This is a genomic window from Paenibacillus sp. J22FR5 (genome assembly GCF_059691975.1).
The window spans coordinates 115,343-230,685 of record NZ_JCAUAN010000006.1 but is presented as its reverse complement, the minus strand read 5'-3'; the positions used below and the strand labels follow the sequence as shown (position 1 = coordinate 230,685).

Here is a 115,343-nt window from a genome sequence, read left to right as displayed (position 1 = left end):
ATGGAAAGATTTCAGGCATGGAAGCGTTGGTTCGGTGGCAGCGTCCTGAAGTGGGGCTTGTAGCACCGGGTGAATTTATTCCTCTTGCTGAAGAAATTGGCCTGATCGTCCCTCTTGGTGAATGGATACTCAGGATGGCTTGCAACCAGAATAAACACTGGCAGAATAGCGGTATCGATCCGTTGCGAATTTCAGTTAACATCTCAGCTGTCCAGTTCCATCGGGATGGATTTGTGGAGGTCGTGAAGCGGGCTTTACAGGAGTCTTCGCTGGAACCCAAATGGTTAGAGCTAGAGCTGACGGAGAGCATAGTCATGGATAATGTGACAAAGAGCATTAAGAAATTGATTGAATTGAAAGAAGTGGGGGTTCATATCTCCATCGATGATTTTGGCACTGGCTTTTCATCATTGAACTATTTGAAGCACTTCCCCATTGATACATTGAAAATCGATCGTTCCTTTATCCAGGATGTCCCGGAATCCCCCAAAGATATTGCTATCATCAAGACGATTATTGCTCTCGGTCGAAGGCTTCATCTAAAAGTGGTTGCAGAAGGAGTCGAAACGAAAGATCAATACACTTTCCTGAGTTCCCGGAAATGTAATGAAGGACAGGGTTATTTCTTTAGCAGACCTTTACCTGCTGATGAAGCAGTGAAATTATTGAGAAATCCGACTACCCTAGAGGGGGAGATGTAGTAAGGTGATGAGATTTGAGAAATTGGTTCATTAGTAATATGAAATCGACAGTAATCTTCTGCATCATTCTCTTATTCATTGCCATAATTGGCGGTGCAATAGCCTACTTTGGACTTCATCGAGACAGTAATGGGGAATTCACGCTGCATACACATGCGACCTATCGGCCAGATGTGGTTGTCGCGAAGTGTGAAGCCTTCGTATGTGGTCGATAATTCGGATGATGCAGCGTTAATCCGCAAGCTCGGTGTGCAGCCGCTCCCAGGATTGGAAGCGCTTTATGGAGCTAAGGGACGCGAATATATGAGTGGTACGTATATGATGAAATTCAAAGGGGTCGATTGGGACAAGTTTCAAACGCATTTTTGGGCAATGGATAATATTGAGCGCGCTCATAAATACGGACCAGAAACCTATGTGAATGCACACATCGCCTACGGATTCCCGCCGATTGTGTCAGCTTATGAACTTCATGATAAGAATAATCTCAATCTGCGAGGTTTAAACATTCTTAATCAGGGCGACGGGGAAATCATCATCAACGCGCTGCAAGTATACGATATCGATCCGAGTAGGGAGGAATCGGGATGAGGAGAAGAGCATCCACTATACGTCACTGGAAAGAACGGGCTCGATTCCCTCGGTAGACATGTATGTTTTAAATAGTTTTGTGCTCGTGAGCTGGGCGAAACTCGCGGAAGCGTTAGGCTACAACTGGAAGTGGAATGAGGCTGGGGATGAGGTCATTGTGAGATGAAGAATGGTTATCCGCTCATTGTTATCGAGAAAGAAGGAAGGGCGGACTACTATGCTGCGCTTGATGAAGCTCACACCGCTGGGAATCATGACCCATTTATTCAGCTTGTTTCTGCAATTTTGAATCAAACTTTTGATTTTTACCAGCACTGCGGAAACGGACACGCCATAAATTTCTAGGAACGCCACTAATCAATTGGGAGCATTTCGTAGTATAATGTTCCTATTGATTATTGGAGGCACATACATGACATTAATTAAACAACTACAAGCACCAGATGAATTTACAGGTTTTTACTTAATAAAAGAGTTGGAAGTTAAACAGACCAATACAACACCTGCCAAGGATTTCATGGATATTGTACTCTGTGATGCGAGCGGCCAAGTATCCGCGAAAATGTGGGATGTGAGCATTGCGGATAAGGAAACCTTTTTCCCGATGACCTTGGTGAAGGTGCAGGGACTTGTGCAAATGTACCGCGAACGCTTACAGGTGAAAATCGGTAAGATTCGTAAAGCGCTGCCGGAAGATGGCGTGCAAATTACTGATTTTATTCGTTCCGCACCGATCAGTCCAGCCGATCTTATTCATACGATTAACAGCGTTTTGGCGAGTATTACAAACCCGACGATTCAATCCATCGTTTCGTTTTGTGTGGCGAAGGTTGGGGATAAGCTAGATCATTATCCAGCTGCCAAAACGCATCACCATGCCTATTTCGCGGGCCTTGCCTATCATATCGTACGGATGCTGGAGCTTGGCGAATTTATTTGCAAACAGCGGCCTTTCCTCAATGCTGATCTGATCAAAGCCGGGATTATCCTTCATGACATCGCCAAGCCAGAGGAAATGATTGCCCAGCTTGGCATCGTATCTGACTATAGCGTGCAAGGGAAGCTGCTGGGTCACATCTCCATGGCGTCCAATTGGATTACGGAGGCTGCTCTGCATCTTGGGCTAGATCTCCAATCGGATCTCGTGATTGGATTGCAGCATATTGTGCTGTCCCACCACAATTTACCGGAGTGGGGAAGTCCCGTACTGCCGCAGCTACCCGAGGCCGTGGCTCTGCATTACATCGATTCGATGGATGCCAAGCTGCAAATGGTCGAGGATACGCTGCTCATCACACCGGAGTCCGAGCCATGGACGCCGATGATTCGTGGGTTAGAGAACAAAGCGATGTATCGATTGAAGCTGTAGGATAGAGGAACGGAAGAAGAGTCATCGGCAAGTAGAGAAATCTACCTGGCGATGGCTTTTTTTGTGCTTGAGGTAGAAGGTTTGATTCAAAGTTGCTAGGGAGGTGGATTTTAAAGTAGATAAGTCCTATGTGGCGATTACCGCGTGGTACCCTTCAGCACAAGTACCGATACCAGCATCGGCACCGGCTCCTAGTTGGAGGGTACCCTTGAAAAAAATGTATTTTTTCCAGTTAGTTGGGTATGAGGAGGGAACACAGAACCTATCAAAGCTCCAGCCCGGTCCCCTGCTTGAAACGTTTAATAACCATCTGCGTATTCACACGCACCACGCCATTTAATTTATAAATATTCTGATAGAGAAAGGCCTCGAGCGCAGCGTCATCTTTCAGCAGTGCATGCATATGCAGGGAACTCGTGCCGGTCATTTGATATATGGATACCACATTGGGGTCAGCCGAAAGTGTGTTTCCAACTTCCTCCGCGTAGCGCGGCTCCACTTCCACCTCGAAAAAAGCGCTAACCACCTTTCCGAGCTTCGTCGCATTCAAACGTATCGTGAAATTCTCGATGATCTCGTTTTCGATGAGATTTTCTACGCGCTTTTGAATCGCGACACGCGATAAATTCAAAATTTCACCAATTCGCGCATAGGACATTCTCCCATTCTCGTGCAGCAGCTTAATAATTTCTTGATCAACAGGATCAAGCACGTGTAAATCTAACATAAACATCACTCCATTTCATCGCACTGAAATATATACACTTGATCATATTTTCTCGATTTCATCAAAAAACATCACTAAAATCCACTGAATATTGAATAATGTTAATATAACATAACTAAAAATAGAAATAAACGTAACAATTCATCAATTACATATTTACAAGTGATGTTGACGCCATCTATGCTCCTGCATATAATTGTGTTAAATAACATAACACGAAATAATATTTTACATTATATATGTAATATTATATGACATTGAAGGGGGGCTGTCACATGACTAAAAAACTCATCTACAACGGAACTGTCCTGACGATGAATGCGACAAACAAAATCTTCAAACCTGGCTATGTCTACATGGAACACGATGTCATTTGTGAAGTAGGTGAATGGAAGTTAGATGGCAGTCTAGATCATCTACTTGCGGAAGCATCCTATCGCTATAATGCAGAGGGCATGGTCGTCATCCCAGGCATCGTTAATGGTCACACGCATCTATTCCAAACGTTCATGCGAGGTGTATCGGATCATTCACCGTTAGCTCAGTGGCTGAAGGAAATCATTTGGCCGATGAGTTTGGCGATGGAGCCGGAAGATTTCTATTTAGCTGCATTGATCGGATGTATTGAGAATTTAAAATCCGGCGCAACGTACATGATGGATCATCACTATATCCACACCTACCCAGAGAACGATGAAAGTGTATTAAGAGCGATGGTCGATTCAGGTATTCGCGGACATTTGGCTAGAGGCGGCTCCGACCAAGCAGGGGAAGTTCGCTTGCGGGAGTCGGGGGAGGAAATTTTCAACGCCACGGATCAATTGCTTGATAAATGGGAAGGTGCAGCGAATGGCCGCATCCGAATTGCGTTAGGACCACTCAATTTATACGGTTGTTCCCGGGAATACCTCGAACGAGCCGCCGTGTTTAGTCGAGACCGCAAGCTGATCTCTCATGTGCATGTCGCCGAAACGAGCGAACAGATTGAGACAACCATGGCGCGCTATGGGCTGAGGAATTTAGAACTATTAAATGAGGTTGGGTTACTTGGCGAACAGACGCAGGTCGTTCATGGTGTGTGGCTTGATGATGGCGAACTGGAGCTAATCAAAGAAAAGCAAGCTTCGGTCATTCATTGTCCCGTATCCAATATGTACCTAGCTTCCGGCGTTGCTCGCGTACCTGAAATGCTGCGAATGGGCATCAATGTAGCCTTAGGAACGGACGGACCTGGCAGTAATAACTGTCAAGATAACTTGGAAGTGTTGAAGTTCACGGCGTGCTTGCACAAGGTGAATGAGCTCGATGCGACGTTACTGCCGCCAATGGATGTACTTCGGATGGCAACCGTTAATGGGGCGAAGGCAGTTGGACGAAGCGATGATCTGGGTAGTCTGGAGCCTGGGAAAAAAGCGGATCTCGTTACTGTCGATATGATGAAATCTCATATAAGTCCTGTGCATCGCGCTTCTTCGGCCCTAGTTTATAATGCGAATGGCAACGACGTTGATCTCGTTATCGTTGGCGGGCAAGTTGTTGTGGAACATGGGAAAAGTACATGGATCGATGAACAGGAAATTTTAGTAAGAGCACAAGCCAGAGTTGACGTACTTAGAAGCAAGCTGGCGAGGCAGTACCCTATTTTCGCGAATCAGATGTAGATCTATTAATAAAGGAGGATGATTTCTATGGCACTACAACGTCTACATGATCCTGTACTTGAAAATGATTGGCATGCGGTGTACCTTGCGTCCGAGCTGAAAGATCAGCCTGTTGGTGTCATCATTTTAGGAGAAAGAGTAGCTCTATATCGCTCCAGCAAAGGCGTTCACGCCATGCAAGATCTCTGTGTCCATCGCGGAGCCATGTTATCCAAAGGTTGGGTGAAAGATGATGTGCTCGTCTGTCCGTATCATGGCTGGCAGTACGATTCCTCTGGACAATGTGTTTGTATTCCTGCACAGCCCAAAGGGGAGAAGATTCCGCTTCGAGCGAAAGCAGTCACTTACGCGTGTGAAGAGAAGTATGGCTTTATCTGGGTATGTATCGGTGAACCTGCCGCAGGGATCCCGCACTTTGAAGAGTTTGCGAATCCCGAGTACCATCCACTTCCATGTGGACCGTATAAGGTTGCGGCAGCTGGGACGCGTGTCATTGAGAATTTTACAGACTTCGCTCACTTAATGTTCGTGCATCAGGATTTACTGGGTCACCCGGACTACGCCGAGCTCCCAGATTTTCAGGTCGTGAAAGAAGAAGATCGCATCTATATCGAAAATATTCCGATTTTCCAGCCAGTGGCACATTCCGGTTCGGATAAAAGCGAAGGCACGACCTATGTCTATATGAAGGAAGTATATCGTCCATTGTCGGCTAGGCTGTCGAAGGCAGATCCAAGTAATGGTCAAACCTTATGGATTATGCTGACCGTGCTCCCTGTAGCTGCAGAAGAATGCGTCGTCTTCATGATGGTTTCCCGTAACTATGCGTACGACGTCGATGATGCCAATTTCATTAACTTCCAGGACATCGTGTTTGAACAAGATGCTAGAGTTATCGAGACACAAAAGCCTGAGCTATTGCCACTGGATCTCCAAGTTGAGCTCAATCATAAAGTGGATCGCTTCTCCATTGCGTACCGTCGTTGGTTGAAGGAGCTAGGCGTGGTCGTAGGGACAATTTAGCTTAATGTTCGGATTTTGGATGCGATATTTACTTTACAATAAACATACTGTTGGAAAAGTAATGAAAAGACGTACTTTTATTGTGTGAAAATACAAAACGTCAGCCTATTCGTTGACGGAAACAAGCCGTGAAACGTATATTTGACTCAAGGTTACAACAGATTTATAGACATAGAAAACCAAATATGGAGGGGAAGTTAACCATGAAACTCTTACACCGTACACGCACACTTGCAACGAAACGCCCTGCTGTCGTATCCCTAAGTTTAGTGATGATCTCAAGTTTGCTAGCCGCATGTGGAAGTTCGAGTACTCCTGTTTCTTCGTCAGCGCCAACAACAGCACCTACTACGGCGGCGGCGGCTTCTCCTGCAGCATCAGCAGCGCCGGCTGCTAAACCGATTATCCCATCAACTGTTGTATTGAACTGGTTCGCAGAGCCTGAGCATGGTGGGAATTTCGCAGCACTCGCCAAAGGCTATTACAAGGATGCAGGTTTTGATATGACCTTGATGCCAGGTGGTCCATCCGTTTCCGCTACACAGATTGTAGCTTCCGGTAAAGCCCAATTCGGGATGGCGAATGGTGATGATATTTTGGTAGCAAGACAAGAAGGAATTCCTGTTGTTGCCATTGCGACATCGATGCAGAAGAGTCCACAAGCTTTGTTTTATCATAAAGATTCCGGTATTAAAGATTTCGCTGATTTGAATGGTCATAAAGTGTATGTTGCCTCCACAGCGAGCTTCTGGCAGTTTATGAAGAATAAATTTAAATTGACTGGTGCGCAAGAAATGAAATATACAGGACAATTAGTGAACTTTGTAAGTGACAAAACGGCACTAACTCAAGGCTATGTAACTTCTGAGCCTTTCACACTGGATCAACAAAAGGTGGACTACGGTACTCTATTGGTAGCTGATTCTGGCTATAAAATTTATGCAGGCGTCTACTTTACAACGGAGAAAATGATTGCCGAGCATCCTGACCAAGTCAAAGCATTCGTGGAAGCGACTGTGAAGGGTTGGGATTACTACAAAGATCATTCCGATGAAATCAACCCAAGTATTCAAACAAAGAACCCCGATATGGGCCTAGATATGATGAAATTTAGCGCAGCGAAGGAAATGGACTTCGTGTTCGGCGGAGATGCAGCGACTAAAGGTACTGGTATCATGACCAAAGAGCGTTGGGAAGAAGTTCAGAAACAAATGGTGGAAGCTGGCGTTCTGAAATCGGCTGAGAGCATTGATAAAGTATTCACAACACAATTTTTACCTAAGAAATAAGCAATAAACAGTGGAAAACATCGGGAGGTGGCGGCATTGGCTTCTAACAACAATATCGATTTGTGTAATGTGCGATTACCATTATTAGATGAAAGGGATTTATTCCGTCTCTCGATTCGTGATGGCAGTTGGACACATATTCGGAAACAAGAAGTCGATGTCGCGGGTCCCGATGTAACCTCTTTAGAGACGTGGAAAGCGGATCAGCAAGTGCTGACCGAAGGGATTACAACCCTGGATCTTCAGGGCAAAATCGTACTGCCAGGCTTTGTCGATTCGCATATGCATCTCGACAAAGCGTTTTCTTTAACCACAGTGGAGAATATCAGCGGTACGTTGGAAGAGGCTGTTCGTAACTACTCGGCGGCATCGCCAACGTTCTCCAAAGATGAGATCAAAGCAAGAATGATTCGATCTGCTCTGCAGGCGTTATCCTTTGGCACCACACATATTCGAACACACTTGGATTTCAACTTAAAATACTCACGTGATATCGCCTTACGCACGATAGAAGCAGCCTTGGAAGCGAGGGAGGCGTTAGCTCCCTATATCACCCTGCAGCTCTTCCCGATGTGTCCCTTCAATTTCATGTCTCTGGATAATGAGGCTATTGAGGAAGCCTTACGCATGGGTGTCGATGGCATCGGCGGTGCACCGCATCTATCGCTTACACCGAAGGAAGATATTGATTACATTTTCAAAATGGCAGAGAAATACGATGTACCGATTGATCTACACTGTGACGAAACGGATAACCCGCAGATGCGAACTGTTGAATATGTGGCGGGGCGTACCAAAGAAGTAGGCTACGAGGGCAGAGTTACCGTAGATCACTTGTGTGCACTGGCCTCGATGACCGATGAGGATGCAGGCGGCATTATCGACAAGATGGCAGACGCCAAGCTAAAAGCGGTGTCCTTACCTGCGGTCAACCTGTATTTGCAAGGCAGACATGATGCGTTCCCTGTGAGACGAGGCGTTACACGGTTGAAGCAAATTCACGAGCGTGGCATTTCCATTGCAGTCGCTTCGGATAATATTCATGATCCTTTTCACCCTTTTGGGCGAGGGGATTTACTCCAAATAGCACTTATCAGCTCCTATGCTGCACATATGGGAAGACCCGCTGATCTTCGGACGCTGCTCCGGATGATTACAGAGGCTCCTGCACAAGTACTTGGGCTCTCAGCTTATGGCATTACAGAAGGTAGTGCAGCTAATTTTGTCATCGTAGATGGCAGCTCCATAGAAGAAATCTTTACCATGCTGCCAGAGCGCAGATGGGTGTACAGTCAAGGACGCTTTGTAAGATCACCTGGCGCCAAAGCCGAATGGAACAATCCTACCATAGCTCACTACTGGCAAGAGGCAAGTGAGGCTGTATCGTTTCAAAAGCATGAATTCGCGAGAGGGTGAAAAGTGGAATGGCTAACCTGTTGGTCATTTATTACAGTGCCTTCGGTCACGTCTATCAGATGGCGCAAGCTGTTGCAGACGGTGCCAGTCAATCAGGTGCGCATCCCGTGAGAATCGTGCGGATACCCGAAATGATTGCGGATACGAATCGTGTCATCAAGCAGGATAAAGATAGGCGCCCTGCAGAGAATGAGAAGATGTCAAGCACGTCTAGCCTTTCGAAGCAATTTCGTTTAACGGATCGTTATCAAAAGTATGAAGCAACACTCGCGCTGCAGAAGGATATTCCCATTGCGACAAATGATGATCTGCGTTGGGCAGATGGGATTCTATGGGGCTTCCCCACGTATTACGGCTCTATGCCGGCGCAAGTCAAATTGTTCCTTGAGATGGCCGGAGATCTTTGCATTGAGGGCGCCTTAGAAGGCAAACCCACTGGCATATTTAATAGTACAGCTTCGATCCATACTGGACATGAAGCAGCGATTTTAACAGCGATGGTGCCTTTGTTCCATTTTGGCATGATCTTCGTGGGACTTCCTTATTCTGAAAATCCTGAGTATTTAACCGCTGATGCGATCGGCTGCTCGCCTTATGGAGCATCGACATTAGCTGGGCCAGATAGTTCACTTTCTCCAGACCCTAGAGAACTGCTGATGGCAGCTCGATTGGGTGAGAGAGTGGCGGATGTTGCTGCAGCCTTAAAACAGTTCCAAGCTAAGAGGGCATAGATCTTTAAATTGGAAAGCTGAAGATCCGCTCTTCCATGAGCTTGGGTCTTTTTTCATAAAAGAAGCTTCAACATGACGAGGAGGTGCTCAGCATGACATTCAATCGATATCAAGGAAAAGCGTGGGATCGCTGCTTCTTCCCTCGCCTTAGTAAACTTCAAGTGGCTGAGATTCCCAAAGAAGATGCTCTTATCGTTCTGCCTGTCGGGGCAGTGGAGCAGCACGGTCCTCATATGCCGGTGTTTACCGACACGTTAATCTCCGAAGTATTGCTAACCGAAGCCTTCGACCAGCTCCCTGACGATGCGAATATTTGGTTGCTGCCAGCCATACCCTATGGAAAAAGTACAGAGCATCTAGGTCATGCAGGGACAATCACCTTATCGGCGACAACCTTAATGGCCGTTGTGATGGATATTGCTAAAAGCCTGCGGCGAAGCGGCTTTCAGAAGCTCGTTCTCGTTAACTCGCATGGCGGGAATACCGATCTGTTGAACATGATGGGCAGAGAAATTCGTATTGAAACAGGCTTGGCTGTGTTCCGGTTAGATCCTGGTGGGCTCGGCGGCGCAGACGAATGGATTACACCGCTGGAGAAGCAAGCGGGTATCCACGCCGGTGATATGGAAACTTCCATTGTGATGGCGGCGATGCCGCATTGGGTGCATATGGACGTAGCGCCAACGGAATATCCGAATTATCCGGACTCCCGCTATCTAGCCCTACGGAATCGATCCTTCGCATGGGTGATGGACGATCTCTCTTATACCGGCGTCTCCGGAGATGCAACAGCGGCAACAATCGCCAAAGGAACAGCAATGACTGAGAAGTACGGATCGTATATTGCAGAGGCATTGCTTGCCTTCCAAGCCTTCGACATGCAATCGCTCAAAATCAGCAAGTAGATCTGGCAAGCCAAAACACGTTTAGGAGATGAAGAACATGTCGAAAAATTCTTCTCTAATTGATACAGCAAGCCCAACACAAACCTCTGGTTCTACTTTCGTCAGCATGACGAATCTTTCCAAAACCTACCCGAATGGAACGATTGCGTTGCAGGATGTGAACCTCTCGATTCAAGAAGGCGAATTCTTGTGCTTCGTGGGCCCATCGGGGTGCGGGAAATCAACGATTTTCAAAATCATTACTGGCTTATCCAAACCGAGTAAAGGCTCATTGGATGTTTTCGGAACAACACCGAAGGAAGCTCGTAAGCAAAGCGACATCGCTTTCGTTTTCCAAGACCATACCCTATTGCCATGGTCAACGGTTGAGGCGAACGTCAAGCTCCCGCTTGAATTACGCGGTGTAGATAAGAAAACGCAGCAGCAAGAGGCTGAGCGAGTGCTTGAGCTTGTTGGCTTGAAGGACTACATGAAAGTACTGCCTCGCCAGCTTTCCGGTGGGATGAAAATGCGAGTATCCATCGCGCGTGCGCTAATCTCAAGACCAAAGCTGCTGCTGATGGATGAACCTTTCGGAGCCTTGGACGAAATTACGCGCCAAACGTTGCAAATGGAGCTGCTCAATATTTGGCAGCAGGATAAATCGATGACGGTGTTATTCGTCACTCATAACGTATTTGAATCGGTGTTCTTATCGACAAGTGTTGTTGTAATGACACCACGACCTGGTAAAATTTCTGCGCGAATTGATATTCCGATACCATTCCCTAGGGATGAAACGTTTCGAACAACAGCGCAATTTAGTGATTTAGTACGTGTTGTTAATGAAGCTTTGGAGCACTAAGACGAAAGGATGATGACAGCGATGTCCACGGAAGCGGAAGTAACCTGGGTTCACGAGATCGAGAATCAACTCGGTAAAGAAATTGTGTCGATCGATCAAGAAACAAGAGATAAGCTTTCCAAGGATTATTACTGGTATTCGCCTGTACTTAATCGTCAGCTGCAGGGGATAGCATCCGCTGATGTCGTCGTGCTGCCTCGTAATGAAGGTGAAGTGGCGGCGACTCTAGCATTTGGTTATCGCCATGGTATTCCGGTGACTGTTCGCGGTGCTGGGACTGGTAATTATGGTCAGGCCGTTCCCCTAGAGAAAGGTATTGTGCTAGATCTAAGCCGCATGGATGAAATCCTTGAGATTGGGCTTGGTTTTGCTCGTCTCCAATGTGGTGTTCGCTTGGGAGTTATCGATAAAAAGGCACGCGAAGTCGGACAAGAAATTCGCATATACCCTAGTACGTATGTGAAAGCGACGGTAGGAGGCTTCGTTAGCGGCGGTTCTGGCGGAATCGGTTCGATCACGCACGGCAACCTATGGGATGGCAACGTCTATGAAGCCGTTATTTATACGATGGAAGAAGCACCGCAGCGCCTAGTTGTTACTGGGCAGGAATTGTTTAATTATATTCACAATTATGGGACTACAGGCATTATGACCGAGGTTACCATTCCGCTTTCACCACGTACAGAATGGGCGCAGGCGATTGGGCAATTCCCTACCTTTGAGCAGGCGATGCAGTTTGGTGAAGCTCTGGCTCGTGAAGAAGCGATTCCCAAACGTCTCATTGCGCCGATGGAATGGCCGATTCCTTCCTATTTTGTACCATTTAACAAGGTGATCCTGCCAGATATGGCTGCGGTTATGTTGGAATTTGCGGAAGCAACACTGCGGTTAGTTGATGCACTTGCTAAACAATTTGGAGGACATATTGGTCATGTGATCGAGGCCAAAAATTACCGAAAAACGATTGGCGTGTCCGACTTCACGTGGAATCATACGACCTTATGGGCGATGAAAACGGACGCAGCTATGACGTATTTGCAAGCAGCTTTTAAAACGGATTGCTATTTGGAACAAATAGGGCAAATCAAATCGAAGTTCGGCGATGAAGTCTATCTGCATGTCGAATGGGTGCGCAGCGGCGGTGAAGTGACACCTTCAGCACTCCCTATTGTGCGGTTTACAACGGAAGAACGCTTATACGAAATCATCGATTTCTTTGAATCTATTGGTGTCAAAATATTCGATCCACATACCTGGGTGCTCGACCAAGGTGGTCGTGGCGAAGTAGGCAGTATGGAACGGAAGAAACGGGAGAATGATCCGAGAGGGCTTCTCAATCCTGGGAAAATTAATTGGAAGTCATAAAGAAGGGGGATATGTGCAATGGCTGTCGATTCTAAGTACCTACAAATACTACCTGATGAAATATTTCCTGCACGTGAGCGCGCAGCTTGGATGAGCCGCATGGAGGAAGGCGTGTCGTTTAGTCGCCGACTGATGCTGCTGCTCAAACAGCTTTTGCCACCTTTAGTTGCGTTTGTTGTGTTTATTGGGGGTTGGGAGCTTATCGCTGCATTGACGCATGCACCTGTGTATCTCGTTCCTAAACCGTCGGATATCGTGAAAGCAGCTATTGAGAACAGAAGCGGGCTCTGGGTGTCCGTACGAACAACAACCTTCGAAGCGGTTCTTGGTTTTATCCTTAGTATTATCCTGGGAATTGCAGGAGCGATCCTGCTTGCAAGCTCCAAATGGATCGAGAAGAGTGTGTATCCCTATGCGATCATTTTACAGACCATTCCCATTGTGGCGATTGCACCATTGATCGTCATTTGGTTCGACGCGGGTATGAATGCCATCGTGATCATCACGTTCTTAATTGGGTTCTTCCCGATGCTATCCAATACACTCATTGGACTTAACTCGACAGATCAAAATATGAGCAATTTGTTCTACCTGTACAATGCGAATGGCTTTCAAACGATGTGGAAATTACGTATTCCAGCGGCATTGCCTTATATCGTAGCAGGCTTGAAAATCTCTTGTACCTTGTCTGTTGTTGGTGCCATTGTTGGGGAATATATTGCAGGAATCGGCGGCGGTCAAGGTGGATTAGGCTACGCGATTACCTATGCAGCAGCTCGTTTGAAAACACCATATCTATTTGCTTGCGGATTATCAGCCTCTGTATTAGGGATCATTTTCTTCTTACTTGTCAATGCCTTCGCCAAATGGCTGCTTAGCTCCTGGCACGAATCTGAAATGAAGCGTGATAACTAATCGTGTAACTATGGCAAGGAGGTGATTGGGTTGCTGGATATGGTCTATCGGCATGTGCGCTTATTAGGTGATGCCACCTACAAAGGGCCCGTTGATATCGGCGTTAAAGATGGTAAAATCGCCCAAATTGGCGAGATTACTCTTCATGGCGAGCGAGAAGTGGATGGCACGGGACACCTGCTGCTGCCACCCTTCGTTGAGTCTCACATCCATTTGGATACGGTGTTAACAGCAGGAGATCCTGCATGGAATGAGAGCGGAACGTTATTCGAAGGCATAGGTTTATGGCAGCAACGTAAGCTGACACTCACTTATGAGGATGTCATGGCGCGTGCAGAGAAGGTGCTTCGTATGCAAATCGCAGCGGGAATCCTTCATGTTCGCTCGATGGTGGATATTTCGGATCCTACCCTGACTGCGCTGCGGGCAATATTAGCATTACGTGAGCGTGTGAAGCCTTATATGAATGTGCAGGTTATCGCATTTCCGCAGGATGGCATTCGTGCCTGTCCAGACAACGAGCGACGGCTCGAACTTGCTTTGGAGCTTGGCGCAGATGGCCTAAGTGCGGTCCCGCATTTGGAGCCGACACGATCAGAGGGAGAGGCGTCCCTGGAAATCTGCTTCCGATTGGCCGAGAAGCATGGGTGCTTTGTCCATGTCTTCTGCGATGAGATGGATGACCCCCACTCCACCTTCTTGGAAAATGTCGCTCATTTAGCCATACGTACAGGCTTAAGGGAAAGAGTAACAGCCGCTCATGCGAATGCGACAGCGTATTACAGTGAAGCTTACTTCCAGAAGGTAATTGGCATCGTCGCAAGATCGGGCATTCATATCGTATGCTGCCCGCTGATCAATAGCGCCATGCAGGGGCGATTCGACAATAATCCAAAAGGCCGTGGTATTGCTCGAATAAAGGAAATGTGGTTGGCTGGCATTAATGTGAGTATTGCCCACGATGATATTCGGACGCCTTTCTATCCGCTCGGCACGGGGAATATGCTGCAGGCTGCCCATATGGCTGCCCATCTTGCCCATATGACGGGGCGCGAAGAACTATCAGAACTTGTTCGTATGATTACCATTCGAGCCGCCAAAACGTTACAACTCAAGGATTATGGCATTGGATTAGGATTACCTGCAAGCTTTATTATGCTGCCAGGGGAGAATGAAATGGATCTTGTTCGCGGACAACCCCCATCTCGCAATGTCGTAAGCCACGGTCAGCTCATCACCGAAACCTTGCCAGCCAAAACCTTCTGGTTTACTGACAATTAAGGAACGCTTGCCTATATCCACGAGGTAGGCGTTTTATTTTGTTTATAGAATGTTTACCCTTTGAAGAAGGAATGCCCAGAACCCCGTCGAATTAAATTAATGTAAATTACTTACAGGCTTCTGGGGGAAGGTGAATACATGCATCGATTGCTTCAAATACATCAATTACGATGGAAAACATGGTTGGTTATCCTTATTGGCGTCATATTTATGGCTAATCATGCGATGGTGGAGCAACCAGAAAGCATGAAAGCGATTCCAAAATGGGGGATGAAATGGGCGAGCCCCGATGACAAGGTTCAAGATATCATGGCTGCTTCACGTGCAGATCAGTGGATGACAATTGCAAGTGGAGCGGAGATGCCGGATAAGCCAAATGAAGTTTCTACAGCTTGGGTTCGCATCCAGCTACCGCAACAGCTTCCTAAGGACTATGGCATGTATATTGATCGTATATATGCGCAGCAGCTGTCGGTGTATATAGGTGATCGACTCCTGCAGGAAGTTAATTTTGACTTTCCCTATGATCAGCAACACAGTTTATTTCCAATTAGCGCTGAGGATCGGGGGGGGAGCGTTTATTTAAAGCTTCAGACATCCATGGATCGACTAGGTATACAATCTGATATCCGTGTAGATCATTATTCAACCCTGACACGAACATATATTTTCCGAGATTTACAGAATATTATTCTCGGATTTGGTTTTCTTTTTATAGCAGTGATCATGCTCATTTGTTCCTTCTATTTGAAACAAATTGGGCGGGCTACATGGATTTCTCTGAGCTTAATCATACTAACGCTGGGCACAATCTTTCTTACGTATTCCCCATTTCTTTATGCTAATTTCACCCAGTTTGGGGATTTATTCCTCGATATATTCGATATTTCTTTGGCGGTATTGTTACCCTCACTCACTTACTTTTTTGAGAAAATATTCGACAATGGCAGATTTAAATGGATTCGTATTTTTCGTAAATTTCAAATTGGTTATTCGTCTTTCTGCATTATCATAATCCTATTTAATCAACTCAATCATTATCAATTTACCCAAGCGTATCACTTGTTTACAGTTACCGTACTAGGTGCAGTTATGATTTTCCAATTTATCATTATTATTGGTCTATCCATTGTTTTTGTAATACGAGGTAACAGAGAGGCAGTTATTTTCTCTTCAGGATTCGCTATTTTCGCTTTGATGGGGACGTTTGATCTCATTCTTTACTATGCAAATAATCAAAAGTATCAGTTTTTCCTATGGAAATTTGGTGTGGTTGGATTTATTATTGCACTTATCGTCATTCTGGGCAGGCGCTTTGCGATCAATCAGGAGCAGATGTCCAACTATTCGAAGGAACTCGAGTTTTATAATCATCAGCTGCAGCTTTCTGAAAAAATGGAAATGATTAGCTCATTAGCGGCATCGGTCGCTCACGAAGTGAGAAATCCGCTTCAAGTCACACGGGGGTTCTTACAGCTTGTTGCTGCTAGAACGGATGACAAGAACAAGGAGTATATGACCATAGCGATTGAAGAACTAGATCGGGCTTCCGTCATTATTACAGATTTCCTGACGTTTGCGAAGCCGCAGTTGGATGAAATCGTGGAATTGAATGTGAGCAAGGAAATTAGTCAAATAGAAGGTATTATTATGCCCTTAGCGACGCTGAATGGTGGACGGATTACAGTTAGCGTGCCTTCTGATTTACACATCTATGGGAATTCTTCAAAGCTTAAGCAAATTTTGATCAACATTATCAAGAATAGTATCGAAGCGTTTCAAGTCGATGGGCAAATTAATATTTGGGCTTATGAAAAGAATGATGAGGTATTTATCCATATCAAGGATAACGGTGAGGGGATCGAGCCCATACAGCTAGCGAAGCTAGGTGAGCCCTATTATTCGACGAAAACGAAGGGTACAGGGTTAGGCTTGATGGTCACATTCAGGCTGATCGAAATTATGAAAGGGCATATTGAGTTTAAAAGTCAAAAATATTTAGGCACAGAGGTTATTATGCGCTTTCCTATTGTGAAGATGATGTGAGAAAAGAAAAGGTGTTCCGCTAGTTGCGGGACACCTTTATTATTTTACCATACGCCTTCTGCACCATTGGATGTGACCAAAATCTTAGCTGGATTTGTAGGGATTACTAGAACAAATTCTGTCGAAGTTTCTTCAACAGCTTTAACCTTAATGTCATCTGGAAGTGTAATGTTAAATGCTTGTTTCAGCGCTGCTTTCGGATTGGACAAAAGTTGTTGTTTAAAGGCTTCATCTTCCCAAGCTTTTTGAATAATTTTGGCTTTTACGCTTTCATTTGTGGACATTCGTAATCACTCCTAGTCATTTGGGTAATTTTACCTACAAATAAAAGTATACCATGGAAATACCTATTTATCTATCAAAATCTATCAGAATTAGACAAAAAATAGTAGAACCCGCCAGAGACTAACGCTGCCCTGCGTTCTTTAATTTCGCGGGCTACGCGATGGATATTTTGAACAAGAGAATCATGGAAAGCTACGAGCTGTTCCATGCCAACAGATAGGCTTAGCAGATGTTCATGATGTGAATCAGCAATTCCCCCATAAGCTGCAAAAAAATCGTGGACGTATAGCTGCTGTTTGACCATATCCAGGGTAAGCGCATTTGACGTCAAATACTGCAATTGCTTGCGGATGGAGGCTAATAGGCAATTATACGATCCCTCCTCTAGATCCTCTTCCCAGTCAGCCCAGTCATCTAACATTTGGAGTGTCACAAGTGTTTGTTCAACGGCTTCTGTGACAACAGGGATGAGATGAGCTTGATTGGCGAGGAGAAGAGCGCCTGTGCTGGCATTTTTGACAGGGCTGGCTTTCTTGGCAATCTGCCTTTTATCCTCATGAAAGTAATCGGATTGAAGCTCATTCGTTACACTCTTCGACCATTCTAAGATATATGTTTCGTAATAGCCCCAGAAAGGGGAACTGGAAGGAAAGAGCTCTCGATAAATGGAAAGAAATTGGACATGAAATAAGTTAGCGAGCGGCAGCTTGCTCGTGTGTTCCCCTTTGGCAGCGTCCATAATATCGTCTTGAATGAAGTAATACAGCATGACAAATACATTTGCTAACGAAAGCTTGTTGAACTCTTCGGCAGTCAGTTCACATATATCTTCCATCCAATACGGAAGAAGATAACAAATATAATTTTTGCTGCTGCCTTCATGACTCGCGTCAAACTTAGCTAAATAGGCAAGTCCTAACTGGTCCAAGGGAGACGGGAATTGGCGTACAATTTCCCTTGCCTCTGCAAAAATAACATGGAGTTGTTTTTCGTGAGACTGTAACCAATTCATCGTTCTTCAATCCCTTTCTGGATGAGGGTATTTTCATACTTGAGCTGCTTGCGGAAATCGTTAGGTGTAATGCCATTATACTTCTTAAATAAGCGATAAAAATAGGAATCACTCGTGAAGCCGGTCTTCTCTGCAATTTCAGCAACGGATAACGATGAGTTTAAAAGCAGATCTTTGGATTTATTCATACGGACATCTTGAATCACATCGGTAATGGCGACCATCGTGTGTTGTTTGTACAAGCGGCTAATGTAGATCGAAGACATCGCGAGTTCATCTGCAATAGAGTTAAGAGACAGGTTCTGATTCGCATAATCCCGATCAATGATGTCATTCATTTTTTTGATGAGCTCTACATGCTTGGAGCTTCGTTTTTCATCAAGCTTTTTCTGAAGCTGCTTAAATAAATCAATGAATTGCGCATTTATTTCTTCAATCGTTTCTACATGGGTCAGTGAAGCTACAGCTGCATCCAAATAGAGGGGAAAGGCAAGCGCGTTATTCTTATTGATGGTCGTTAACACGTTATTAACGGTTAACGTCAGATGGGAGATGGCCAAATGAACGACCGTGTAAGGATACAGGGATGTTTCTTTCACGATGTCGGTATAAATGATTTCGGCTTCTTCTGAATCGCCGGTCATGAGGCAATCGACCAGTTGTTTTTCTTTCTGAGATGGGAACTTGTACTCTTTGGTACGATAAGCAATGATTTCATCTGACCAAATGATACATCCATGGCCTCTAAACAAACGATGATAGGAGGCTTCTAAAAGCTGTTTGTAGAGTTGAAAGCATTGTGTGGCTTCATCCTGCAGCGGGCTTACCGTCATAGAGACGGATAACTTGATGAAGGAAGCAATCGATGTTTGCATGCTGTGGAGCAGCTCTGTGAAAGCATCAGGATCCCACTTGAAATCAGCTTCCGTAGCGGAAAGAAGCAAAATAACATGATCATCTCCCATATCAATGCCTTCCGCGTGAAAGGTGGAGGAGCTGATTTCTGTACAAATATTCATGACCGCATAGCGTAGCAAGGTGAATTGATCCTTATAGGTGCGGATGTTTTCTTCATAGGCATCCATTTTTACCATGAGAAGTAAGGAAGGATGTCCGATCGTGATTTTGGAACCGAAATACGTTAATTTCGATTGTAAGGCATCGGGGTGATACGCATCTCTTCCCAGAATAATATTTCTCAGGAAATTTTGACGTAAAATTTGAAGATTGTCCCGCTTTTCAATTTCTAACGTTTTTAAGCTTCGAATCACTTTATCAATGGGATCGAATAATTTTTTGGACATAAAGAGTGAAATTAGAAGCCCAACAAGCAGAATGCTAAGTGAGATATAAATCGTTTTGGCACGCATGTCCTTGATCTCTTTGGTGATAATCGTGTATGGGGTCGTACGAACGTAACGCCATCCCAGAGAATCAGGAGCTGTATACGAAATTAACGACTTCGTCTTATTTACGTTGTCTACCAAATAGCCTGGTGAGGATGCATTGGCCAGAATTTTCTGGATGTAACTTTTATCCGCATAATTGGTTAGAACGGGATTTGTCCCATCTGTAGAGATCAGTACGCCTTCTTTATTAATAATAAATTCATTGCTTGCGCGATTGTTTGCGAAATTTTTCAAGGATTTATTGAAGAAGGACTCCGAAATATTAACAACAACGGCAGAATTCAAGGATTTAATCGGATTAATGGCATCGTAGCACAAATAGGAATAGATCCCGGCAGTTGTGGACTGGAGTGTGCTTACATCTGTTGTTTTGAAAGATCTTGGAATCGGCAAGAAAGGGATATAATCTTGAAAATGATCCAGAATATCGACCATACTGGGATCGCCTAGGTTCTCTTTTGTTTGGATACCGCTCTGAAAGTTGTTCGAGCTGACGTAGAAAAGCTCTGATGTTCCGTTATACACATAAATTGAATCGATGAAAGGCATCGCTAACCGATATAAATTCAGTTGCGCCATACTGCCTTGGACATCATAAATATCTGGTTTATCGTAAAACAGCAGTTTGCTGATCACAAAGTCACGATAAATTTGAAAAGATAACGATGTTGCTGTCTCTGTAATAGTACGAATTTCTTGACTCGTTTGCAGCAAGGAGTTGGAATCCGATTCATACACTTGCTTAAGCGCAATGTTGTCGAAATTGACGTAAAGAATGGTAGAGGAGACAAGCAGTGTAATGACAATGGACAAAACAATACTGAGTAATATGTTGCGATACATAAATTTGCTCTCTTGATTACGAAGCATGCGATCCGTCTCCCCCTTTTGTAGAAAAAGTATATCCCAACTATATACTGCATGCAATCCAATCGGATAGCCCTGGGGGCTGAAAATGCACTAGAAAAGCCAGATTATCCATGAAAGTTTACATTGTGCATACGCAAATAAGGCGATTTCTGGTTGGTTCGTTCATAAATGTTAGCAGATCTTCAGTATCGCAGACGGAACAAATCTGTCTATAATTCGAGTATGGCAACTGACACACAACACAGGACATATTAACGCAGGGAGGTTTTACAGCATGATCCGGAAGAAAGGATTCTTCTATGAGTTAAACAAAAATAAATTGTTGTTTCTCATGATAGCCCCAACATTGATCTTCTTCTTTATTAATTCGTACGTACCGATGGTAGGGATCTACTTCGCATTCACCAGATTTGACTTTAATGGGGGGCTTTTCGGAAGTCCATTTGTAGGATTGGAGAACTTTGCCTTCCTATGGAAGTCAGGTGTTCTGTGGACATTGACGCGAAATACGGTGGCTTATAACCTGGCATTTATCGTCTTCTTAAATGTGGCGGCAATCTTTTGCGCCATTCTATTAAGTGAAATGACGGGAAAGTTCTTCAAGAAACTTACACAGTCCGTGATGTTCTTACCTTATTTTATTTCATTTGTTCTCCTGAATGCAATCGCATACAACATGTTTAATTATGATACTGGTTTTGTGAATACCACGCTTAAATCTTGGGGCTCGAATCCAATCGACATTTATAACACACCATCTGCATGGGTATTTCTACTAATCATGTTCTACGTGTGGAAAAATGTGGGCTATACCATGGTCATCTATCTAGCCACGATAACTGGCATTAGTGATGAGTATTATGAGGCTGCTACGATCGACGGAGCGAATATTTTTCAGCGGATCTGGTATATAACGGTTCCGATGTTGAAGCCTACTTTCATTATACTGCTTTTATTTTCACTCGGTAGTATTATGAAAGGTCAATTCGATCTCTTCTATCAATTAATTGGGAATAACGGCATTCTGTACAACACGACGGACATCTTAGATACGTATGTATTCCGCTCTTTGAAGGTTACTTTTGATATCGGGATGGCGACATCTGCCGGATTGTATCAGTCTATTTTCGGCTTTGCCCTAATCATGACAGTGAATTATCTAATCAAAAAATCAAATGACGAATATGCACTTTTCTAGGAGGTGATTGTACTTGCGAACTAGAGGAATTGATTCCGTAACATTTAACATCATTGCTTATCTTGTTATTATCGCGATTTCTGTCATCTGTATTTTTCCATTCCTACTCATCGTATCCGGGTCATTAACGGACAATGAATCGATTATACGCGATGGATATCACCTCATACCGAATAGCTTTTCTTTGACGGCTTACAAGGCTGTTCTAACCTTCCCAGAAAAAGTATTAAGAGCCTACGGGGTTACGATCTTTGTTACGGTGGTAGGGACGGTACTGGGGTTGTTCATGATGACGATGGCCGGCTATGTCCTGCAAAGAAAAGATTTTAAATATCGGAATAAGCTTTCCTTCTATATCTACTTCACGACGCTTTTCGGTGGCGGCCTTGTCCCATGGTACATCATGATGACGAAATATCTGCAATTAACAGATACGTATGCAGCGTTGATTTTCCCAGGGCTTATGTCTCCCTTTCTCATTATATTAATGCGCAGTTTTATTAAGTCTTCTATCCCCGAAGAACTTACAGAGTCTTCTAAGATTGACGGGGCGAATGATTTTACGATTTATTATCGTGTAGTACTGCCTCTGGCTATGCCTGGGATTGCCACAGTTGGATTATTCCTGGCTTTACATTATTGGAATAGCTGGTTCTCCACATCACTCTTTATTAATGATCAGAGTAAATACGAGCTGCAGTATTTCTTGTATAACATCATTAACACGGCAGCGGCAATTTCAAGTCTAGGTGTAAGCACAGGTGCAACCATGAGTCAGGAAATTCCGACGGAATCAACGAAATTAGCTATGGCTATTATCGTAACAGGACCGATTCTATTCCTGTACCCATTCGTTCAACGTTTCTTCGTAAAAGGCCTAACGATAGGCGCTGTCAAAGGTTAGAACTGAAACGGAATCATTCCGTCAGCTAACATAGATTGTTGTACCCATTTTAAATTTGCTTAAATAAAAGGGAGGATTTACATGAAAAGAAATACGAAGAAGATGTATAGTGTGTCAGTGGCCATTGCGCTTGCCGGATCCGTAGTTGCAGGATGTAGCAGCTCCACATCCACAAGTTCTCCGAGTCCTTCCGCAGCAGCTGCAACGAAAGCGCCAGCAGCTACGGCAGCGGCAACTTCACAGGCGACAGGACTAGATATTTCCAAGAAAGTGGAATTGCAGTTCTATATGTTAGGGCCTGCTCCGAAGGATCTACCTGTCATTGAAGAAGAAATTAACAAGCTAGCATTGAAAGATTTGAATGCGACTGTCAAATTTAATTTCACAACATGGACAGATTGGGATCAGAAGTATAAGCTGCTCTTATCCTCCGGTCAAGCGGTGGATCTGATCTTCACAGCGGACTGGACACAATACCAAGCCTACGCGAAAAAAGGTGCTTTCCTGGCTCTCGATGATTTGCTTCCTAAAGCAGCACCTAAATTGAATAGTTTTGTACCGAAAGATATGTGGGACGCTGTTAAAATTGATAACAAAATTTACACGGTTCCTGCTACCTACAAAGAGTATGTAACTACGGGCTTCATCTGGCGTGAAGATCTGAGAGAGAAATATAATTTGCCTAAGCCGGATTCCCTAGCTAATTTCGAAGCGTACCTGGCAGGCATCAAGAAAAATGTCCCTGATATGGTGCCATTGGCAGCGAATAGTGACGTTAAAGGCAGTCTTTCCGATCAATATAAAAACTTGACGATTGATCCTGTCGGAGCTCTTCCTTACGGCATGAACATTTCGTACAAAAATCCAAATGACGTTACCTCTTATTGGGGATCTCCAGAGCAGCTGAATGAGCTGAAAACGTTGAAAAAATGGCAGGATAGCGGTTATATCACGAAGAACGTCCTGAATACGAAGGATGCCATGACTGACTTGATTACAAGCGGTAAAGCGGCAGCAAACCTTGGAGATAACCCTAGCCGCTTTAACGATCAAAAGCTTAAAATCGCATCTACGCACCCAGATTGGAAGCTTGAATACTACCCAGCTCCAATGATTAAAGGTCATGCTGAGCCTGTTCACCCTATTCATAATGGCTTCGCTATTCCAAAAAGCAGTAAAAACCCAGAGCGTGCACTTGCGTTCTACGAAAAAATGGTAACGGACAAAACATACAATCAATTAACAGAGTACGGTATCTTAGGCAAAAACTACACAGTTGATAATGGCTACTACACAATGATCGGTGACAGCAACAGCAACGGTTTCCCTAGAGAAGCTATGCAGGGCTGGGCTTGGAGAAATCCTGAGTTTATGGTGTTCGACAAAGGCTATGATGGCGTGAAAAAGATCTTCTCTGATCTAGATAAAATTGCGACTCCTGATAAATTTACAGGCTTTGCAGAAGACTATACTAGCTATCAAGCTGAAAGAGCGGCGTTAGAGCAAGTGGAGAAACAATACTTGTATCCACTTGAAGCAGGTCTGGTTGCAGATGTTGAAGGCGGACTGAAAACATTTATGGAAAAAGCGAAAGTAGCTGGACTTGATAAAATTCAAGCTGAATACAAGAAGCAATGGTTGGAGTATGTGAAAACTGCTGGTATTAAATAAGCTTAAATAAAGTAAAAGGGCGCCCTTCTGCAGGGCGCTCTTTGCCTTATATGTTGACAGTTGGAGGCTTTTTGTTTAAATTGGAAGCAAATCGATTGTTCACAATAAGACGGAGGGAAAGGAAACGGCCAATGAGCAGTAGTGAGTTTTTGAAGCTGGAGAATCAGCTATGCTTTAGCTTGTATGCAAGCTCGAGAGCGATTACCCGTATGTATCGTCCATTTCTCGAGGATCTAGGCATCACCTATCCGCAATACCTCGTCCTGTTAGTACTCTGGGATCAGAAGGAAAGTACGGTGAAAGAGCTGAGTGAGAAGCTCGACTTGGATTCGGGGACGCTGACACCAATGCTCAAACGCATGGAGGCGCAGCATCTGCTTGTGCGGAAGCGTTCGCAGGAAGATGAACGCGTAGTGCTCATTCACATCACAGAGGCGGGACTAGCCCTCTATGAGAAGGCGCTGTGCATTCCACAGACGCTATTTGCTGCTAGCGGTATGTCACCGGAAGAAATAACGAATTTCAATCTGCAATTGAAGCGAATTATAACTAGCGTGAATGCCCATCCGTAAAATGCAGTTAGGGATTCTCGATGAATCGAGGCTTTGAAATGAATTATTTCGTGTATATTTTAGTCAATAACATCGTGCCTATTTGTATTATGATTGCGATTGGCGTGACTATGTATCGCGCCTTTCGCATTGATATTCGAACACTCTCCAAGCTGAATTTCTATGTTTTTTCACCTGCGTTAGTTTTTGTAAAGCTCTATGAATCCGAAATAAGTATGTCCATCCTCATGCAGGTACTCTTATTTTTTGTCATTTTCTTTAGTCTGCTGTTCGCGATCATTGAAGTGATCATTCGTATTCAGAAGCTTCAGCGCGGCATGCGGATTGCAATGCGAAATAGTGTGATTTTCTATAACAGTGCCAACTATGCGCTGCCGCTGAATCAAACGGTATTTGCCGGCAATGCCTATACATTAGCGATTCAAATTGTCATCATGATTATGCAGACGCTCATCCCCAATACCTATGGCATTTACTCGTTAAATGCACATAAAGCTTCGTGGAAAGCCACGATGAAAACGATTCTATCGCTACCGGTTATTTATGCGATTCCTATTGCCTTGCTGCTGCGTTATTACCATGTACCCGTACCAGCCTCTATTCATCTACCGTTGACCTACATATCGAATGCCTTCATGGCGACAGCACTGTTAACCTTAGGTGTACAGCTTGGCGCGATGAAATGGGAGTTTCACTTTTCGAATGTGCTTTTGTCGAATGTGCTTCGATTAGCGATCGGGCCGCTGCTTGGATTCCTAGTTGTTTGGATGCTGGGGATTGAGGGCTTGACAGCAAAGGCATTAATTCTATCCTGCGCCGTTCCTACATCACTAAGCAGTGTACTGCTGGCCATAGAGTATGAAAATGAGGCGGAGTTTTCTTCGCAGGCTGTTTTTACATCGACACTATTTAGCATGTTTTCGATTCCGATTGTGATTTATTTGTTGGATTTTATTTGAACATTGAGGGGAATCATAAAATTAGCAGGAATTTCGACAATTTTTGGCGAATGGGTACTTATACCTAAACTTATCCAATTCAAGGGGGATTTTTTCCATGCGGTATCAATTTTGCCAGTATGTCACGATTGTCGATATGAATGATGAGATTTTGTCTGAGGTTTTATATGAACATGGGGAATTTGAATCTAACGCAGTCTCGATTGGCTCCTCTGTTCTTATTCATCAGCTTGCACTGAAGCAATTCGATGTTGTCTATGACAAGCGTGAAGGCAAGACTACGCGATATAAAATTGAGGATATTGAAGTTAATTTAATTGAACAACCTACGGTAACGCGTGTTTTCTTGGAGCCTGTTCGATTGATTGTAGGTCAACATGATATTGGTGAAGTTGAGTAATTTATTATCGTTGTGAAAGGGAATAGGTCTTATGATGAAACTGTTTATGCTGATTGGAAGCTTAAATGCCTTCCTTTCTGTCGCATTAGGTGCGTTCGGCGCCCACTATTTAAAAACGAAAATTCCCGATAAGATCGATGTCTTTCAAACCGGGGTCCATTATCACATGATTCACGCGGTTGCGTTACTCGTAATCGCACTCCTGTCGGACAAGCTGGGAAATAACGCGATGGTGAACGCTTCGGGATGGGCCATCTTTATCGGGATCATCTTGTTCTCCGGTAGTCTCTATGCATTAAGCTTAACGGGCCTTAAGGTCTTCGGACCTATTACACCGCTGGGCGGACTTAGTTTTTTGGTAGGCTGGATCCTTCTAGCCATAGCTGCACTTAAAGCGTAACAGGGAAGAGAGTCGGAGAAATCTGGCTCTTTTTCGTATTTTATGGCAGGTAAGCAGGAAAAGGCACGACCTTTGTAGAAAGAAAGCAATGATTGGAAACGAGATCGTGATTTGTAATCGAAATATGGGAGCAAGATCGGATAGAGATAGAATGCTTCCCTTACGAAGATAGAACCATATAAGGAGGCGCATTAGTGAAAAGTCGGCTCTATATTGGCGTATATGTTGTCGCGGCCATATTCGTTAGCATTGTTGTAAAGCCGTACGCCCCTTGGATTTGTCTCTTGGGCGCACTTATATTGCTTTACCTTCTGCGTACGAATTGGACACTGCGGCAACAACCTATATCCAAGGAATTGCCAAGGGATCATGCGTATCTCAGTGTGTTGGATTCCCTGTTTGAACATAACCCAAATGCAATAGGTATCTTTAATGAAGAGGGCAGATTCATTCGGATGAATCAAGCGGCAGAATCGATACTGGGTTACTCGGTCAAAGAGCTACTATATCAACCATTTACGAGCATTGTGACGGAAGAACAACTGAAACGAACAGAGCTGCATTTGCAACAAACGGGTAACGGTGTCCCCTATACCTTTGAGACCTCTGTGCATCATCAGCGCGGTTATCGCGTCGATTTGCATGTAACAGCGGTCCCCGTGGATATTCAACATCATTCCAAAGGGAATATCCTGATCTGTCAGGACGTTACGGAACGTAAACGTGGGGATGAGCAGGTCCGTTATATGGCTTACTACGATGATATGACGGGGCTTCCGAATCGGCGGTTATTTAAAGATCATTTGAACGAACGACTTCGTATATTCAAAGCGGATGGGCATAAAGTTGCGGTGTTTTATTTAGATATTGATCGCTTTAAGCTTGTGAATGACAGCTTTGGCCATGATTATGGGAACATGCTGCTGCTTCAGCTTGCTGAGCGATTCACCCGGTGCGTGACTGCAGATGATTTCCTGGCACGGACCGAAGGTGACGAGTTTGCCTTCTTCTACTCAAATGTTGCAGATGTGAATGATGTTATGAGTGTAATCGCGGAAATCAATCGTGTATTAGAGAAGCCATTCCTCCTAGAGCAATACGAGCTGCATGTGACAGCAAGCATTGGTGTTGCGATTTCCTCCGAGGATACGGATGAGGCGGATCTGTTAATGAAATATGCGGATATTGCATTAGCTAGGGCCAAAGAGAAGGGCAGAAACGATTTCCAGATTTTCAATACGGACATGAAGTCAGTATCAATTAATCGACTGAGGCTTGAAAATGAGCTGCGCAGAGCGCTAGTTAATGAGGAATTCGTTCTTTTCTACCAACCCCAGGTTGATATTGAATCAGGGCGAATTGTTGGAGTAGAAGCTCTAATTCGTTGGCTGCATCCGGAAAGGGGTATGGTCATGCCGAATCATTTTATTCCATTAGCAGAAGAAAGCGGTTTGATTGTACCCATCGGCGAATGGGTACTTCGCGCGGCATGTAAGCAAAATAAGATATGGCAGGATGAAGGGTATCCGCCTATCCCAATCTCGGTAAATTTATCCATGCGGCAGTTTTTCCAGCATAATCTGAAAGGGAAAATTAGTCACGTTTTAGAGCAGGCAGGACTTGATCCGCAATATTTGGAGCTCGAAATTACCGAAAGCATGACCATGGATGTAGACCATGCGATTCAATCACTATTGGAATTGAAAGAGCTTGGTGTGAACGTCAGCATTGACGATTTCGGTACAGGCTATAGCTCGCTTTATTATTTGAAGAAGTTCCCGATTGATAAGCTGAAGATTGATCGTTCCTTTGTGCGTGATATTATGGTGGATCCGAATGACGCGGCCATTGTTGCTACAATTATTGCAATGACGCACCATTTGAATCTGAAGGTCATAGCGGAAGGTGTCGAGACGGAAGATCAATTGAACTTCTTATATCAGAACCGTTGTAACGAGGTCCAGGGATATTGGTTCAGTCCTCCCGTTGCGCGGGTGAAGCTTGAGCATATGCTTAAGCACGGTATTTCAGTAGCAACAGCTGCAGCATCAGGCGAATAGAAAAAGGTACCTTTGCGAATTGCCAGCAAAGGTACCTTTTTTTCTCAATTCGTAGCCACATAATCCTCAATTTCATTCAGCTTGAACAAATATACCTTCTTCTCATCGACATGATAGACGGTGACATTCTGGCTGCTTGTATCAAAATTAAGGATTCGACAAGGCAGATTCAGCCTGATGCCTTGCGCTTTGATCACCGTCAAACGGATCAAGGTATTATTGGCCTTGAATTTCTCTAGCTGTTCGACAATGTGCATGGCAGCTTCAGAAGTCGTTGATCGTTTCGCCGCTGGCGCTGATGTTGGAACAGGAACTGAAGCAGCTGCTGAGGGCTTCTTACTTGTATGTATGGAAGGAAGGCTTTCAGGTTTCTTGTTAAGTTCAATTAATTGACCTAACCCAATGCCCTTAAGAATTTGATAATCTTTAACGCTGTCTACATTTAACAAGTGAAGGAGTTTTTCCATTGCCAGGCCATTTGTTGTTTCTTCAACTAAAATCTCTACGGTGAATAAATGTCCACTCTTCGGACTTGTGTTTGAATCCCGTTGGCTCATCATTGCCTCCTTACCGCACTGAAATTGCACTTATCTTAATTATATCATGATATTGTAACCAAATGTAGCTTCCATTTCACAAAAGCGCTAACATCTACCAAGGTAATATTTGTATTGCCTACTATTCACTGGAGAAGTACTATTGTCTTAATGAACTATATATACATTTGGAGGAACCGGATTGGATGATGAGTTAGCAGCGGGCATATAGATTGAATAAGGAAGGTTGAGCTATGAAATGGATAATACTAGTTCTAATCCTACTTTTTGTCCTTCTTTTGGTTTATAAAATTACTTTGAAAGTTAGAGATAAGGTTCAGACGAATAATATTATTAAAATGTCTTTACAGAGTAAAAAATCAGCAAGAATGAACAAGCAAACGTGTTCGTTTTGTCGTAAAAAGGAAAAGAAACTGACCTTCTATTCAGACGAACAGGGGAGAGTCGTAGGCGTTTGCAAAGTATGTAAACCTCAAGCTGAACGAAGAGCGTTAATGAGGTTGTAAATGAGTAAATAGGTAAATAAGTGATGCCCTTTCTCACCAAAATGAAAAATCACACAGAATCTTTACAGTGATCTCACACCGTACTAGCCGCAGGCGCATATACTACCGTAAGACTGCGAAGAGGAGCTGTGCAGAGCATGATGCGCGTAGAACCCATTCTTCTTGAAGGACATACAGCAATCGCGATAGAGGTCAAATTGCCGAAGACGACCTTGCTAGTGGTGACAACGGATAAAGGTTACATTATGTGTGGTGCCCTCGATGTGGGACTACTTAACGAGCGATTAAGTGACAGGAATATTGTAGCGGCGCGAGCAACCGGGGTTCGAACGATCGAGGAGCTTTTGGAAGCACCGCTTGAATCGGTAACCTATACAGCGGAAAACCTGGGCATTGTGGCCGGCATGACAGGTAGAGAAGCTATTTTGAAAATGATGTAATAATTCACGTTGCTAGCTTGGAACGCTTGGGTCCTTAGGACCTAAGCGTCTTTTTGATTTAGGCAATACGACAAAGCAATCAATGAGTTCTGTGCATGAAACTGAAAATGCATAAAAGTTCACACTTCCTGCAATTTCCTCGGTTTTTTTATGTATAAAGGTGTTGTTATTTTATTAACCAAGTGTTAATATATGATTCGTCCATTACATAGAACGGGGGAAAAATAATGAAAAAATTAATGATTTCTGTAGTAGCAGCAGCTTTGGTTTTGACAATGGCTGGTTGCGGATCCAAAAATAACGGTGGGACAAAAGTTAAATTTGCAACTGATGCAGCCTATGCACCGATGGAATATATGGATAAAGACAAGGTGACTGGCTTTGATATCGACTTCCTTGCTGAAGTCATGAAAGAAGCAGGACTTTCGTATGATGTAACAAATACAGGTTGGGATACGATGTTGACGAGTGTTCAACAAGGGAAAGAGTACCAAGCAGGTATCTCCAGCGTATCCATTACTGATGAGCGTAAACAAACGTATGATTATTCTGCTCCGTATTTCGAATCAACGAACATGATTCTTGTGAAAGAAGGCAGCCCGATCAAAAGTGCAGCTGACTTGAAAACAAAGAAAGTAGCGGTTCAAATTTCAACGACAGCGGACACTTTGATGACGAAAATTATGGGTTCCGATAACAAGTCCTTGAAACGTATGGACAACAACACACTTGCCCTTCTTGAACTTGAGAACAATGGTGTTGATGCGGTTGTTGCCGATATTGCTATCGTTCGTGAATATGTGAAAAACAATCCAAATAAAAAATTCGTTTCAATTGCTGACCCAGCAAACTTTGAGTCGGAGTACTACGGAATTCTTCTTCCGAAAGGCAGTGACCTCAAAGCGAAGCTTGATCCAGCGATCAAGAAAGTGATTGAGAACGGCACATACGCTACCGTTTACAAAAAGTGGTTCGGCCAAGAGCCAGACACGAAGAAATTGCTCGAACAAAAATAAACGTTCAAAAGCATGCGTGACTTAACCTTACGCATGCTTTTGTTCTGTAAGTAGCAAAATAATTAAAGGAAGGACGTGTGGAATGGATTTTCGTTGGGATATTATTATTGATTATTTACCATTGCTGCTGAAAGGTACGCTTTGGACAATTGGTATTTCCATTCTCTCCATCTGTTTTGGTTCTGTATTGGGGCTAGCAGTGGGTTTAGGCAAAATGTCACACCGCGGCTATCTGAGATGGCCAACTAGCATGTATGTTAACTTTTTCCGCGGCACACCGCTGCTCGTTCAAATATTGCTAGTCCACTTCGGTGTCGTGCCCTTATTCTTAGGGTCAACCAATCCGATTATTGCATCGATTGTTGCATTGTCTCTGAACTCAGCGGGGTATATGGCTGAAATTTTCCGCGCCGGTATTCAATCCATTGATAAAGGGCAAACGGAAGCCGCGCATTCCCTCGGAATGACACATTTCCAGACAATGAAATCGGTTATTTTACCACAAGCGATTAAACGTATGATTCCACCGTTCGGGAATGAATTTATTGTATTGATTAAAGACTCCTCCTTATTTGCCATCATTGCTGCTCCAGAACTCATGTATTGGTCCAATGCAATGCGCAGCCAATATTTCAAGGTATGGGAGCCATATTTAACCGCAGCACTTATTTATTTCATTCTTACCTACTCTCTAAGCAAGGTTCTTAGCTATATCGAAAGGAGAGTATAACGATGACAGCTTTGATTGAAGTAAGGAACCTGAAAAAGGCGTTCGGAGATAATGTTGTTTTGCGTGATATCAGTGCGGATATTAAGCACCAAGAAGTGCTCGTTGTGATAGGACCATCGGGTTCAGGGAAGTCAACATTCCTTCGTTGCTTGAACCTCTTAGAAGAGCCTAATGGCGGAACCATCACCATCGATGGACGCAATCTGATGGATCCTACGAATAAAATTAATGAGATTCGCATGGATTTGGGCATGGTATTTCAGCGGTTTCACCTATTCCCGCACATGAAGGTCATCGATAATATTATGCTGGCACCGATGCAGGTTCGGAAATGGCCGGAAGATAAAGCTCGGAAGAAAGCGCTGGAACTTCTAGCTAAGGTTGGACTCGCAGATAAAGCTAATGCGCTTCCAGACTCGTTGTCAGGCGGTCAGGCGCAGCGTGTTGCGATTGCGCGCGCACTTGCGATGGAACCGAAGATCATGCTGTTCGATGAGCCAACTTCCGCGCTAGATCCTGAGATGGTCGGCGAAGTGCTTGCCGTGATGAAGCAATTGGCCAAAGAAGGCATGACGATGGTTGTCGTTACGCATGAAATGGGCTTTGCGCGTGAAGTGGGTGACCGCGTCATGTTTATGGAGCAGGGCGTTATTGTGGAGGAAGGCAAGCCTCATCAAATTTTTGAGGCGCCAACTCAGGAACGGACGAAATCGTTTTTGTCTAAAGTGCTATAGTATTCCTGAAAAAGATAGAATGGAATATAGTGAAGAAGAGAGGTTCGCTAAGTGCGAACCTCTTTTTGATATCAAAAAATAAGATGGGAAAAATTCCAATATGCTATGATGGATAGGGAAGTAACTATCCTATTTGAAACGTAAGGTGACTTATGCCATCACTGTTTACACATCTATTTAACCGCTCTCAACTTCGCGTATTTCTGTATATACTCTTGGCCATTTCCATACCGCTGGTTCTTGTGCTCTATGTTGGCAATCAGCAAGTCTCAAGGTATATGGAGAAAGAGTTCATGCGCGCCGTGGATCAAGAACATGATCAGATCATCAGGGGATTGCAACAGGAATTGCAATATATAACGGAATCAACACATCGACATGCTGAAGACTTTGGCATCATCTCTTTTGCTAAACTCAGAGATTCATCTTCCATTGAAGGAAAAGAACGAAGTGACTATGCGAATAGCTTGTTGTCTGAGCAAATCTATCAAAGCCGATACGTCGAGCAGGTTTGCCTGTCGATCCAGGCATCGAATAGAACGCTTTGTGCACACAATGGGGAAGAGGACAGGGCACTGGTTACACGAGTGAAAAGTACGAACAAGCGCTTTGAGCCTTTAGGTGAAGAGTCTATCCGTTACAACGCTTATCTGCTGACGTATTCCGAGTCGATTATGGACAGACCAAGTATGCAGGAGCTGGGTAAGGTAACGATTTGGTTGAATATGAACAAGTTATGGAAGGAGCTGTCTGTAAAAAGCAGTTCTCATGCCAATGTACTGCTGGATCAGGACAAAAGGGTTGTTTTCCGGGATGGCGTATACACGGGGAATTTGCAAGAAGTAGAACGGGATTCTGGCATCGCGCGTGGGGATGGGGCGAATATTCATTCTGTGAAACAGGTAGAGGTCATCGGGGAGGTGCCGTGGCTATCTTATTATGAAGCTCCTCTGCCCTTACATAGCGAAGTGTTTCCTCATTATCGTACTTGGATAACTGCCTTATTTGTTGTGGTTATCACACTTACCATGGGTGGATTACTCCTATTCATCACTTCTGTGACGAAGCCGCTCTATGTGCTGAAAGTGTTAATGAATCGAGCAGAACGTGGCGATTTGAGAGCCTATTGGACATCCAAAAGCTCGGATGAGTGGACACAAATAGGTCAAAGCTATAATCAAATGCTCAATCGTTTGGAAGACCTAATTAAGCAAGTGAAGCGGGAAGAGTCGCTGAAGAAAGAAGCCGAAATGGAGGCGCTTCACTATCAGTTGAATCCACATTTCCTCTACAACACGTTGAATACGATTAAATGGGTAGCCAAAATTCATAAGACACCTCAGATCTCAGAAGTGGTAAGTGCACTAGTACGCCTTCTACAAGCAAGCTTAGGTAAAAAGGGTGATTTTATCACATTGCGTGATGAGATTGGTCTGACCCATGATTACATGGAAATTCAGAGGTTTCGTTATGGCGATCGCATTCAAATTGAGACGCATGTGGATAACGTAACTTTAGGCTGTTTAGTTCCGAGAATGCTCTTGCAGCCGCTTGTAGAGAACGCGATTATTCACGGTATTGGGCCAACTAAGCGAGAAGGTATCATTACGATTCGGACATGGTTAGATCGAGACCTTTTATTTTGCCAAGTAGAAGATAATGGCGTTGGGATGCAGGTCGAAGAGGGCAGCTCCGGTTGGAAAGCCATGGATGCTGCTGGAGGAGCGCAGGAAGAACGTATGCTGAAGGAGCGAATGAGCGGCGTGGGGATATCTCATATTCGGGAGAAAATTAAGTTGATCTACGGGCCCCAGTATAAAATGCATATTAGCAGTAAACCTGGTGAAGGAACCACGTTCCGAATGTTTCTTCCCATCCATCAGGGCGAGGAGTGAAAGACAGATGAACGTGCTTGTTGTGGATGATGAACCTATCATTCGTCTAGGGTTACGCGAGTTAGTAGATTGGGAAATGCATGGCTTTATCTATGCAGGTGATGCTGAGGATGGTTTAGAAGCCTATGAGCTTCTGGATGCCTTGCACATTGACATCGTGATCACCGACCTCATTATGCCGCGTATGGATGGTTTAGCGCTAATACGTAAGCTTAAAGATCGTTCAAGACCGATTAGTGTCGTCGTATTGAGTTGTATGGATGACTTCACCTATGTGAAAGAAGCTATGAAGCTAGGTGCCAAGGATTATATTCTCAAGCCAACGATGGAGCCCGAGTCGCTGATCGAGATCTTGCTTGGTGTGAAGCAAGATCTCGAAATCCAGCGGAATGAGCGAAGGGAACAGGGAATGAAGGAGCTTGAGCTTGCCTCTACCTTGCAAATGCAGCTCTCCAATCGACTGCAAGCTTATCTGCAAACAGGACTTGGCGAAGCTGAGCTGCAAGCTGAGCTATTTGGTGCAGAGGCGCGTAGTGCAAGCGGTTGGCATCATGCAGACCATGCGAATCATGCAAACAGCATCCTAGTCAGTCTGCTGCTTCACACCGGACCCAGCGCCATGGCCCCAGGCTGGCACTGGACCGGCTGCCTGGCGGCGCTGCCGCTGGCCGCCGACAGCGTGCTGCTGCTCATGCCCGCAGCAGCAACAGATGGCGGCGTTGACGCCGCTGCCGCAGCGCTCGAGCGCGCCGCGCAAGTCCGGCTCGCGCACGCGCCGGACTGGTTCCTTGGAGCCGGCGTCGTCATTCGCCGGCTCCAAGATGTGCAGCCTGCTGCGCTATTACACGCGCAGCAGCTGCATGAGCGATTCTACGGCGCCTGCCGGAATCGCCGGATCATGCTTGTGCCTACGGCCGCAAGCATGCCAACCAAGACGCTGCCGTATGACATTCGCAGCGACCTGCTGCGCTGTATCGTGCACGATAACAGCGAGGGAGTTCTGCATCATGCGGAGGTTCTTTGCGCCAGACTGAAGGAGCAACGGCCAGAGAAGGAGCGGGTGTTGTCCTTTATCCAGGAACTGCTTGCACTTGCCGCTGGTTACGCACGTGAACGCGGCTACGCAGAGATTGAACGCTATGAAGAGCTATTCGTTCATAATAAAGCGCTGAGCCATTGCGTAAGCTTTGAACAGGTATCGGGGCTTTTTCATCAAGCGATGAACATGCTTACGGAGAACCCGATAAACCAAGGGAATGATCAGAAGCATCGCTCCAATAATCCATTTATCCGTAAGGTTCTCAGCTATATGAGGGAGAATTATGCATCACCGATCTCCACGTCGGATATGGCAGATCATGTTAGGTTAAGTCGAAGTTATTTAAGTGATTTATATAGCAAAGAAATGGGAGAATCCCTTAGTGAAACGCTGACACGCATCCGTATGGAGGAAGCGAAACGCAGATTGCGAACTGGAGAAATGAAAGTATACGAAGTGGCAGATGCAGTAGGCTTTCCGGATGCCAAAACATTTGCAAAGACGTTCAAGCGCGTTGTAGGCTGTTCGCCGAAAGAGTTCGAGAAGCCTTTTAATATTGTCATCCGAGATTGAGGCATATTCCTATCCAAAATTTGAGAAAACGAACAAACAGACACCTTTTCCAACAAAGGCGATCTGTTTATTTGTTTTGTAAAGGTTTACATTTAGAGTAGTTCATGATTAGGAATGAAGAAGAGGTGCTAATTTTGACTATGTATGAGGTTCAAATACCCTTGGTGCAAGCTATAGGTGTAACGCGTGTGTTTGGGAAAGGACCGGGAGCGGTTCAGGCGTTGCGCGGGGCTAATCTCTCAATTCCAGGAGGTAGACTTGTAGCATTGCGAGGAAGATCGGGGTCCGGTAAAACAACGCTGCTTAACATCATAGGCGCTTTGGATCATCCTTCGGAAGGTGCTGTTTATTTAGAAGGAGTGGAGATCAGCAGTTTATCCGAATCCAAACGGAATGAACTCAGACGGAAGAAGATTGGGCTTATTTTTCAATCGTTTGCCTTAGTGCCTTATATGTCCGCTTACGAAAATGTTGAATTTGGTTTGCGCATTTCGGGTATACACCCCAGTCAGTATAAGACATTAGCCGAAGAAGCGCTAAATTTCGTGGGCTTGAAGGCAAGAATGAAGCATCGCCCATATGAGCTCTCGGGTGGGGAACAGCAGCGGGTTGCGATCGCAAGGGCTATTGCTCACAAACCCAAGTTGATTTTGGCAGATGAGCCTACGGCGGAGTTAGATAGCAGAATGGGACTACAGATTCTTAAATTGTTCAAAGATTTGGTTCAAGAAGGCATGACCATTATTTTGACGACGCACGATCTCGGGATCATGGAAATTGTAGATGAAGTGTATGCATTGGAGGATGGTACCATTGTCGATGAAGGTTAATTCATTTGCGTCTAAGCTTGTCCTGATCTCAGGGGTTGTGCTTATCCTAGCTGGATGTTCACTTCTGCCTAAGGAGGAGGCGGCATTGAAGCCGCCACTGGTTAAGCCCGTGAAGGAAAATTTTGAGCTTTACGAAGTGAAGAAGGGCACCATTACGAGGAAGGTCAGTATGGTAGGGACGTTCAAATCTAGCAAAACGACGAATTATTATTTTAAAGAATCGGGTCACCGATTAGCGGGTCTACGTGTCAAATTAGGGGATAGCGTGAAGCCAGGTGATCTCCTTGTTGACTTGGAAAAGGGTGACTTAGAAAACCGTTTAGCCCTTCAAAGATTAAATCTTGAGAAAGCGCAAATTGCTAGAAAACAAGCTGAGCAGTCGGATCCAAGTCAAGCGTTGGCGCTTCGCCTGAAGGAGATCGATGTAGAGGCTGCGCAGCTGCAGTTATCCGCCATTCAAGCGCAATTGGAGACGACGAGACTGACCGCTGAATCTGGAGGCGTTGTCACTTATCTCACCGATGCGGTGCAGGGGAATTATGTGGATGCTTATAGTTCACTGGTAACGATTTCGGATCCTACAGCGATCCAACTCGCCTATGAGACCTCAGATAGTGGCATGCTATCTGGTATCGAGGTTGGCATGAATGTCGAGGTGACGATCGGAACTGGAGGCAAACCGATACAAGGTAAAGTGCTGCAAACACCGTCCAGCGCTCCTCGCACAGATAATAAGGCGCAAGCTGAGCGGAATGCGAAGACCATCATTGTCGGGGTTCCAGACGGAACAGAGGGAGCTCAAATCGGGACTTCCGGAGATATGACGATTATTGTTGAGAAACGTGAGAATGTCATGATTATTCCAAGAACAGGTCTTCGCTCCTATTTAGGCAGAGATTATGTGCAAGTATTGAATGGGGAAAGCAGGAAGGAAATCGATGTGGAAAAAGGGCTTGTTTCGTCTACGGAAGTAGAAATCCGTTCTGGACTTGCTGAAGGTCAGAATGTCATTTTAAATAATTAGTACTCTTTAAAGCTTATGCTTACGATGCTAGTTTTGCTAAAGCAAAACTCTTAGGAGGATTATAATGGCTTTATTTCTAATGATTCTCCGTAAAATGGTGAAGAACCGCTGGCTAGAGCTTAGTTTACTCGTGGGGTTAATTATATCGGTAGCCCTAGCAAGCTCGATGCCGATTTATACCCATGCCATTTTACAGCGTATGCTGATCAAAGATTTGGAAGTTCAGCAGACGGACACGCAGCAATACCCGGGGCTCGTTAATAATCATGCCTTCTTTAGTATTGCCAAAGACGGAGCTAACCGATTACGTGATACAGATGCTTTTATGGCTGAGCAGAGCAAGCAGTTCGGCTTGCCCATACTCCAGTCTACAATAACGCGCAGTACGAAGACGTTTGAACTTACGCCTAGTGATCCAAGTAAAGTAGATCCTAAAGTGAAACGGTATGGCGAAGTAGCTGCTATGAAGGATTTGGAAAAACATATTCGGCTTGTTGATGGCGTCATGCCTTCCGCAAATCTCGAAGATGGTGCCTATGAGGTGTGGGTATTTCCAGAGCTGTTGACGAAATTGAAAATCGTTCTTGGCAATGAAGTAACAATCGTGGACAAAGAATTGAATATCAATATTCGAATTAAACCGGTAGCTGTCATCGATCGTGCTGATTATGCAGATATGTACTGGACCAATCCGATGAATGATTTGAGTTCAAGATTATTCCTTCCCTTTGATTTATTTGAACAAGATTTTACGAAGAATAGTCATTTTATTGATATGTTCTCTTACTGGAATTACATGTTTGATTATCAACAATTGAAATTAGACGGACTAGACACCTACATTACGGCAAATTCAGAAATGGAGCGATATTTTAGTGAAAATTTAGCAACGTATCAATCTTTTAATCCAACCATTGCCACTTTGACAACGTATGGCGACAAAGAGAAAAAACTCCGAATATTGCTTTGGTCCCTGAATGTGCCCGTTAGCATTCTGCTTGCTTTCTATTTATTCATGGTTGCTAATTTGATTACGGAGAGACAGAAAACAGAGATTGCGGTACTGCGAAGTCGTGGAGCAAGTCGATCTCAGATTTTGTTTGGATATGTCATAGAAGGTATTTTGCTAGGTGGGATTGCGCTTCTAATTGGCCCTTTCCTTGGACTCCAATTAACGAAAGTCTTGGGGGCTTCGAATGGCTTTCTGTCGTTTGTCCAACGTGCATCTATGGAAGTTAAGCTCAATGGCGAGGCGTATCAATACGGCTTAATTGCTGTCGTTGCTTCCGTTTGTATGACGCTCATTCCTGCCATTCTAGCGACTCGCGTGAGCATTGTTGGTCATAAGCAAACACTTGCTAGGAAGAATAAGCTTTCTTTTGTTCATAAAATATATCTCGATGTCGTCCTAGTGGCTGTTTCCATGTATTTATTACAAAGCTTTAAGCGACGGATGGGTGATCTGGTAGCGCTGGGATTGGATTCCATGGACATGAAGGTGGATCCGCTTCTTTTCGTGGTGCCCGCCTTATTTATCTTCGCGATGGGCCTGGTTCTGTTGCGGATCTATCCATGGGTCATTCAACTGATTTATACAATGGGCCGAAAGTGGTGGCCTCCCTATTTATACTCAACATTGCTGCAAGTTGGGAGATCAACGACACAATATCAATTCATCATGCTCTTTATCATAATGACGCTTGCCACGGGCTTATTTAGTGCCAGCGCAGCAAGAACGATGAATAAAAATGTGCAGGAGAAAATTCATTATAAAAATGGCGCCGATCTTGTTTTACAAATGCCATGGGATAATGATGCCCCTCCTCCACAATCAGGGCCGCCTGTAGAAGCCGCTGGAACGAAGTATTTTGGCAAGAATGAACAGGTTAGCAAGAAACGCGTCCAATACGTGGAGCCTCCGTTTATGCCATTCTCGCAATTGACAGGTGTTGAATCAGCGGCTCGTGTATTTAAAAAACAGGATGCGTATATCGCACTAGGCAAAGAGATGAAAAAAACAACACTCATGGGGATTGATACCGACGATTTCGGTCGAACAGCTTGGTTCAGAGACCACTTGCTAGATCATCACTTCTATGACTATTTGAACGTATTGGCTGCGGATTCCAAAGCGGTGTTGATCTCCAGGTCAATTGCCGAAGAAACTGGAGCCAAAGTAGGTGATGTGGTTCGGATTGGATGGAATGATGTCGAGGGAGCCACTTCGGTTATCTATGGCATTATTGATTATTGGCCCAGCTGGAATCCGAATCCGATTTTGACTGCATCAACGAGTTCGACGGGCAGTAGTAGCTCAACCAAAAGTAAAGTGGATGCTCCTAAGCTGGTTATTGGACATCTGTCCTACATCCAAAATAATTTGGCTGTAGAGCCCTACGAGGTGTGGCTAAAGCTGAAACCAGATATGACGAGCCAAGCTTTATATGAAGCGCTGGAGCAGAAACATATGTCGGTCTCGCGTTTAGTCGATACGAATTTAATGGTGATTCGTTCCAAGAATGACCCTTTCCAATTGGCAGTGAACGGTGTCATGACGCTTGGGTTCTTGATTGCGATTGGTATCAGCTTCATTGGATTCCTCCTTTACTGGCTGCTCTCGTTGTACGGGCAGATTTTACAATTTGGTGTGCTGCGTGCGATGGGGATTTCTTATGGACAGCTGATTCGGATGCTCATCGCAGAGCAACTTTTAACGTCAGGAGCAGCTGTATTAATTGGGATGATCACGGGGAATACGGCTAGTCAATTATTCGTTCCGTTGTTCCAATTAACGTTTGATTCATCGAGCCAAGTACCTCCTTTTCAAGTTAGCTTTGACCCAAGTGATCAACTGCATTTGTACGTCATTGTTACGGTGATGATTGGGCTAGGTCTGTTGCTGCTAGGCACGATGCTCTCCAGAATCAAGATTCATCAAGCCGTTAAGCTTGGGGAGGATTAAGCATGATTCACTGCGAGAATTTAGTTAAAATTTATAAAACCGCCGACATTGAGGTTGTTGCCTTACAAGGTCTGGATCTCCACATTCAAGAGGGAGAGCTGATGGCGATTATCGGCAATAGCGGGAGCGGGAAGTCGACGCTGCTCAATATGCTGGGAGGTCTGGATCGCCCTTCGGCGGGGAATTTGAGTGTCGATGGGAAGGATTTGTTGAAATTTAAGGAGTCGGATTTGGTCAAATATAAAAGGGAAACCGTGGGCTTCGTCTGGCAAAATAATGCCCGAAACCTGATTCCCTATTTGACGGCTTTGGAAAATGTGGAATTGCCCATTCTGCTGCAGGGAAGGCGTAGACGCCATCGTGCTTTAGATTTACTGGAAGCTGTAGGCTTGAGTCATCGGAGAAATAATAAGCTCAATGAGCTCTCAGGTGGGGAGCAGCAGCGTGTAGCGATTGCGATTGCACTCGCTAATCAGCCTAGACTCTTGCTGGCGGATGAACCGACAGGCTCTGTCGATACGAAGATGGCGAATCAAATTCTTGATCTGTTTCGTGAGCTGAATCGCAGCTTCGGGTTAACGGTAGTCATCGTCACGCATGATCCGCTCTTGGCTAAGAAGGTAGACCGCGTGGTGGCTATTCGTGACGGCAAAACCTCCTCGGAAATACTGCGGCGCAAATCCTATCAAGAAGAATTGTTAGAGCTTGAGCAGGGGATTATTGCTTCGGAAGAGGATTCTCACGTGGAGTACGCTGTCGTTGACAAGGCAGGCAGGCTGCAAATTCCGGCGAACTACCTGGAATCCATCGGCGCTTCCGGTAGCAATAAGGTTCGTGTGGAGATGGAAGATGGACGCATCGTACTTCTCCCGCCGGATAAATGATTAGGAAAAAGCCCGTCATCGAAGTTGGATTCGATGGCGGGCTTTCCTTGCATATCACCCTTTTTAATAAGAGGGCATCTGTCGTGTTATGTGAAAATGAAGTTTAAGAATAGAGTTGTGGATGTTGCAGGTGATCTAGTTGATGGACATATCTAAGCAAAGAACGTTATCATGATGAAAGGTGGATTTCATTGCGTGGAATAGCCCCTTGGTTGGAAGGCTTCAGAAGCAAGCTTTATGGGTTACTGTACCGATGCTACGCGCTTTAAACAATAACATCAGGGGGATGTGAGTTGGTGTTTAAAAGTAAGCGGTTTCGAAATAATTGGATTATTATTCTACTCATTTCCAGTATTCCAGGACTTATCTTCGGAGGTTTAATGAATTGGCTGGCAGGAGGACGCCTGGAAAACGAGCTCCTTCAGATGCACAATAAACAGATTCAACTGAGAGCAGCCAATATCGACGAGCAGTTCTCTTACTTGGAAACGTCAGTAATGCATTGGGCATTCGATCCAAATTTCAGTTACTCATTAGCGAGTTTAAGTCTATCGCGCGATTTTGAGATTGCTCGCAACATTACACAGACTTTAGCCAATATGAAAGGTGCCAATCCACTGGCTATTGAGGCAGAGTTGTTCTTGGAAGGGTCAGCCCCCGTGCGGTTTCATCCGCAATACGAGGCATTAACGGATGCTGCGCAGATCGACGGATACAGGCAATTGCTCGCGCATGATAAGAACGTGTTCTGGTCACAGATTACGTCCGAATCGGATTCTCCAAATGATAACTCATTATCTTTAATGATCAAAATACCTGAAACCGATGAGAAGCCTTTCGGCATCATTGCGGTCACGATCGAAACGAAGAGGGTTGTCAAACTACTGCAAACGTTGGCCCCTTATGACGACGGGGGGACGTTCCTGTTGGACGAGAATGGCGGGCAGCTGCTATCTAGCTCAGGGCAAGAGTCAGCGTCACAGCTGGAAGAAGCCATTAAGAGAGAGGTTCTTGCCAGCAAGACTAAATCAGGCTCATTCCTGTTTGATTGGAATCAAACGACCTACACTGTATCCTTTGGGACGATGTCACGCATTGGTACCGATTGGAAGTACGTTACTGCATCTCCCATCAGCGCGATTACAAAGCCGGTCGTTTTTATTTCTCAACTGGTTTTGACGTTAAGCATCGCGATGCTGCTGCTCGCATCCGTTTTATCTTGGCTGGCTTCACGACGGATCTATTCGCCTATCGCCCAATTAGTTAGGATGCTGACGGGAAATAGAACTTTAGCGGCGTTAGGGAACGAACATCATGATGATTTTAAAATAATTGAGAAAGAATGGCTGCACCTGACTAGAGAGAGCATGACGCTTCAGAATAAGCTGGAACAGCAACTTCCTCATCTCAAGGAGGGCTTCCTGCTTCAACTTGTCCAAGGGTATCTCTATTCATACTCCGAGCAGGCTCTTCTTGAGAGGATGCGCAATTTCGGCTGGACGGTGGATAATCGGCATTACGCCGTGCTGTACATCCATTTGAGCGGATTTGAAAACTTGGAAGGACGCTTCTCGTCTGGCGATGAAGGTCTCGTCACTTTCGTTGCTGCGAATATTACGAAGGAGCTCGCATCAAGTCGTTTCGAGCAAGCGGAAGTGATGAATTTCCACGATTTGTCTGTGGGTCTCCTCCTCATCGTTCCGGACGAAACTGAAAACGAACAGAAGGAAGCATTCAGAACCTTTAGTCAAGAACTGACCCAGGCTATTCATCATGTGCTTAACGTGTACGTCTCGGTTACGATCGGCAGTCTCGCTGTATCTATCGTTCATGTGCCCTCCCGATTTGAAGAAGCGATGCAGGTGTCTAGCAGACGCCGCTTCGAGAGCCGGAACCAGATTATCGATCTGGAGTCTCTGGAGGAGTATGATAAAGAGAACCAGGAGATTCATTATCCTTTCGCACTCGAAAGAGAGATCATTCAAGCGCTTCGTACAGCCCAGAAAGATGAGGCGAAACAGCTCATTCAGACTTTCTTGGAAGAGCTGATTGAACGCGGTGCTAAAGTGATTGACATTCACCAGGGAGCACTCCAACTGCTTGGCAGTATCTTGCATGCGATTCGACTTGCGGGTCTGGATCTAAACCGTATGTTCAAATCGGCCAATTTGTACGAACAACTCATGCAAATCGGAGATCAACAAAAAATGATCACCTGGTTTCACGACAAAGTAGTAAGTCCCTGCATGATAGAATTGGAATCGCGATCCGACTCGCAAGTGAAAAAGACCGTAGAAACTGCAATGATTTATTTGCAGAACAATTATATGAAGGAAATATCTCTGGACAGCTGCGCCGATCAGGCAGGTACGAATACAGTTGCGTTAAGCAAAGCGTTCAAACAGGTCAGTGGTAAAAATTTCATCGACTATTTAACCGAACTGCGTATTGAAAAAGCGAAGGATCTCTTGCGTGACACGGATTTGAAAATCAACGACATTGCCGAGAAGGTTGGCTATCAGCCGAGTTATTTTAATCGGATCTTTAAGAAACAAGAAAGTATTACACCAAGCCAATATCGGGATTTAAATCGAAATTAATAGCATGATGGTCAAGAACCGCCTACAATGGCGGTTCTTGTTTTTTCACCGTTGAAAAAAAGTCTTATTCTCGAAAAAAAGTGAAAGCTCCCGTCATATATGGAATTAAAAAGTGTTGTTGTTGGAAATTCCCGCAGATATTAATCTTGAACCGAGATACGAAATGAAATTGGAGAGGGGTTAAGATGACATGGGACTGAAAAAGCATCACCGTGTGCGTTGGTTGGAAGAAGCACCGCCATGCTCTTGCGGTGTTACATGGGGAGTACCTTGGCACAAAGGTGAATTGAATCGGTCGCAAGCCGGCGCTTTCAACCTGATTGGTCCATCCGGAGACGCTCAGGAGCTTCAGAGCTGGCCAACCGCCTATTGGCCTGACGGCAGTGTGAAATGGACAGCGCATGCCGCGTCGTTTGATAAGCCTGAAAGTGAAGGCTATTCTCTTATATCCACCGATGAACAGTCACCAGCGATCCAAGCGAGATCTCTCTTGAAGGTTACACAATCGGCTGATGAAGTGATCGTCAACACGGGTGTCATCCGGTGTATCGTTGGTAAGCAAGGAAAGTCTCTAATCCGGGCTCTCTATCACGGGGAGAAACGGCTTGGCTCGGAAGGAATACTCGTCTGTATTCGTGAAGAGCGACGGACAACATCGCGTGGTCGTCTTTACCAGGAAGAATCGTATTATGGCGATGTCAAATCTGTAATGATTGAACAGGAAGGACCCTCACGGGTCGTACTGCTCGTGGAAGGCGAGCATATTGCCAAGGAAGGCGATCATTCTTGGCTCCCGTTCCGGTTGCGTCTATATTTCTATGCCAACCAAGCATCGATTCGGATTGTCCACACGTCATTGTTTAACGGAGATCCGCAGGAGGACTTCGTGAAAGGGCTTGGCATTTCTTTGGGTATACCGCTAACAGCTCCTCTTTATAACAGGTACGTGCGATTTGCGGGCGATACCGGCTTTTTCAGTGAATCCCCCCGGCATCTGTCGACATGGCGAACAAAGGGTGTCTACACGGAAATGTTCAGGCGACAGCAAGCTGGAGAAGCCATTGTATTCGATCCGGAGAAGGATGAGAAATTCATGGCACTGCTGGATGATTCCGCTGCATGGGACAGCTATAAGTTAACGCAGCTTTCGGCAGACTCCTATTCTGTCGTCAAACAAACGAATGAAGAATGCAGCTGGGTGAAGGCCGTCAGCGGCAACCGTGCGAGAGGGCTCGTATATGCCGGAGACACTCACGGCGGACTTGCAGTAGGTTTACGCAATTTTTGGCAGAAGCATCCTTCGTCTTTGGAAGTAACCGGTATGACGACGGATGAGGCCAAGCTAACACTCTGGTTCTGGTCGCCCGATGCGGCAGCTATGGATATGCGTCATTACGATACGAAAACGTATGTGGAAAGCGCCTATGAAGGAGCGGAGGAGCTGCGCAGTACACCTTATGGGATCGGAAATACGAGCGAGCTTATGCTGTGGTGCTGCGATGAGACACCCGCTGCTGCCGATCTTGCTAACATGACCGGGAATGTTCAAGCCCCGCCGCAGCTCGTATGTGAACCTACACGTTATCATGATACGAACGTTTTCGGCATCTGGAGCCTGCCTGACCGCAGCACGCCTGCCAAAGTTTGGATCGAGGATCAACTCGATGCCTGTTTGAACTTCTACAAGCAAGAGGTTGAGGGGCGGCGTTGGTACGGTTTCTGGAATTATGGTGATTTCATGCATACGTACGATGAAGTAAGGCACGAATGGAGATACGACATAGGCGGTTTTGCCTGGCAGAACACCGAGCTTGTACCGAACATCTGGCTGTGGCTCTCTTTCTTGCGGTCAGGACGAGCAGATTTGTTCCGCATGGCGGAAGCCATGACGCGTCATACGAGTGAAGTGGATGTCTATCATTTGGGAGAATATGCAGGGCTCGGGTCTCGTCATAACGTGGTTCACTGGGGTTGCGGATGCAAGGAAGCCCGCATCGCAATGGCGGGTTTGCACCGTTACTATTATTTCTTGACTGCAGATGAACGAATTGGAGATATTATGGCGGAAGTGGCCGATGCTGATTTCGCTACCGTCGGAATCGATCCGATGCGAGCCTATTTCCCGAAGGATGAGCATCCAACCCACGTAAGGAGCGGACCGGACTGGGCGGCTTTCAGCTCGAATTGGATGTCGCAATGGGAACGGTTTGAGAATTCGAACTACCGAGATAAGATCCTGCAAGGGATTAAGAACTTGAAGGCTGCACCATTCCGGCTCTTATCAGGTACTACGTTCGGATACGATCCGAACACCGGGATTCTTACCCATATCAGCGATGGAAACTACGGTTATCATATGGTCATATCCTTCGGCGCACCACAGGTGTGGATAGAGCTTTCTCAGCTGATCTCTGATCCTGAATGGGATGACATGCTTGTAGAATTTGGTAACTTCTATTACTTAGAACCCGAGGAAAAGTTAGCACGTACGAATGGGGTCATTCATCAGAAACAATTCAGCTGGCCGATGTTTGCGTCAACGATGGCGGCCTACGCAGCCAACCGACGGAATAATGCGGGGTTAGCTGTGAAGACATGGCGCATTTTGCTGGAGAATCGACTGCCGGGAGACAGTGATGACGCATCGCGAACCTATCAAGTGCCAGAGCTCGCGTATGTAAGGCCGATGCAAGAGCTGCCGAGCATCACGACAAATGTAACATCGCAATGGTCATTGAATGCCATCATGTGCCTTGAGTTGATCGGGAACGAGCTTCCGATGGAGCTAATTGCTGATTTTTTGAATATGCTCAACCAGTAAGCGCTTTACAGTCTTAGCATTCAACTTTCAATGTTCGGGGAGGAAGTTTTTTGAAATACGTAATGATCAATGAAACGGATATTAAACAAGCTATTGACCGGCTCGTAACCAGAACGTTTCAGATGGATATGACATGGGATTGGCCTGCTGGAGTCGCTTTCTACGGAGTAGGCCAAGCTTATCTGGCAACAGGTGAATCTAAGTATTTGGATCAATTGCAAGTGTGGATCGATGAGCAGTTGGAGGATGGTATTCCTATATTAACCGTCAATGCGGTCTCTATCGGTCATACATTGCTTATGCTGTACGAACAAACCAAAGCGGATCGGTATCTGGATGTAGCCGTCCAAATGGCGGAATTCTTGCGAACCGATGCAGTGCGATTCGAGGATGGCGTGTTTCAGCATACCGTATCGCAAAACTACGATTTCCCGCAGCAGGCTTGGGTCGATACGATGTTTATGGCCGGATATTTTCTGATCCGCATCGGCATTTTGCTTCGTAGAAACGATTGGCTGGAGGATGGCTTACTGCAGTATCATGCACACGAGCGCTTCTTGCAGGATCGTGATACGAATCTGTATGTTCACGGTTGGGATCATATCGCCCAGAACAACATGTCCGCGGTCTATTGGGCGCGCGGCAATGCATGGGCGGCTTACACGATGTCGGAAGCTCTTCATCTTGTAGAAGTCACACATCCGTCTTATATGAAAATTTACGATTCGCTGCGTGATCAACTTAGCAGCATCGTTCGTCTTCAATCCGATCATGGGCTCTGGCATACCGTATTGAACGATCCGACCGCCTATGAGGAAACATCAGGTTCTGCAGGTCTTGCCGCCGGATTGATTCGATATAACGAAGCCATCGGAGCCCCTATGTACAATAAATATATTCAGAAGGCCGTGCCTGCCATATTATCGAAAATTTCTAATAACGGTACAGTACTGGACGTATCAGCAGGAACGGCTGTGATGAAAGATGCCGACGGCTATATAGGGGTTGCCCATCAACGAATACAAGGCTGGGGACAGGGCCTGGCACTGGTATTCCTATCTTCGCTTCTTACGTACAAATGGGTAAAGGACATTTCACATACCGAGTAAAAGTATTGTTCAGGCCTTATTTTGTTGCTAATACTTTTTTTCTTGATTCATACTATTTTGAAGAAAGTGATTTTAAAAAAGTGTTATTGTCAGAAATTTATGAATCTTATAGTGTGGGTGTTACAAAGCCACAAGTTAACATTTTAATTGCGAAGGAGTGAGAACATGATCAAAGCATCAGATGCTGATAAGCACATAGTACCTGTCCCAGCAGCAAGAACTTCCAAGCGTAACACGCTAATAGCCAAAGGAATAAGAGATAAATATTTGCTGCTTCTACTGCTTCCGGGATTAGCCTACTTTATTATTTTTAAATATGTTCCGATGTGGGGGGTTCTGCTTGCCTTCAAAAATTATCAGCCTTACGTCGGTTTTTTTAATAGCGAGTGGGTCGGACTAGATAATTTCAAGCAATTTTTTCAAGATCCTGTATTCTTCAAATTGATACGAAATACGCTTTTGCTTGGTTTATACGATATGGTGTTTTTCTTCCCGGCGCCAATCATACTGGCTATCTTATTAAACGAAGTCCGCAAATCTTTCTACAAACGTTTTATTCAATCGCTAATTTATATCCCGCATTTTATTTCGATGGTTATCGTTGCAAGTATTTCCTATCTTCTTTTGACGACAGAAGGTGGAGTCATCAATGAATGGATGCTTAGGCTATTCGGGCATAAAATCGACTTTCTAACAAGTGAAAACTGGTTTCGTCCCATGATCATCACACAGAGTATTTGGAAAGAGATGGGTTGGGGAACGATCATTTTCCTCGCAGCGCTTGCTGGGGTAGATCAAGAGCAATATGAAGCGGCCATCGTCGATGGAGCAAACCGATTTCGCCAGCTTTGGCACATTACGCTGCCAGCTATTCAGGGAACGATCATTGTCGTGTTGATTTTGCGAATGGGTCACTTTATGGACCGTGGATTTGAACAAGTATTATTAATGATTAATCCGTTAAACAGGCCGGTTGCGGAAGTATTTGACACGTATGTTTACACAGCGGGGATCATTCAGGGTGCTTTCAGCTACAGCGCGGCAGTAGGGCTGTTTAAAGCCATCATCGGCGTTATACTCGTTTTTGCAACGAATTATTTAGCCAAAAGAGCTGGGCATTCCGGCATATTCTGATCCTTGCACATGCTTACGAAGTCAGTTTTGCTATCGCAAAACTCTTAGGAGGAGAGCACGATGAACACACGTCATTCGTCTTTAGGCGAAAAATTGTTTGATACCGCTAATTATTTGTTTCTTGCTATCGTTGCCCTTGCCATGATCCTTCCGGTTATGTATATCGTGGCGGGATCGTTCGCAAGCGATCTCGAGATAGGAAGCAGATCCTTTTTCCTCATTCCCAAAGACATCACATTTGATGCCTATAAATTTGTTTTTAAAGATAATACGTTACCGCGAAGTTTGTTAGTATCCGTATTAATAACCATAGGGGGCACTTTTGTAAATCTATTCTTTACCTTTACGATGGCCTATGCATTATCGCGACGTCATATGATTGGCCGAAATGTCGTGTTGAATATGATCATCTTCACGATGGTGTTTAGCGGTGGGATTATTCCTACTTACCTGGTTGTTAAAGGCTTAGGACTACTGAACTCCTACTGGGCGGTCATGCTGCCTGTCGCGATCAACGCCTTTAATTTGATTGTCGTGAAATCATTTTTCCAAGAAATTCCTAACGAACTGATTGAATCAGCCCGAATTGATGGGTGTAACGATATTGGTGTGCTTTGGCGAATTGTTCTACCACTTTCTAAACCAGTTATCGCAACATTCGCTCTTTTCTACGCTGTTGCACACTGGAACGATTTCTTTAATGCGCTGATCTATCTATCAGACGCCAAGAAGTGGCCGATGCAGGTGCTATTGCGGCAAATTGTACTTATGGCAACGGGCTCGCTTGAAATGGGAACTTACGATCCTACTTACGTTAAACCACCTGATCAATCGATTAAAATGGCAATCATCGTCGTAGGTACATTACCGATTTTGATGGTTTACCCGTTTATTCAAAAGTATTTTGCAAAAGGGGTTTTAATTGGTGCTGTAAAAGGTTAAGCGCTTTCTTCATGACGGGATTATTTTCGGATTGTCGCAGCATCGGCTCAAGAGCGGTAAGGTATTGATGACAGGTGCTTGCTTCATCATAAACAAAACCATTTTTGATTTGACAAAGGGAGGAAAAAAATATGAATTGGGACAAAAAGAAAAAACCATTGTTTGCCACAACTAGCGTGATACTAGCAGTTACAGTTATTGCGGGGTGTAGTTCGGGTACTGACGGGTCTAAAGCGACAGAAACAGCTAAGGCGACCGCAGGAGCGACGACTGCAGCAATAGAAAAGCCATTGCCAATCAGTATTATGTTGAAGAGCTACTACAATGATACGGCTACACCGGAAAGTAAAGTATGGAAAAAAGTAGAAGAATATACAAACACGAAGCTGGATTTTCAATTTGTTCCTGATGCAAGCTATAACGATAAACTGAACATAACACTTGCTTCCGGTTCCATACCTTCTCTTCTATTTGTAAATAATGCGAAATTGCCTGCTGTTGCCAATGCGATCAAAGGAGGCGCATTCTGGGAAATAGGTCCTTATCTCAAAGATTATCCGAATCTTAAACAAGCGAACCCAACTGTTCTTAACAATACGTCGGTAAACGGTAAATACTATGGTCTCTATGTATCCCGCCCGATCGGACGGATGGGGATCAGCTACCGTAAGGACTGGCTTGATAATTTAGGCATGCAGGAACCGAAAACCATTGATGAGTTTTACAATATGTTAAAGGCATTCACCAAAAATGATCCCGATAAAAACGGCAAAGACGATACGTATGGCATGGTCATAACCAAATATGCGGGACCCTTTGATATTATGCAAACTTGGTTCGGGGCTCCGAATAAGTGGGCTGAGAAAGACGGTAAGCTGATACCCGCCCATTTGACGCCAGAATATATGGAGGCACTCAAATTTTTCAAAAAACTGTATGACGAGAAGTTAATCAATCAAGATTTTGCCGTATATGATTCGGCGAAATGGAATGATCCGATTATTAACGGACAAGCGGGAGTGGCGGTTGACGTTACAGAACGTTCCTATCAAATTGAAGAGAAAATGAAACAAGTCAATCCGAAGGGCAGTATAGATGTAATTGGTGCTGTAAGCGGCCCTACCGGCCTTCATAACCAACCGACAGCTGGACACAACGGCATGTTCCTCATTTCGAAATCTAGCGTTAAAACAGAAGCCGATCTGAAGAAAGTGCTTACTTTCTTGGATAAGACCAACGATAAAGAAATGCAAGCGTTACTCAACTTTGGTATTGAAGGTGTTCATTATAAAGTGGAAGACGGTAAACAGGTTATTCTAATCGTTCCGACTGACCCAATGGCTCCTGATATTAATAACAAGAATATGAACCAGATCTTATCTTCGATTCCGTACATTATACCTGACATGTTCAAACCGTCTTCACCTCTTCGCACGAAGTCGGTCGAAGTGCAAAAGGCAAATGAGAAAATCATTGTGACAAATCCTGGAGAACCATTTACAACAGCAACCTATACGCAAAAAGGCGCGCAGTTGGATCAAATGGTGGAAGACGCACGAATTAAATTTATTGTAGGTAAAACCGATGAAGCTGGCTTTAAAGCCGACATGGATTTGTGGAAAAAGAGCGGTGGCGATGACTATACCAAAGAAATAAGCGAAGCCTACGCTGCAAGCAAGGCTAAATAGTTAAGTAAGTAGAACTACTTTTTAGGAAAAGGTTCAGTCGCTTAATAGGACTGGACTTTTTCTCTCAAGGGTTCCAAGGTGGAATTTATAACGTTACAACTAAGGGAGCGATTGCGATGACAATGGCAAGAACCAGAGGCGGTAAAGGAACGATTTGGCCTTCGGAACGGCGCAGTTTTACAGATTTGATAACGGGTGTAACCGTAACTCAGCTAACAAATCACTGCTCGCATAGTCACCATATCTATTTCACGAATAACGGCTTCTATGGGAATGGGAAGTTGATTTTTGGATCAGATCGTGAGAATGTTACCAATCTGTACAGCATGGATCTGCACGATGGCGTAATTACCCAATTAACGGATTTGGAACGTGGCCGTGAATCTCGGATTCAAGGGACCTTTCTTCATCCTGATGGGCATGAGGCTTATTTCTACTATGACAATGCCATCATGGCAATCAACCTAGACACAATGGCAGAACGGATTCTCTATACGATTCCTCAGGACTATAAATTCGGCAGCTTGAGCTGCACTGCGGACGGGGAGTGGTTATGCTTTGGCCTGAACAAGGATTTAACGCAAAGTATCGCGATGGATACCAAGAATGGTTACTTGGGTTTTGAGGCGTATTTTCGTGCGAAGCCACACAGTATGATTATGGCGGTTTCCCCTATTGATGGGAAAGTGAAAAAGCTTCATGAAGACCAGCTGTGGATCGGCCACGTCAATACGTCTCCAACGCAAGCTCATCTATTAACATTTTGCCATGAAGGACCTTGGGAACAGATTGATCATCGAATCTGGGTGCTGGATATCGTAACCGGGCAAAATTGGAAGGTAAAGGACAAGAAGCTCAATGAATATGTCGGCCACGAATATTGGCTGTCAGATGGTATTCATATCGGTTACCACGGTTTTACCAACTCTCTTGAGGATCATACCGGGAAAATTATCGGGGCTGTCCTGTTTGATAATAGTCATGTCGAACAGTACGAGTTTCCTTTTCAAAATATGCATGTTCATTCCAATGATCTCTCTCTTGTTATCGGTGACGGTCAGCAAACGAGCGCTTATCATGGGCAGCAATATCAAGATACGATTCAGGTATGGCGCAATGTTGGGGCCGGATTTAAAGGTCCGCGTATCTTATGTAAGCACCGGGGAAGTTTCCATTCGCAAAATCTTCACGTTCATCCGAGACTAAGCCCGGACGGCAAGCAGGTGCTGTTTACGAGTGATATGTCGGGATACGGTAACTTGTACATGGTCGACATGCCGGAATTCGAATCTTTACCCGAGATGCCAGTTACATGAAGACCAAACCAAATCTACTTCTCATCTTTACGGATCAGCAGCGTTGGGATACGTTAGGGGCATACGGAAATGAAACGATTCAAACACCGCATTTGGATCGGTTGGCGCAGGAAGGGGCCGTATTCGAAAACGCGATTACCCCGTATCCTCTCTGTGCTCCTGCCAGAGCCTGTACGATGACGGGGTTTGCAGCCGGAAAGACGAATGTGTTCAATAACGAATCAGCCTCTGCTATTGCCGCCGATGAATCGATTGCAGCTTATTTGTCCAAAGCCGGGTATCACAATCAAGCGATCGGGAAGATGCATTTTACACCGGATGAGCAAACATATGGGATGGATCATCTTATTTTATCGGAAGAAATGAGAGGCGTACGTACGGCTGTAAGCGTAGAGGATATTCGGTTTGATGATTATGACCGCTACCTGATGGAGCATGATGCCTGGGGGTGGGAGAAACCTCCCGAGATCGGTTATAACGAACTTAAGCCGCTCGTGAACGGCCTGCCCAAAGAGCTTCATATTACACAATGGTGCGGGGATCGAACCGTAGAATGGCTTAAAATGGAAAGGCCTTCTACCAAGCCCTTTTTCTTATGGACATCGTTCGTCAAACCTCATGCTCCTTTCGATTGTCCTTCGCACTTGACGGATTTGTATGCGCCGGAAGAAATGCCTAGGCCTTGGGTGTCCGAAAAGGATGGAACATCGAAAAATCCGTATTTGGGGTCACATCGTCAAGCGATGGAAGCTGATCTATATTCGGAACAAGCTAATCTCACAAACAGGGCTTATTATTATGCCAATATTACGTTTATTGATGAACAAATAGGTCGGATTATGCAAACGTTGGAGGAAGAGGGGCTGGCTGGCAATACGCTCGTTATTTTCACATCCGATCACGGAGAACTGCTCGGCGACCACCGATTATGGTTTAAAAACTTAGGGCACGAGGGCAGTCTGCACATCCCGATGCTAGCATGGTGGCCTGGTGTTATTCATCCGGGGACCCGCTGTGAAGAATTGACTACCCTGCTTGATATTTTTCCTACTCTCGTCAATCGGGCAAGTGAAAAGCGCAAGTACGACGGAAGGTCTGGTTTAGATCTATTGGAACTGCTCACGGAACCTTCTTCGGTTCCCCGAAACGTAGTCTGTTCCGAATTCTATGTGGCACCCAACTATATGCTCCATGTCCGCAGCAAAGAATGGAAATATCTCTTTTATCAGAACGGCGGTTACGAGGAATTGTATCATCTCCTGAGCGATCCGCATGAGCTTGTTGATTTGGCGGATGATCCCGACTTTCAGCAAGTAAAAAAGGAGCATCAAGAGGAAGCTGTTCGTTGGGTTATCAACTATGGAAATCCTGAAATCGCACTCGATGAAACAGGGTGTAAGCTGAAGGTGATTCCATTTCAGCCTCAAGAAGCCAAATTGAATCCAAGGCCGTTCTCGAGAATGCCTTGGGACTCCAGAGTTCCGCCGTCGTTGCTTCCCGAACATCAGCGTTCGTGGTTTTGGAAACAACTGGATGGGGATTGGAGTAAGATGATCCGCTTATTGGGAGGGGGCAAGTAGAACATGAATTGGAACGAAATCTTCTCACTAGAGAAGCTTATTTATCATAATCCTTTGGCGGAAGAACAGGATGTACGGGATTTCAAAATGGAAGGAGAAGCCGTTGTCAGTTTTCCGCTGAATCGAATGCGAATGGAAAACAAGCTGGACCCCAGGCTTGGGCAAAAATCGAATTTCGTGTATTGGTGTTCGCATGAATTTCCGGATAACATCGCGATCACGTGGGATTTTTGGCCGATTCGTGAGCCAGGTCTTTGCATATTGTTTTTTGCCGCACAAGGAATAGGCGGTGAAGATTTGTTTGACAGCCGGCTTTCTGTAAGAACGGGTACGTATGATCAATATCACCATGGAGATATCGATGCTTTCCATGTTTCGTACTTCAGACGCAAGGAAGAAGAGGAGCGGAGTTTTCATACGTGCAATCTGCGCAAAAGCTATGGCTTTCATTTGGTTTCGCAGGGTGGGGATCCGATCCCGTCTATTGCTGATGTCAAAGGTCCATACCAAATGAAATTGTTTAAATGGGGGTGTGAAATCTTATTCGTTATTAATGATCTGACCATTTTTCATTGGATCGATGACGGAAAAGCTTTCGGGAAGCCCCTGTGCGGCGGAAAGATCGGCTTTCGCCAGATGGCTCCTCTCATAGCGGAATACGCTAATCTTAACGTATATACGATTTCTAAGCCTGGTTAATTCACAAACCAGGCTATTTTTCTATGTTTTAACCTCGAAATTACCAGGTTTTACACCCAAATGCATAGCTCGTGTGATATATTGACAAAAGGTATAATTTCCCATTATAATTATAACATACTATTCCAGTTGGAATTATCAAATTTAACTATTTGCCGTTTTATAAATACATCTATTATTCTAGGAGGCAAGCTCATGTCAAATTCTGAACGTAAGCACTTACCGGAAACATTAGCGATTCATGCAGGTCAAAAGGTTGATCCTACGACCAATTCACGAGCTGTCCCGATCTACCAAACGACGTCTTATGTGTTCAACGACACGGACCATGCAGCCAATTTATTTGCACTCAAGGAATTTGGTAACATTTATACGCGCATTATGAATCCAACGACAGATGTATTTGAACAACGTATTGCAGCCTTGGAAGGTGCACCCGCAGCGCTTGCGGTCGCATCCGGTCAAGCGGCGATCACGTTCTCAATTCTGAATATCGCTGAGGTTGGTGATGAAATCGTTTCAGCTTCAGCTTTGTACGGCGGGACTTATAACCTTTTTGCTAATACATTGCCTAAATTAGGGATTACGGTGAAATTCGTAGATTCTAGTAATCCAGAAAATTTCCGTAGTGCCATTACCGATAAGACGAAAGCGATTTATGCCGAATCCATTGGAAATCCCAAAGGCGATATCCTGGACATTGAAGCTGTCGCGGCGATTGCTCATGAGCATGGTATCCCGCTAATCGTAGATAATACATTCCCGAGTCCTTATTTGCTTAGACCTATCGAGCATGGAGCTGATATTGTTGTTCACTCTGCAACCAAGTTTATTGGCGGTCATGGTACGACCATCGGTGGTGTTATCGTTGATGGCGGGAAGTTCGATTGGGCAGCTAGCGGCAAATTCCCAGGGTTGACAAAGCCGGATCCTAGCTATAATGGTGTTGTCTATACAGAAGCGGTCGGTCCTATTGCCTATATTATCAAAGCACGCGTGCAATTATTACGAGATTTGGGAGCGTCTCTTTCACCTAACAGCTCATTCCTTTTACTACAAGGCTTAGAAACGTTGCATCTGCGTCTAGAGCGTCACAGCTCCAACGCCTTACAGGTTGCCAAATATCTTGAATCCCATGAGTCTGTGGAGTGGGTAAGTTATGCTGGTCTAGAAAGCCACCCATCCTATTCACTAGCTCAGAAATACTTACCGAAAGGGCAAGGCGCGATATTAAGTTTTGGCATTAAAGGTGGCATTGAAGCTGGTAAGAAGCTGATTCACGCAGTCGAGCTATTCTCTCATTTGGCGAATGTGGGAGATTCCAAATCATTAATTATTCACCCTGCAAGCACAACACATTCGCAATTAAATGAGGCGGAACAAGCTTCAGCGGGAGTGTCTCCAGGACTTATACGTTTATCCGTTGGAACAGAAGCGATTGAAGATATTATTTATGATTTGGAGCAAGCAATCGTTGCTAGTCAAAAGTAAACTTGAAACGATAACCCGTTCCGCATAAAATATGAGAAGGCTGCGATTTAGGAGCTCAACCTAAATGCAGCCTTTTTCTTTGATTGTGAAACTTTTTCATTTGTATCGCAGTCTATTTCATTGAACAGCTTTAACATCTTCTAGGAGGTATGATGACAAGAAATGAAAGTCAAAATGAAAGTATCCATCGCCATATTAATGGCGTTATCCATCGTGGCTGGTTGCGGTAATAAAAGTGACGTGACGCCTAGCAGCTCGCCTACATCTGCGCCAACGGCGACAGCAGCTGCATCTGATGCTCCAAGTGTTAGCGGAGGAGGTACTCTCACACCTGCCACGCCAACCTCTGCGGTTACATCGAAACCTTCAGCTAGTCCAACGGCTTCTCCTGCGGCAAGCAGCACTCCAAATAAGAATGGTGCGATTCAGGTGATCGCTAAACCAGAAAGTATTACCGTTCTTGTAAATAAGCAAAACGCACTGCCATCCAGCTATGAGCCGACGGATCTTGTCTATCCGAACATTCCATTTACGTTTGCTGAAAAGAATGATAAGCGTAAAATGCGCCAAGTTGCGGCTACCGCCATTGAAAAGATGTTCGCTGGAGCGACAAAGGATGGCATCCCCTTAGCGGGTGTATCTGCGTATCGCTCCTATGCGACACAGAAATCCGTTTTTGAAAGCTATGTGAAAAATGATGGCGAAGAAAAAGCCAAAACCTACAGCGCGGTTCCTGGAACAAGTGAGCATGAAACAGGGCTGGCGATTGATGTGTCGGGCAGCAATGGCAAATGCGCGGCAGAGGATTGCTTTGGCGGAACGAAAGAGGCTGTTTGGTTAGCAAAGCATGCTGCGGAATACGGCTTTATCATTCGCTATCCGCAAGGAAAGGCTGCTATTACGGGCTATCAATATGAGCCGTGGCATTTGAGATATGTAGGAATTGATATTGCCAAAGAAATTCAATCGAAGAATTTGACAATGGAAGAATACTACCATACCGTTCCAGTCAGCAAATGAAAATAACCCCACTAGGACTTCACGTCCGAGTGGGGTTGCTTTGTTTACCAGCCTCGTTGATAAGGCTGCGGTGGAGTGAGCTCAACACGTAAGTCTCGAGCTGCTGTTCTAGCCCAGTAAGGATCACGCAGCAGGACTCTGCCTAGTAAAATGAGATCGGCACGGTTGTTCTGAAGAATCTCTTCCGCTTGCTGAGGTTCAGTAATAAGCCCTACGGCTCCGACAGAAATTTCAGCTTTAGTGCGGATTTCTTCAGCGAATGGAACCTGATAGCCTGGGAAAGTTGTTGGCATGATCGGCGCATTGCCGCCCGAGCTGACATCGATAAGGTGGACGCCGAGTTCTTTGAGCTTCGTTGCGAAATAAACGTGATCCTGAGGTGTAAGACCGCCTTCCACATACTCATCAGCAGAAATACGGACAAATAGCGGGCCATCCCATCGTGTTTGAATGGCTTGAACCGTTTCGCGCAAGAAGCGGAAACGTCCTTCTTGGTCACCGCCATACGCATCTTGGCGATGATTAGAAAGTGGAGATAAGAATTCATTGATGAGATAGCCGTGCGCAGCATGGATTTCAATCACATCGAAGCCAGCTTGCTTGGCACGATCAGCTGCATCAGCGAAAGCCTTAATCGTATCTTGAATGTTCGTAAGCGTAGCTTCCTCAGGTGTTTTGAACGTATCTGAGAAAGGAATGGCAGATGGCGCTATGATCGGCGTATCAAGAACTGCTTTTCTGCCTGCGTGGGCTAGCTGAATGCCCACATGAGCACCATGATTATGAATGGAAGTGACAACACGCTTCAAGCCATCGATGTGAGCATCCTCCCAGATGCCTAAATCTCGCGTTGAAATGCGCCCTTGCGCAGTGACTGCGGTTGCTTCAAGTATAATAAGCCCAACTTGGCCAACGGCCCGCGTAGCATAATGAACGTGATGCCAGTCTTTGATTTCACCGGAATCGTCGGAAGCATACATACACATGGGGGACATGACGATGCGATTCTTCAGGGTTATATTGGAGATTGTGTATGGCGTAAATAACATAAAGAAACAACTCCTTGCAGAGGATATGAGTACAGTCTAATTGTATTCTTTTCCTATAGGGATTATCAAGCTTGAAGACTTGTTTGCCGTTGAATTTCACTAACCAATCAAAAAGCTTGACTATGACTGAATTTTATCTTAGGGTTTTACTATAGCAATAACGAGTATGTCGTAATTTTGCACTTCGATTTGTCGCTAATTCGAAATTTAACCGCTTACTACCCCATGTTACAATGAACCCAAGTCACTTATTTGGAGGTCATATAGGATGAAAGTAGCAATGTTGAGTTTCTGGCACGTACACGCAAGGGATTATGCTAAACAGGTAAACGAACACCCAGATACCGAAATTGTCGCGATTTGGGACGAGATTGCAGAAAGAGGCCAGCAAGAAGCCGAAAAACGGGGAGTAGCATTCTACGCTAGTCTTGAGGAGCTGTTGGCAAATTCAGAAATCGAAGCGGTTGTTGTGGATACCCCAACAAATTTGCACCGAGATGTGATCATCGCTGCCGCAAAGGCAGGTAAACATATTTTCACTGAGAAGGTTGTTGCCCCAACGCTCTGTGAAGTGAATGAAATTCTAGCAGCTGTTGAGGAAGCAGGCGTGACTTTAACCGTTTCCTTACCACGTTTGAATTCACCGTCTACGTTGGCAATCCAAGAAATTGTAGCAAAAGAGTTATTGGGTCAGATCACCCTTGTACGCACACGTCTTTCTCACAATGGCGGAATTTCTACCACTGCGAATCCAAATGGTTGGTTGCCGCAGCATTTCTACAATGCCGAGCAATGTGGTGGTGGAGCTCTCATTGATCTTGGCTGTCATCCGATGTATCTCAATCGTCTACTCTTAGGATTACCTGTTTCGGTAAGCGCTACGTATGGGTATGTGACAGGAAGAGAAGTTGAGGATAATGCAGTTTCAGTGCTTCAGTATGAGAACGGAGCAGTGGGTATTGTTGAAGCGGGCTTCGTGAATGCGCATTCACCTTTCGTGATTGAAGTACATGGGACAGCTGGTAGCGTACTATATTCAGAGCAAGATGGACGCGTCCTGCTGCGTACGAACAAATCAGAAGAGGCAGCGAATCAATGGGTGGCTTATGAGCCAATACCAGAGGCTAATCCAACAGCGTTTGATCAATGGGTAGCACATATCCAAAATGGTACGAAAGCGACTGAAAATATTGCACTAGCTGTGGACTTAACGAAACTGATGGAAGCTTCCAATTTGTCCGTTGCAAGCAAGGGGCAGGTTCGATTAGATTCCCTAGTCAACTAATGTTCAAAGCTGGAAAGGAAGAGGTGTACAGCAGCATGAGTCAACCTTTTTATTTCGAACCAATGCTAGAAAATCCGATGGCTTTAGACCGTTTGGAATTAAGCTTCCGTTGGGGAGCTTACGGGCTTCGGGTACTGCGTTGTCACCTGACTTCTTTCCCAGCAGGAACAATCGTCGATTATCATCAGCATTCCGAATACGAGATTCATTATATCCCTTCTGGCAAAGGGAGAGTCATTCTGGATGGGATTACACACCCTCTCCATGAAGGATTGCTCTATGTTACAGCCCCTGGCGTTATTCATAGGCAAGAAGCCGATGAGCATGAAGCGATGGGTGAGCTTTGCTTGCATGTGGATATTGTAAAGCTAACTCAGAGGGATAATGAGGATTCCTTCTTAACCACGCATGGTTGGGGAGAGGAATGGGAGATCGCAGAAGCGGAAGCGTGTATCGGACAACTGAGCGAGTTGCCACATCTTCCAGCCGTGGATCGTCATGAAGCGATGAAATGTTTCTTAGTCGCTTATGAAGCTTGGCGGAACAATCAGCTTGGTCAGTATACGATTATTAAACAATCCATCGTCCAGATGCTGCTCAGGACGGTGAGTGCCTATAGACCGGATCAACAAGGTGTTAATTTGCCGGCCCGTGATATGAAAAGCTATCGCTATCAGATGGCTATTCAATTCATAGCAGACAATTTCCGCCGTCCCCTCACGTTGGAGGGAGTAGCTGAACGCGTACAAATTAGTTCGAGACAGCTCCAACGTATTTTCAAAGAGAAGGCGAATGTGTCATTTAGCGAGTATTTGGAACAAGTACGTCTCAAATTCGTGTGCAGCGAGCTGCAGCAGACCACGCTTACTCTAGAGAAGATAGCGGAGCGCAGCGGATTCACATCCAGCAATTATTTGCACTATGTCTTCAAGAAAGCTCATGGAACGACCCCCAATACATTCCGTGAAAATAGGCTGCTTGAGCACGCGAGCACAACTTAATCAAAAAAGAGCTGTTCAAAAGTAGATTTCTCTACTTTCGGACAGCTCTTTTTAGTGATTTGAGCCTATTTCTTATTTGAAAGGAAATAACCGGAAAACTTCAAATTTCAGTTGAAAATCAAAAAGTTAACTGTAGGTTTTCCATCTATTCGAATAGCTTGCGCAGATTCTCACCGTATGGAGCTTGAACGATACCTTTTTCCGTGATAATCGCGGTCACATACTCATTCGGCGTCACATCGAACGCCGGATTGAACACTTTCACACCAGCTGGCGCTGTGCGTTTGCCAAAGCCTTGCGTGATCTCGTCCTCATGACGCTCCTCGATCGGAATATCGCCGCCAGTCGGCGTATTCAAGTCGATCGTAGACAGCGGACTTGCCACATAGAACGGGATGCCGTGCGCCTTAGCCAGCACAGCTACGCTGTACGTGCCGATTTTGTTGGCTACATCGCCGTTTGCAGCAACGCGGTCCGTTCCGACGATGACCGCTTGAATCCAGCCTTTCGCCATGACCGCGCCGGCCATGTTATCACAGATCAGCGTGACGTCTACGCCGGCCTGCTGCAGTTCAAAAGCCGTTAGCCGCGCGCCTTGCAGCACGGGCCGTGTTTCATCGGCGAACACTTTGATGTTCAGCCCTTGTTCCTTTGCCAAGTAGAACGGCGCTAACGCCGTGCCGTACTTGGCAGTTGCCAAACCGCCGGCGTTGCAGTGCGTCAGCACGCCAAATCCGTCCTCGAACAGCGTGAGCGCATGTTCGCCGATACGGCGGTTGGTGTCTTCGTCCTCCGCCTGAATGACTTGCGCTTCTGCCAGAAGCGCAGCCTTGAAGGCATCTGGGCTCACGCCCTCAGCTGCCAAAGCACCTGCTCTCGCACGCATGCGATCGAGCGCCCAGAACAAATTCACCGCTGTCGGACGTGACGTTGCCAGGTAATCCGCTTGCTTCTGGACGTCCGCCAGAAGCCCAGGGGCCGCAGCATCTACGCCGCGGATGCCGAGGTATACCCCGTACGCGGCGGCGATCCCAATCGCAGGTGCGCCGCGAACTTTTAAGTGCCGAATCGCTTCCCACACCTCAATCGGTGTCTCCAGCGGCAAATACACGATCTCTTCTGGAAGAAGCCGTTGATCGAGTAAATCTAGCTGCTGGCCATTCCAACGCAAGGATTGCAGGGCACCTTGCTCTTGGTTGTCTGTTTTTACGTTGTTTGTCTCTACGCTGCCATTATCTACGTTGTTCGTTGTTGTCATAGTACAAAACCTCTTTCCGCTGCTCGTGTTGCGATTTCAATGAGGTCATCAATTGTTTCTACCTGACGGTTCGCACGAATGCTGGCTGTACCAATCGTTAAAGCCATGCGCTGAGCACGTTCTCTCGCTGCAGCATCTTCAATTTTATCAATATCAGCGACGTGGGCCAGACCGACTACGCGACGCACCATTTTGGCGCCTGTGAAGCCTACTGTGTCACGAAGCAAGTTGGACATGAAATAATCTTGGTATCCCGGAGCCGTAAATACACGATCTACCCCATGTTCGTTCCATAGTGCACGGAAATTTTGTTCAAAATGTGTCCATACATCCTTAATAGTTTGCGTTAAATAAGCGCGATAAGCGGAACGGCTTACTTCATCTTTGCTCCAACCTTCTTGCGCAGCAAAGTTGAGAAGCAGGTTGGCTAACACAGCCCCAATATCGAAGCCCATTGGTCCATAATAAGCAAATTCAGGGTCAATCACTTTAGTGGAAGCTGGTTTGATAAAAATACTGCCCGTATGCAAGTCCCCATGAAGAAGGGCTTGCGCTTGTGTAAGGAACTTGTTGCGCAAAATCGCAACTTCTAAGTGAAGCTCTTTGTCTGTCCAAAGCAGCTCCGCTGCATCACGGATAGGTGCTTCAATATTGTTCGTTTCCGCATCACGATACGGATCGTCGAAGATCAAATCCTCGGTAATTTTGCAAAGCTCAGGATTGATGAATCGTCCCAGCTGAATTTTCTTTTCTTGTTGATTTTTGCCTAGGTCCGAAGTGAAGAATAGGGTGTTAGCAAGGAAACGCCCAATATGCTCAGCGAAAAGCGGGTATTGGTTGCCCTCGATTAACCCTCTGCGCATAATGACATGATCGCTCAAATCTTCCATTACCGTTAGGGCAAGCTCAGCATCATAAGCATATACATGCGGAACAAGATCTGGATTTAAGGCTTCTTCAATCAACAAAGCTTCACTCTCAATACGAGCGCGGTCAAGCGTAAGCGGCCAAGATTCCCCAACAACTTTGGCATAAGGAAGAGCTTGCTTCAAAATAATACTTTTTCCTGTTGCAGCTTCGGTTATACGAAATACAAGGTTTAAATTCCCATCCCCGATTTCTTGGCTAGTGAGATCAGCACCTGCTTGAAATAATTGTGGAATATGGCGTGCATATTCAATAGCTTGCTCTTCCGATAACGGATGATATGTGGACATGTATGAACCTCCTAAAAGTTTTCGTCAGAAAACTGACTTCGTAAGCGGTGCTCTTAAGTGACTGGAATTAATTCCAACTAATTTACTGAGTATTAATAGTCTTTACCTAGTATAAGACAAATTGATTCCGCATGAAATACACTTTTCAGAAATGTCGTTTATTTTACATAAAATCTTCGAAATTAACGTAAATTAGCGTGTACAAGGACGATTATTAAGGAAAAACGAAGGAGGATTTCGATGACGAGCGCGACATTAGTTTCAACGCAATCTATTCAAGTTGTTCTCAATAAGCAAATCGCAAACTGGAATTTACTATTCGTTAAACTGCATAATTTCCATTGGTATGTAAAAGGGAATCAATTTTTCACTCTCCATGTGAAATTCGAGGAGCTTTATAATGAGGCTGCACTTCATGTAGATGAGCTGGCTGAACGATTACTGGCCATTGGCGGTCAACCTGCCGCTACGATGAAAGCCTATTTAGAGATTTCTTCATTAAAAGAAGCCTCTGGCACAGAGACAGCTACGAAAATGGTCGAAGCCATTATTGAAGACTTTACCATTCTTACCCAAGAACTGAAGGCAGGTATGCGGGTTTGTGAGGAAGCAAGTGACGATACCACATCGGATATGCTTTTAGCGATTCAAACTTCTTTGGAAAAGCATCGCTGGATGCTGCAATCGTTTCTGGGGTAATTGAGAAATTTACACAATCTTCATTTCACTCAAACATACGTAAAATGAAACCAAGGTATCCTAGAGACAAGATGGTTTCGAAGGATGTGTGTGGGATGATGAAAATCCTGAAAGTTGTATTTGCCGTAACTATATGTACAGTTTTCCTATGGATTGCTTTTCATGCAGATATACCTGATATGACCCAAGATCCGAACCCAATGAAAGTGAATCAAGAACAGTTTACGCGAATGCAGCAGGCGTATTACGCGGAATCACTGAATTAAGTAGAAGGAATGGCCGAATGCTAGCGCCGTTCCTTTTTATTTTGCATCCTATACGTCAATTTGCATTTGTTTTGCATAGAAAGTTTATTTATAATAGATAGATTAATGAGGAGAACGAGGAGTTGGCGTCATGGGGAATGGGATGGCTTTAAAGGAATGGGCATCTGCGGTCAAAGCATTAGAAGCAGGCTCGCAAATTTTTATTATGCGCAAGGGAGGTATTATCGAAGAAACAAGAGATTTCCAAGTGGAATCGAATGATTTCTTTCTCTATCCAACATATGAACACCAGAGAAAAGAACTACTGAAAGAGCAATATCGCGGGGTAATCGATGAAACGTTGGTTAATTGGAGCGCTGAAGATACACAAGTGACGATCAGTTCCTTTGCCCGAATGGTTGAAGATATCGAGGTCAGCGATCAAGAAAAATTAAATCAGTTGTTTCCATTTCACATTTGGACAGAAAATTTCACAGAAGAGCGATTAAAGTGGAAACGTAAAAATCCGCTGCATATTATGATACTACGGGTGTATACACTCGATCAACCGATTCAAATTGAGATCGAACAGGCCTATATTGGCTGCAAATCATGGATACAGCTAGGGGCATTGGTACCGGATGATTCAGCGATGACTCCCGTGTTGAATGAGGAAGAATTTACCGCGCAAGTTGCTGAAATTAAACGTACTTTGGCGTAAAATTCACGTGTTTTTTGAAAAAATGCTCTTTTTTTTCACGCAAATGCCCTTTCTTGATTTGTTACAGTAAGTTATAATAGAATTATTCTAATGAGAATCAGTGATAATCATTTACATATGGTTGTCATTTATCTAGTACACTCAAACATTATGGAGGCTTAAAGAAAATGGCAAATTCATCAACATTTACAATAGACGGTCTAAAAGCGAACGTCGAAGGAAAGGAAATTTTGAAAGGTCTTAGCCTAGAAATCAAAGGCGGCGAAATTCACGCGATCATGGGGCCGAATGGTACTGGTAAAAGTACATTGGCATCCGCTTTGATGGGTCACCCGAAATATGAAGTAACAGAGGGCTCTGTCACTTTAGATGGCGAAGATGTTCTAGAAATGGCTGTTGACGAAAGAGCTCGCGCTGGCTTGTTCTTGGCTATGCAGTACCCAAGCGAAATCACAGGGGTTACGAATGCTGACTTCTTGCGTAGTGCGATGAACGTACGCCGCGGTGAAGGCAATGAGATTTCTTTGATCAAGTTCATTCGTCAAATGGAAGCAAAAATGAAGCAACTGGAAATGAACCCTGAGTTCATGCACCGTTACTTGAATGAAGGCTTCTCCGGCGGTGAGAAAAAGCGTAATGAAATTCTTCAAATGCTTTTGCTTGAGCCTAAGTTCGTTATTCTTGATGAAATTGACTCTGGTCTAGATATCGATGCTTTGCGTATCGTAGCTGAAGGTGTTAATGCAATGCGCAGTGAAGATCGTGGATTCTTGATCATCACGCATTACCAACGTTTGTTGAACTATGTTAAACCTGATTTTGTACATGTTATGATGCAAGGTCGTATCGTGAAGTCCGGTGGTCCTGAGCTCGCTGAGCGTTTGGAAGCGGAAGGTTACGACTGGATCAAAGAAGAACTAGGCATCGTGGATGAAACCGTTGGTCAAGATACGGAAGAATTCAAAGTTCCAATGAACACACCCGGGCCGAAGTACTAGGAGATGAGAGACTTTGATCTTAGGGTCAAAGATCCCTATAAATGGAGGAAATCATGAGCACTAAAACAACACTTTCCATCGATTCTAACGCTGTTATTGAGCTCTCCCGCAGCAAGCAAGAGCCGGAGTGGATGACAGCCCTTCGTACAGAAGGGCTAGCGTTAGCGAATTCGTTGGAATTACCTATACTAGAAAAAACAAGAATTGACCGTTGGAGCATTTCCGCCTACGGTTCCTATAAAGAGCAAGCAACTTTAAGTTCACTTGATGCATTGCCTGAAGTGACGCAAGGTTTAACGAATTCCGAGAACCTGATTGTGCAACGCAACTCCGGTATTGTGTACAATCAAGTTTCTGAAGAATTGAAAAAGCAAGGCGTTATTTTCACAGATCTTGAAACAGCGGTTCGTGAGCATGGAGAGTTGGTGAAGCCTTACTTCATGAAAGCTGTTCAAGCGAATGAAAATCAGCTGACTGCTCTGCATGCAGCATTGTGGAATGGCGGTATCTTCATCTACGTTCCGAAGAACGTAGTTGTTGATATTCCGCTTCAAGCCTTATTTATTGCAGATGATGCAGAAGCAACGTTTGCACCGCATGTTCTGATTGTTGCTGAACAATTCAGTTCCGTTACGTATGTAGATAACTTTGTTTCCTCCGTTGGCGGCGCAGCTCTTGTACAGAACGGAATCGTCGAAGTGTTTGCAAAACCAGGGTCACGCGTAAGCTATTCGTCCATTCACAGCTTGGAAGCATCCGTAACAGACCTGACATACCGCCGTGCAATCCTTGAAGATGATTCTAGAATCGGATGGGTTGTAGGTGAGTTGAACTATGGGAATTCGATGTCCGATACGACGTCCATTCTCAAAGGTAAGGGTTCTGATTCCGATGCCAAAATCATCTGTGTTGGAACACATGAACAAAAACTAAACTTGACGACGCGCGCCGTACATTGGGGCAAAGCGTCAACAAGCGATATGATTACACGTGCAGTAATGCGTGATAGCTCGACAGCGATCATCAACGGAATCACGAAGATCGAAAAAGGCGCACAAGGCTGTAACGGTCAACAGACGGAGAAAGTCTTGATGCTTAGCCCGAAAGCACGCGGAGACGCGAATCCGATTCTTCTTATTGACGAAGATGATGTTAAAGCTGGTCATGCAGCGAGCGTTGGGCAAGTGAATGCAGAGCAAGTTCACTACCTAATGTCCCGTGGGATTACGAAGGAAGAAGCTCAACGCTTAATTATTTACGGATTCTTGGCACCAGTCGTTTCCGAAATTCCAGTGAAAAGCGTTGAAGAACAGCTGCAAAGCTTAGTGGAAAGGAAGCTAGGACAATGATACCTGCCGAGATACGTGAACTTTTTCCCATTCTAAAGCAAGAGGTGAACGGTCATCCACTGGTTTACTTGGACAGTGCTGCTACTTCCCAGAAGCCTATTCAGGTGATTGAAGCATTGACGCATTACTACGAGTGGGATAATGCGAACGTTCATCGCGGGGTGCATACCCTAGGTTCCCGAGCAACGGATGCGTATGAAGGAGCTAGAGCCAAATTGGCTAAGTTCATCGGCGCAGCCAGTGAGCAGGAAATTATTTTCACTAGAGGCACGACAACCGCTATCAATATTGTGGCAGCTAGTTTTGCCCAATCGGTACTACGTGAGGGCGATGAAATCGTCCTTACACCGATGGAGCATCACAGCAACCTGATCCCTTGGCAGCAAGCTGCTAAGAAGTCAGGCGCCATTTTAAAATATATTCCGCTGCAGCCTGACGGATCCATATCCCTGGCAGATGTTGAAAACACGATTACGGATCGTACGAAGATCGTTTCGATTGTGTATGTGTCCAACGTGCTAGGCGTCGTCAACCCGATCAAAGAGATCGCACGCATTGCGCATAAGCATGGTGCCAAAATCATGGTCGATGGTGCGCAAAGCACACCGCATATGAAGGTGGATGTGCAAGATTTGGATTGTGACTTTTATGCCCTATCCGGGCATAAGATGTGTGGTCCTACCGGAATCGGGGCATTGTATGGGAAGAAGTCTTTGTTAAATAACATGGAGCCCGTTGAGTTTGGCGGCGAAATGATCGATCATGTCGATCTTTACGAGTCAACTTGGAAGGAACTTCCGTGGAAATTCGAAGGCGGAACGCCTATGATTGCAGGAGCAGTTGGGCTTGGCGCGGCAATCGACTTCTTAACTGAAGTCGGGATGGATAACATATATAAACATGATGTTCAGCTCACGAATTATGCGTTAGACCGTATGATGCAGATCGAAGATCTAGCTGTTTATGGGCCGACAACGAATCGTGCAGGACTTGTAACTTTCAATCTTGGGGACGTTCATCCTCATGACGTGGCAACCGTCTTGGATTCCATGGGTATTGCTGTTCGTGCCGGTCACCACTGCTGCCAGCCGCTCATGAGATGGTTAGAACAAAGCAGCACAGCTCGTGCTAGCTTTTATCTATATAATACGGAAGATGATGTAGACCGTCTTGTGATGGCCTTACAGAAAACAAAGGAGTACTTCGGCGATGCAATTGGATGATTTATACCGTAGAGTAATTATGGATCACTATAAAACTCCGCGCAACCGTGGGAAGTTTGAGTCCGGCGAGTCTGTTACGATTGATCTAAACAACCCAACCTGTGGGGATAAAATTTCACTACAGATGCAGGTTGAAGAGGGCATCGTGAAGATGGCGAAATTCACAGGCGAGGGCTGCTCGATTAGTTTATCCTCTGCGTCCATGATGACGGATGCAGTCAAAGGCAAAACGATCGAGGAAGCACTGAAGATGGCCGATGATTTTTCTGGCCTGATGAAGGGCGAATCTGTCGATTTTGAATATGAAGACATTGAAGCCTTGTCTGGTGTAAACAAATTCCCAGCGCGGATTAAATGTGCAACTCTGGCGTGGAACGCTCTTCGCAAAGGGATTGAACATTCTCATAAGACCGATAACTAACGCATTTGCGATGGAATAGGTAACCAGAAGTAAGTATGTAAGATAACGTTAAGGAGGAATCGACCATGGCTAAACAAATGCCAGATTTAGAGGATTACAAATATGGTTTTAGAGATGAGCACAAATCCATTTTCCAATCCGGTAAAGGGTTAACTCGTGAAATCGTTGAAGAAATCTCAAGAATTAAAGGCGAACCAGACTGGATGTTGGAATTCCGTCTGAAATCACTTGAGCAATTCTTCAAAATGCCAATGCCGCGTTGGGGCGGAAACATGGATGACTTGGATTTCGATGATATCCAGTACTATGTTCGTCCATCGGAGAAGCAAGGTAAAACGTGGGAAGAAGTTCCTACGGAAATTAAAGAAACGTTCGACAAGCTGGGTATTCCTGAAGCAGAGCAAAAGTTCCTTGCTGGTGTATCAGCACAGTATGAGTCCGAGGTTGTTTACCACAGCATGCAAAAAGAGCTTGAAGATCAAGGTGTTATCTTCACCGATACAGATACAGCTCTTCGTGAATACCCAGAGTTGTTCAGACAGTATTTCGGGACGATCATTCCTCCTTCCGACAACAAATTTGCAGCATTGAACAGCGCAGTTTGGTCAGGTGGTTCCTTCATCTACGTACCAAAAGGCGTAAAATGTGAAGTGCCTTTGCAAGCTTACTTCCGTATTAACTCCGAGAACATGGGCCAATTTGAGCGTACATTGATTATTACGGATGAAGAAAGCTTCGTGCATTACGTTGAGGGCTGTACAGCTCCAATTTACAGCACAAACTCTCTTCATAGCGCAGTAGTTGAAATCGTATGTTTGAAAAACTCCCGTGCTCGTTATACAACGATCCAAAACTGGGCACCTAACATCTACAATCTCGTTACCAAACGTGCGGTTGCAGAAGAAGGAGCTACGATGGAGTGGGTCGATGGCAACATCGGTTCCAAGCTTACAATGAAGTACCCAGCAGTTGTTCTTAAAGGCCGCGGCGCTAAAGGGATGGTTCTTTCCATCGCTGTTGCAGGCAAAGGGCAGCATCAAGATGCGGGCGCGAAAATGACACATCTGGCGCCAGATACAACTTCGACGATTGTTTCCAAATCGATTTCTAAGCATGGCGGTAAAGTAACCTACCGTGGTTTGGCTTCCTTCGGACGTAACTCCCAAGGATCCAAAGCCAACATCAAATGCGATACGTTGATCTTGGATAACGAGTCCACATCCGATACAATTCCATACAATGAAATCTTGAACGATAACATTACGCTTGAGCATGAAGCGACGGTATCCAAGGTATCTGAGGATCAATTGTTCTACCTCATGAGCCGCGGTCTTACAGAAGCAGAAGCTACGCAAATGATCGTTATGGGCTTCATTGAGCCATTCACCAAAGAACTTCCAATGGAATATGCCGTGGAAATGAACCGTCTCATCAAGTTCGAGATGGAAGGATCTATCGGTTAATCGCATAAGTCATAAAAAAAGCGTGTCAGAGACCATCTCTGACACGCTTTTTTCAATTACCCGTTAATGCGCTTACGATTCTGTGTCGCGGCTGATTGGAGAGCGACATACAACGATTGGATGTTGAACTTTTTCTTAAACTCAAAGCGATAAAATGCGGTAGAGATGTTATTCGCTTTGTAATAAGGAGATGTTATGTAATGGATGATGAGTTCACTGTCATCAAAGCCTGTACCGCCAGACTCCATGGATACTTCATAAATCGAGTCGAGATCGATCGTGGAAACCTTCGTTTTTTTGCCTGTAACGCCTTGGTGATCAATCAAAATAATGCGCTCATCCGTGATTACGAAGGAGTCTCTGACTAGCTTAAAACCCGTTGATATCGTTTCATTCGGCATGAGATACGCACCATACTGCTTCGTAAGCTCCTCAACAGAGACCTCCGATAAATTACCTAATAGTCCACTGAAAATGCCCAATATCATCACTCCTTATATCGAAAATATATGTATATATATGTATATATTCAATATTTAGACTGAGATCCCCCTTTTCCTGACGCGGTCCAGCGATCGATTATCAATGTCCATTTTTCCAATTGCCGATTCTTCCAACATACTCCAAGTTGCTGATAGCTGCTTGATATGCATATTTGTACGCCACTTGCCTCACTCTATAAAGGATTATAATGCGTTCCTTAAGGAGAGAGAACTTCATGTGGAGTAAATTAAAGGCACCAGCACTAGGAAGTATGGTCGTCATGCTAGCGATTACGACAGCTTGTGGGAAGGATAATGTAACCCCCCGAGGTGCAACACCAACGCAAAGTCCAACAGGTCTTACAGGCACGGGTAACTCAGTCACGAAAAGCTTATCTCAAGCGGGCAAAGATATAATCGCGCTTGGGAGCAATGATGCCACCCTTCCAATGAGACGGATTGGCAATGTCAATTATGTGTCTGCTCAAGAGCTAATTAAGACGTTAAAGTTCCAATCAGAATGGGACGAATCCGCGAGCAAGCTGATATTAGGCGATAACGATGCCAATTTTGAACTGTTCATGAACTCGAAGAACGCTATTAAGGATGGCGCAGAAATCCAATTGAGTCAGCCTGTTGTGAAAGAGGGATCTACGGCATATTTGCCGGTCACCGACTTGGCAGATTTATTTCAGGATGATATGTCCTATGAAGTAAGAAAAAGTGATGTGCTTATTCACGCCTCCCCAATTGCGATTATTGAACATGAAGATGATCCCGTAAGCGCGAATGACAATTCACCTGAGTTGGATTTCGGAGATGACCCCGCTGATCCTTTCAAAGATAATGGCGCAACCGCAAATGCGGCAATGATGCCTAATAAATCAATTGGGGATCTACAAGTGTGGTCACCGTATGATCAAGAAGAAGTCGTGCCGGTTCTGAAGAATATCGATATTAACGCCATGATTAATAAAGGAAAGCAATATTTAGGCGTTAAATATAAATTTGGTACGGGATCCTATCCGAAAACAGGCCGATTCGATTGCTCAACGTTTACACAATATATTTTCGGAAAATATAATATAAAGTTGCCGCGGGTAGCTCGCCAACAAGCGACATACGGCACATTGGTATCCCGTAAATCATTACGTAAGGGTGATCTGGTGTTTTTTTATGTACCAGGACGCTTCAAAACGAACAAAACAGTCGGTCATGTTGGGATTTATATCGGAAATATGCAGATGCTGAACGCTAATACTAAACCGAAGGATGGGGTACAAATAACGAATATCAATAAACCATATTGGAAAAAAACGTTTCTTAAAGCCAAACGAATTGCGTATTAATGGATGAAATGGAAAAAGTCTATCCAAACGGATAGGCTTTTATTTTTGTCAATTTTGAAACAAAAGAACGCTTCATGCGTTTTAACTAGTAGGAAGTTTTTATGAAGGAGGCAAGAAGAATGACAATTGTACTTTATGAGAAATTAATGGATGGTCAACTTGTTAAAATTGGTGATCGTGCCTGGGATGATAAGCTGATTCAAGCCTTAAATGTGGCTAATTTTATACTCGTTGGCGGGAAGGAATACGAAATGATTGAAGGTCGATTAAACTTAGATCTCCAAGTGTTTGAGTTGCTTCTTGTTGCAGCTAGCTCAGAAGGGGGAGGGAACAAGTAGTGAAACGACCGCTTAAAGTACTATCAGCTTCACTTAGTCTGATTCTCTTAGGTCAAATCCTACTCGTTTCGGCTCAAGCTGCAGAGTCGCCAAGTCCAAATACGGGTTCATCCAAATTGGTTGAATGGTCGAATGAAGACGTTAAAGCGTATTACGATCCACAGGTGGATTGGAGTTTGCCTATCCCGGCTGATAAGAGATCAGCCTCACCCTCGCCAACGACAACACCGAGCACGACTGGCAGTACAGGAGGCAGCACCACCCCCATCATTGTGAATCAAGTTTCCGGTGGTGGCTTCGGATGGGATGATTTGCTCCTGTATCATCTAATTTTCAACACAGTGAGCCCGTATTCATCTAGCAGCTGGGGCAACAATCATCGTTCGTATTATTATCGATCCAATACCCCCTATGTGAATAAAACGTATCAACCAAGCTCGTTTACGAATCGTTCCACCACCAAGACGCCTACAACATCAAGCGGAACCGGGACTTTTACATCGAATAAATCGTCAACAAGCAGCAAAACAGGCACGACAAGCTCATCAGCAAGCAGTTCAAATTCAAGTGGAAGCAGCACCTCCGGCAGCTCCAGCTCGAAATCGACTTCAACCTCGTCCGGTAGTATTGGAGGTAAATCCAGCGGCTTTAGCTCATCCTCCAGTTCCAGCTCTGGGGGTTAATCGAATGGGATTTGAGGTGTTAGGGATCCCATCTCCCGATAGAGATTTCAGAGTGCAGCAATTGGCTGATCTTGGATTCACATGGGCCAATTTGGAGGAGGAAGCCTATTGGATTGATCAACTCGTCGTTATGCCAAGAGAGGTCTATCACGACCTTATTCATGCCGCAACAGGACTGTGGCGGGTGTTCGATAAAGCGGTCCGTCACGTTCATGGGAATAGAGAGCTCTATGCAGACTTATCAATCCCTGAAGTGCTGTGGGATGGGTTAGATCGTCTAGAGCCCAATACGGAGGGATTCATTAGCCGCTACGCCAGATTTGATTTTACAGTCGGTCAAGATGGCGCGATTAAACTTCTTGAACTGAACGCAGATACACCTACTGGCTATGTAGAGGCTGCGATTGCTACACCTTGGATATGTGAGCAATATGGGATTGAATCACCAAATGTGAGGATGAAAGAGCTCATAAGAGCTGCATGGGAAATAGAGGCGCCCGATTACGCGGCTTGCATCGGGTATGGACACCATATGGAAGACACGGGCACGATAAATGCGCTAGTCGCACATAGCCAGAGAGAGATGACCTGTGTGGACTGTTTGGATTTGTGGATTGATGAAGGCGTCGTCAAGGTAGGTGTCGATCAGAGAATTGGGCGGATGTTTGCCCTGTACCCGAAAGAATGGATGGGTGTTGATGATGGGGGAGAGGCATTGTCCTATGCGATCGAAGAACAATTCGTTCACCTATTTAATCCTTTGCATGCGGTTATTATGCAATCCAAAGGCTTACAGGCGTTAATCTGGGATTTCCATCTGAGACAGTCAGACTTGTATACGGTTGAGGAGCACGATGTGATTAAGACCTATATGCTGCCAACGTTCATGGAACCAATCCTTGAGGGCAGTTATGTGTCCAAGTCGATGTTTGGTCGTGAAGGCGGTTCTGTTGAGTTATATAACGAGCAAGGGCAACTAGAGTTCAAAGATGAAGTCGGGTTCGATACGAGTGTGTTTTTTAAGCGTGTATATCAAGCACGAGCAGACTTACCGCAGCTTTGCTTCGACCATGGTCAAGGTCATTTACTAACGGGTCTTTTTGTACTAAACGGCACGCCTTGCGGGCTTCTAGGAAGAGCTGGTGGAATCATAACGGGAAATGCAAGTCAATTTGTGCCGATTGGAGTGAAAGCGCCTTGAAACAAGGAAGATTTATCATATTGGCTCTAGGACTCATCGGAGTCATTGCTATTATATGGATTTTGAGTGTTGCATTCGATAAGAAACCATCTGTCCTGAGTAAGGCTACATCGGGTAACGCGGCAACAATCACAAATAATGTGGCAGGTGAGGTGCCTTGGGATTATCAGGTTCAGCAAGTGAAGGTCGGCGATTTGATCGATGGCGACATGGTTTTGTTGCCTAACAATGATCGAATTTCCAACGATCAGAATTTTGCGACAGGAGATACCATTTGGGTATTGAGCTATATGCAGGCAACGATGAAAGCAGACAGTCAAGGGAAAAACAACGTGACATTGTCGCAGTGGAAGCCCATAAAATCTTTCAAAACAAAAGAAGAAGCAGACAAAGATCTTGCTGAGCTGAAAGTTGAAATTAAGACGGATGTGAAGTTGGTTGGAGTTTACAAAACAGAGCTCGAGGGTAAATTTCGTTATTTTGCTGTAGTCGAATTACCAACAGGGCAGAAGGTTAAGCAGCCGATTCCAGAGGATCGATATCAATCATTTAAGGATAAAAAAGAAGTGGGCGTTGTTCTAGAAGAAGTGCATGATTACACAGATTTTGATTTATCGATGGCTAAATTTCGGGGGTGGGCAGAGTGATCGTGGTGGATCTTATTATTAGTTTATTTGTTATTGTCCTGCTGCAGTTTGCAGGGATGTATGTCTTCAGTCTTATGACACCTTATCGGGATATGGAAGAAATAAACGGCGGCAATGTAGCAGTGGGTATTACCATGGGAGGCAAGTTCGTGGCTACAGCGATCATTCTAGGCATTGCTGCCTATACGAACTCCTCCATCTGGCATATGAGCCTTTGGTTTGCCGTAGGGTACGCATGTTTAATAGCTTCATATTGGGTGTTCGATTGGTTAACCCCAGGCATGAAGCTATCAGACCAGCTAAAGGAAGGTAATGTGGCAGTGGGTATCCTTCTTGCTGCAGTATATATTGGCATTGCGATTTCGGTAAGCAGTCTTATTATTTAACTTGCATTAGATCGCAATTGTTGTAATTTCAACATTTGCAAGCTGGGATAGATCTAGGAATTGACCATTGATGTTAATGAGCGGTCGGAAGAAATCAGTAGGGTTCGTCATGATAATCGTACCTTCACGTCCGTCGCTCAAATACACTCTTTTACCAATAAAGTTAGGAATCATGTTCCGAATGAAGACTTGCGTGATTTTGGGATCCAACTCCCCAAAGCTCATGCGATGAAGCTCCTTTAGAACATGTAGAAGATCACGTCGCTGCTGATAGACCCTGTTTGAAATCATGGCGCTATAGACATCGGCAACCGCGACGATACGTGAATAGGAATGAATATCTGTGCTGAATTTACGGAGAGGGTAGCCAGTTCCATCCATTCGCTCATGATGCTGAAGGGCAACGAGAGCAAGCGTATCATCCTTTAATGATTTTCGAATGATGTCATAGCCATGAATTGTATGCTTCTGTACTTCCTCGTACTCTTCCTTCGTAAGCTTGCCAGGTTTATTCAAAATATCCGGGTGAATTCTACATTTACCAATATCGTGCAGATATCCTGCTTTACCGACGACTAAAGCTTCTTTCTCGGATTTGTTCATCCATTTCGCTATGTAATAAGATAACATCCCTACTTGCACACTATGCTGAAGGGTATATTCATCTTGACTCGTCAAAGATAGAACAAGTGAGACTACATCTTTCTCCTCTTGAATGCTCTCAATCATTGGATTGAAAGCGGATTCTACAATGTCCTTACGAATAGAACCCCCGTCTTGAAGAATTTCAAATAATTCTTTGATTCCCTCAATAGCATTGTTAAACGAGGTAACTTGTGAGATATTTGCATGTTGGGATGGTGTCTCCTCAACGACTGCCACGATTTCACTGCTTCTTGGAGCTATATCAACATAATCCACACTGTGACGATTGAGCATAGAAATGTCTCCAGCATCGAGAACTGTGCCTGATGATAGGAGATTTAGCCCTACTGAATTGTAGGAGTCGGAAATTAATTTGTCACCAACAATTAGTTGAAGCACATGTACACGCATAGAAGCTCCTCTCCAAGTCCTATTCTCACGTAGGTATATTGTAATACTACATCCCAATATAACGGCTGTAAAGACTTTTGGCTTGAATTAAATCCTCAGTCCCTTGAATAAGAACACGACCCCCGGGGAATAGGATAATTTGAATATCGGACGACGCATGGAACTTCAAAAGAAAACGGTTTTTTTCCACGACACCAAGTGGTTTTAACCGTTCTTCCCAGTATTCCAGCGGCTGTGTACTCGGGATGATCGGATGGATCTGAACCGAATTGCGCCCACAGAGAGATTGAATCGTGTCACTTTCAAGAATGGCATCCAAATAGTCAAATTGCTTGTTTGCACAAGCGGGACAATCCGATTTCTTAGCTCCAGATACCTTTATCGCGGAGTTCTGATTGAACCATAAGTCCCATTGCTGCATGCTGAGATTGAGCTGTTCGGCAGCTCCAACAAGCAGTTTGAGTGCTTCGGTGGCCTGGAATGAGGCGACAACGTGTATGATCCCGCCGATTACACCGGCTGTATCACAGGTGTCTGTAGTCCCAGCAGCAGGTGCTTGTGTAAAAAGGCACCGCAAACAAGGTGTTTGCCCGGGAAGAATGACTAAGGAGACACCTCGGGACGCAACAGCCCCGCCATAAATCCAAGGAATGCCAAGCTTAATGCTGACATCATTTAAGAGGAAACGGACAGCGAAATTATCGGTGCCATCTAGAATGACATCGACATCATGCAGCAATTGTTCCGCATTCGTAGCATTAAGATCACAAACATGAGGGTCAATCACGACAGCTGAATTAACAAGCTGCAGTCGTTTAGCAGCGGCGATCGCCTTCGGGATGGTAGCGGCAGCGTCTTCTTCATCGTAAAGCATCTGCCTCTGCAAATTGCTCTTGTCTACAAAATCACGATCAATGATACGAACAAAACCGACGCCTGCACGAACCATATGATTGGCAAGGACCGTTCCTAAAGCGCCCATGCCAACAATAGCAACACGTCCATTGCCAAGCTTACGCTGACCTTCAAGGCCGATGGGGGGGAAGAGAATTTGTCGCGAATAACGCGCATCGACCTCAGGAATTGTTTCTGTATGTAAATGTGGATCCAAGTAGTGTCATCTCCGATCAAAATCTTTATTCTGCTTTCGGTGGTTGAAGTGGGTTCCAAGGTCCAGTTTGATTACCTTTCCATTCGGACCCGTCTTCCCAAATTTCTTTTTTCCAGATGGGTACGATTTGTTTCAATCGCTCAATCGCGTAGCGGCTAGCTTCATAGCAATCAGCACGGTGCGGAGACGATACAGCAATCACAACACTAGCCTCTGCAATGGCTACCTTGCCCAAACGATGCGTGATGGCACACAGGGTGCCAGGCCATTTAGAATCTATTTCTCCACCGATACTCTCCATCGTTTTCAAGGCCATGGGGATGTAAGCCTCATACTCTAAAAGCACGGTACGCTGACCAAAGGTCATCTCTCTTGTCGTGCCGATGAAGGCAAGCGAAGCGCCATGATTTGGGTGATTGACCTTTGACGTCACCGCAACAATATCAATCGTTGAATCGGTGATTTCATAGAGGGAAGGCTGCCCGCCTGAAACAGGTGGTATGAGAGCGAGCTCGTCGGAAGCGGAAACCGTATCCTGATCACCGGCATAAGCTTGATTTTTGGCGAAAAAGCATGTATGAAGCTGCGCCGAGGCTGCAGGATAGTCAGTAACGATTATGTCTTTCAATTGTGCGATAGTGATTGACTCTTGTTCAACGCAAATCGTTAGAACAGAAGTCCCGAATAGGTCTACGAGACCAGCGAAAAGTTGGATGTGTAGGTTCAAGTTGTTTCTCCTTGCGATTGATGTTAGAATCCCTTACAGCATATCATATTTTGCCCTAAAAATGGTATAATGAGTGAGACTTTGGCGGGGAAAGCCGCTGGATTTCGGGAGGAGACCTAAACATGCAAGCTAATTCAGTCATTCAAGTGTCTGACATACATAGGAAGAATGAAACATTTACCGTCCAGGAAATGGTGGATTTGACGGATCAGCGGTTACATAGTCAAGATCGTGTGCCATCGGTGCAGGGAGATGCTTTTGATCTCAAGGCATGGTACCGAAGCTGGAAACGTAAGCAGCAAAGCGAGGCTACTGAGGAGCCTACCCACGTGAGAGTAGAAGCCATAGACGAGTTCCAAGCGTTGATACCGTGGCCGCAGCTTGATGAAGCTCTTTTTCTATATGCGCAGGAGGGACAGCCGCTGAAGAAAGGGTATCCCATTCGTCTTTATGTACCTGATGGAAGCAGCGAATGCCTCAACGTTAAAAGTATTGTAAAGGTGTGGTTTCTCTATGAGCCAGCACTGGGCGAAGAAGCGACTTATGGGTTTAAGAATAAAGTGACCCTCGAAGATCTGAAATTCAAGAAATGAGGAGGAGGATACCTGCATAACATATAGACGTGCTAGGATCTAGTTGATTACGAAGAGAGGTGAACGGGATGTCGGCCCCCTTGCAACGGCTAGTTATTTTGCATACGAATGATATTCACAGTCATTTTGAACAGATGCCCAAAATTAGCGCATATTTTGATCGTGTTCGCCGTCTTTGGCCGCCCCATCAGGTTTTGACACTCGATATAGGCGACCATATGGATCGGATGTTTCCCGAGACAGAAGGAACGAATGCTATCGCGAACTTAGAAATCATGAATGCCACTGGCTATGATGCAATGGTTCTAGGAAATAATGAAGGATTGACATTTACGCCTGATTGGTTAAGAGCTGTCGTGTTGGAACACGCGCAATTTCCGATTATTGGCAGCAATATTACCGAAATCGCTACTAAGGAGACCCCGGATTGGATGCTGCCCACACTTACCGTTGAGAAGTCGGGCCTCCGTATCGGATTGATTGGGGTTACAGCTGCTTATCAGGATTACTATGAGCTGTTGGGCTGGGATGTATCCGATCCTATGAAGGCCGTGAGCGCACATGTGAGTCTTTTGCGTCCTAAGGTGGATATTCTTATCGTCATGTCGCATCTAGGCCTCAGGAGCGATCAGCGGATGGCTGACGAGCTGGAGGGCATCGATGTAATCCTAGGCGGACATACCCATCATCTCCTCGAAGAGCCGCTATTGCTCAGCGGCACTTATATTTGTGCGGCCGGCAAGTTCGGTCAGTATGCCGGCCACATTGAACTTGCCTACGACCCGGCGCAGCGCCGGATCGTGGAACTGAACGGCCGCGTCGTCCCGATGACGGCCGATAGTGAAGAAGACAGCAGCGTCACCACGCTGCTGGAGCACTACCGCATCGCCAGCGCAGCCTCGCTGGCGATCGAGGTGGCGCAGCTGCGGCAGCCGCTGCGCCTAGATTGGTACGGCGAATCCCCGCTCGGCAACTTGCTTGCCGCGGGTATTCGCCGCTGGACCAGCGCCGAGATCGGGCTGGTCAACAGCGGGCAGCTCCTTCAGGGGCTGAAGGAGGGCGGTTTAACCCGGGGCCGGCTACTGGAAATCTGCCCCGGCCCGATCAATCCCTGCCGCATGCTGCTCAGCGGCGCGGATATTCGTCAAGCGCTCGAAGAGTCGCTGCTTGACGAATTCATGGAGAAGCCGATACGTGGCTATGGCTTCCGTGGGGAGGTGCTCGGCGTACTGTGTGTGGACGGGATCACCGTCCAAGTGGATGCCTCGCGCCCTCCCTATGAACGCATCGTCACTGTGTATGTCGGCGATGAGCTGCTTGATCCAGAACGTTCCTACCTCGTAGGCACGATCGATATGTTTACGTTCGGCTCTGGCTATTTATCGCTCAGTCGAGGGAAGCAGATTGTCTACATGCTGCCTGAATTTATCCGTGACGTGCTAGCTGATCAACTGCAAGACGAAGCTGCGATTGCCAGCAGCCACCAAGTAAGATTCGAAGATGTTGTCAGACCTAGTCACTAACAGGTAGAATAGATAGTTGAAACGAGTTTAACCAGCATTAATCACGATAATAGGGGGCAATTATGCATACAATTTTTGAGGCGATCATCATTGGGATCGTTGAAGGCTTGACTGAGTTTTTACCCGTATCTTCTACCGGACATATGATTTTGGCGCAAAGCTTATTAAACACACAAAATGACGAAGTCATGAAAACATTTGATTTTGTGATTCAATTAGGTGCCATTATGGCAGTCGTCATTATTTACTGGAAGCGAATCCTCTCCTTATTTGGGCTCGTGAAACGCAAAAGTGAAAGTAGAACAGGGAAAAAGCTGAATTTAATTCACATCTTGATTGGTATCGTGCCAGCGGGTGTGATCGGCGTTTTATTTAATGATGTGGTCGATGAGAAGCTATTCAACACAACGACTGTATTAGTTGGACTTGTGCTTGGCGGTATTCTATTGATCATTGCCGAGAAGAAAAAGGAACAGCCGAAGACGATGGTGCTTGACGACTTGACGTACCGACAAGCCTTTGCCATTGGTTTATGGCAACTCGTATCTATTTGGCCTGGCTTTTCCCGATCAGGCTCCACAATTGCAGGTGGTATGCTATCTGGTGTAAGCCGTGCGGCTTCAGCTGACTTTACCTTCATTATGGCGATTCCGATTATGTTCGGAGCTTCGGGCGTCTACTTTTTGAAAAACTACGAGGCGCTTTCTTCGAATGACTTGGCCTTCTTTATCGTAGGATTTCTAGTGGCTTTCGTAGTCGCTTTGTTGGCTGTCGTTACTTTCATTAAACTTGTTCAAAAGATGAAGTTAACTTACTTTGCTTATTATCGTTTTGCAATTGCGATTATTTTCGCGCTTTATATGTTTTTAAAGTAAATTGTATACTAGTTCTAGCGAATCGCGTCGAAAGGCGCGGTTTTTTGTATTGAACTTTTCTGTAAAATCTATTACATTTAAATAGAACGTAATGCTCACCTATGCGGGGGTCCTGAAATGCTGTTTATGCCGATCAACATGTGTCAACCTGGAATGAGGCTGGCCAAGAATATATACAACGATGATGGTATGGTCCTTCTGGCCGTTAATGTTGAGCTTACACAGAGACTCATTGATCGCTTATTTACATATGGAATTGATTATATCTACATAGAAGACGCGAGAACGAATGACATCATTCAAGAAGATGTGATTCAAGATGAAACAAGAAGCAGGGCTGTTTCCGAAATTCGTAACACCTTCAAGAAAGTAATGGAGGATTCGAATAAACGTGGAGCGGTTAATTATTATGATATTGGGCGTAATTTTCGTGATGTGATGAAGATGATTATTGATGATCTAAGTGCTCATGAGGGTGCGATGGTCATGCTCAATAACATGAATGTGAAAGATAATTACTTATTTCAACATTCCGTAAATGTAAGTATATACGCCATTATGCTTGGGATTAGTTATGGGTATAGCCGCGAAAAGCTTGAAACACTTGGCTTAGGCGCATTGTTGCATGATATTGGTAAAACGAAAGTACCTTTAGGCATTCTTCGCAAGCCTTCTCAACTAACGCCCGAAGAGTTTAAAGAGATGAAGAATCATACGACCTATGGTTTTAATCTTTTGAAAGATGAACCCAATATCCCACTCCTTTCTGCACATTGTGCCCTACAGCATCATGAACGGATTAACGGCAGCGGATATCCTAGAGGGATTCAAGGCAATGAAATCAATGAGTTCTCCAGATGGATTGGACTTGTCGATTCCTATGATGCCATGACGACAACGCGTGTATATCGAAGACCGTTGTTGCCGCATGAAGCGATGGAGCAGTTGTTTGCAGGTTCTGGTACGATGTATGATCAAAGTCAGATCGCGTTATTCCGCGACAAAATTGCGATATATCCTCTGGGTATTACGGTACGCCTAAATACAGGAGAATACGGAATTGTATCCAAGTTGAACATGGCTGTACCACAAAGACCAACTATTCGTGTACTGCAAGATGAGGCGGGTACCGTGCTTAAAGAACCGTATGAAATCGACCTTTCTAGCAAGCTATCGATATTAATTTCCGAAATTGGGGAAATTAAAGTAAGCGAATCGGTTATCGATTCAAACATGCCAACACTTTTATAGCTGATATATGATGAAGAACCTGGGAAACCAGGTTCTTTTTGTAGATAAAGGAGGACTAACGATGCGGGAATCCAAGGAACGAGGAAAGTTTTGGAGATGGGGCTATACCATGTTTCGCTTTCGGTGGCTTGTTCTAACAATCGGAATGTTGTTAATGCTCACCTTTGCTGTTTTCGCTCAAAAAACGCCTGCCATGCTCAAAGATAACGGGTTTACGCCGAAAGGAAGCGAATCCGACATTGGCTTGATTCAGATGAGGGATGAACTTGGCGTGCCACGGACACAGCTTAGTCTCGTATATACCGGTAACAATGGCCTTAATTTGACGGAGAAATCGCAGCAAGATGCGATTATGGATTCACTTGCTAAACTAAAAGAACTCCCTTATGTAGAGAGCGTGAAGTTTGTATCATCATCTCGTAATGAAGGACATCTGGATGTGCAAGCTGTTAACGTTTCACTCGAGTTGGAGACAGATCCTGCGTTGGAGAAATATCCAGAGCTTAAGTCGCTAGTGCTTCCGCCAACAGGTATGGACGTGTATGTAACTGGCGGTCCAGCTATTCTGTATGACATGCAAGTAGCCAGCAAACATGATATTGCCAAGTCAGAGGCGATTGGTTTACCGATTGCACTCCTTGTTTTGCTTATCGTTTTTGGTACATTTATTGCAGCGCTCTTACCTATGATCGTGGGTGTGATGAGTGTGACCCTTACACTCGGGGTTACTTATTTTATTGCACAGCATCAATCCTTATCCAATTTTTTGCCAAATATGGTGACCATGCTAGGGCTTGCTGTCGGTATTGATTATGCACTCTTTCTCGTTAGTCGTTTCAGAGAGGAGCTTAAGGCACAGGGGAGTGTTGCTGAGGCTGTAGCGATGACATGTCAAACAGCTGGGAGATCCATTTTCTTCTCAGGTATCGCCGTACTCATTGGTTTGTTGGGTATGCTGTTCGTGGATTTGACCTTCTTCCGCTCCTTGTGTTTGGGCGGGGTTATCGTGGTTTCCATCTCCGTAATTGTGGCGAACACGGTGCTGCTTGCGCTTCTTGGTGTTCTCGGCCATCGTATTAACTCCTTGCAGGTCATTCCTAAACGGTTCCGCAAGCAAGAAACTTCCCAATTCTGGGAAAAAGTCGCGTATGCGGTGATGAAACGTCCGGTAGTTCTGGTTGTTCTTGTAGGTGGTATGTTGATCTATACGATGACCCCTGTCGGGCAAATGAAATTAGGAGTACCGAATGCGGAGGTGCTTCCTCCGAGTTATGAATCCCGTTATGGGGCAGAACTGTTGAAAACCGCCTATGACTCTCGCATGATGGGACCTATTCAAATTGTCTTACAGACGAAAGATGAAGTTTGGTCATCCGATGCTATTGGGCAGATTCACACTTACGGTGATCGGGTCAAAGCGGTTGCTGGCGTGAAAGAAATTCAGAGCTATCTTAGCGTCCTAGGTCCGCATACGGATGCGGAGCTTGCAGGTATGTTTACGAGTCCAGATATTAAAAAGCAGCTCGAAGACACGCAATTAGCGAAAGGGCATACCGCGTTGTTGGTCGTTGTTCCAGAGAAGGATACAGATGATCCTGCGACGGATACGCTTGTCCGAGATCTTCGAAAGCTGAATAAAGACGGGTTATCGGTTAACATCACAGGCGGACCTGCCTACCGATTGGACATCATTGACCGCATTCAAAAGGAGATTCCTGCAGTCTTAATTTTCGTTATGGGAATTACCTATCTCGTTCTGTTAGTGGCCTTCAGGTCTGTTCTACTTCCACTCAAAGCGGTGCTTATGAATATGCTTAGTTTGGGTGCCAGCTTGGGCATTGTGGTCTTAGTTTTTCAACATGGCTATATGGCAGATATGCTGCACATTACGTCGATTGGATATGTGAGTGCAACCCTGCCTGTCATCATCTTCTGTGTCGTTTTTGGTATTTCCATGGATTACGAGGTATTTCTGATTTCACGCATCATGGAAGAATATGAGGCCAGTGGTGACAATGAGCAGAGTACAGCCGAAGGGTTGAAAAAAACGGGAAGCTTGATTACAAGCGCAGCATTCATCCTTGTCGTCGTTGTGGGTTCCTTTATTTTCACGGATATTGAAATTATGAAGGCGCTGGGGCTGGGTCTTGGACTTGCCGTATTGATCGATGCCACGATTGTGCGAGTCATGCTTGTGCCCGCACTTATGAAGCTGCTCGGCGAAGCAAATTGGTGGGCACCGAGATGGCTTCGAGTTAAGCCTCAAGCGAAAGCGGATAAGCGCTAAGGGCATCGCACCTTGATGCCCCTGTTTCCTTTTTTGTGAATCATAAGTTACAATAAAGGGCATAGGTATAGGCATAATAGGTAGTAATATGTACTTGAATAGGAAATGATAGGTCAGGTGTAAACAGCATGAATAGGAACGTAACAAACTCCATCTTACCGGAGCTTACTCCCAGTTATGATCCGTGGGACCCCATTCGGTCATATCGGAAATATGGGAAACATGTATTAACAAGTATAGAGCTTACCATCACCAATCTGTGTAACATGCGCTGTGAGCATTGTGCAGTTGGGGATTCACTTACGATGACAGAAGGGCCTCGCATTCCGTTACCCGTCATCTTACAAAAGCTTGATGAAATCGAGCATCTGGAAACGATCAGTCTAACAGGCGGCGAACCGTCTTATCACATTAAGATTGTGAAGGACTATATGCTTCCGATCCTCAAGTATGCCCGTGAGCGGGGGATCCGCACACAAATTAACTCCAATTTAACCTTGGATTTGGAGCGATATGAGCTATTGGCACCCTACTTGGATGTCATGCACATTTCCTTTAATTACTTAAATACGGACGATTTCCATCAAGTAGGCTTTGTGAACTCACAGCGCCCTGTAGGTCGAGCAACCGCTTCAGGGATGTATGAGCGAATGGTCAATAATACGATTGCACTTAGCAAAGGCGGCTTATACGTCTCTGCCGAATCGATGATTAACACGCGGACTCATTTGAAATTGCCTGAGATCCATGCATTGATTAATGAGATGGGGTGCAAACGCCACGAGGTACATCCGATGTATGCGAGCTCATTTGCCTCCCATCTTCCGATGGTATCGCTGGATGAATTGCGAGCTAGCATTCATCGCTTGTTAGATACGCGGAATCCAGACATGTGGATGCTGTTCGGAACTCTGCCTTTCTTCGCATGCAATGAACTGGAGGAGGATCGCAGGTTAGTTACGCGTTTACGTGAGGAACGTAATGTGACTGTTCGTAACGACCCTGATGGACGAAACCGCTTGAACGTCAGCACGTTCACAGGTGAGGTTTTCGTCACCGATTTTGCTAATGAGCCTCCGCTTGGGAATGTACACGACGATGGGCTTGATGCCATCTTTGCACGCTGGGAGCATAACCCGCTGAATCAGCGCGTGAATTGCTTTTGCAGCACGGCATCCTGTTGCGGTCCCAACCTGCTAGTTGCTGATTCGTACTATCGAGATGTTGATTTCAAAAGCCGCAAAGCTATTATCTAATCATCTATCTGAAGGAGAAATACATTTTGCCACATACGTCGTTTGATTTCGGTTCGATCGTACTCAATCTTTTCCTGGTTATCTTACTCGTCCTGCTGAACGGATTTTTCGTTGCTGCAGAGTTTGCCCTTGTAAAGGTTCGAGTTTCTCGGATTCAACAACTCGTGAATGAAGGCAGCAGTAAAGCCAAATACGCGAGTATCGTAACGTCCCAACTGGATCGTTACTTATCAGCCACACAGCTTGGGATTACACTTGCATCCTTGGGACTGGGTTGGGTTGGAGAACCGGCGATTCATGACCTGATTATGGAGCCCCTCTTTCATACTTTTGGCATAGGGGAATCCGTGTATACAACGACTTTGTCCTTTGTTATTGCCTTCGGATTTATTACGTTTATGCACATCGTGATGGGAGAGCTTGCTCCTAAATCGTTTGCCATTCAAAAACCAGAAATAACATCCTTGTGGCTATCAGCACCCTTATTGTTTTTCTACAAACTATTTAGGCCGATTATTTGGGTGCTTAACGGAGCTGCGAATAAATTTCTAGCGATCATTGGCGTCGACCCCGCAAGTGAGCATGAGGCCGCGCATACGGAGGAAGAAATTCGAATCCTCATGGATGAGAGTGTCAAAAGCGGTCATATCAATGAAGATGAAATGACGCTTTTTGATAACATTTTTGAATTTTCCGATCTCATCGCACGTGAAGTCATGCTGCCGCGGACAGATATGGATTGTCTGTTTCTGGAAGTAAGCTTTATCGATAATTTAAGGTTTGTTCACGAAACCAAACATACACGATATCCTGTTGCTGATCAGCATAAAGATAACATCGTAGGCTTTGTACATATCGCTGATCTGTTGACGGCGGATCCGGATGTCGAGCAGGAACTTAAGACCTTCATTCGTCCTATTCTCAATGTACCCGAGTCGATGGAAGTCAGTCGGGTATTGAAGCTCATGCAGAAAAAGCATTCACAGCTTGCCATTGTCATTGATGAGTACGGTGGCACTGCGGGGCTCTTGGCTTTAGAGGACATCATCGAAGAAATTGTGGGTGAGTTGCACGATGAATTCGATATTAATGAACGACCAGGTGTGGAAGTGAAAGATAAATACACATCTGTCGACGGTCGTGTTTTGCTGGAAGACTTGAACGACATGCTAGACCTCCAAATTGAAGACGATGATGTGGATTCGATTGGTGGATGGCTGTTTAAGAAGGTGGAAGGCGCACCGGTTAAGGGTAAAAAAGTGCCCTATGCGAACCACGTATTTGAAGTGACCGAGGTAGATAGGTTACGTATAGTACGGATACATATTACGAATATCGACACGGTTAAACCGGGAAATGATTAATCGGAGGAGTTCCTATGTCACCTAAGACGGCCATACTCATGGTGCTTGGATTATTGCTGTTATATGGATTGTTCACCATAGGACTGCCATTTCTGTTAGCACTGGTGACAGCCATTTTCTTAGATCCATTAACGTTACTTTTGATACGTTTTGCGAAAATGAGCCGCTTTATCGCTGCTACAATCATCTCTACGGTGTTTACCCTTCTGATGCTGGCTTTAATCTATTTTATCGGGATGAATGTCGTGACTGAGCTTATCGATCTAGGTCGTAAGGCACCTAACTATATGGAAGATGTCAATAAATACGTGGATCAAGCCGTTGTGCAAACCCAGGTGTTCTATGATTCTTTATCACCAGAAATGGCTGCTCAGGTCCAGACTTGGGTAGAACGCAGCACGGAAACGTTAACGAGTGCTCTAACAAGTATATTGAGCGGAATATCTGGATTTTTCCTCAATATGGCGGGTAAAATTCCTAATATGTTCATGCTGTTACTTGTGTATGTGATTGCTCTGTACTTGTGTATGTATAGCTTGCCGAATCTGAAGGTTGCGTTTCTCTCCATTTTTGAAACGAACACGAAAGAGAAGATGGGGCAAGTGCTGGTCAATTTGCGGGTAGCTATATTTGGCTTCATTCGCGCTCAGCTCATCATGGCGATTTTTACGTATTTGGTGACTTTTATCGGGCTGCTTATCCTTCGTACAGAGTATCCATTAGCTATTTCGCTGTTAGTCATGGTGATGGAATTCGTGCCGATAATCGGAACAGGGCTCATATTCATACCGTGGATCATCTATCAGCTGCTGGTGGGGCACACGGGGTTGGGGATCGGCCTGTTGGTCCTATTCTTAATTTTGAGCATTCTGCGCCGAATTATGGAACCCAAAGTGCTAAGTGATGCGGTTGGCATTAATTCCTTGGCGGCTTTAATTTCTTTGTACATTGGTTTTGAGTGGCTTGGCTTTGCTGGCTTGTTCCTCGGCCCACTGGTGGTCATTATCTATCAAGCGTTGCGCAAAGCAGGCGTGCTGAACTTAAATATTAAGTTAGATTAAAAATGAGAAGTCCCTTTTCGAATTGCGAAGATGCAATCGGAGAGGGATTTTTTGTGTTGGGGGGAGATGCTCCGAATCCGAACTCATCAAGCGCATCTAATGGCATATTCTCGAAAAAGATGGGAAAAAGGTGATTTTGGTCAAGTTATACCGCATATAACGAGTCATATAGGCTATGAAAAGGAGGAGACGTATGTTTACTCAGTTTAAAAAATATTACCCGTATATTGGCCCGTGTGACCCGTGTCCGCCAATTAGGGTGAAATGGTATAATACCCCGCCACAGTTATATATTCATTTTCAACCGCCAGGTCTGCCACAATATAGCCCGTATGATGCCTTGAAAATAGGTACGCTCTGGCCAGCGCTTTATGGGCCTTACCCGATGTATGAGCCAAGAAGTGAAGAAGGAGGCCAATCTACATGAGTGAGCGTGTGCTACCAGAAGCCTATTACAAGCAGCTTCGTGATCTGCAAGCCGTGGATTTTGTATTGGTGGAGTTGACGCTCTATTTGGATACACACCCTGACGATCTGAGTGTGATTCAACAGTATAATCAATTTGCTCATAAGCGCTTGCACATGGTGGAGCAGTTCGAACTGGCATTCGGTCCTTTGATGTCCTATGGACATAGCTTCACGAAAGCCCCATGGCAGTGGGTGGAGACTCCGTGGCCGTGGCAAGTTTGAGAAGGAGGATAGCCCATGTGGATTTATGAGAAAAAGCTGCAATATCCTGTCAAAGTTAGCAAATGTGATCCTCGGATGGCCAAACTGCTCCTTGAGCAGTATGGGGGGGCAGATGGGGAGCTTGCTGCGGCTCTTCGCTATTTGAACCAACGATACTCGATTCCAGATAAGGTCGTCGGATTGTTGACCGACATCGGAACTGAAGAGTTCGCCCATCTTGAGATGATCGCGACCATGGTGTATAAGCTGACGAAGGATGCGTCACTTGAGCAAATGAAGGCGGCTGGTTTGGATGAACACTATGTGGCTCATGATCGAGGACTCTTCTATCAGAGCGCCGGAGGCGTCCCCTGGACGGCTACCTACATACAAGCGAAAGGAGACCCAATCGCCGACCTTTACGAGGACATAGCGGCAGAGGAGAAGGCGAGAGCGACTTACCAATGGTTAATCGACCTAACGGATGACGTTGATTTGCAGGATAGCTTGAAATTTCTCAGGGAAAGGGAGATCGTGCATTCGCTGCGCTTCAGGGAGGCTGTTGAAATTTTGAAGGACGATCGAGTGGAGAAGAAGATATTCTAAAGGTGGAGGTTATCCTATTGGAGAAATGACATGGATGGCTCGCTAAAATGGCTAATTATTTGATTTGAATGGAAATATACAATCGAATCATGCTCTATTAACGGCAATCGTGATAAGTTGTGGGGGGCGAATAGTGTAGATAAAAAGCCAGCTCACCTGAGCTGGCTTTTGTCGTGGTAGCAGGGTTAACCATGCTTCCTCTGTATGAATAAACGTGTGCAGACAAGCACACTCTTAAGCTTTCATTGCCGCACCGCGCACCCAAACCTGCTCGAGCTCAAGCTCCGAGCTGATCAATAGCAGATCGGCTTGTTTGCCTTCGGCAATCGAACCGTGCGTCGCTTCGAGGCCGAGCAGCCTCGCCGGATTGCCGCTCGCGTACCGGCTCGCGTCTGCGACACTGACGCCAACCTCGCGCACCATAAACCGGAGCGCATCCATCATCGTCAGCGTACTGCCGGCGAGCTCGCCGCCACCCGTCAGCCGGGCAACGCCCGATTGCACGGTTACGGCCTGGCCGCCGAGTTCGTACTGCCCGTCGCCGAGCCCGGCGGCGGACATGGCGTCCGTGATCAGCAGCAAGTCATACGGCTGCTTCACCATCGTCAGCAACCGAATAGTTGCTGGATGGAGGTGAATCCCATCGGCGATGACTTCGCCGCTGATGCGGTCGTCGGTGAGCACAGCACCGACGGTTCCAGGCTCGCGATGATGCAGCGGCTTCATCGCGTTGAAGGTGTGCACCGCATGCGAGAGCCCCGCGTCCACCGCCGACTGAATGTCGGCGTAGCTGGCGTCCGTATGGCCGCATGCGGCAACGATGCCATGATCGCGCAGCCACGCGATCATCTCAAGGCCCCCCTCGCGTTCGGGGGCCAAGGTCAACTGCTTCATGAGCTGCGGGAACCGCTCATGCCAATCGATGAGCCATGGAAGCTGCGGCGTAACCATGAGTTTCGGATCTTGAGCACCTGCCCATTTGGGCGAGACAAATGGCCCTTCGAGATGCACACCAAGCAGCTGAGTGTAAGGCATGCCCTGCTCAATGTAGCTCTGCACTTCGACAAGCACGCGGTCAATTGCTTCTCGCGTAGCCGTCATTGTCGTTGCTAGCATCGAAGTGGTGCCATGTGAGGCGTGGAAACGTGTTATCGTATCGAGAGTTTCCGGATTCGCATCCATGAAATCGGCGCCATAGCCGCCATGGACGTGAACATCAATGAAACCGGGTAGCAGCCATTTGCCGCCAGCATTGATATGCTCGGCAGTAGGACTAGCTGTTTCCGGGCTCCACCAAGACAGTTCCCCAACGAAGGTCAATTTACCATCAACCACATGAATCAAACCATTTTCAATTATGCCTTCTTCCGTGACAATCTTGGCGCCTGAGATGAGGAGTTCACTCATTCGAAAAGCCTCCCAGCCTCTGCATCAAGAAGAACAACAAGGTGAGGATGAGTTTGCAGCAATGTAGCAGGAACTTCAGTTGTAATTGGTCCCGTCAGGGCACGATGAACGATTTCGGCTTTATCGGCGCCGCGTACGATCAATAGGATGGTTTTCGCTTTCAGGATGGTACCTACTCCCATTGTTAGAGCGTGTGTAGGCACGTCATCAATCGAATCAAAATAGCGCGCATTGGCCTCACGTGTTTCCTCTTTCAACGCAACACGATGTGTGCCGCTAATCAAGGAATCGTCAGGTTCATTGAAGCCGATATGTCCGTTATGGCCTAAGCCAAGTATTTGTAAATCAATTTGCTTGGCATCATCCAAAAGTTGATTGAATCGCTCACATTCCGCTCCCAAATCAGCCGCATTGCCATTCGGAATATGCGCAGATTCAGCAGGAAGATCAATGTGTGCAAATAAGTGTTGTTGCATATAAGCATGATAACTTTCGGAATGGTCGACTGGTAAGCCAACGTACTCATCCAAATTAAAGGCAGTAACCTGTTTAAAACTAACACGGCCTTTTTCGTAGGCTTTCACAAGCTCTTCGTAAATACCGACGGGTGTGCCGCCTGTGGCTAAGCCGAGAACGGCTTTCGGTTGCATTTGAACCAGGGAAGTTATAATACCTGCACCTGCTTCGTTCAGTTCTTGTTGATTTTGGAAAATATGAAGGTTCATTGTTGTTTATCCTCTCTTTCCTGGCTAAATATTCGAATGATAAGTCCGTGGAGATTGTACTATTTATGAATCTTATTTTGCATGAAAATTTCATTTTTTGATCAAATTATTCTCATTTCAATCATAACTGAATTTTTTGAGATCGGCAATAACCATTTTCCATGATTGTACATTGACTTACATGGGTATGTTTGCCATTCTTAACTATGATCATAACAACTATTTATTACATATAAAGGAGCAAGAAGATGACGACTCGGGGACAACTGCCGGAAGCGATGCTTTTTGATTTGGATGGGACCTTATTTCAAACGGAAACCTTACTGTTGCCAGCTTACCACGCGACATTCGACGAGCTTCGCGCAAGAGGCTTATTCAAGGGAGAGACACCGCCGGAAGAACGGATTTTAGGGGCATTGGGCATGCTCCTTGAACATATATGGATGCGTGTTATGCCAGAAGAACCCATTGCCACACATCAGGAAGCGGATAAATTATTGATCAAGTACCAGGTTCAAGGACTAATAGAGGGCCGCGGGGTATTATACGATGGCGTAGCTGAAACTTTGCAGACACTTCATGCCAAGGGCGTCCGATTATTTGTGGCAAGCAATGGGCTAGAGACATATGTCAAGGAAGTGGTTGCTGCTAAGGGTCTCGCACATGTATTCGAAGGCTTGTATAGTGCAGGCGAGTATCAAACGAGATCGAAGGTGGATTTAGTCAAAATATTGCTGGAAACCCATCAGATTGGGTCTGCTTGGATGGTCGGGGACCGCTCCTCCGATGTGGAAGCGGGTCTACGCAATAATCTGACGGTTGCTGCTTGTGATTATGCAGGCTTCCGGGAGGCTGGCGAGCTTGAAGGTGCGCACATACGAATCGGCCGTTTTGCGGAGCTGCTTGATCATATTTCCTAATCTCTGCAATCTGTCGCAAAGCAGGGTTGTTGGGCATACACTGTAGCACATTAAGAGATAAAGGTGCTGATCAGAATGCCTTCTTTTGTAGGGATATTTAACATCATAAGGAATGAAGGAAGCCTGATAAACGGAGATACGTGTGTGATTGCACCGACGAGTGCATCTAAATCAAATTCAGGTGCAGGTGGAGGAATAACAGGAGATTTTGCCGTATTGACAACCCTTTTCAATGCCACGATTACTATCGACCCCGACGTGATCGATGCCGGTGCGAATAAGACAGCAACGGGGACGTAAGGAACAAGCATGACTTTGACCGACTTAAACTCACCTTCAGTGGGTTGATGAATCGGTCTTTTATTTTTGAGGAAGCCTATTGACACAGGCAAGCTAGCGTATTTATTATTAACATATGAATAATTGTTCATATATGTTTTTGAAACAGCGTTAGGCGCGGTGTGATAATGAGTGAGCAGCCAGGGAGGGAATGCCATGCATCAGCATGATTCAGAAAAAAAACAAGCATGTGGACATGACCATTCAGATGAGAAGAAAGGTCATGCGCATCATGACCATGCAGGCCACAGTCACAACCACGAGCATCAGCATGGTCACGGCCATGGTCACCACCACCACGGACATGGTCATCACCATGGGCACTCTGGGAATAAACAAGGGTTGCTAATTGCGCTAGCTATAACAGCAGGTATCATGGTTCTTGAATTTGCTGGCGGTCTTTGGACGAATAGCTTGGCGCTGCTTTCTGATTCCGGTCATATGTTAAGTGACACAGGATCGCTGGCTTTAAGCCTCCTTGCGTTGTGGTTTGCAGCAAAGCCGACTTCAGGTCGCTTATCCTTTGGCTATCATCGATTTGAAATATTAGCAGCACTTTTTAATGCAGTGACGTTATTTGCGATTGCGGGTTTCATTATTTGGGAAGCTGTTGAGCGATTTCTTCATCCTACTGTCGTAGCTAGTGGATCCATGATGTTGATCGCGTGCATTGGATTGCTTGCTAATTTGTTAAGTGCTTGGTCGCTCATGCGTAAAGGCGATGTTCACGGTAATCTCAATTTGCGCAGCGCTTATCTGCACATTTTAGGTGATGCCCTAGGCTCGGTAGGTGCGATACTAGCTGGCGCTGTGATGCTGCTCTTTGGGTGGTATGCGGCGGATCCCATTATAAGCATCATCGTGTCGCTTCTTATTTTAAAAAGTGCTTGGGGCGTACTGAAATCAACCCTGCACGTCTTGATGGAAGGGACACCAGGTTCTATTTCCATCGTGTCCGTTAAACAAGTACTAGAAGATATTGAAGGTGTTGTTGACGTTCATGACTTGCATGTATGGACAATTACATCGGGAATCGAGGCCTTGAGTTGTCATTTGCTTATTAAGGATGATCGAGACAGTCAGGATATTCTTCAGCAGGCGATTAATCTGATCGAGAAGACATTTGGCATTACGCATGCGACGATTCAAATCGAAAAATCAACGAACAACCACGGTGTTCTCTCTGTGTAAATAGATAGTGAGGATTGGAGGGTTTGGTATGGACAATGGATTGCTAGAAGCAAAGTCGACAGCCGAAGATTGCGAATGCGCGCATGTGCAGAGATCCCAAAGGGAAAGTGAGCATGTGCTTACCGATGGGCAGGCGATAGGCATTGCTGAGATTTTTAAAGCGCTAGGAGATCCAACGCGTGTTAAAATCATCTACTTCTTACTTCACAAGGAGCTCTGTGTTCACGATCTTGGGGCGCGAATAGGGATGGAGCAATCTGCGGTTTCACATCAATTAAGGTATTTGAGAGACCTGCAGATTGTCAAAAGACGTAAAGAAGGAAAAACGGTGTATTACTCACTAGATGATGAGCATATTGAACAAATTTTTGTGCAAACAATGGGGCATCTAGGGCATATGTAACCCCTATCTTACCAACACATGAAGAAAACCTGAGTGGAAGGGATTCGTCCCCTACATCTCAGGTTTTTTACTTATAGAGGAAGGTGATTAATCCTCTGAGCTTTTATTGTTTTGATTCAGCATCCAAAGGGCGTATTCAAGCGGTCTTGTCACTGCCTTTTGGTAGGTCGCGTGCTGACCAATTCTGCGGAATACTTCCCGTGAAGGCTTCGGATTGACTTCGAGGAGCCACACATTGCCTTTGGGATCGACGGCGATGTCCATACCTAACTCACACAGTTTGCCGAATTTGACTTCTAAATAGTCAGCGAGCTTGTAAGCAAAAGCGTTCATCTCACTTTTAATCGCTTCTATTTTCTCTTGGGAAGAGAAGCGATAGCCTAATAATCGATCTTGCGTTACTGCAGTACCGCCTCCGTGAAGATTGGATGTAATACTGCGATGAGGACCGATTCTTCCGGCACACCCCGTCACTTCCCATTCACCTTGCCCGTTTTTCTGAATGAGCAAACGATAGTCATGAACGCGGCCATCTTTTAGCGTCAGATGGATGCCTTGCTGAACGACATAGTCGGGGCTCAGATTCAACGTATGAAGCTTAATCGCTAGCTGTCTTTCATTCGCACGGAAAGGCGCTATGATGGATCGATATTGATTTCTTCCTTGTAATAAATATAGATCGGAGGAAAGCTGTTCAATACGCATGATGCCTCTTCCTCCGGTGCCATTCTTCGGTTTGACATAGATGAGCTTATACTTCTTTAGAAACCTCATCAACTCGTGGATCGTACTGTATCGAACTGTCGCTGGTAAATAAGGTCGAATCGCGCTGCTTTGGGAGAGTGTTTGATGCATCGCCCATTTATTGGCGAGTGGTTTACTTAAATAAATGAGCTTGGCATGGCGGTTTCGGAAGGCTTGAAGCATATGATAATTCGCCGCTGCTTTATAGCGGCAGCGATCATAAACAATGGGAGGTAGAGTCGTTTGCTTCCGTATCCATTTCCCTCGAGTAGAATCAAATGTGAGTGTTCGCACTGCGTTTCCCTGTACATCCGCCGGAGTAAACACCTCGACTTGAACACCTAGCTTCTGGCCTTCTGTACTTAGTCGTTTGAAGTAGGCTAGTTCTTCAAGACGAGAATTGTTTAAATAGATAGCGAGTACGCCTAGTCGTTCTTGAGCCAAGCATAATCACCTTCTTCTCCGATTATTAATCAAATACAGACTGTACTGTATGATTCGTTCAAGGGATTTTTGACGAATTCGTGGTTCATCGAATTTCATAGGCTTCGAATTGGCTTCGAAAAACCAGATGTGTCCTGTCGTGTCAACGCCGATATCCATGGACATTTCCCCAAGAGGATTGCCAGATGATTTCTCAATTTGGGTGGCTAGTGTGATCACCGCAGTCCGAACTCGTCTTAGAATTTTTTTGGCTTCTGTAGCGCCAAACGCATGTGTCAGTAATTTTCGCGGTTCATCAATCGATCCGCCGCGCGGAACATGGGTTGTGATGCTTGCTTTACCTGCTACACGTGCGCCGATACCAGAAACGCTCCACTCACCTTTAGCTGTTTTCTGAATTAAGGCACGCAGATCGTAGGCGCGCTCATTGAATCTCGTAAGCGCAATCCCTTGCTGGACGATATAATCTTGGCCACCGCGCTGCCGATTCCATTCTTTCCAGATGTCATCGCTTGAAGAATGATAACTATAGACCATTTTCTTATCTTCTTGACGGCTCAGGCGATATTGAACCGCGTTATTCTTAGCTGACACGCGATCAATCCGCATGATGCCTTTTCCTGCTTTACCTTTGACAGGTTTCAAGTAGAGCACAGCGTGTTTCTGTAGTAGTTGTGAGAGATCGGATACCTCGTTCATTTGCTGTGTATCTGGCATGTAAGGTTTACTTTCCTTCGCACTATTTAACCAACTGAATAATGTCCATTTATTAAAAAAAGAAGGGTTGAATAAATGGACGCTTGTGCTGCGTTTACAGGCCTGAATGGTTTGCTGGACCTCAGGCCGCATTTCCATTTTACGGTAAGGAATGCGATTGTAAACAACTTGAGGAGAGGGAACGAGTTCCCTGCTCCATTTACTAGCCCCTGGATGAAAGCGATAACCGTACATCTCAGGATTCGATATGCTGAAGTCCTTCGTCGTCACGACATAGACATCCAGTCCATAGCGCTCACCTGTTTTTATCAAATCCAGAAAATTGTCTAAGTTACCGCGAAAGATGCGGGAGCTGTCTTTCACCGTGAGGATAGCAAGCGTAGGTTTTGGTGCACTCTCATGAAGGGTAAAACCCATTAGTTTTCCCTCCTTGAGCGGAAACGGCTCAAATACAGACAGTGCTCATAGACACTTTGGAGGGTAGCGGCATCTCCATCTTTCAGTGAGGGATGCTTGAAAATCGATCTGCCCGGCTTCGCATTCGCTTCAAACATCCACACTTTTTCGTTCTGATCGATCCCGATATCGAAGCCTAGCTCTCCGAGCAAATGGTCATAATTATTTTCAATCCCCTGAGCAAGCTTAATGGCAGTTTCTTTGGCGTTCTCAAGAATCTGTTCTCCACGCCCTCCATAAACTAATCGTAGAACCTGCTCAGGTGTCATTAGTTGACCACCGTTTCGGATATGCGTTGTGACACTGCCTTTACCTGATTTCTTAGCACCAATCGCTGCCACAACCCATTGATTATTGCCATTTTTGGTCAAGTGGAAGCGGAAATCAATGGGGCAATTATCAATTTCGATGAGTCGAATGCCTTGTTGGGCGACGTAGCTTGCTAAGCGACCGCGACCTGTACCCAGCATTTGCATCAAGCCTTCGAATTTGGCATATCGAATCAGGACATTTTTATTCGACTTCCGGTAGCGGACGAAATAACCACGCTTCGGATTATAGGTTACACGATAAATGCCGATGCCGAGGCTCCCAGCTGTGGGTTTCAGGTAAATAAATTTATGTTTATCGAGCATTTCTTTGATTTGTTCGGCAGTGGGGTTAATGCGGGATTCCGGTACAAAACGAAATGCATCGTCGCCGTCTAACATTTTGTAAACATCCCATTTATCAAAGAAGCTCCAGTTAAAAATCGGAATACCTCGTTGCACGAAGCGATTTTTAAATCCCTCCATACCTGCTGATTTCTCTGCTGTGCGGCTGGATAGCCGATTGTAGATAACGTCCGGCAGCGGGAATGTTTTGCGCATCCAGCCTCCTCCTTCTTTCGGAATAATGCCTGAAACGGTCTCTTGAATCCAGTTCACACTCTTGGGACTAAAAGCGAAGCTGAATGAGCGATGTGAACCTGTATTAATGACTTGGCGAATGAATCCAGTTTTCGAGCCGAATGGCGATGTTCCATTCTCCACATTCGTTAAAACGCCGATAAGTGGACCGATACGAAGCTCTTTATTATTGGTATTAACAACTAACACATTCCCCGTGCGAGGAATACGCAAGGAGGCCATTAAGGAAAGCGGGATATACATATGCTGACCACTTTTTTTGATCAAACGGACCGGTAACGTAGTACCTTTACTCCCAACCTTTACAGTAATGGATTTAATTCCGGTTAACCGTAAAGCTTTGGCGAGATCACTCGTTAAGTAGACCGATCTATCTGTTCGTTGTACGGCGTGGAGCATACACGATGTCAAACTCATTAGGTTACCCTCCTAAACTTGTTGCCCTACGGGGCTTTCCGTGTCAAAACAGGCAGAGATGACCTTCTGCCCCCAGGAGCACGTTCAAACAAAGCTTAGCTAGCTCAGCTCAGCTGTTTGTTTAACAAAAATCCAGCATAGTGGATCGGATTTGCAATTGAATTCTTACGTGCTCGCTCATTATGCAAACGGGCAAAAATCGTTCTGCCCGGCTTCGAATTTACTTCAAGAATCCACACGCGTCCGTTGGTATCGATCCCTAGATCAATACCAAGCTCGGCTAGTCGACCATGGTATGCTTCCAGCAAGGAAGGAATGTGTTTGGAAAGCATGGCAATCGTATCAATCAGCTGTTGTGACTTCATCTCACCAAATTCTCTATTCAGAAAATCAGTCACATCTTCGGCTGTGCCCCCGCCATGCAGGTTGGAGGTGATGCTTCCAGGTTTGCCAACACGAACCGCCATGCCCGTATGTTCCCAGTTTCCGCGACCATTCTTCTGTACTAAAGATCGCACATCATAGGCCATTCCGTTCGTCGAATGGAGATGTAAAAATTCTTGCAAGAGGTATGGACGGGAGCCAATCCCATTTCTAAGCCATTGCCAGCAAGAATGCCACTCCGTAAACGTACGTGCAAATGGATAGTTATGTCCATCTCGTCCTTGAACGTGAAACGACGTTCCTCCCTTGTGAATGTGTATCGTACCTCTGCCTTGACTACCGCCCTGTGGCTTTAAGAAAGCGTCAGAATTGCTCTGAAACCAGGTTTCTAGCTGATGTCCGTTCCGGAGTCGGCTGGTCTCAGGCAAGTAGGGATGTAAGGCAGGATCTTTCTGTAAGATCTGCCCCACTTCCCACTTTCCGCTCAGGCCGTAGCCAAGGAATCGAATAGAGGGGAGGGCACGCAGCTTGCGCAAGTGATATTGATACGTAAGATAACTACGCTTATTGTTGAAGAAACAGCGATCATAGATGAGAGACGGAAGGGGAAACAACTTCGTGACCCAAGTCTGGCTAGCCCTTTCGTACATGTAGCCTCTTATCATTTCTTGTTGCCAGTCGATGCGATTTGGGGAGAAAACAAACACATCAATCCCCTCATTAGCTCCGTGATGAGTCAGATTCATATAAAAATCCGAGCTCGCAAAAGGGAGTTCCCGGTTCAGTTCGGTTACCATGATCCCTAACAAAGGGCGCTGTGTTTGCAATCGCATGTTTCACCTCAATGCTTCGCCAAAAAACGAGCATATTTGACTAACGTTTTAACAGAGGGTCTAATTTTACTTTTATTGGTATCAGGATTCAGTGCGGTATTATCATCCTTAGATGGCTTGGAGTTGACCTCCAGAAGCCAAACTCTGCCTGATTTATCAACGGCAAGGTCAATCCCAAGTTCTCCGAAATGACTGGGGATTTGAGTTTCGATCCCTTTGGCAATGTCCAATGAGGCCTTGCGTAAACGCCGAATTATTGAGGTTCTGGCCGCAGCAGTTGAGAAAGAGGCTTTGGCTAATGCGGCAGGCACTGTTGATAGGGATCCACCTCGTGCCAGATTAGAGACGAAGTGCTGCGCACCCGCTATCCGACCAACAATGGAAGTGATTTCCCATTCCCCCTTTTCTCCTCGCTGCACAAGTGCGCGGAAATCAATCGGATTTCCCTCGGCAGAAATAAGATCCAGTCCTTGCTGAATTTGATATCGTTGCGTTTTGAGCTTTCCAGAGATGGACTGAAAGACGGCTAGAAGTGAAGGGTAGGTCTGTCTACGGACACCGGCAAGGCTTGTTGAATGAGCCGTATATGATTCTCCAAGACCTTCTCGGCGAATACGAATAATGCCATTGCCGAGGCTTCCAGTGATCGGTTTAAGGAAAAGAACACTATGGCGGGCAGCCATAGATTTCAGCATTTGAAAGTTTTTGAAAAGGTAGGACTCCGGTAAGTAGCTATGCAAGGAGCTATCTTTGCGTAGAGCATCGAAAACCTCTGTTTTGTTCAAATATTTCTCATTGAAGATTTCCGTACCATAACGGGACTTAACGTCCTTCATGAATTGTTGAACGTTGGGCATATTCTCGTACTTTCGCGAGGTGAGCCGATTGTAAATGACATTGGGAATCGGAAACGTTTTTTTACTCCAAGAACCATTGGCATAAGAATAAGCAGAAAGTGTGTGAGCATTGGCACGCATTTCTTGTGGTGGGAAGAAACACACACTAGCCCCTAATTGATCACAAGCATCAGTCAACTCTTTACAAAAAGTGGTAATGGTACCGAATGGGCGGCTGGGTGAAGACGTATTAACGCGGCTAATCATGACGCCAATTAAAGGTCCAATCGACATTGTATTCGAAGTTGGCTTATAGTTGATGGTAAGCCGTGCCCCTTGATGTAGACCTATCTTAGATGCAAGTGCAGGGTCGACACGGAGGCAATTCGGTACAGCAGCTGTGACCACTTTGACATCCTGCTGGTATGAGCCGAATCGCATGTTAATCATTTGATTGGATGGAACTTTCCATTTTCTTGCAATGGCTTCACTTAGAACAACGGTCCGATCATCCAAATAGATGCTGGTACTTTGAATGGATACGCCAACTTTCGTTCTGGTCAATAGTGAACACTCCTTCCAGCATGAGAAAATCCCTATCGAGGCCATTCAAGGATGATCGACCGCGTTTAAAGGTAGATTTTATCGCCAATAAGAAAGCTGTTTTCGTAAACCGAAGACTTAAACTTTCTTATGTGGACACAAATGGCATTGCTGTTTAAGCAAAGTAAACTACTCCATCATATGAGGACATATTTCCCTTTGTGCCTAGGCTTCTGAAGGAAAGCGCCCATTCTTTAAACATAACTTCAGCGAGCATTCAGCTAATTTTTAGGGTTTACTCAGGATTTCAAGCGCCTAAGTACGTATAATTAGCTTAAATTCTTATTCAAATTGATGGGAGGGAACAGGTATGAAGGCATCCTCCAAATGGACGAAATGGCAAATCGGACTCGTGAGTGCGATGATTGTGTTCTATTTGTTTCAGGAAGTCAAAGAAAGCCCTGAATTTTTAACGGCTGTTCGTGATGCTTCTAATTCAAAGCTGAATGCATCAACAATCGTTACTCAGAAAAAGACAGACACCCAATCTACAGAGCAATTAGGTAGAAATTCAGGTGATAGGATGGAACGTAGGGGAAGAAGTCGAGACCAACTCAATCGCACAGACGATACTTTCTCACAACCGCAACAACAGCAAACACAACCACAACAGCAGCAGCAAACACAGCCGCAACAACAGCAAACACAACCACAAGCGCAGACTCACACAAGAAGTCACGCATCCTAGCATCATAATGGGAGGGGAGAGGAGGCCACATGTTTCACGAACTCACATTCCGCGCAATGAATTCACAGATGCAGGTCCTAGTAGAATCGGAAACATCGTTAACCCAGCTTGAAATCCCCATACTTGATGGATTTGCTCTTGCGGAACAACGATTTAGTCGGTTTCTCCCCTCGAGTGAATGTTCCTATATCAATGCACGAAGCGGGCAGCCTAGTTTCGTTTCTGACAGCATGGTAGAGGTGCTTGAGTTAGCTAGGCACTATCATGAACTAACGAATGGCGCTTTTGACATTTGTGTTGGACATGCGATGCAGCAAGCGGGGTATAGGCACTCATTTGAGCGGATAAAGGAAAGTAATGTGGAGCTTGAACAGCATCCTCCCCTAGGAGGATCAGGTTTGGCGCTGCAAGTAGATCCATGGATGAAATCAGTTCGAATCCTGGCAGGTCACCAGTTGGATTTCGGCGGGATTGTGAAAAGCTGGACAGCCCACCAACTAGCAGATCAACTCCGTAAGGATTGGCAAGTAGGCAGGGGACTCATTAATGCAGGTGGCGATGTGGAGGTGTGGGGTGGCGCGTCGGAGAACGAGTCATGGTGCATTGGCATTGCGAATCCTTATGAATCGGATACTTCCCATGAAGCTACACTTCAATTAATGACTGGTGCTGTAGCTACTTCCAGTACACTGCGCAGACGCTGGCAAACGAGTGATGGGGAGCGGCATCATCTCATTGACACGCGTACGATGCGGCCAAGCACATCTTCCGTTGTGCAATGCACCGTTGTCGGCAAAGATTTGATTGCTTGCGAGGTTTGGGCAAAAGTGATGTGTATGCTGGGAATGGAAGAAGGGGTTCCCCTTTTTCGGCGAAGATCACAGGGCATGGAAGCTATATTATACACTTCGGTTGGTGATGTGTTTCAAGTAAAGCCACTACTCGGCAGCATGGAGCTAACATGGACCGGATTGAAAGGAGTAAGAAGTCTATGATTCATTTTTTCGTTGAATTATTACCTACCTGGATGCTCATTCGAATCTTTGGTATTCTCTCATATCTGATATTGTTCGTTGGCATGGCTCTCGGAATCACCTATAGCTATCCTCAGATTAAAGGACACAAAAAGGGGCAATTGCTCCGCTGGCACACGTATGCGAATCTAACGGGAACCTGTTTTGCACTCTTGCATACCGTTCTTCTCATTATAGACACGTTCATGCCTTTCGACTGGGCAGAACTGCTTATTCCGTTTACAGCCAAACATAACCCTGTATTAAATGGCATTGGCACGCTTGCCATGTATGGCCTATTACTTGTTCTGTTTACCACGGATATTCGGAATAAGCTCAAGCGCAAGGTATGGTTAACTTTTCATTTGTTGTCCTATCCGATTTTTGTATTGTCCCTGTTGCACGGTATCCTGATAGGTACAGATAGCAAGCAAGGATGGGCCTCACTAATGTATATCGCGACAGCGATCATCCTAGTTGGTTTAACAGCTATGAGATTCCAACTGTCGGCACGTAAACGTCAAGTGAAGGTAGGTCAAAGCAAGCAGGTGTGATGCGAGTTCCAATCATTCGATTGGGGCTCTTTTGCTTATTCCCTTGTTGCGAAACATGTCGAAAATGTCTATAGTAAAAGGGTATTTATAAGGAAATGAGGATAGGCAACCGACATGGCAAAAGCAAAAATCACGGAGCTTGATATTGTCAGAGCAATTTCCATCTTAGCGGTCGTCCTGATTCATGTAACGGCGGACTGGACAGTGGATCCCGCTTTGAAAGGCAGCAGCACACAGCTGTTTATTTTATTTCTGAACAAAATAAGTTATTTTGCTGTTCCCGTATTTATTTTTCTGAGCGGCATCGTATTGTTCTATATTTATGAGGATAATTGGAGCGCTAAGCAAGCTGGTATTTTCTATTGGAAACGGGTTCGACAAGTACTTGTCCCCTATATCGTCTGGTCCTTTTTCTACTATATATATAATCCATGGCTATGGACGCCAGAGCATCCAATAAAAGTAGATCTTAGCGTTTTTCTCAAGCAGTTAAAATGGGCGGATTCGGGTTATCATCTGTATTTTATGATCATTATCGTGCAGTTCTATCTGCTGTTTCCGCTGCTTGTTTGGGCAGTCCGAAATGCAGCTTGGTTTCGTAAAACGCTGGCGTTTTGGGGGTTAGCGATCCAGGCTGGCGTCTACATCTATAGCCATTGGTTCGGTGCAATCAGCCATAAACCTGAGCTATGTATCACGTATTTCGGCTATTTCCTCGTTGGCGGCGCCATTGGGATGAATTATGGTCATTTCCGCGCTTGGTTGGATCGCAATAAAGGTTGGGTGATTCCGTCTTCCATCTTGAGTGGTCTGGTATACACAGGGCTGTATTTATTAGCATCTAAGGGACATTCCTTTGAAAATACATGGTTTGAGATCATGTGGCTGCTGTATAGTCTAGGCATTGGTGTGAGCATGATCTGGATGGCCAAGGAACTTCTATTAAAATGGAAGCGGGTGGCGAGCTTCTTCGTCTCGCTTGGGATGGTTTCCTTCGGTGTCTATCTCATGCACCCCGCCTTGCTTTCCCTCTGGAAGTATAAGGTTCACATGCCAGGCTCCATTCTGCTATTCAACGTTTACAATGGAATCGTATTTGTACTGATTGTAGGCATTCCATGGGCGTTGACCTTGCTGTATCGAAAAGGAAGAAAAGTGCTGTTGAAATAAAGTTGGAGAGTACCTTGATTCACAGTGGCGAAAACCATTCATCTCGAAACTCCTACAGAAACTGCAAAAATGCAGGTTTTGTGGGAGTTTTTCGTTGTCTCCTAAATTATGTATTTATATGATTGCGGATAAGTGCTCAGTGGTCAGCTGCAGCATGGAATTACACGAAAAAATCGATTAGTCTGTAAGAAGGAGAAATATTGATCATTGCGCCTATTTCAGGGAAACTGAAAGAAATGAGAAGAAGGACGTGGATCTAGGGAATGAATACCATTATTGATCTTTTACAAAGTCATCGCTCCATCCGTAAATTTACAAACGAGCCCGTTAGTATCGAACAACGTGAGGCGATTATCAATGCCGCTCAAGCCGCCTCGACTTCGAGTAATATGCAAGCATACAGCGTGATTCACGTCTCGGACGCTGACTTGAAGAGGCAGCTAGCCGAGTTAGCTGGCAATCAAGCTTACGTCAGCGAGTGCCCGCTTTTCTTCGTGTGGTGCGCAGACCTGCACCGCTACGCGGAGGCGGTCCACCGTCATGTGGACACGCCAGTTACCGGCAATGCTGAGAATCTCATCATTGCCACGGTCGACGCTGCATTAGCTGCGCAAAATGCAGCCATTGCCGCCGAGTCACTTGGCCTCGGCGTCGTCTATATTGGCGGGCTGCGCAGCAAGCCCGCTGAAGTGAGCGAGCTGCTGGGCTTACCCCAGCTCGTGTACCCGGTCTTCGGCATGTGCATCGGCATGCCGGATCAAGAGCCGATGCAGCGCCCGCGGCTCCCGCTAGAAGCTGTATACCATGAGAATGGGTATACGCATAACCAAGCCGCGGTCGAGGCGTACGACGAGACGGTTCGCGACTATATGAATGTGCGCACCAGCGGCAAAGTAGATACGACCTGGACGAAGGAAATGGCTGCGAAAGCGCAGCACCCAAGGAAACATATGAAAGCCTTCCTGAGCAGCCAAGGCTTCGAAGTGGAATAGACTCGTCTTCATTTTCAACCCTGCGTTCATATAACTAGAACTTGTCTCATACAATGAAAATAGAGATAGGTGCGAGGTTATTTTTAAGCGAAGGGTGTGTGATCAGATTGAAAGGTTTCAAAAATGTCGTGTACATGAGTTTGGCAGTCGGCATGTTATTTTATTCCATTCCGCAATTACAATTTCGTGAGGTTGGTTCGTTGCCGATGATTTTTAGTGTCATTTGGCTCGTGATGGCCTTGCTCATCATTGCTGCGCATTTGCACCAAATTCTTGGTGTGGATGAAGAGAAACGTAAGCAGCAGCTCCGGATCAATCGGATGAAAAAATGGCAAATGGAGCAGCTTGTCCAAGGCAGACGGAAGCTGCTGCAATTCCGTAAGTAGGAGAAAAATGCGTCAATCTTTGACATCGAACGTACGTTTGGTATAATGAACATAGAGCATCCAATCCATTAGGGTTGGATGCTTTTAGTTCACCCGGAACCTCATTGTTCTTACACGCTAGAACGATTATACTAGTAGTACAGAGTAATACAGGATCTAGTGAATGAGGTGTAACAGTTGGATACACATTCCGTCGATACATTAACGAAGCATGAGCAGATTTTGCGGCATATTGAAGACTTGAAGCTGGGCAGTCGGATTTCCGTGCGTAAAATCGCCAAAAATATGGAAGTCAGCGAAGGCACGGCTTATCGCGCAATCAAAGAAGCGGAAAATCAAGGACTGGTTTCGACCAAAGAACGGATCGGAACGGTTCGCGTGGAGAAGAAGCTGCGTCAGAACATTGATAAACTGACCTTTGCTGAAGTTGTTAATATGGTCGATGGTCAGGTACTTGGCGGAGCGAAAGGTCTTCATAAGACGCTTCACAAGTTCGTCATCGGTGCGATGGAGCAAGATGCGATGATGCGCTACATTGAGGCTGGCAGCCTGCTAATTGTAGGTAACCGCAACCGGGCACATTTGTGTGCCTTAGAGCAGGGCGCTGGCGTTTTAATTACCGGTGGATTTAATACGAGTACCGAGGTCAAAGTATTGGCGGATGAATTGGAGCTGCCGATTATATCTAGCAGTTATGATACTTTTACCGTCGCATCCATGATTAACAGAGCCATTTACGATCGTTTGATTAAAAAGAAAATCATGCTCGTCGAAGATATTCTCGCCTCTGGTGCAGCTCTCTTCGCACTGAAAGCGAACAGCACATTGAAGGACTGGCAGCGTATGTCCGAGGATACGGGCTACAGCCGTTTTCCTGTCGTTGATGAGTGGAACCGCATTATCGGTGTGGTGACATCCAAAGATATGGTCGGCGCGAGTACGCACCAATCCGTCGATAAATTGATGACCAGAAATCCGCTGACGGTTTCTCCTCAGACGTCTGTCGCATCGGCTGCGCATATGATGGTGTGGGAAGGGATTGAGCTGCTGCCGGTCGTGGATACGAACCGGAAAATCGTAGGTGTCCTTAATCGCAGCGATATCTTGAAGGCGATGCAATCGATTCAGAAGCAGCCACAGAATGGTGAAACGTTCGAGGATTTGATCTGGTCGGGGATGGAAGAGGTGAGAGATGAGAAGGGCAAACTGCGGTTTCATGGTGTCATCACACCACAGATGACGAATCATTTGGGGACCGTCTCGGAAGGGGTTCTTACTACGCTCATGACACAGGCGGCTTACCGAATCGTGCAGGAGCATAAGAAGGGCGACCTTGTTATGGATAATATGTCTACCTATTTTCTAAAGCCGCTTCAAATTGATTCAAAAATAGAAATACGACCCACCATCATAGAGGTGAGCCGTAAATTTGGCAAGATTGATGTAGAAATTTATCATGCTGGGGCCCTGGTTTCCAAAGCGATGTTAACCGCTCAAGTGATCTAGCGCAGCAGGCGATCGAAGTGTCCGTGATTGCGAATACCGACGAAAACATTGAAAACACCGATCAAGACGAGTACCGTGCCGAAGATACGGCGGAAGCTGGATTCGCTGAAGAAGAAGATTTGCGTAACAGCAATGAGAACGAGCATCAATCCCATGAAAATGTTCATGCGGGCCGTATACAAGCCGCGTTTGGCAGCATCTGCCTCACGCCTGGAGCGAATGCTGTAGAACAAAGTAAGCCCGAGAAGAAGGCAGATAAGAATGAATAAGGTGAGTTGAATGGCATGCATAGCTAGAATCCGTCCCTTATGTAGAATTTACAATTAACTTTAGCGAGTTTAAGACGGGATTGCAAGATGAGACACGAATCATGTTATGTTTTTTTCTCTGTTGCCGTAATCCAAACGGTTAATTCGGTTTGGATTAACACAATGGATTTGACTTCAACAATATATTTTTTGTCATGTAGAAAATAAGTTCTTTGCGTGATTAGTCGCTCGTAGAGGGGCTGGGAATCACGTACAAAGGCGGCCTTTTGGCCAATGACGAGCTTAAGCTCACTTTTGATATCACCTTCAATTTCCTTCTGAATGTCCTCACTAAAGATGTCAGATTCGCTTTTGGGCAGCAAATGGACATTGACTACGTTGACCAGGGTTTGATTGTTTTTTGTCTTTTTTAAGTTAGCGATATCGATTTCGAGATCTTCATTCTCCTGTAAAACCTTATGCAATTGGACATATAACTCATTATAGGTGTGCTGATGAATGCTCATATACACGGCGCTCCCAATGATCGCTCCCGATAACAGCAATCCGAAGCTCGCAAGCATTCGTTGGTATCGGGCAAAAGGAGGGACTCTCAAGGTTGATGGCCTCCTTTGCAGATCATTTGGATGAGCGCAGTCCCGAACTGTGCCCCCGTAAAAGCAACGATAATATAGACAATTTGTTTGATTGCCGGATTGAGATGTCCGATGGCCACGTGACTTTCAATATAACGGATTGGATCAATTGTGCCGCCAACCGCAGCGACCATAGCCCAAATCTTGATATTTTCAGAAATGGTCAGCATCTTCTCGGTGGGAGATTGAAGTGTAAGTACAGCTGCGATGCCACTTAACATACTGCCTCCAAATACGACCCCAAAGGCAATGCAGAAATACATGATAATATTTGCCCAAAAGCTAACCATGCACGAATCTCTTCCTTTCTACCTAAGTTAGGAGGACAAACTCTCTCTTTTCTACTGTATGGGACTGGCTGGCTCCAATATGATAAAATAATAAGAATAAATGAAGAAAGAAGGGGGGAATTGCGGATGAGTACGTTTGTACATCTGCATGTGCATAGTGAATATAGTTTATTAGACGGTGCGGCACGGATGGAGGAGCTTGTTTCACAAGCGGCTAATCTTGGCATGACCTCTCTGGCTTTGACGGATCATGGTGTCATGTACGGGGCGATTGCTTTCTACAAAGCCTGCAAACAGCACGGCATCAAACCTATTATTGGCTGCGAGGTATACTTTACTGCGGGTTCCATTCGTGACAAAGGGACAAGGCAGGAACAGCCAATTTATCATCTTATTTTGCTCGCGAAGAATTTCAAAGGCTATCAAAATCTAATGAAGCTCACGTCGATCGCACATCTACAGGGCTTTCACTATAAACCGCGTATAGATTTAGAACATTTGGCCCAGCATTCGGAGGGGCTGATTTGCTTAAGCTCTTGCTTAGGCAGCGAGGTTTCCCAGCATTTACTTCATAACCGATATGACGAGGCTCGTAAAGCGGCAGAGCGTTATCGCGATATTTTCGGTGAAGATTTCTTTCTGGAAATTCAAGATCACGGCATGATTGAGCAGAAAAAAGTTATGGTTTCGATGATTGAATTGAGCAAAGAAACCGGTATTCCTTTAATCGCGACGAATGATGTGCATTACGTAACAGAGTCGGATCATGTGATGCAAGACATTCTTATCTGTATTGGTACTGGCAAAACCGTGGAGGACACAGATCGGCTCAAAATGGGAACAAGTCAGATGTATTTGAAAAGTGAAGAGGAGATGCGGCGTTTATTCGTCCATGTGCCTGAAGCGCTTGCGAATACAGCTGAGGTTGCTTCACGCTGTGATCTCGAACTGACGTTCGGGAAATCGATTTTGCCAAGTTTTAGACCGATTCCTGCACATTTGTCAGCTGGTCAATATTTACTGGAGCTATGTACGCAGGGATTAGATCAGCGTTATAGCAGTAAGCCGGAGTGGCACGATGCGAGTCATCCAATGAGGAAACAGGCCGAGGAACGACTCGCCTATGAGCTTGGTGTCATTGAGAACATGGGCTTCTCCGATTACTTCTTAATCGTGTGGGATTTTATTCGCTTCGCCCATGAGAAACGGATTATGACAGGGCCAGGCCGGGGTTCCTCTGCAGGGAGCTTAGTTGCCTATGTGCTTCGCATAACGAATGTCGATCCGCTGCAATATAAGCTGCTCTTTGAGCGGTTCTTGAACCCAGAACGGATCTCGATGCCGGATATCGATATTGATTTTAGCGATGAACGCCGAGATGAAGTCATTGATTATGTGGTTGCCAAATATGGACATGAACACGTCGCGCAAATTATTACCTTTGGTACGATGGCAGCCAAGGCTGCGGTTCGGGACGTAGGACGTGTTCTCAACTTGCCTTATGGGGATGTAGACCGTGCAGCTAAGGCCATTCCTAATCAACTCGGCATGACGTTGAAGGAAGCTCTTCAAGTGAGTTCTGATTTGAAAGGTATGGTAGCCAGACAGCCTAAGACTGCAGAACTACTGGAGATGGCCATGCGAGTAGAAGGAATGCCGCGCCATGCCTCTACGCATGCTGCTGGTGTTGTCATTTCGCGTGAACCACTGACGCACTATGTTCCTCTGCAAGAAGGGACAACACAGACGGCACTCACGCAATATACGATGGAGCATTTGGAGGCGATCGGACTCCTCAAGATGGATTTCCTGGGTCTACGGACCCTTTCGATCATTGAACGAACCGTGGATTGGCTTTCCCAAATGGAAGAGGTTCAGATTAACTTTGACCAACTGGGCATGGATTCGGATGACATCACCTATGAGATGCTCAGCAGAGGAGAAACAACCGGTGTATTCCAGCTAGAGTCAACAGGTGTTCGCAAAGTACTGAAGGATTTGAAGCCCTCTGAATTTGAAGATATTATTTCCGTCTTGGCTTTGTACCGTCCAGGCCCAATGGAGTTTATTCCCAAATATATTGCAGGTAAACATGGACAAGTGGAGGTTGTTTATCCGCATCCAACACTTGAGCCTATTCTACGGGACACTTATGGCATTATTGTGTATCAAGAGCAAATTATGCAAATTGCCTCGTCGATGGCAGGCTTCTCCTTAGGTGAAGCGGATCTATTGCGTAGAGCCGTTTCCAAAAAGAAGCGGGAAGTACTCGACGAAGAACGTACACATTTCGTTTCGGGAAGTTTACGTCAAGGTTTTAACGCTGATGAGGCGAACCATGTGTATGATATGATCGTACGCTTTGCGGATTACGGCTTCCCGCGTGCGCATGCGACGGCTTATGGGGTGCTTGCTTTCCAAACCGCTTATCTCAAAGCGCATTATCCGATCTATTTCATGGCTTCCATGTTGACCGCGGTCATGGGGAATCATCGCAAAGTTGCTGAGTATGTAGACGAATGCCGACGTGTGAAGCTTGCAGTTCTTCCGCCGGATGTGAATGGCAGCGGAACGGTGTTTACACCTGATTCGAGTGCCGGAGCTATCCGATTCGGACTCGCTGCGATCAAAAATGTAGGAACCCATGCCATTGATGCGATCCTCAGCGAGAGAAAGAAAGCACCTTTTGAGAGCCTGTTGGATTTCTGCCGCCGGGTAGACCTTCGCGTATGTAATAAACGAGTCGTTGAATCTCTCATTCAAGGTGGGGCATTTGATTCACTCGGCGGGCATCGTGCTCAACACCTCGCGATCCTAGATGAAACGATTGCTTCCGCTACGAAATGGCGCAAGGAACGGGACGATTTGCAGCTTCATCTCTTCGGATTTGTCGAAGAGCCGAACTGGGAAGTTGAGGTGCCGAACATCCCGCCGATGCCGCAATCCAAGCAGCTAGAGCTGGAGAAGGAGCTTCTCGGCATGTATATCTCGGGTCATCCGTTGGATGCTTATGCCGAACAATTAGCAGAGCTGGATGCGGTGATGCTGCATCAGCTAACGGAATTGCCGGATCATAGCGATGTCCTTGTCGCAGGGATGATCCTCTCGAACAAGACGATCGTCACGAAGAAAGGCGATCCCATGGCGTTCATGGAGCTGGAGGATCGCATCGATAAAGTCGAGGTGGTCTTGTTCCCCGAGACCTGGAAGAAGTCGGCTCCGCTCGTGCAGAAGGGCAGACTCGTCCTTGTCCGTGCGAAGCTGCAGCTTCAGGACGAGGATCCGCCCAAGCTGCTCGCGGAGCAGCTCGCTGCGCTGGACGACCCGGAGGCCGTCCAGCGGCTTCGCCGGCAGCCTGCGGCACAGCGACGATCCCCTGACGATGTCAGGGATCGTACGCCGCGCCCGGCTGCCCCACAGAGCGGCGCGCGCAGCGCCGCTCTGGCACCGCAGGCGGCCCCTGCTGCGGGCCGCCCAGAGCCCCGCGCTGCGGCTGCGCCAGCGCGCACTATCCCCCCCGCTGCTGAGGCGAAGCCGCAGCGGGTGTTCGTCAAGATTACGGCTGACTGTGAGCAGCCGGATAAGCTTCTGCAGCTGAAAGCGCTGCTGAAGCTGCATAAGGGCCAGCTCGCGGTTGCGCTGTTCTATGAAAGAAGCAACAAGCTTCTGGCCTTGAGCGACCAGTATCGGGTCGATCCGTCCAAGGATCTCATGCGCATGATCGAAACCATTATGGGCAAAGATTCCGTCCGAGTGAAATAAAGATTGCTTCCTCCGCATATGAATAGGAACCCGGCTTTCTTTTCTATTCATGTAGGCATCCCATTGCTAGGAGGAGGATTTATGACCGAACAACACATGATCCAACTACTCCAGAAACGCGGCGTGACCGTGGATAAAGTCGCAGAAATCGTATACAAGCTGCAGAAGCCGTATAATGATCAACTCACGATTGAAGAATGTGAAGACAGTGTAATGGCTGTGCTTTCCAAGCGAGAAGTGCAGTATACCCTCTACACGGGCATTGCCCTGGATGAATTAGCAGAGAAGAAAATGCTGCCAGAGCCGCTGCAATCTATTCTTGAGGTGGATGAACCTCTTTACGGGGTAGACGAGACCCTAGCACTTGGGATTGTTCATGTTTACGGCATGATCGGTTTAACAAGTTTTGGCTATTTAGATAAGGAAAAAATAGGGATTATACGGGCGTTGAACGATGACCGCAGCGCTGTTCATGTTTTTCTGGATGATTTGGTGTGCGGATTGGCCGCAGCAGCTTCAGCCAGAATCGCTCATCAGAATGAGCATGCGCCTGATTATAGCCCTAAACACCGTCTGGACTAAGCATAAATAGTTCAGGCGTTACTTTAAATATAGAATTTATATGTTTCACACGATAAGTCTGCTATATTTCTAGATAAACGCACTTGTCCTAAGCGGACAATGTAGCCGTTTATTTTTTTTCATCGTTGTGCTCTGTTGCGGGCAAAAGTGGAATTATGCTATCATTATTGCATTGTGTGTTCCTATGCGTATAAAGGATGTTATTATCGTCATTGCTTAGTTGCCTTAGTGGTTGTAGTTGCACGTCATAGGAGGTTTATTCATGTGGACGGTGATCTATATAGCTCCTACTGCGAAAATTGCAGAGCGGATTAAACAGAGGCTGACGGAAGAAGGTTTTCTCGTTCAAGTACGAGGCATCTCTTTATCCAAAAATCAATTCGAAATTGTTGTTCCCGAAGGGGAGCTGGAAGAAGTACAAGAAGTGCTCAATTCTATTTTACATAGATAGTTAAAGTAGAACTAAGAACTGTGGCTTGTCAAGGAAGTTAGATCATAGCCAAGTAGAGGTGGAAATGTGCTAAAGGATTTATTTCAAAAGCGAAAATATGCAACGATTCCTTCCGAGAGAACAAAAAGGGAAATTCCTGAAGGTTTAATGAATAAATGCCCGAAGTGTGGCACGATTCAGACTAGCAAAGAGCTTGAGAAGAATCTTAAAGTGTGTACGTCTTGCGGTTATCATTATCGATTAAGTGCATCAGAACGGATGCAGCTTACGCTCGATGAAGGCCAATTTGTTGAATTTGATGCGGATATGATTTCTGAAGATCCCTTGCAGTTTCCTGATTACGTCGAGAAATTGGACAAAGCGAAGAACGCAACGAAACTTCAAGATGCGATTATAACTGGTCAAGGAACGATTGGTGGATATCCGGTAATCGTTGCTGCGATGAGCTTTGATTTTATGGGAGGTTCGCTAGGTTCCGTTGTCGGTGAGAAAATGACGAGAGCCGTCGAAATTGCGATTGAGAAAAAACTTCCGATTATCATTTATTCAACATCTGGTGGCGCTCGTATGCAAGAAAGTATTCTCAGCCTTATGCAAATGGCCAAAACAAGTGCAGCATTGTCCAAGCTCGGCGAGGAAGGCGGATTATTCATATCAATCATTACAGATCCGACTTTCGGCGGTGTTTCGGCGAGCTTTGCGATGCTTGGTGATATTATTATTGCTGAGCCGGCAGCTTCGTTTGGTTTTACGGGCCGCCGCGTTATCGAACAAACGATTAAGCAGAAGCTGCCTGATAATTTTCAAACATCTGAATTCAATCTCGAGCATGGTCAGCTCGACAAGGTCGTCTGCCGCAAGGATATGAGACCGACCTTAATTAAGCTGCTCGACATGCACGGAACGAAGGAGGAGGCGACTTATGGCGGGTGAAATGCCGTTTGAACAGCCACTGGCGGAACTAAAGAGTAAAATAGCTGAGCTGCGTAAATTTGGGGCAGAGAAGCAAATCGACTTTTCAGAAGAAATTCGTCGCTTGGAAGAGAGATATGCTCAGCTTGAGGATGAACTATATGCCTCGATGTCGTCTGCAGAGAAAATGCAGCTGGCACGTCATCCGCAAAGACCAA

Annotated in this window: 110 protein-coding genes (2 of these 110 running past the window's edge); 88 read left to right on the top strand and 22 right to left on the bottom strand. The window is 45.5% G+C overall.

The features are described from left to right. The 5 genes from AC58P7_RS11680 to AC58P7_RS11660 all read left to right on the top strand — a co-directional run. Positions 1 to 701, top strand: the 3' portion of a protein-coding gene (locus AC58P7_RS11680; RefSeq protein ID WP_497342911.1) for an EAL domain-containing protein. Its footprint begins 1,855 nt before the window's first position; 701 of the gene's 2,556 nt are visible here — the last part of the coding sequence; its start codon lies beyond the left edge, outside the window; its stop codon occupies positions 699 to 701. Between the two features lie 38 nt (positions 702 to 739). Then, the gene (locus AC58P7_RS11675; RefSeq protein WP_497342909.1) at positions 740 to 916 is read left to right on the top strand and encodes a hypothetical protein; all 177 of its coding nucleotides are present in this window, start codon (positions 740 to 742) and stop codon (positions 914 to 916) included. Beyond that, positions 906 to 1,292, top strand: a complete 387-nt coding sequence (locus AC58P7_RS11670; protein ID WP_497342907.1) for a hypothetical protein — start codon at positions 906 to 908, stop codon at positions 1,290 to 1,292. Before AC58P7_RS11675 ends, AC58P7_RS11670 begins: the two co-directional genes overlap by 11 nt. Positions 1,293 to 1,454: 162 nt before the next feature. After that, the gene (locus AC58P7_RS11665; protein WP_497342905.1) at positions 1,455 to 1,637 is read left to right on the top strand and encodes a hypothetical protein; all 183 of its coding nucleotides are present in this window, start codon (positions 1,455 to 1,457) and stop codon (positions 1,635 to 1,637) included. Positions 1,638 to 1,704: 67 nt separating this feature from the next. Beyond that, entirely contained in the window at positions 1,705 to 2,661 is a 957-nt protein-coding gene (locus AC58P7_RS11660) for a 3'-5' exoribonuclease YhaM family protein (protein ID WP_497342903.1), read from the top strand. A gap of 265 nt (positions 2,662 to 2,926) precedes the next feature. Here the strand turns inward: AC58P7_RS11660 and AC58P7_RS11655 are convergent, their stop codons facing one another. Next, a complete protein-coding gene (locus tag AC58P7_RS11655; RefSeq protein ID WP_497342901.1) occupies positions 2,927 to 3,388 on the bottom strand; it encodes an Lrp/AsnC family transcriptional regulator in 462 nt (153 codons plus the stop codon). Positions 3,389 to 3,663: 275 nt separating this feature from the next. Here AC58P7_RS11655 and AC58P7_RS11650 point away from each other — a divergent pair, with 275 nt between their 5' ends. From AC58P7_RS11650 to AC58P7_RS11600, 11 genes are all read left to right on the top strand, one after another. Continuing rightward, a complete protein-coding gene (locus AC58P7_RS11650; protein WP_497342899.1) occupies positions 3,664 to 5,049 on the top strand; it encodes an amidohydrolase family protein in 1,386 nt (461 codons plus the stop codon). A 27-nt stretch (positions 5,050 to 5,076) separates the two neighbouring features. After that, entirely contained in the window at positions 5,077 to 6,072 is a 996-nt protein-coding gene (locus AC58P7_RS11645) for an aromatic ring-hydroxylating dioxygenase subunit alpha (RefSeq protein WP_497342897.1), read from the top strand. Between the two features lie 203 nt (positions 6,073 to 6,275). Then, a complete protein-coding gene (locus AC58P7_RS11640; RefSeq protein WP_497342895.1) occupies positions 6,276 to 7,361 on the top strand; it encodes an ABC transporter substrate-binding protein in 1,086 nt (361 codons plus the stop codon). A gap of 36 nt (positions 7,362 to 7,397) precedes the next feature. After that, entirely contained in the window at positions 7,398 to 8,777 is a 1,380-nt protein-coding gene (locus AC58P7_RS11635; protein WP_497342893.1) for an amidohydrolase family protein, read from the top strand. 8 nt (positions 8,778 to 8,785) lie between these two features. Next, positions 8,786 to 9,508, top strand: a complete 723-nt coding sequence (locus AC58P7_RS11630) for an NAD(P)H-dependent oxidoreductase (RefSeq protein WP_497342891.1) — start codon at positions 8,786 to 8,788, stop codon at positions 9,506 to 9,508. 92 nt (positions 9,509 to 9,600) lie between these two features. Beyond that, the gene (locus AC58P7_RS11625; RefSeq protein WP_497342889.1) at positions 9,601 to 10,413 is read left to right on the top strand and encodes a creatininase family protein; all 813 of its coding nucleotides are present in this window, start codon (positions 9,601 to 9,603) and stop codon (positions 10,411 to 10,413) included. Between the two features lie 37 nt (positions 10,414 to 10,450). Next, positions 10,451 to 11,257 (top strand): ABC transporter ATP-binding protein, encoded by an 807-nt coding sequence (locus AC58P7_RS11620; RefSeq protein ID WP_497342887.1) that lies wholly within the window; start codon positions 10,451 to 10,453, stop codon positions 11,255 to 11,257. A 21-nt stretch (positions 11,258 to 11,278) separates the two neighbouring features. After that, positions 11,279 to 12,622 carry an FAD-binding oxidoreductase gene (locus AC58P7_RS11615; RefSeq protein WP_497342885.1) on the top strand — a complete coding sequence of 448 codons (1,344 nt, stop codon included), beginning with the start codon at positions 11,279 to 11,281 and terminating at the stop codon, positions 12,620 to 12,622. Between the two features lie 132 nt (positions 12,623 to 12,754). Next, the gene (locus tag AC58P7_RS11610; RefSeq protein ID WP_497343029.1) at positions 12,755 to 13,537 is read left to right on the top strand and encodes an ABC transporter permease; all 783 of its coding nucleotides are present in this window, start codon (positions 12,755 to 12,757) and stop codon (positions 13,535 to 13,537) included. A gap of 39 nt (positions 13,538 to 13,576) precedes the next feature. After that, on the top strand, positions 13,577 to 14,818 hold the full coding sequence (locus AC58P7_RS11605) for an amidohydrolase family protein (RefSeq protein ID WP_497343028.1): 1,242 nt from the start codon (positions 13,577 to 13,579) through the stop codon (positions 14,816 to 14,818). 138 nt (positions 14,819 to 14,956) lie between these two features. Continuing rightward, complete coding sequence (locus tag AC58P7_RS11600) at positions 14,957 to 16,864, top strand: ATP-binding protein (RefSeq protein WP_497342883.1); 1,908 nt, start codon at positions 14,957 to 14,959, stop codon at positions 16,862 to 16,864. A 44-nt stretch (positions 16,865 to 16,908) separates the two neighbouring features. Here the strand turns inward: AC58P7_RS11600 and AC58P7_RS11595 are convergent, their stop codons facing one another. From AC58P7_RS11595 to AC58P7_RS11585, 3 genes are all read right to left on the bottom strand, one after another. Next, positions 16,909 to 17,148, bottom strand: a complete 240-nt coding sequence (locus AC58P7_RS11595) for an NHLP leader peptide family RiPP precursor (protein WP_497342881.1) — start codon at positions 17,146 to 17,148, stop codon at positions 16,909 to 16,911. 74 nt (positions 17,149 to 17,222) lie between these two features. Then, positions 17,223 to 18,161 carry a hypothetical protein gene (locus AC58P7_RS11590; RefSeq protein WP_497342879.1) on the bottom strand — a complete coding sequence of 313 codons (939 nt, stop codon included), beginning with the start codon at positions 18,159 to 18,161 and terminating at the stop codon, positions 17,223 to 17,225. Further along, a complete protein-coding gene (locus tag AC58P7_RS11585) occupies positions 18,158 to 20,440 on the bottom strand; it encodes an AraC family transcriptional regulator (RefSeq protein ID WP_497342877.1) in 2,283 nt (760 codons plus the stop codon). Before AC58P7_RS11585 ends, AC58P7_RS11590 begins: the two co-directional genes overlap by 4 nt. Positions 20,441 to 20,714: 274 nt before the next feature. Between AC58P7_RS11585 and AC58P7_RS11580 the strand changes: the two genes are divergently transcribed. The 8 genes from AC58P7_RS11580 (at position 20,715) to AC58P7_RS11545 (ending at position 28,604) form a co-directional block, all read left to right on the top strand. Then, the gene (locus tag AC58P7_RS11580; protein WP_497342875.1) at positions 20,715 to 21,638 is read left to right on the top strand and encodes an ABC transporter permease; all 924 of its coding nucleotides are present in this window, start codon (positions 20,715 to 20,717) and stop codon (positions 21,636 to 21,638) included. Between the two features lie 13 nt (positions 21,639 to 21,651). Next, a complete protein-coding gene (locus AC58P7_RS11575; protein ID WP_497342874.1) occupies positions 21,652 to 22,542 on the top strand; it encodes a carbohydrate ABC transporter permease in 891 nt (296 codons plus the stop codon). Between the two features lie 75 nt (positions 22,543 to 22,617). Continuing rightward, positions 22,618 to 24,213, top strand: coding sequence for an extracellular solute-binding protein (locus AC58P7_RS11570; RefSeq protein WP_497343026.1), 1,596 nt, complete (start codon positions 22,618 to 22,620; stop codon positions 24,211 to 24,213). A gap of 131 nt (positions 24,214 to 24,344) precedes the next feature. Continuing rightward, on the top strand, positions 24,345 to 24,785 hold the full coding sequence (locus AC58P7_RS11565) for a MarR family winged helix-turn-helix transcriptional regulator (protein ID WP_497342872.1): 441 nt from the start codon (positions 24,345 to 24,347) through the stop codon (positions 24,783 to 24,785). 38 nt (positions 24,786 to 24,823) lie between these two features. Then, positions 24,824 to 25,744 carry an AEC family transporter gene (locus AC58P7_RS11560; RefSeq protein ID WP_497343024.1) on the top strand — a complete coding sequence of 307 codons (921 nt, stop codon included), beginning with the start codon at positions 24,824 to 24,826 and terminating at the stop codon, positions 25,742 to 25,744. Between the two features lie 97 nt (positions 25,745 to 25,841). Then, positions 25,842 to 26,144 (top strand): hypothetical protein, encoded by a 303-nt coding sequence (locus AC58P7_RS11555; RefSeq protein ID WP_497342870.1) that lies wholly within the window; start codon positions 25,842 to 25,844, stop codon positions 26,142 to 26,144. Between the two features lie 34 nt (positions 26,145 to 26,178). Then, entirely contained in the window at positions 26,179 to 26,544 is a 366-nt protein-coding gene (locus AC58P7_RS11550; protein ID WP_497343022.1) for a DUF423 domain-containing protein, read from the top strand. A gap of 194 nt (positions 26,545 to 26,738) precedes the next feature. Next, positions 26,739 to 28,604: a putative bifunctional diguanylate cyclase/phosphodiesterase gene (locus AC58P7_RS11545; protein ID WP_497342868.1), complete on the top strand. Its 1,866-nt coding sequence runs from the start codon at positions 26,739 to 26,741 to the stop codon at positions 28,602 to 28,604. Between the two features lie 44 nt (positions 28,605 to 28,648). On the opposite strand, the gene AC58P7_RS11540 is transcribed toward AC58P7_RS11545, so the two are convergent. Continuing rightward, on the bottom strand, positions 28,649 to 29,161 hold the full coding sequence (locus AC58P7_RS11540; protein ID WP_497342866.1) for a hypothetical protein: 513 nt from the start codon (positions 29,159 to 29,161) through the stop codon (positions 28,649 to 28,651). Positions 29,162 to 29,804: 643 nt separating this feature from the next. On the opposite strand from AC58P7_RS11540, the gene AC58P7_RS11535 reads away from it, so the two are divergent. From AC58P7_RS11535 to AC58P7_RS11435, 21 genes are all read left to right on the top strand, one after another. After that, entirely contained in the window at positions 29,805 to 30,107 is a 303-nt protein-coding gene (locus AC58P7_RS11535) for a YunC family protein (RefSeq protein ID WP_497342864.1), read from the top strand. Positions 30,108 to 30,382: 275 nt separating this feature from the next. Next, positions 30,383 to 31,123, top strand: coding sequence for a basic amino acid ABC transporter substrate-binding protein (locus AC58P7_RS11530; protein ID WP_497343020.1), 741 nt, complete (start codon positions 30,383 to 30,385; stop codon positions 31,121 to 31,123). Between the two features lie 82 nt (positions 31,124 to 31,205). Beyond that, the gene (locus AC58P7_RS11525; protein ID WP_497342862.1) at positions 31,206 to 31,853 is read left to right on the top strand and encodes an amino acid ABC transporter permease; all 648 of its coding nucleotides are present in this window, start codon (positions 31,206 to 31,208) and stop codon (positions 31,851 to 31,853) included. 11 nt (positions 31,854 to 31,864) lie between these two features. Then, on the top strand, positions 31,865 to 32,587 hold the full coding sequence (locus AC58P7_RS11520; RefSeq protein ID WP_497343018.1) for an amino acid ABC transporter ATP-binding protein: 723 nt from the start codon (positions 31,865 to 31,867) through the stop codon (positions 32,585 to 32,587). 152 nt (positions 32,588 to 32,739) lie between these two features. Continuing rightward, positions 32,740 to 34,482, top strand: coding sequence for a sensor histidine kinase (locus AC58P7_RS11515; protein WP_497342860.1), 1,743 nt, complete (start codon positions 32,740 to 32,742; stop codon positions 34,480 to 34,482). A 7-nt stretch (positions 34,483 to 34,489) separates the two neighbouring features. Next, positions 34,490 to 36,094 (top strand): response regulator, encoded by a 1,605-nt coding sequence (locus tag AC58P7_RS11510; protein ID WP_497342858.1) that lies wholly within the window; start codon positions 34,490 to 34,492, stop codon positions 36,092 to 36,094. 140 nt (positions 36,095 to 36,234) lie between these two features. After that, positions 36,235 to 36,924, top strand: coding sequence for an ABC transporter ATP-binding protein (locus AC58P7_RS11505; protein WP_497343016.1), 690 nt, complete (start codon positions 36,235 to 36,237; stop codon positions 36,922 to 36,924). Further along, positions 36,914 to 37,948 (top strand): efflux RND transporter periplasmic adaptor subunit, encoded by a 1,035-nt coding sequence (locus tag AC58P7_RS11500; protein WP_497342856.1) that lies wholly within the window; start codon positions 36,914 to 36,916, stop codon positions 37,946 to 37,948. The genes AC58P7_RS11505 and AC58P7_RS11500 overlap by 11 nt, the downstream gene beginning before the upstream one ends. 64 nt (positions 37,949 to 38,012) lie before the next feature. Next, positions 38,013 to 40,910: an ABC transporter permease gene (locus AC58P7_RS11495; RefSeq protein ID WP_497342854.1), complete on the top strand. Its 2,898-nt coding sequence runs from the start codon at positions 38,013 to 38,015 to the stop codon at positions 40,908 to 40,910. A 2-nt stretch (positions 40,911 to 40,912) separates the two neighbouring features. Then, positions 40,913 to 41,794 carry an ABC transporter ATP-binding protein gene (locus tag AC58P7_RS11490; RefSeq protein WP_497342852.1) on the top strand — a complete coding sequence of 294 codons (882 nt, stop codon included), beginning with the start codon at positions 40,913 to 40,915 and terminating at the stop codon, positions 41,792 to 41,794. A gap of 296 nt (positions 41,795 to 42,090) precedes the next feature. Continuing rightward, positions 42,091 to 44,394 carry a helix-turn-helix domain-containing protein gene (locus AC58P7_RS11485; protein WP_497342850.1) on the top strand — a complete coding sequence of 768 codons (2,304 nt, stop codon included), beginning with the start codon at positions 42,091 to 42,093 and terminating at the stop codon, positions 44,392 to 44,394. A gap of 190 nt (positions 44,395 to 44,584) precedes the next feature. Beyond that, positions 44,585 to 47,215 (top strand): exo-rhamnogalacturonan lyase family protein, encoded by a 2,631-nt coding sequence (locus AC58P7_RS11480; protein WP_497342848.1) that lies wholly within the window; start codon positions 44,585 to 44,587, stop codon positions 47,213 to 47,215. A gap of 62 nt (positions 47,216 to 47,277) precedes the next feature. Further along, positions 47,278 to 48,324 (top strand): glycoside hydrolase family 88/105 protein, encoded by a 1,047-nt coding sequence (locus AC58P7_RS11475; RefSeq protein WP_497343014.1) that lies wholly within the window; start codon positions 47,278 to 47,280, stop codon positions 48,322 to 48,324. A gap of 168 nt (positions 48,325 to 48,492) precedes the next feature. Beyond that, a complete protein-coding gene (locus AC58P7_RS11470) occupies positions 48,493 to 49,458 on the top strand; it encodes an ABC transporter permease (RefSeq protein ID WP_497343012.1) in 966 nt (321 codons plus the stop codon). A 60-nt stretch (positions 49,459 to 49,518) separates the two neighbouring features. Next, positions 49,519 to 50,400 (top strand): carbohydrate ABC transporter permease, encoded by an 882-nt coding sequence (locus tag AC58P7_RS11465; RefSeq protein ID WP_497342846.1) that lies wholly within the window; start codon positions 49,519 to 49,521, stop codon positions 50,398 to 50,400. A 131-nt stretch (positions 50,401 to 50,531) separates the two neighbouring features. Beyond that, complete coding sequence (locus AC58P7_RS11460; protein ID WP_497342844.1) at positions 50,532 to 52,088, top strand: extracellular solute-binding protein; 1,557 nt, start codon at positions 50,532 to 50,534, stop codon at positions 52,086 to 52,088. Between the two features lie 116 nt (positions 52,089 to 52,204). Next, a complete protein-coding gene (locus AC58P7_RS11455) occupies positions 52,205 to 53,404 on the top strand; it encodes an oligogalacturonate lyase family protein (RefSeq protein ID WP_497342842.1) in 1,200 nt (399 codons plus the stop codon). Then, positions 53,401 to 54,984 (top strand): sulfatase family protein, encoded by a 1,584-nt coding sequence (locus AC58P7_RS11450; RefSeq protein WP_497342840.1) that lies wholly within the window; start codon positions 53,401 to 53,403, stop codon positions 54,982 to 54,984. The genes AC58P7_RS11455 and AC58P7_RS11450 overlap by 4 nt, the downstream gene beginning before the upstream one ends. Positions 54,985 to 54,987: 3 nt before the next feature. Then, entirely contained in the window at positions 54,988 to 55,683 is a 696-nt protein-coding gene (locus tag AC58P7_RS11445; RefSeq protein ID WP_497342838.1) for a DUF1961 family protein, read from the top strand. Positions 55,684 to 55,878: 195 nt separating this feature from the next. Next, on the top strand, positions 55,879 to 57,174 hold the full coding sequence (locus AC58P7_RS11440) for a homocysteine synthase (RefSeq protein ID WP_497342836.1): 1,296 nt from the start codon (positions 55,879 to 55,881) through the stop codon (positions 57,172 to 57,174). Positions 57,175 to 57,336: 162 nt separating this feature from the next. Continuing rightward, positions 57,337 to 58,194, top strand: coding sequence for a M15 family metallopeptidase (locus tag AC58P7_RS11435; RefSeq protein WP_497342834.1), 858 nt, complete (start codon positions 57,337 to 57,339; stop codon positions 58,192 to 58,194). A gap of 44 nt (positions 58,195 to 58,238) precedes the next feature. Here AC58P7_RS11435 and namA read toward each other — a convergent pair whose 3' ends face one another. Further along, the gene (namA, locus tag AC58P7_RS11430) at positions 58,239 to 59,243 is read right to left on the bottom strand and encodes an NADPH dehydrogenase NamA (protein WP_497342833.1); all 1,005 of its coding nucleotides are present in this window, start codon (positions 59,241 to 59,243) and stop codon (positions 58,239 to 58,241) included. A 268-nt stretch (positions 59,244 to 59,511) separates the two neighbouring features. Between namA and AC58P7_RS11425 the strand changes: the two genes are divergently transcribed. Both AC58P7_RS11425 and AC58P7_RS11420 read left to right on the top strand, forming a co-directional pair. After that, positions 59,512 to 60,528 carry a Gfo/Idh/MocA family protein gene (locus AC58P7_RS11425; RefSeq protein WP_497342831.1) on the top strand — a complete coding sequence of 339 codons (1,017 nt, stop codon included), beginning with the start codon at positions 59,512 to 59,514 and terminating at the stop codon, positions 60,526 to 60,528. Beyond that, positions 60,528 to 61,529 carry a helix-turn-helix domain-containing protein gene (locus tag AC58P7_RS11420; protein ID WP_497342829.1) on the top strand — a complete coding sequence of 334 codons (1,002 nt, stop codon included), beginning with the start codon at positions 60,528 to 60,530 and terminating at the stop codon, positions 61,527 to 61,529. Before AC58P7_RS11425 ends, AC58P7_RS11420 begins: the two co-directional genes overlap by 1 nt. A gap of 145 nt (positions 61,530 to 61,674) precedes the next feature. Here the strand turns inward: AC58P7_RS11420 and mtnA are convergent, their stop codons facing one another. Beyond that, entirely contained in the window at positions 61,675 to 62,787 is a 1,113-nt protein-coding gene (gene mtnA / locus AC58P7_RS11415) for an S-methyl-5-thioribose-1-phosphate isomerase (RefSeq protein WP_497342827.1), read from the bottom strand. After that, positions 62,784 to 64,004 carry an S-methyl-5-thioribose kinase gene (mtnK, locus tag AC58P7_RS11410; RefSeq protein ID WP_497342825.1) on the bottom strand — a complete coding sequence of 407 codons (1,221 nt, stop codon included), beginning with the start codon at positions 64,002 to 64,004 and terminating at the stop codon, positions 62,784 to 62,786. The genes mtnA and mtnK overlap by 4 nt, the downstream gene beginning before the upstream one ends. 240 nt (positions 64,005 to 64,244) lie before the next feature. Between mtnK and AC58P7_RS11405 the strand changes: the two genes are divergently transcribed. The 8 genes from AC58P7_RS11405 (at position 64,245) to sufB (ending at position 71,123) form a co-directional block, all read left to right on the top strand. Then, positions 64,245 to 64,703 carry a Dps family protein gene (locus AC58P7_RS11405; RefSeq protein WP_497342823.1) on the top strand — a complete coding sequence of 153 codons (459 nt, stop codon included), beginning with the start codon at positions 64,245 to 64,247 and terminating at the stop codon, positions 64,701 to 64,703. A 95-nt stretch (positions 64,704 to 64,798) separates the two neighbouring features. After that, complete coding sequence (locus AC58P7_RS11400) at positions 64,799 to 64,969, top strand: hypothetical protein (protein WP_497342822.1); 171 nt, start codon at positions 64,799 to 64,801, stop codon at positions 64,967 to 64,969. Positions 64,970 to 65,099: 130 nt separating this feature from the next. Continuing rightward, positions 65,100 to 65,669 (top strand): DUF1802 family protein, encoded by a 570-nt coding sequence (locus tag AC58P7_RS11395; RefSeq protein WP_497342820.1) that lies wholly within the window; start codon positions 65,100 to 65,102, stop codon positions 65,667 to 65,669. A gap of 167 nt (positions 65,670 to 65,836) precedes the next feature. Then, entirely contained in the window at positions 65,837 to 66,667 is an 831-nt protein-coding gene (gene sufC / locus AC58P7_RS11390; protein WP_029194394.1) for a Fe-S cluster assembly ATPase SufC, read from the top strand. 53 nt (positions 66,668 to 66,720) lie between these two features. Beyond that, positions 66,721 to 68,016, top strand: coding sequence for a Fe-S cluster assembly protein SufD (sufD, locus tag AC58P7_RS11385; RefSeq protein ID WP_497342818.1), 1,296 nt, complete (start codon positions 66,721 to 66,723; stop codon positions 68,014 to 68,016). After that, a complete protein-coding gene (locus AC58P7_RS11380) occupies positions 68,013 to 69,239 on the top strand; it encodes a cysteine desulfurase (RefSeq protein ID WP_497342816.1) in 1,227 nt (408 codons plus the stop codon). Before sufD ends, AC58P7_RS11380 begins: the two co-directional genes overlap by 4 nt. Beyond that, entirely contained in the window at positions 69,226 to 69,660 is a 435-nt protein-coding gene (sufU, locus tag AC58P7_RS11375; RefSeq protein ID WP_497281477.1) for a Fe-S cluster assembly sulfur transfer protein SufU, read from the top strand. Before AC58P7_RS11380 ends, sufU begins: the two co-directional genes overlap by 14 nt. A gap of 65 nt (positions 69,661 to 69,725) precedes the next feature. After that, on the top strand, positions 69,726 to 71,123 hold the full coding sequence (gene sufB, locus AC58P7_RS11370) for a Fe-S cluster assembly protein SufB (RefSeq protein WP_497342814.1): 1,398 nt from the start codon (positions 69,726 to 69,728) through the stop codon (positions 71,121 to 71,123). A 56-nt stretch (positions 71,124 to 71,179) separates the two neighbouring features. On the opposite strand, the gene AC58P7_RS11365 is transcribed toward sufB, so the two are convergent. Continuing rightward, positions 71,180 to 71,611 carry a PH domain-containing protein gene (locus AC58P7_RS11365; RefSeq protein ID WP_497342812.1) on the bottom strand — a complete coding sequence of 144 codons (432 nt, stop codon included), beginning with the start codon at positions 71,609 to 71,611 and terminating at the stop codon, positions 71,180 to 71,182. Positions 71,612 to 71,841: 230 nt separating this feature from the next. Between AC58P7_RS11365 and AC58P7_RS11360 the strand changes: the two genes are divergently transcribed. The 6 genes from AC58P7_RS11360 (at position 71,842) to AC58P7_RS11335 (ending at position 76,209) form a co-directional block, all read left to right on the top strand. Continuing rightward, positions 71,842 to 72,954 (top strand): C40 family peptidase, encoded by a 1,113-nt coding sequence (locus AC58P7_RS11360; protein ID WP_497342810.1) that lies wholly within the window; start codon positions 71,842 to 71,844, stop codon positions 72,952 to 72,954. Positions 72,955 to 73,073: 119 nt separating this feature from the next. Continuing rightward, positions 73,074 to 73,292, top strand: a complete 219-nt coding sequence (locus AC58P7_RS11355) for a hypothetical protein (protein ID WP_497342808.1) — start codon at positions 73,074 to 73,076, stop codon at positions 73,290 to 73,292. Continuing rightward, positions 73,292 to 73,975: a hypothetical protein gene (locus AC58P7_RS11350; RefSeq protein WP_497342806.1), complete on the top strand. Its 684-nt coding sequence runs from the start codon at positions 73,292 to 73,294 to the stop codon at positions 73,973 to 73,975. The genes AC58P7_RS11355 and AC58P7_RS11350 overlap by 1 nt, the downstream gene beginning before the upstream one ends. A 4-nt stretch (positions 73,976 to 73,979) precedes the next feature. Next, positions 73,980 to 75,176, top strand: coding sequence for a glutathionylspermidine synthase family protein (locus AC58P7_RS11345; RefSeq protein ID WP_497342805.1), 1,197 nt, complete (start codon positions 73,980 to 73,982; stop codon positions 75,174 to 75,176). Next, complete coding sequence (locus AC58P7_RS11340; RefSeq protein WP_497342803.1) at positions 75,173 to 75,823, top strand: signal peptide protein; 651 nt, start codon at positions 75,173 to 75,175, stop codon at positions 75,821 to 75,823. The genes AC58P7_RS11345 and AC58P7_RS11340 overlap by 4 nt, the downstream gene beginning before the upstream one ends. Then, the gene (locus AC58P7_RS11335) at positions 75,820 to 76,209 is read left to right on the top strand and encodes a DUF350 domain-containing protein (protein ID WP_497342801.1); all 390 of its coding nucleotides are present in this window, start codon (positions 75,820 to 75,822) and stop codon (positions 76,207 to 76,209) included. Before AC58P7_RS11340 ends, AC58P7_RS11335 begins: the two co-directional genes overlap by 4 nt. A 6-nt stretch (positions 76,210 to 76,215) precedes the next feature. Here AC58P7_RS11335 and AC58P7_RS11330 read toward each other — a convergent pair whose 3' ends face one another. Genes AC58P7_RS11330 through AC58P7_RS11320 form a run of 3 tightly spaced genes read right to left on the bottom strand, consistent with a single transcriptional unit; the run spans position 76,216 to position 79,103 of the window. After that, positions 76,216 to 77,265, bottom strand: coding sequence for an HD-GYP domain-containing protein (locus AC58P7_RS11330; RefSeq protein WP_497342799.1), 1,050 nt, complete (start codon positions 77,263 to 77,265; stop codon positions 76,216 to 76,218). 46 nt (positions 77,266 to 77,311) lie between these two features. Beyond that, the gene (locus AC58P7_RS11325) at positions 77,312 to 78,376 is read right to left on the bottom strand and encodes a ThiF family adenylyltransferase (RefSeq protein WP_497342797.1); all 1,065 of its coding nucleotides are present in this window, start codon (positions 78,374 to 78,376) and stop codon (positions 77,312 to 77,314) included. A gap of 25 nt (positions 78,377 to 78,401) precedes the next feature. Next, positions 78,402 to 79,103 carry a molybdenum cofactor biosynthesis protein MoaE gene (locus tag AC58P7_RS11320; protein WP_497342795.1) on the bottom strand — a complete coding sequence of 234 codons (702 nt, stop codon included), beginning with the start codon at positions 79,101 to 79,103 and terminating at the stop codon, positions 78,402 to 78,404. Positions 79,104 to 79,225: 122 nt separating this feature from the next. On the opposite strand from AC58P7_RS11320, the gene AC58P7_RS11315 reads away from it, so the two are divergent. From AC58P7_RS11315 to AC58P7_RS11265, 11 genes are all read left to right on the top strand, one after another. Further along, positions 79,226 to 79,696 (top strand): hypothetical protein, encoded by a 471-nt coding sequence (locus tag AC58P7_RS11315; RefSeq protein WP_497342793.1) that lies wholly within the window; start codon positions 79,226 to 79,228, stop codon positions 79,694 to 79,696. A 98-nt stretch (positions 79,697 to 79,794) separates the two neighbouring features. Next, entirely contained in the window at positions 79,795 to 81,219 is a 1,425-nt protein-coding gene (locus AC58P7_RS11310) for a bifunctional metallophosphatase/5'-nucleotidase (RefSeq protein ID WP_497342792.1), read from the top strand. A 62-nt stretch (positions 81,220 to 81,281) separates the two neighbouring features. After that, positions 81,282 to 82,094, top strand: a complete 813-nt coding sequence (locus AC58P7_RS11305) for an undecaprenyl-diphosphate phosphatase (protein ID WP_497342790.1) — start codon at positions 81,282 to 81,284, stop codon at positions 82,092 to 82,094. A 117-nt stretch (positions 82,095 to 82,211) separates the two neighbouring features. Continuing rightward, complete coding sequence (locus AC58P7_RS11300; protein ID WP_497342788.1) at positions 82,212 to 83,345, top strand: HD-GYP domain-containing protein; 1,134 nt, start codon at positions 82,212 to 82,214, stop codon at positions 83,343 to 83,345. Positions 83,346 to 83,406: 61 nt separating this feature from the next. After that, entirely contained in the window at positions 83,407 to 85,632 is a 2,226-nt protein-coding gene (locus tag AC58P7_RS11295; protein WP_497342786.1) for an MMPL family transporter, read from the top strand. A gap of 128 nt (positions 85,633 to 85,760) precedes the next feature. Beyond that, on the top strand, positions 85,761 to 86,888 hold the full coding sequence (gene yfkAB, locus AC58P7_RS11290; RefSeq protein ID WP_497342784.1) for a radical SAM/CxCxxxxC motif protein YfkAB: 1,128 nt from the start codon (positions 85,761 to 85,763) through the stop codon (positions 86,886 to 86,888). Between the two features lie 26 nt (positions 86,889 to 86,914). After that, positions 86,915 to 88,252 carry a hemolysin family protein gene (locus AC58P7_RS11285; RefSeq protein ID WP_497342782.1) on the top strand — a complete coding sequence of 446 codons (1,338 nt, stop codon included), beginning with the start codon at positions 86,915 to 86,917 and terminating at the stop codon, positions 88,250 to 88,252. A 14-nt stretch (positions 88,253 to 88,266) separates the two neighbouring features. Then, positions 88,267 to 89,313 carry a sporulation integral membrane protein YtvI gene (gene ytvI, locus AC58P7_RS11280; RefSeq protein WP_497342780.1) on the top strand — a complete coding sequence of 349 codons (1,047 nt, stop codon included), beginning with the start codon at positions 88,267 to 88,269 and terminating at the stop codon, positions 89,311 to 89,313. Positions 89,314 to 89,506: 193 nt separating this feature from the next. Beyond that, the gene (locus tag AC58P7_RS11275; protein WP_497342778.1) at positions 89,507 to 89,740 is read left to right on the top strand and encodes a spore coat associated protein CotJA; all 234 of its coding nucleotides are present in this window, start codon (positions 89,507 to 89,509) and stop codon (positions 89,738 to 89,740) included. After that, positions 89,737 to 90,003, top strand: coding sequence for a spore coat protein CotJB (locus tag AC58P7_RS11270; protein ID WP_497342776.1), 267 nt, complete (start codon positions 89,737 to 89,739; stop codon positions 90,001 to 90,003). The genes AC58P7_RS11275 and AC58P7_RS11270 overlap by 4 nt, the downstream gene beginning before the upstream one ends. Before the next feature lie 15 nt (positions 90,004 to 90,018). Continuing rightward, positions 90,019 to 90,588 carry a manganese catalase family protein gene (locus tag AC58P7_RS11265; protein WP_497342774.1) on the top strand — a complete coding sequence of 190 codons (570 nt, stop codon included), beginning with the start codon at positions 90,019 to 90,021 and terminating at the stop codon, positions 90,586 to 90,588. Positions 90,589 to 90,822: 234 nt separating this feature from the next. Here AC58P7_RS11265 and nagA read toward each other — a convergent pair whose 3' ends face one another. Together nagA and nagB are read right to left on the bottom strand one after the other, a co-directional pair. Continuing rightward, positions 90,823 to 91,995, bottom strand: coding sequence for an N-acetylglucosamine-6-phosphate deacetylase (gene nagA, locus AC58P7_RS11260; protein ID WP_497342772.1), 1,173 nt, complete (start codon positions 91,993 to 91,995; stop codon positions 90,823 to 90,825). Beyond that, positions 91,992 to 92,720, bottom strand: a complete 729-nt coding sequence (gene nagB, locus AC58P7_RS11255; protein WP_497342770.1) for a glucosamine-6-phosphate deaminase — start codon at positions 92,718 to 92,720, stop codon at positions 91,992 to 91,994. Before nagB ends, nagA begins: the two co-directional genes overlap by 4 nt. Before the next feature lie 248 nt (positions 92,721 to 92,968). Here nagB and AC58P7_RS11250 point away from each other — a divergent pair, with 248 nt between their 5' ends. The 4 genes from AC58P7_RS11250 to AC58P7_RS11235 all read left to right on the top strand — a co-directional run bounded on the left by AC58P7_RS11250 (position 92,969) and on the right by AC58P7_RS11235 (position 95,573). After that, positions 92,969 to 93,640, top strand: a complete 672-nt coding sequence (locus AC58P7_RS11250; protein WP_497342768.1) for an HAD family hydrolase — start codon at positions 92,969 to 92,971, stop codon at positions 93,638 to 93,640. Positions 93,641 to 93,715: 75 nt separating this feature from the next. Next, the gene (locus AC58P7_RS11245) at positions 93,716 to 93,940 is read left to right on the top strand and encodes a spore germination protein (RefSeq protein WP_497342766.1); all 225 of its coding nucleotides are present in this window, start codon (positions 93,716 to 93,718) and stop codon (positions 93,938 to 93,940) included. Positions 93,941 to 94,135: 195 nt separating this feature from the next. Further along, positions 94,136 to 95,170 carry a cation diffusion facilitator family transporter gene (locus AC58P7_RS11240; RefSeq protein ID WP_497342764.1) on the top strand — a complete coding sequence of 345 codons (1,035 nt, stop codon included), beginning with the start codon at positions 94,136 to 94,138 and terminating at the stop codon, positions 95,168 to 95,170. Positions 95,171 to 95,198: 28 nt separating this feature from the next. Then, positions 95,199 to 95,573, top strand: a complete 375-nt coding sequence (locus AC58P7_RS11235) for an ArsR/SmtB family transcription factor (RefSeq protein ID WP_497342762.1) — start codon at positions 95,199 to 95,201, stop codon at positions 95,571 to 95,573. A gap of 87 nt (positions 95,574 to 95,660) precedes the next feature. Here AC58P7_RS11235 and AC58P7_RS11230 read toward each other — a convergent pair whose 3' ends face one another. From AC58P7_RS11230 to AC58P7_RS11210, 5 genes are all read right to left on the bottom strand, one after another. Continuing rightward, positions 95,661 to 96,761, bottom strand: coding sequence for a YheC/YheD family endospore coat-associated protein (locus tag AC58P7_RS11230; RefSeq protein ID WP_497342760.1), 1,101 nt, complete (start codon positions 96,759 to 96,761; stop codon positions 95,661 to 95,663). A gap of 6 nt (positions 96,762 to 96,767) precedes the next feature. Further along, positions 96,768 to 97,895 carry a YheC/YheD family endospore coat-associated protein gene (locus AC58P7_RS11225; RefSeq protein WP_497342759.1) on the bottom strand — a complete coding sequence of 376 codons (1,128 nt, stop codon included), beginning with the start codon at positions 97,893 to 97,895 and terminating at the stop codon, positions 96,768 to 96,770. Further along, on the bottom strand, positions 97,895 to 99,259 hold the full coding sequence (locus AC58P7_RS11220) for a YheC/YheD family endospore coat-associated protein (RefSeq protein WP_497342757.1): 1,365 nt from the start codon (positions 99,257 to 99,259) through the stop codon (positions 97,895 to 97,897). The genes AC58P7_RS11225 and AC58P7_RS11220 overlap by 1 nt, the downstream gene beginning before the upstream one ends. A gap of 104 nt (positions 99,260 to 99,363) precedes the next feature. Further along, positions 99,364 to 100,476: a YheC/YheD family endospore coat-associated protein gene (locus AC58P7_RS11215; protein WP_497342755.1), complete on the bottom strand. Its 1,113-nt coding sequence runs from the start codon at positions 100,474 to 100,476 to the stop codon at positions 99,364 to 99,366. Positions 100,477 to 100,484: 8 nt separating this feature from the next. Then, entirely contained in the window at positions 100,485 to 101,876 is a 1,392-nt protein-coding gene (locus AC58P7_RS11210; RefSeq protein ID WP_497342753.1) for a YheC/YheD family endospore coat-associated protein, read from the bottom strand. Positions 101,877 to 102,225: 349 nt separating this feature from the next. On the opposite strand from AC58P7_RS11210, the gene AC58P7_RS11205 reads away from it, so the two are divergent. The 7 genes from AC58P7_RS11205 to AC58P7_RS11175 all read left to right on the top strand — a co-directional run bounded on the left by AC58P7_RS11205 (position 102,226) and on the right by AC58P7_RS11175 (position 108,224). Beyond that, positions 102,226 to 102,603: a hypothetical protein gene (locus AC58P7_RS11205; protein WP_497342751.1), complete on the top strand. Its 378-nt coding sequence runs from the start codon at positions 102,226 to 102,228 to the stop codon at positions 102,601 to 102,603. Between the two features lie 29 nt (positions 102,604 to 102,632). Then, positions 102,633 to 103,598, top strand: coding sequence for an FAD:protein FMN transferase (locus AC58P7_RS11200; RefSeq protein WP_497342749.1), 966 nt, complete (start codon positions 102,633 to 102,635; stop codon positions 103,596 to 103,598). Continuing rightward, the gene (locus AC58P7_RS11195) at positions 103,595 to 104,170 is read left to right on the top strand and encodes a ferric reductase-like transmembrane domain-containing protein (protein ID WP_497342747.1); all 576 of its coding nucleotides are present in this window, start codon (positions 103,595 to 103,597) and stop codon (positions 104,168 to 104,170) included. The genes AC58P7_RS11200 and AC58P7_RS11195 overlap by 4 nt, the downstream gene beginning before the upstream one ends. 114 nt (positions 104,171 to 104,284) lie before the next feature. Continuing rightward, positions 104,285 to 105,340 (top strand): acyltransferase, encoded by a 1,056-nt coding sequence (locus AC58P7_RS11190; protein WP_497342745.1) that lies wholly within the window; start codon positions 104,285 to 104,287, stop codon positions 105,338 to 105,340. 263 nt (positions 105,341 to 105,603) lie between these two features. Then, a complete protein-coding gene (nfsA, locus tag AC58P7_RS11185) occupies positions 105,604 to 106,332 on the top strand; it encodes an oxygen-insensitive NADPH nitroreductase (protein ID WP_497342743.1) in 729 nt (242 codons plus the stop codon). A gap of 134 nt (positions 106,333 to 106,466) precedes the next feature. Beyond that, positions 106,467 to 106,718, top strand: a complete 252-nt coding sequence (locus AC58P7_RS11180) for a hypothetical protein (RefSeq protein WP_497342741.1) — start codon at positions 106,467 to 106,469, stop codon at positions 106,716 to 106,718. A gap of 177 nt (positions 106,719 to 106,895) precedes the next feature. Continuing rightward, a complete protein-coding gene (locus tag AC58P7_RS11175; RefSeq protein ID WP_497342739.1) occupies positions 106,896 to 108,224 on the top strand; it encodes a DRTGG domain-containing protein in 1,329 nt (442 codons plus the stop codon). Here AC58P7_RS11175 and AC58P7_RS11170 read toward each other — a convergent pair. From AC58P7_RS11170 to AC58P7_RS11160, 3 genes are all read right to left on the bottom strand, one after another. Continuing rightward, positions 108,221 to 108,514, bottom strand: a complete 294-nt coding sequence (locus tag AC58P7_RS11170) for a YtpI family protein (protein ID WP_497342737.1) — start codon at positions 108,512 to 108,514, stop codon at positions 108,221 to 108,223. The genes AC58P7_RS11175 and AC58P7_RS11170 overlap by 4 nt on opposite strands. An 83-nt stretch (positions 108,515 to 108,597) precedes the next feature. Continuing rightward, positions 108,598 to 109,089, bottom strand: a complete 492-nt coding sequence (locus AC58P7_RS11165) for a sporulation membrane protein YtrI (protein WP_497342735.1) — start codon at positions 109,087 to 109,089, stop codon at positions 108,598 to 108,600. Next, positions 109,086 to 109,418 carry a YtrH family sporulation protein gene (locus AC58P7_RS11160; RefSeq protein ID WP_497342733.1) on the bottom strand — a complete coding sequence of 111 codons (333 nt, stop codon included), beginning with the start codon at positions 109,416 to 109,418 and terminating at the stop codon, positions 109,086 to 109,088. Before AC58P7_RS11160 ends, AC58P7_RS11165 begins: the two co-directional genes overlap by 4 nt. 126 nt (positions 109,419 to 109,544) lie before the next feature. Here AC58P7_RS11160 and AC58P7_RS11155 point away from each other — a divergent pair, with 126 nt between their 5' ends. From AC58P7_RS11155 to AC58P7_RS11135, 5 genes are all read left to right on the top strand, one after another. After that, entirely contained in the window at positions 109,545 to 113,180 is a 3,636-nt protein-coding gene (locus AC58P7_RS11155; protein ID WP_497342731.1) for a DNA polymerase III subunit alpha, read from the top strand. 81 nt (positions 113,181 to 113,261) lie between these two features. Then, positions 113,262 to 113,762: a phosphatidylglycerophosphatase A family protein gene (locus AC58P7_RS11150; RefSeq protein ID WP_497342730.1), complete on the top strand. Its 501-nt coding sequence runs from the start codon at positions 113,262 to 113,264 to the stop codon at positions 113,760 to 113,762. Between the two features lie 262 nt (positions 113,763 to 114,024). Then, entirely contained in the window at positions 114,025 to 114,213 is a 189-nt protein-coding gene (locus tag AC58P7_RS11145) for a hypothetical protein (RefSeq protein WP_028554922.1), read from the top strand. 66 nt (positions 114,214 to 114,279) lie between these two features. Continuing rightward, positions 114,280 to 115,146, top strand: a complete 867-nt coding sequence (accD, locus tag AC58P7_RS11140; protein WP_497342728.1) for an acetyl-CoA carboxylase, carboxyltransferase subunit beta — start codon at positions 114,280 to 114,282, stop codon at positions 115,144 to 115,146. Then, positions 115,136 to 115,343, top strand: the start of a protein-coding gene (locus tag AC58P7_RS11135) for an acetyl-CoA carboxylase carboxyltransferase subunit alpha (RefSeq protein WP_497342726.1). 773 nt of this gene lie beyond the right edge of the window; only the first 208 of its 981 coding nucleotides appear in the window; the start codon lies at positions 115,136 to 115,138; its stop codon lies beyond the right edge, outside the window. The genes accD and AC58P7_RS11135 overlap by 11 nt, the downstream gene beginning before the upstream one ends.

What these genes read in the sequence shown, in the direction of transcription:
- AC58P7_RS11610 (WP_497343029.1), top strand. Translation starts at nt 12,755, where the DNA reads ATGCTGCTGCTCAAACAGCTTTTGCCACCTTTAGTTGCGTTTGTTGTG.
- nagB (WP_497342770.1), bottom strand. Translation starts at nt 92,720, where the DNA reads ATGAACCTTCATATTTTCCAAAATCAACAAGAACTGAACGAAGCAGGT.
- AC58P7_RS11270 (WP_497342776.1), top strand. Translation starts at nt 89,737, where the DNA reads ATGAGTGAGCGTGTGCTACCAGAAGCCTATTACAAGCAGCTTCGTGAT.
- AC58P7_RS11510 (WP_497342858.1), top strand. Translation starts at nt 34,490, where the DNA reads ATGAACGTGCTTGTTGTGGATGATGAACCTATCATTCGTCTAGGGTTA.
- AC58P7_RS11445 (WP_497342838.1), top strand. Translation starts at nt 54,988, where the DNA reads ATGAATTGGAACGAAATCTTCTCACTAGAGAAGCTTATTTATCATAAT.
- AC58P7_RS11560 (WP_497343024.1), top strand. Translation starts at nt 24,824, where the DNA reads ATGAATTATTTCGTGTATATTTTAGTCAATAACATCGTGCCTATTTGT.
- nagA (WP_497342772.1), bottom strand. Translation starts at nt 91,995, where the DNA reads ATGAGTGAACTCCTCATCTCAGGCGCCAAGATTGTCACGGAAGAAGGC.
- AC58P7_RS11435 (WP_497342834.1), top strand. Translation starts at nt 57,337, where the DNA reads ATGAAAGTCAAAATGAAAGTATCCATCGCCATATTAATGGCGTTATCC.
- AC58P7_RS11200 (WP_497342749.1), top strand. Translation starts at nt 102,633, where the DNA reads ATGTTTCACGAACTCACATTCCGCGCAATGAATTCACAGATGCAGGTC.
- AC58P7_RS11590 (WP_497342879.1), bottom strand. Translation starts at nt 18,161, where the DNA reads ATGAATTGGTTACAGTCTCACGAAAAACAACTCCATGTTATTTTTGCA.
- AC58P7_RS11150 (WP_497342730.1), top strand. Translation starts at nt 113,262, where the DNA reads ATGACCGAACAACACATGATCCAACTACTCCAGAAACGCGGCGTGACC.
- AC58P7_RS11475 (WP_497343014.1), top strand. Translation starts at nt 47,278, where the DNA reads ATGATCAATGAAACGGATATTAAACAAGCTATTGACCGGCTCGTAACC.
- AC58P7_RS11170 (WP_497342737.1), bottom strand. Translation starts at nt 108,514, where the DNA reads ATGCATGCCATTCAACTCACCTTATTCATTCTTATCTGCCTTCTTCTC.
- AC58P7_RS11400 (WP_497342822.1), top strand. Translation starts at nt 64,799, where the DNA reads ATGATGAAAATCCTGAAAGTTGTATTTGCCGTAACTATATGTACAGTT.
- sufB (WP_497342814.1), top strand. Translation starts at nt 69,726, where the DNA reads ATGGCTAAACAAATGCCAGATTTAGAGGATTACAAATATGGTTTTAGA.
- AC58P7_RS11245 (WP_497342766.1), top strand. Translation starts at nt 93,716, where the DNA reads ATGCCTTCTTTTGTAGGGATATTTAACATCATAAGGAATGAAGGAAGC.
- AC58P7_RS11650 (WP_497342899.1), top strand. Translation starts at nt 3,664, where the DNA reads ATGACTAAAAAACTCATCTACAACGGAACTGTCCTGACGATGAATGCG.
- AC58P7_RS11620 (WP_497342887.1), top strand. Translation starts at nt 10,451, where the DNA reads ATGTCGAAAAATTCTTCTCTAATTGATACAGCAAGCCCAACACAAACC.
- AC58P7_RS11565 (WP_497342872.1), top strand. Translation starts at nt 24,345, where the DNA reads ATGAGCAGTAGTGAGTTTTTGAAGCTGGAGAATCAGCTATGCTTTAGC.
- yfkAB (WP_497342784.1), top strand. Translation starts at nt 85,761, where the DNA reads ATGAATAGGAACGTAACAAACTCCATCTTACCGGAGCTTACTCCCAGT.
- AC58P7_RS11405 (WP_497342823.1), top strand. Translation starts at nt 64,245, where the DNA reads ATGACGAGCGCGACATTAGTTTCAACGCAATCTATTCAAGTTGTTCTC.
- AC58P7_RS11450 (WP_497342840.1), top strand. Translation starts at nt 53,401, where the DNA reads ATGAAGACCAAACCAAATCTACTTCTCATCTTTACGGATCAGCAGCGT.
- AC58P7_RS11605 (WP_497343028.1), top strand. Translation starts at nt 13,577, where the DNA reads ATGGTCTATCGGCATGTGCGCTTATTAGGTGATGCCACCTACAAAGGG.
- AC58P7_RS11525 (WP_497342862.1), top strand. Translation starts at nt 31,206, where the DNA reads ATGGATTTTCGTTGGGATATTATTATTGATTATTTACCATTGCTGCTG.
- AC58P7_RS11580 (WP_497342875.1), top strand. Translation starts at nt 20,715, where the DNA reads ATGATCCGGAAGAAAGGATTCTTCTATGAGTTAAACAAAAATAAATTG.
- AC58P7_RS11480 (WP_497342848.1), top strand. Translation starts at nt 44,585, where the DNA reads ATGGGACTGAAAAAGCATCACCGTGTGCGTTGGTTGGAAGAAGCACCG.
- AC58P7_RS11640 (WP_497342895.1), top strand. Translation starts at nt 6,276, where the DNA reads ATGAAACTCTTACACCGTACACGCACACTTGCAACGAAACGCCCTGCT.
- AC58P7_RS11345 (WP_497342805.1), top strand. Translation starts at nt 73,980, where the DNA reads ATGGGATTTGAGGTGTTAGGGATCCCATCTCCCGATAGAGATTTCAGA.
- AC58P7_RS11295 (WP_497342786.1), top strand. Translation starts at nt 83,407, where the DNA reads ATGCGGGAATCCAAGGAACGAGGAAAGTTTTGGAGATGGGGCTATACC.
- AC58P7_RS11305 (WP_497342790.1), top strand. Translation starts at nt 81,282, where the DNA reads ATGCATACAATTTTTGAGGCGATCATCATTGGGATCGTTGAAGGCTTG.
- AC58P7_RS11330 (WP_497342799.1), bottom strand. Translation starts at nt 77,265, where the DNA reads ATGCGTGTACATGTGCTTCAACTAATTGTTGGTGACAAATTAATTTCC.
- AC58P7_RS11365 (WP_497342812.1), bottom strand. Translation starts at nt 71,611, where the DNA reads ATGATATTGGGCATTTTCAGTGGACTATTAGGTAATTTATCGGAGGTC.
- AC58P7_RS11160 (WP_497342733.1), bottom strand. Translation starts at nt 109,418, where the DNA reads ATGGTTAGCTTTTGGGCAAATATTATCATGTATTTCTGCATTGCCTTT.
- AC58P7_RS11145 (WP_028554922.1), top strand. Translation starts at nt 114,025, where the DNA reads ATGTGGACGGTGATCTATATAGCTCCTACTGCGAAAATTGCAGAGCGG.
- AC58P7_RS11645 (WP_497342897.1), top strand. Translation starts at nt 5,077, where the DNA reads ATGGCACTACAACGTCTACATGATCCTGTACTTGAAAATGATTGGCAT.
- AC58P7_RS11205 (WP_497342751.1), top strand. Translation starts at nt 102,226, where the DNA reads ATGAAGGCATCCTCCAAATGGACGAAATGGCAAATCGGACTCGTGAGT.
- AC58P7_RS11250 (WP_497342768.1), top strand. Translation starts at nt 92,969, where the DNA reads ATGACGACTCGGGGACAACTGCCGGAAGCGATGCTTTTTGATTTGGAT.
- AC58P7_RS11180 (WP_497342741.1), top strand. Translation starts at nt 106,467, where the DNA reads ATGAGTTTGGCAGTCGGCATGTTATTTTATTCCATTCCGCAATTACAA.
- AC58P7_RS11455 (WP_497342842.1), top strand. Translation starts at nt 52,205, where the DNA reads ATGACAATGGCAAGAACCAGAGGCGGTAAAGGAACGATTTGGCCTTCG.
- AC58P7_RS11655 (WP_497342901.1), bottom strand. Translation starts at nt 3,388, where the DNA reads ATGTTAGATTTACACGTGCTTGATCCTGTTGATCAAGAAATTATTAAG.
- AC58P7_RS11675 (WP_497342909.1), top strand. Translation starts at nt 740, where the DNA reads ATGAAATCGACAGTAATCTTCTGCATCATTCTCTTATTCATTGCCATA.
- AC58P7_RS11220 (WP_497342757.1), bottom strand. Translation starts at nt 99,259, where the DNA reads ATGAGTTTGACATCGTGTATGCTCCACGCCGTACAACGAACAGATAGA.
- AC58P7_RS11240 (WP_497342764.1), top strand. Translation starts at nt 94,136, where the DNA reads ATGCATCAGCATGATTCAGAAAAAAAACAAGCATGTGGACATGACCAT.
- AC58P7_RS11515 (WP_497342860.1), top strand. Translation starts at nt 32,740, where the DNA reads ATGCCATCACTGTTTACACATCTATTTAACCGCTCTCAACTTCGCGTA.
- ytvI (WP_497342780.1), top strand. Translation starts at nt 88,267, where the DNA reads ATGTCACCTAAGACGGCCATACTCATGGTGCTTGGATTATTGCTGTTA.
- AC58P7_RS11600 (WP_497342883.1), top strand. Translation starts at nt 14,957, where the DNA reads ATGCATCGATTGCTTCAAATACATCAATTACGATGGAAAACATGGTTG.
- AC58P7_RS11440 (WP_497342836.1), top strand. Translation starts at nt 55,879, where the DNA reads ATGTCAAATTCTGAACGTAAGCACTTACCGGAAACATTAGCGATTCAT.
- AC58P7_RS11595 (WP_497342881.1), bottom strand. Translation starts at nt 17,148, where the DNA reads ATGTCCACAAATGAAAGCGTAAAAGCCAAAATTATTCAAAAAGCTTGG.
- AC58P7_RS11615 (WP_497342885.1), top strand. Translation starts at nt 11,279, where the DNA reads ATGTCCACGGAAGCGGAAGTAACCTGGGTTCACGAGATCGAGAATCAA.
- sufD (WP_497342818.1), top strand. Translation starts at nt 66,721, where the DNA reads ATGAGCACTAAAACAACACTTTCCATCGATTCTAACGCTGTTATTGAG.
- AC58P7_RS11300 (WP_497342788.1), top strand. Translation starts at nt 82,212, where the DNA reads ATGCTGTTTATGCCGATCAACATGTGTCAACCTGGAATGAGGCTGGCC.
- mtnK (WP_497342825.1), bottom strand. Translation starts at nt 64,004, where the DNA reads ATGTCCACATATCATCCGTTATCGGAAGAGCAAGCTATTGAATATGCA.
- AC58P7_RS11225 (WP_497342759.1), bottom strand. Translation starts at nt 97,895, where the DNA reads ATGGGTTTTACCCTTCATGAGAGTGCACCAAAACCTACGCTTGCTATC.
- AC58P7_RS11190 (WP_497342745.1), top strand. Translation starts at nt 104,285, where the DNA reads ATGGCAAAAGCAAAAATCACGGAGCTTGATATTGTCAGAGCAATTTCC.
- AC58P7_RS11505 (WP_497343016.1), top strand. Translation starts at nt 36,235, where the DNA reads ATGTATGAGGTTCAAATACCCTTGGTGCAAGCTATAGGTGTAACGCGT.
- AC58P7_RS11630 (WP_497342891.1), top strand. Translation starts at nt 8,786, where the DNA reads ATGGCTAACCTGTTGGTCATTTATTACAGTGCCTTCGGTCACGTCTAT.
- AC58P7_RS11490 (WP_497342852.1), top strand. Translation starts at nt 40,913, where the DNA reads ATGATTCACTGCGAGAATTTAGTTAAAATTTATAAAACCGCCGACATT.
- AC58P7_RS11420 (WP_497342829.1), top strand. Translation starts at nt 60,528, where the DNA reads ATGTTCAAAGCTGGAAAGGAAGAGGTGTACAGCAGCATGAGTCAACCT.
- AC58P7_RS11665 (WP_497342905.1), top strand. Translation starts at nt 1,455, where the DNA reads ATGAAGAATGGTTATCCGCTCATTGTTATCGAGAAAGAAGGAAGGGCG.
- AC58P7_RS11360 (WP_497342810.1), top strand. Translation starts at nt 71,842, where the DNA reads ATGTGGAGTAAATTAAAGGCACCAGCACTAGGAAGTATGGTCGTCATG.
- AC58P7_RS11555 (WP_497342870.1), top strand. Translation starts at nt 25,842, where the DNA reads ATGCGGTATCAATTTTGCCAGTATGTCACGATTGTCGATATGAATGAT.
- sufC (WP_029194394.1), top strand. Translation starts at nt 65,837, where the DNA reads ATGGCAAATTCATCAACATTTACAATAGACGGTCTAAAAGCGAACGTC.
- AC58P7_RS11540 (WP_497342866.1), bottom strand. Translation starts at nt 29,161, where the DNA reads ATGAGCCAACGGGATTCAAACACAAGTCCGAAGAGTGGACATTTATTC.
- AC58P7_RS11425 (WP_497342831.1), top strand. Translation starts at nt 59,512, where the DNA reads ATGAAAGTAGCAATGTTGAGTTTCTGGCACGTACACGCAAGGGATTAT.
- AC58P7_RS11585 (WP_497342877.1), bottom strand. Translation starts at nt 20,440, where the DNA reads ATGCTTCGTAATCAAGAGAGCAAATTTATGTATCGCAACATATTACTC.
- AC58P7_RS11265 (WP_497342774.1), top strand. Translation starts at nt 90,019, where the DNA reads ATGTGGATTTATGAGAAAAAGCTGCAATATCCTGTCAAAGTTAGCAAA.
- AC58P7_RS11195 (WP_497342747.1), top strand. Translation starts at nt 103,595, where the DNA reads ATGATTCATTTTTTCGTTGAATTATTACCTACCTGGATGCTCATTCGA.
- AC58P7_RS11235 (WP_497342762.1), top strand. Translation starts at nt 95,199, where the DNA reads ATGGACAATGGATTGCTAGAAGCAAAGTCGACAGCCGAAGATTGCGAA.
- AC58P7_RS11355 (WP_497342808.1), top strand. Translation starts at nt 73,074, where the DNA reads ATGACAATTGTACTTTATGAGAAATTAATGGATGGTCAACTTGTTAAA.
- mtnA (WP_497342827.1), bottom strand. Translation starts at nt 62,787, where the DNA reads ATGACAACAACGAACAACGTAGATAATGGCAGCGTAGAGACAAACAAC.
- AC58P7_RS11660 (WP_497342903.1), top strand. Translation starts at nt 1,705, where the DNA reads ATGACATTAATTAAACAACTACAAGCACCAGATGAATTTACAGGTTTT.
- AC58P7_RS11395 (WP_497342820.1), top strand. Translation starts at nt 65,100, where the DNA reads ATGGGGAATGGGATGGCTTTAAAGGAATGGGCATCTGCGGTCAAAGCA.
- AC58P7_RS11465 (WP_497342846.1), top strand. Translation starts at nt 49,519, where the DNA reads ATGAACACACGTCATTCGTCTTTAGGCGAAAAATTGTTTGATACCGCT.
- AC58P7_RS11460 (WP_497342844.1), top strand. Translation starts at nt 50,532, where the DNA reads ATGAATTGGGACAAAAAGAAAAAACCATTGTTTGCCACAACTAGCGTG.
- AC58P7_RS11535 (WP_497342864.1), top strand. Translation starts at nt 29,805, where the DNA reads ATGATGCGCGTAGAACCCATTCTTCTTGAAGGACATACAGCAATCGCG.
- sufU (WP_497281477.1), top strand. Translation starts at nt 69,226, where the DNA reads ATGCAATTGGATGATTTATACCGTAGAGTAATTATGGATCACTATAAA.
- AC58P7_RS11500 (WP_497342856.1), top strand. Translation starts at nt 36,914, where the DNA reads ATGAAGGTTAATTCATTTGCGTCTAAGCTTGTCCTGATCTCAGGGGTT.
- AC58P7_RS11550 (WP_497343022.1), top strand. Translation starts at nt 26,179, where the DNA reads ATGAAACTGTTTATGCTGATTGGAAGCTTAAATGCCTTCCTTTCTGTC.
- AC58P7_RS11275 (WP_497342778.1), top strand. Translation starts at nt 89,507, where the DNA reads ATGTTTACTCAGTTTAAAAAATATTACCCGTATATTGGCCCGTGTGAC.
- AC58P7_RS11315 (WP_497342793.1), top strand. Translation starts at nt 79,226, where the DNA reads ATGCAAGCTAATTCAGTCATTCAAGTGTCTGACATACATAGGAAGAAT.
- namA (WP_497342833.1), bottom strand. Translation starts at nt 59,243, where the DNA reads ATGTTATTTACGCCATACACAATCTCCAATATAACCCTGAAGAATCGC.
- AC58P7_RS11155 (WP_497342731.1), top strand. Translation starts at nt 109,545, where the DNA reads ATGAGTACGTTTGTACATCTGCATGTGCATAGTGAATATAGTTTATTA.
- nfsA (WP_497342743.1), top strand. Translation starts at nt 105,604, where the DNA reads ATGAATACCATTATTGATCTTTTACAAAGTCATCGCTCCATCCGTAAA.
- AC58P7_RS11380 (WP_497342816.1), top strand. Translation starts at nt 68,013, where the DNA reads ATGATACCTGCCGAGATACGTGAACTTTTTCCCATTCTAAAGCAAGAG.
- AC58P7_RS11530 (WP_497343020.1), top strand. Translation starts at nt 30,383, where the DNA reads ATGGCTGGTTGCGGATCCAAAAATAACGGTGGGACAAAAGTTAAATTT.
- AC58P7_RS11495 (WP_497342854.1), top strand. Translation starts at nt 38,013, where the DNA reads ATGGCTTTATTTCTAATGATTCTCCGTAAAATGGTGAAGAACCGCTGG.
- AC58P7_RS11625 (WP_497342889.1), top strand. Translation starts at nt 9,601, where the DNA reads ATGACATTCAATCGATATCAAGGAAAAGCGTGGGATCGCTGCTTCTTC.
- AC58P7_RS11215 (WP_497342755.1), bottom strand. Translation starts at nt 100,476, where the DNA reads ATGCGATTGCAAACACAGCGCCCTTTGTTAGGGATCATGGTAACCGAA.